96 protein-coding genes, 4 tRNA genes and 1 pseudogene (2 of these 101 cut by a window edge) are annotated in these 115,343 nt (G+C 62.0%); 43 read left to right on the top strand and 58 right to left on the bottom strand.

Features of this window, described 5'->3' with window-relative positions; translation table 11 throughout:
• The 9 genes from ACWICV_RS01325 to rfbB all read right to left on the bottom strand — a co-directional run.
• Positions 1-389, bottom strand: partial view of a CDP-alcohol phosphatidyltransferase family protein gene (locus ACWICV_RS01325; protein WP_454090878.1) — the 5' portion only. It extends 355 nt beyond the left edge of the window; only the first 389 of its 744 coding nucleotides appear in the window; the start codon lies at positions 387-389; its stop codon lies beyond the left edge, outside the window.
• A gap of 244 nt (positions 390-633) precedes the next feature.
• Entirely contained in the window at positions 634-6,084 is a 5,451-nt protein-coding gene (locus tag ACWICV_RS01320; protein ID WP_454090879.1) for a PKD domain-containing protein, read from the bottom strand.
• A 39-nt stretch (positions 6,085-6,123) separates the two neighbouring features.
• Positions 6,124-7,389, bottom strand: coding sequence for a hypothetical protein (locus tag ACWICV_RS01315; RefSeq protein ID WP_332731471.1), 1,266 nt, complete (start codon positions 7,387-7,389; stop codon positions 6,124-6,126).
• Positions 7,386-7,919, bottom strand: a complete 534-nt coding sequence (locus ACWICV_RS01310; RefSeq protein WP_448940374.1) for a hypothetical protein — start codon at positions 7,917-7,919, stop codon at positions 7,386-7,388. Before ACWICV_RS01310 ends, ACWICV_RS01315 begins: the two co-directional genes overlap by 4 nt.
• Before the next feature lie 627 nt (positions 7,920-8,546).
• The gene (locus ACWICV_RS01305) at positions 8,547-10,076 is read right to left on the bottom strand and encodes a sugar transferase (RefSeq protein ID WP_454090880.1); all 1,530 of its coding nucleotides are present in this window, start codon (positions 10,074-10,076) and stop codon (positions 8,547-8,549) included.
• 568 nt (positions 10,077-10,644) lie between these two features.
• Positions 10,645-13,332 (bottom strand): LuxR C-terminal-related transcriptional regulator, encoded by a 2,688-nt coding sequence (locus ACWICV_RS01300; protein WP_454090881.1) that lies wholly within the window; start codon positions 13,330-13,332, stop codon positions 10,645-10,647.
• Complete coding sequence (locus ACWICV_RS01295; RefSeq protein WP_454090882.1) at positions 13,329-15,962, bottom strand: helix-turn-helix transcriptional regulator; 2,634 nt, start codon at positions 15,960-15,962, stop codon at positions 13,329-13,331. Before ACWICV_RS01295 ends, ACWICV_RS01300 begins: the two co-directional genes overlap by 4 nt.
• Positions 15,963-16,293: 331 nt before the next feature.
• Positions 16,294-17,715, bottom strand: coding sequence for a dTDP-4-dehydrorhamnose reductase (gene rfbD, locus ACWICV_RS01290; RefSeq protein ID WP_105661118.1), 1,422 nt, complete (start codon positions 17,713-17,715; stop codon positions 16,294-16,296).
• Positions 17,715-18,731 (bottom strand): dTDP-glucose 4,6-dehydratase, encoded by a 1,017-nt coding sequence (gene rfbB / locus ACWICV_RS01285; protein WP_105658120.1) that lies wholly within the window; start codon positions 18,729-18,731, stop codon positions 17,715-17,717. The genes rfbD and rfbB overlap by 1 nt, the downstream gene beginning before the upstream one ends.
• A gap of 105 nt (positions 18,732-18,836) precedes the next feature.
• Between rfbB and rfbA the strand changes: the two genes are divergently transcribed.
• Positions 18,837-19,754 (top strand): glucose-1-phosphate thymidylyltransferase RfbA, encoded by a 918-nt coding sequence (gene rfbA / locus ACWICV_RS01280; RefSeq protein WP_332595373.1) that lies wholly within the window; start codon positions 18,837-18,839, stop codon positions 19,752-19,754.
• Positions 19,755-19,810: 56 nt separating this feature from the next.
• Here rfbA and ACWICV_RS01275 read toward each other — a convergent pair whose 3' ends face one another.
• Positions 19,811-20,515, bottom strand: coding sequence for a class I SAM-dependent methyltransferase (locus ACWICV_RS01275; RefSeq protein ID WP_454090883.1), 705 nt, complete (start codon positions 20,513-20,515; stop codon positions 19,811-19,813).
• Between the two features lie 164 nt (positions 20,516-20,679).
• On the opposite strand from ACWICV_RS01275, the gene ACWICV_RS01270 reads away from it, so the two are divergent.
• Complete coding sequence (locus ACWICV_RS01270) at positions 20,680-21,336, top strand: sunset domain-containing protein (protein ID WP_402473865.1); 657 nt, start codon at positions 20,680-20,682, stop codon at positions 21,334-21,336.
• Between the two features lie 137 nt (positions 21,337-21,473).
• Here ACWICV_RS01270 and ACWICV_RS01265 read toward each other — a convergent pair whose 3' ends face one another.
• From ACWICV_RS01265 to ACWICV_RS01250, 4 genes are all read right to left on the bottom strand, one after another.
• Positions 21,474-22,490 carry a hypothetical protein gene (locus ACWICV_RS01265; RefSeq protein WP_454090884.1) on the bottom strand — a complete coding sequence of 339 codons (1,017 nt, stop codon included), beginning with the start codon at positions 22,488-22,490 and terminating at the stop codon, positions 21,474-21,476.
• Positions 22,491-23,013: 523 nt separating this feature from the next.
• Positions 23,014-24,045: a ketol-acid reductoisomerase gene (gene ilvC / locus ACWICV_RS01260; protein ID WP_013348730.1), complete on the bottom strand. Its 1,032-nt coding sequence runs from the start codon at positions 24,043-24,045 to the stop codon at positions 23,014-23,016.
• Positions 24,046-24,167: 122 nt separating this feature from the next.
• Entirely contained in the window at positions 24,168-24,686 is a 519-nt protein-coding gene (ilvN, locus tag ACWICV_RS01255; RefSeq protein WP_105658085.1) for an acetolactate synthase small subunit, read from the bottom strand.
• Positions 24,687-24,689: 3 nt separating this feature from the next.
• Positions 24,690-26,573, bottom strand: a complete 1,884-nt coding sequence (locus ACWICV_RS01250; RefSeq protein WP_402473864.1) for an acetolactate synthase large subunit — start codon at positions 26,571-26,573, stop codon at positions 24,690-24,692.
• A 619-nt stretch (positions 26,574-27,192) separates the two neighbouring features.
• Between ACWICV_RS01250 and ACWICV_RS01245 the strand changes: the two genes are divergently transcribed.
• The gene (locus ACWICV_RS01245; RefSeq protein ID WP_105658083.1) at positions 27,193-27,654 is read left to right on the top strand and encodes a hypothetical protein; all 462 of its coding nucleotides are present in this window, start codon (positions 27,193-27,195) and stop codon (positions 27,652-27,654) included.
• Between the two features lie 81 nt (positions 27,655-27,735).
• Here ACWICV_RS01245 and ACWICV_RS01240 read toward each other — a convergent pair whose 3' ends face one another.
• The 10 genes and pseudogenes from ACWICV_RS01240 to ACWICV_RS01195 all read right to left on the bottom strand — a co-directional run bounded on the left by ACWICV_RS01240 (position 27,736) and on the right by ACWICV_RS01195 (position 34,564).
• Entirely contained in the window at positions 27,736-28,260 is a 525-nt protein-coding gene (locus ACWICV_RS01240) for a hypothetical protein (RefSeq protein ID WP_133834691.1), read from the bottom strand.
• An 80-nt stretch (positions 28,261-28,340) separates the two neighbouring features.
• Positions 28,341-28,865, bottom strand: coding sequence for an isopentenyl-diphosphate Delta-isomerase (gene idi, locus ACWICV_RS01235; protein ID WP_454090885.1), 525 nt, complete (start codon positions 28,863-28,865; stop codon positions 28,341-28,343).
• 26 nt (positions 28,866-28,891) lie between these two features.
• On the bottom strand, positions 28,892-29,755 hold the full coding sequence (locus ACWICV_RS01230; RefSeq protein WP_454090886.1) for a prenyltransferase: 864 nt from the start codon (positions 29,753-29,755) through the stop codon (positions 28,892-28,894).
• Positions 29,752-30,072, bottom strand: coding sequence for a lycopene cyclase domain-containing protein (locus ACWICV_RS01225; protein WP_454090887.1), 321 nt, complete (start codon positions 30,070-30,072; stop codon positions 29,752-29,754). The genes ACWICV_RS01230 and ACWICV_RS01225 overlap by 4 nt, the downstream gene beginning before the upstream one ends.
• Positions 30,062-30,424, bottom strand: a complete 363-nt coding sequence (locus tag ACWICV_RS01220) for a lycopene cyclase domain-containing protein (protein ID WP_454090888.1) — start codon at positions 30,422-30,424, stop codon at positions 30,062-30,064. Before ACWICV_RS01220 ends, ACWICV_RS01225 begins: the two co-directional genes overlap by 11 nt.
• On the bottom strand, positions 30,421-31,947 hold the full coding sequence (crtI, locus tag ACWICV_RS01215) for a phytoene desaturase family protein (RefSeq protein WP_454090978.1): 1,527 nt from the start codon (positions 31,945-31,947) through the stop codon (positions 30,421-30,423). Before crtI ends, ACWICV_RS01220 begins: the two co-directional genes overlap by 4 nt.
• Before the next feature lie 3 nt (positions 31,948-31,950).
• Positions 31,951-32,019 (bottom strand): annotated as a pseudogene (locus ACWICV_RS01210) (hypothetical protein); the annotation flags it as partial.
• On the bottom strand, positions 32,010-32,954 hold the full coding sequence (locus ACWICV_RS01205) for a phytoene/squalene synthase family protein (protein WP_332595353.1): 945 nt from the start codon (positions 32,952-32,954) through the stop codon (positions 32,010-32,012). The gene ACWICV_RS01205 and the pseudogene ACWICV_RS01210, both read right to left, overlap by 10 nt.
• 5 nt (positions 32,955-32,959) lie before the next feature.
• Positions 32,960-34,063, bottom strand: a complete 1,104-nt coding sequence (locus tag ACWICV_RS01200) for a polyprenyl synthetase family protein (RefSeq protein ID WP_454090889.1) — start codon at positions 34,061-34,063, stop codon at positions 32,960-32,962.
• Positions 34,064-34,075: 12 nt separating this feature from the next.
• The gene (locus ACWICV_RS01195) at positions 34,076-34,564 is read right to left on the bottom strand and encodes a MarR family winged helix-turn-helix transcriptional regulator (RefSeq protein ID WP_454090890.1); all 489 of its coding nucleotides are present in this window, start codon (positions 34,562-34,564) and stop codon (positions 34,076-34,078) included.
• Positions 34,565-34,677: 113 nt separating this feature from the next.
• Between ACWICV_RS01195 and ACWICV_RS01190 the strand changes: the two genes are divergently transcribed.
• Together ACWICV_RS01190 and ACWICV_RS01185 are read left to right on the top strand one after the other, a co-directional pair.
• Positions 34,678-35,508 (top strand): tryptophan-rich sensory protein, encoded by an 831-nt coding sequence (locus ACWICV_RS01190; protein WP_454090891.1) that lies wholly within the window; start codon positions 34,678-34,680, stop codon positions 35,506-35,508.
• On the top strand, positions 35,505-36,968 hold the full coding sequence (locus tag ACWICV_RS01185; RefSeq protein WP_400290927.1) for an SDR family oxidoreductase: 1,464 nt from the start codon (positions 35,505-35,507) through the stop codon (positions 36,966-36,968). Before ACWICV_RS01190 ends, ACWICV_RS01185 begins: the two co-directional genes overlap by 4 nt.
• A 21-nt stretch (positions 36,969-36,989) precedes the next feature.
• On the opposite strand, the gene ACWICV_RS01180 is transcribed toward ACWICV_RS01185, so the two are convergent.
• From ACWICV_RS01180 to ACWICV_RS01155, 6 genes are all read right to left on the bottom strand, one after another.
• Positions 36,990-37,550 (bottom strand): MarR family winged helix-turn-helix transcriptional regulator, encoded by a 561-nt coding sequence (locus ACWICV_RS01180; RefSeq protein ID WP_332727839.1) that lies wholly within the window; start codon positions 37,548-37,550, stop codon positions 36,990-36,992.
• A gap of 117 nt (positions 37,551-37,667) precedes the next feature.
• Positions 37,668-37,752: transfer RNA gene (locus tag ACWICV_RS01175), tRNA-Leu, on the bottom strand.
• A 92-nt stretch (positions 37,753-37,844) separates the two neighbouring features.
• Positions 37,845-38,336, bottom strand: a complete 492-nt coding sequence (bcp, locus tag ACWICV_RS01170) for a thioredoxin-dependent thiol peroxidase (RefSeq protein WP_332595358.1) — start codon at positions 38,334-38,336, stop codon at positions 37,845-37,847.
• A gap of 66 nt (positions 38,337-38,402) precedes the next feature.
• Positions 38,403-38,475: transfer RNA gene (locus ACWICV_RS01165), tRNA-Lys, on the bottom strand.
• 516 nt (positions 38,476-38,991) lie between these two features.
• Positions 38,992-39,064, bottom strand: a tRNA-Lys gene (locus ACWICV_RS01160).
• Between the two features lie 49 nt (positions 39,065-39,113).
• Positions 39,114-39,186: transfer RNA gene (locus ACWICV_RS01155), tRNA-Lys, on the bottom strand.
• 173 nt (positions 39,187-39,359) lie between these two features.
• Here ACWICV_RS01155 and ACWICV_RS01150 point away from each other — a divergent pair.
• The 5 genes from ACWICV_RS01150 (at position 39,360) to ACWICV_RS01130 (ending at position 47,801) form a co-directional block, all read left to right on the top strand.
• Entirely contained in the window at positions 39,360-40,292 is a 933-nt protein-coding gene (locus ACWICV_RS01150) for a 2-hydroxyacid dehydrogenase (protein WP_332503923.1), read from the top strand.
• 150 nt (positions 40,293-40,442) lie between these two features.
• Positions 40,443-42,287 (top strand): ABC transporter substrate-binding protein, encoded by a 1,845-nt coding sequence (locus ACWICV_RS01145; RefSeq protein WP_454090892.1) that lies wholly within the window; start codon positions 40,443-40,445, stop codon positions 42,285-42,287.
• Between the two features lie 72 nt (positions 42,288-42,359).
• Positions 42,360-43,853 (top strand): malate:quinone oxidoreductase, encoded by a 1,494-nt coding sequence (locus ACWICV_RS01140; RefSeq protein ID WP_400290994.1) that lies wholly within the window; start codon positions 42,360-42,362, stop codon positions 43,851-43,853.
• A gap of 136 nt (positions 43,854-43,989) precedes the next feature.
• Positions 43,990-44,145: a hypothetical protein gene (locus ACWICV_RS01135; protein ID WP_454090893.1), complete on the top strand. Its 156-nt coding sequence runs from the start codon at positions 43,990-43,992 to the stop codon at positions 44,143-44,145.
• A 308-nt stretch (positions 44,146-44,453) separates the two neighbouring features.
• On the top strand, positions 44,454-47,801 hold the full coding sequence (locus ACWICV_RS01130) for an efflux RND transporter permease subunit (RefSeq protein WP_454090894.1): 3,348 nt from the start codon (positions 44,454-44,456) through the stop codon (positions 47,799-47,801).
• An 87-nt stretch (positions 47,802-47,888) separates the two neighbouring features.
• Here ACWICV_RS01130 and ACWICV_RS01125 read toward each other — a convergent pair whose 3' ends face one another.
• The 3 genes from ACWICV_RS01125 to ACWICV_RS01115 form a co-directional block, all read right to left on the bottom strand.
• A complete protein-coding gene (locus tag ACWICV_RS01125) occupies positions 47,889-48,527 on the bottom strand; it encodes a CueP family metal-binding protein (protein WP_454090895.1) in 639 nt (212 codons plus the stop codon).
• A 34-nt stretch (positions 48,528-48,561) separates the two neighbouring features.
• Positions 48,562-49,167: a DUF305 domain-containing protein gene (locus ACWICV_RS01120; protein ID WP_332595250.1), complete on the bottom strand. Its 606-nt coding sequence runs from the start codon at positions 49,165-49,167 to the stop codon at positions 48,562-48,564.
• Between the two features lie 93 nt (positions 49,168-49,260).
• Entirely contained in the window at positions 49,261-49,701 is a 441-nt protein-coding gene (locus ACWICV_RS01115) for a DUF6153 family protein (RefSeq protein ID WP_454090896.1), read from the bottom strand.
• Between the two features lie 231 nt (positions 49,702-49,932).
• Here ACWICV_RS01115 and ACWICV_RS01110 point away from each other — a divergent pair, with 231 nt between their 5' ends.
• The 3 genes from ACWICV_RS01110 to ACWICV_RS01100 are packed head-to-tail and all read left to right on the top strand — an operon-like array spanning position 49,933 to position 51,272.
• The gene (locus ACWICV_RS01110; RefSeq protein ID WP_181148888.1) at positions 49,933-50,385 is read left to right on the top strand and encodes a MarR family winged helix-turn-helix transcriptional regulator; all 453 of its coding nucleotides are present in this window, start codon (positions 49,933-49,935) and stop codon (positions 50,383-50,385) included.
• Positions 50,386-50,419: 34 nt separating this feature from the next.
• On the top strand, positions 50,420-50,842 hold the full coding sequence (locus ACWICV_RS01105; protein ID WP_105658061.1) for an organic hydroperoxide resistance protein: 423 nt from the start codon (positions 50,420-50,422) through the stop codon (positions 50,840-50,842).
• Complete coding sequence (locus ACWICV_RS01100) at positions 50,835-51,272, top strand: DoxX family protein (protein WP_454090897.1); 438 nt, start codon at positions 50,835-50,837, stop codon at positions 51,270-51,272. The genes ACWICV_RS01105 and ACWICV_RS01100 overlap by 8 nt, the downstream gene beginning before the upstream one ends.
• Before the next feature lie 71 nt (positions 51,273-51,343).
• Here the strand turns inward: ACWICV_RS01100 and ACWICV_RS01095 are convergent, their stop codons facing one another.
• On the bottom strand, positions 51,344-52,138 hold the full coding sequence (locus tag ACWICV_RS01095) for a hypothetical protein (RefSeq protein ID WP_454090898.1): 795 nt from the start codon (positions 52,136-52,138) through the stop codon (positions 51,344-51,346).
• A complete protein-coding gene (locus tag ACWICV_RS01090; RefSeq protein ID WP_402473849.1) occupies positions 52,135-53,058 on the bottom strand; it encodes an ATP-binding cassette domain-containing protein in 924 nt (307 codons plus the stop codon). The genes ACWICV_RS01095 and ACWICV_RS01090 overlap by 4 nt, the downstream gene beginning before the upstream one ends.
• A gap of 140 nt (positions 53,059-53,198) precedes the next feature.
• Here ACWICV_RS01090 and ACWICV_RS01085 point away from each other — a divergent pair, with 140 nt between their 5' ends.
• Together ACWICV_RS01085 and ACWICV_RS01080 are read left to right on the top strand one after the other, a co-directional pair.
• Positions 53,199-54,548: a sensor histidine kinase gene (locus ACWICV_RS01085; protein WP_454090899.1), complete on the top strand. Its 1,350-nt coding sequence runs from the start codon at positions 53,199-53,201 to the stop codon at positions 54,546-54,548.
• A 15-nt stretch (positions 54,549-54,563) separates the two neighbouring features.
• Positions 54,564-55,241 carry a response regulator gene (locus ACWICV_RS01080; RefSeq protein WP_454090900.1) on the top strand — a complete coding sequence of 226 codons (678 nt, stop codon included), beginning with the start codon at positions 54,564-54,566 and terminating at the stop codon, positions 55,239-55,241.
• Here the strand turns inward: ACWICV_RS01080 and soxR are convergent.
• On the bottom strand, positions 55,222-55,731 hold the full coding sequence (gene soxR, locus ACWICV_RS01075) for a redox-sensitive transcriptional activator SoxR (RefSeq protein ID WP_400290900.1): 510 nt from the start codon (positions 55,729-55,731) through the stop codon (positions 55,222-55,224). The genes ACWICV_RS01080 and soxR overlap by 20 nt on opposite strands.
• A gap of 87 nt (positions 55,732-55,818) precedes the next feature.
• Between soxR and ACWICV_RS01070 the strand changes: the two genes are divergently transcribed.
• The 5 genes from ACWICV_RS01070 (at position 55,819) to ACWICV_RS01050 (ending at position 59,322) form a co-directional block, all read left to right on the top strand.
• The gene (locus tag ACWICV_RS01070; RefSeq protein ID WP_105661091.1) at positions 55,819-56,052 is read left to right on the top strand and encodes a hypothetical protein; all 234 of its coding nucleotides are present in this window, start codon (positions 55,819-55,821) and stop codon (positions 56,050-56,052) included.
• A gap of 185 nt (positions 56,053-56,237) precedes the next feature.
• Complete coding sequence (locus tag ACWICV_RS01065) at positions 56,238-57,371, top strand: LLM class flavin-dependent oxidoreductase (RefSeq protein WP_105661548.1); 1,134 nt, start codon at positions 56,238-56,240, stop codon at positions 57,369-57,371.
• Complete coding sequence (locus ACWICV_RS01060) at positions 57,355-57,813, top strand: MarR family winged helix-turn-helix transcriptional regulator (RefSeq protein WP_105658053.1); 459 nt, start codon at positions 57,355-57,357, stop codon at positions 57,811-57,813. Before ACWICV_RS01065 ends, ACWICV_RS01060 begins: the two co-directional genes overlap by 17 nt.
• Positions 57,814-57,935: 122 nt before the next feature.
• Positions 57,936-58,619, top strand: a complete 684-nt coding sequence (locus tag ACWICV_RS01055) for a GIY-YIG nuclease family protein (RefSeq protein ID WP_105661090.1) — start codon at positions 57,936-57,938, stop codon at positions 58,617-58,619.
• Between the two features lie 109 nt (positions 58,620-58,728).
• A complete protein-coding gene (locus tag ACWICV_RS01050) occupies positions 58,729-59,322 on the top strand; it encodes a dihydrofolate reductase family protein (RefSeq protein WP_454090901.1) in 594 nt (197 codons plus the stop codon).
• Between the two features lie 13 nt (positions 59,323-59,335).
• Here the strand turns inward: ACWICV_RS01050 and ACWICV_RS01045 are convergent, their stop codons facing one another.
• Complete coding sequence (locus tag ACWICV_RS01045) at positions 59,336-59,812, bottom strand: SRPBCC family protein (protein WP_332499038.1); 477 nt, start codon at positions 59,810-59,812, stop codon at positions 59,336-59,338.
• A 69-nt stretch (positions 59,813-59,881) separates the two neighbouring features.
• Positions 59,882-60,391 carry a GNAT family N-acetyltransferase gene (locus ACWICV_RS01040; protein ID WP_400290887.1) on the bottom strand — a complete coding sequence of 170 codons (510 nt, stop codon included), beginning with the start codon at positions 60,389-60,391 and terminating at the stop codon, positions 59,882-59,884.
• Positions 60,392-60,840: 449 nt separating this feature from the next.
• On the opposite strand from ACWICV_RS01040, the gene ACWICV_RS01035 reads away from it, so the two are divergent.
• Positions 60,841-62,268: a D-alanyl-D-alanine carboxypeptidase family protein gene (locus tag ACWICV_RS01035; RefSeq protein WP_454090902.1), complete on the top strand. Its 1,428-nt coding sequence runs from the start codon at positions 60,841-60,843 to the stop codon at positions 62,266-62,268.
• A gap of 300 nt (positions 62,269-62,568) precedes the next feature.
• Entirely contained in the window at positions 62,569-63,744 is a 1,176-nt protein-coding gene (locus ACWICV_RS01030) for a hypothetical protein (protein WP_402473841.1), read from the top strand.
• 164 nt (positions 63,745-63,908) lie between these two features.
• Here the strand turns inward: ACWICV_RS01030 and ACWICV_RS01025 are convergent, their stop codons facing one another.
• From ACWICV_RS01025 to ACWICV_RS01005, 5 genes are read right to left on the bottom strand one after another with little or no spacing between them, the layout of a single operon-like run.
• Positions 63,909-65,051 (bottom strand): cysteine desulfurase family protein, encoded by a 1,143-nt coding sequence (locus ACWICV_RS01025; protein WP_454090903.1) that lies wholly within the window; start codon positions 65,049-65,051, stop codon positions 63,909-63,911.
• Positions 65,048-65,914, bottom strand: a complete 867-nt coding sequence (gene nadC, locus ACWICV_RS01020) for a carboxylating nicotinate-nucleotide diphosphorylase (RefSeq protein ID WP_454090904.1) — start codon at positions 65,912-65,914, stop codon at positions 65,048-65,050. Before nadC ends, ACWICV_RS01025 begins: the two co-directional genes overlap by 4 nt.
• A complete protein-coding gene (locus ACWICV_RS01015) occupies positions 65,911-67,554 on the bottom strand; it encodes an L-aspartate oxidase (RefSeq protein WP_454090905.1) in 1,644 nt (547 codons plus the stop codon). The genes nadC and ACWICV_RS01015 overlap by 4 nt, the downstream gene beginning before the upstream one ends.
• Positions 67,551-68,834: a quinolinate synthase NadA gene (nadA, locus tag ACWICV_RS01010; RefSeq protein ID WP_454090906.1), complete on the bottom strand. Its 1,284-nt coding sequence runs from the start codon at positions 68,832-68,834 to the stop codon at positions 67,551-67,553. The genes ACWICV_RS01015 and nadA overlap by 4 nt, the downstream gene beginning before the upstream one ends.
• A 51-nt stretch (positions 68,835-68,885) precedes the next feature.
• Positions 68,886-69,611 (bottom strand): NUDIX hydrolase, encoded by a 726-nt coding sequence (locus tag ACWICV_RS01005; protein ID WP_400290873.1) that lies wholly within the window; start codon positions 69,609-69,611, stop codon positions 68,886-68,888.
• Positions 69,612-69,727: 116 nt separating this feature from the next.
• On the opposite strand from ACWICV_RS01005, the gene ACWICV_RS01000 reads away from it, so the two are divergent.
• Positions 69,728-70,477 carry an alpha/beta fold hydrolase gene (locus tag ACWICV_RS01000; protein ID WP_454090907.1) on the top strand — a complete coding sequence of 250 codons (750 nt, stop codon included), beginning with the start codon at positions 69,728-69,730 and terminating at the stop codon, positions 70,475-70,477.
• A 270-nt stretch (positions 70,478-70,747) separates the two neighbouring features.
• On the opposite strand, the gene ACWICV_RS00995 is transcribed toward ACWICV_RS01000, so the two are convergent.
• Complete coding sequence (locus ACWICV_RS00995) at positions 70,748-71,527, bottom strand: helix-turn-helix transcriptional regulator (RefSeq protein ID WP_400290869.1); 780 nt, start codon at positions 71,525-71,527, stop codon at positions 70,748-70,750.
• An 85-nt stretch (positions 71,528-71,612) separates the two neighbouring features.
• On the opposite strand from ACWICV_RS00995, the gene ilvD reads away from it, so the two are divergent.
• Positions 71,613-73,532, top strand: a complete 1,920-nt coding sequence (gene ilvD / locus ACWICV_RS00990) for a dihydroxy-acid dehydratase (RefSeq protein WP_402473836.1) — start codon at positions 71,613-71,615, stop codon at positions 73,530-73,532.
• A 167-nt stretch (positions 73,533-73,699) separates the two neighbouring features.
• Here the strand turns inward: ilvD and ACWICV_RS00985 are convergent, their stop codons facing one another.
• Positions 73,700-81,592 carry a prealbumin-like fold domain-containing protein gene (locus ACWICV_RS00985; RefSeq protein ID WP_454090908.1) on the bottom strand — a complete coding sequence of 2,631 codons (7,893 nt, stop codon included), beginning with the start codon at positions 81,590-81,592 and terminating at the stop codon, positions 73,700-73,702.
• Between the two features lie 835 nt (positions 81,593-82,427).
• On the opposite strand from ACWICV_RS00985, the gene ACWICV_RS00980 reads away from it, so the two are divergent.
• Genes ACWICV_RS00980 through ACWICV_RS00970 form a run of 3 tightly spaced genes read left to right on the top strand, consistent with a single transcriptional unit; the run spans position 82,428 to position 85,436 of the window.
• Positions 82,428-83,507 carry an efflux RND transporter periplasmic adaptor subunit gene (locus tag ACWICV_RS00980; RefSeq protein ID WP_454090909.1) on the top strand — a complete coding sequence of 360 codons (1,080 nt, stop codon included), beginning with the start codon at positions 82,428-82,430 and terminating at the stop codon, positions 83,505-83,507.
• Positions 83,497-84,204 (top strand): ABC transporter ATP-binding protein, encoded by a 708-nt coding sequence (locus ACWICV_RS00975; protein WP_105658038.1) that lies wholly within the window; start codon positions 83,497-83,499, stop codon positions 84,202-84,204. The genes ACWICV_RS00980 and ACWICV_RS00975 overlap by 11 nt, the downstream gene beginning before the upstream one ends.
• Complete coding sequence (locus tag ACWICV_RS00970; RefSeq protein ID WP_454090910.1) at positions 84,201-85,436, top strand: ABC transporter permease; 1,236 nt, start codon at positions 84,201-84,203, stop codon at positions 85,434-85,436. The genes ACWICV_RS00975 and ACWICV_RS00970 overlap by 4 nt, the downstream gene beginning before the upstream one ends.
• 200 nt (positions 85,437-85,636) lie before the next feature.
• Here ACWICV_RS00970 and ACWICV_RS00965 read toward each other — a convergent pair whose 3' ends face one another.
• From ACWICV_RS00965 to ACWICV_RS00950, 4 genes are all read right to left on the bottom strand, one after another.
• The gene (locus ACWICV_RS00965) at positions 85,637-86,341 is read right to left on the bottom strand and encodes a hypothetical protein (RefSeq protein ID WP_402473834.1); all 705 of its coding nucleotides are present in this window, start codon (positions 86,339-86,341) and stop codon (positions 85,637-85,639) included.
• A complete protein-coding gene (locus ACWICV_RS00960; protein WP_402473833.1) occupies positions 86,301-87,080 on the bottom strand; it encodes a hypothetical protein in 780 nt (259 codons plus the stop codon). Before ACWICV_RS00960 ends, ACWICV_RS00965 begins: the two co-directional genes overlap by 41 nt.
• 198 nt (positions 87,081-87,278) lie before the next feature.
• Positions 87,279-88,436, bottom strand: coding sequence for an oxidoreductase (locus tag ACWICV_RS00955; protein WP_402473832.1), 1,158 nt, complete (start codon positions 88,434-88,436; stop codon positions 87,279-87,281).
• A 249-nt stretch (positions 88,437-88,685) separates the two neighbouring features.
• Positions 88,686-89,594 (bottom strand): helix-turn-helix transcriptional regulator, encoded by a 909-nt coding sequence (locus tag ACWICV_RS00950; protein WP_402473831.1) that lies wholly within the window; start codon positions 89,592-89,594, stop codon positions 88,686-88,688.
• A gap of 147 nt (positions 89,595-89,741) precedes the next feature.
• Between ACWICV_RS00950 and ACWICV_RS00945 the strand changes: the two genes are divergently transcribed.
• The 11 genes from ACWICV_RS00945 to hpaD all read left to right on the top strand — a co-directional run bounded on the left by ACWICV_RS00945 (position 89,742) and on the right by hpaD (position 101,422).
• Positions 89,742-90,581, top strand: coding sequence for an SDR family NAD(P)-dependent oxidoreductase (locus tag ACWICV_RS00945; RefSeq protein ID WP_454090911.1), 840 nt, complete (start codon positions 89,742-89,744; stop codon positions 90,579-90,581).
• A 6-nt stretch (positions 90,582-90,587) separates the two neighbouring features.
• Positions 90,588-91,106, top strand: coding sequence for a cyclophilin-like fold protein (locus ACWICV_RS00940; protein WP_402473829.1), 519 nt, complete (start codon positions 90,588-90,590; stop codon positions 91,104-91,106).
• Positions 91,107-91,190: 84 nt separating this feature from the next.
• Positions 91,191-91,958 (top strand): SDR family NAD(P)-dependent oxidoreductase, encoded by a 768-nt coding sequence (locus ACWICV_RS00935; RefSeq protein ID WP_454090912.1) that lies wholly within the window; start codon positions 91,191-91,193, stop codon positions 91,956-91,958.
• An 83-nt stretch (positions 91,959-92,041) separates the two neighbouring features.
• On the top strand, positions 92,042-92,422 hold the full coding sequence (locus tag ACWICV_RS00930; protein WP_402473827.1) for a DUF2255 family protein: 381 nt from the start codon (positions 92,042-92,044) through the stop codon (positions 92,420-92,422).
• A gap of 356 nt (positions 92,423-92,778) precedes the next feature.
• Positions 92,779-93,372, top strand: a complete 594-nt coding sequence (locus ACWICV_RS00925) for a recombinase family protein (protein ID WP_454090913.1) — start codon at positions 92,779-92,781, stop codon at positions 93,370-93,372.
• Positions 93,373-93,378: 6 nt separating this feature from the next.
• Positions 93,379-94,887, top strand: coding sequence for a Mu transposase C-terminal domain-containing protein (locus ACWICV_RS00920; RefSeq protein WP_402473826.1), 1,509 nt, complete (start codon positions 93,379-93,381; stop codon positions 94,885-94,887).
• Positions 94,887-95,699, top strand: coding sequence for an AAA family ATPase (locus ACWICV_RS00915; RefSeq protein WP_402473825.1), 813 nt, complete (start codon positions 94,887-94,889; stop codon positions 95,697-95,699). Before ACWICV_RS00920 ends, ACWICV_RS00915 begins: the two co-directional genes overlap by 1 nt.
• 807 nt (positions 95,700-96,506) lie before the next feature.
• Positions 96,507-98,030: a fumarylacetoacetate hydrolase family protein gene (locus tag ACWICV_RS00910; protein ID WP_181148971.1), complete on the top strand. Its 1,524-nt coding sequence runs from the start codon at positions 96,507-96,509 to the stop codon at positions 98,028-98,030.
• Positions 98,030-98,689 carry a GntR family transcriptional regulator gene (locus tag ACWICV_RS00905; protein WP_454090914.1) on the top strand — a complete coding sequence of 220 codons (660 nt, stop codon included), beginning with the start codon at positions 98,030-98,032 and terminating at the stop codon, positions 98,687-98,689. The genes ACWICV_RS00910 and ACWICV_RS00905 overlap by 1 nt, the downstream gene beginning before the upstream one ends.
• A gap of 78 nt (positions 98,690-98,767) precedes the next feature.
• Complete coding sequence (gene hpaE / locus ACWICV_RS00900) at positions 98,768-100,261, top strand: 5-carboxymethyl-2-hydroxymuconate semialdehyde dehydrogenase (RefSeq protein WP_105658032.1); 1,494 nt, start codon at positions 98,768-98,770, stop codon at positions 100,259-100,261.
• Positions 100,262-100,324: 63 nt separating this feature from the next.
• Positions 100,325-101,422, top strand: a complete 1,098-nt coding sequence (hpaD, locus tag ACWICV_RS00895) for a 3,4-dihydroxyphenylacetate 2,3-dioxygenase (RefSeq protein WP_105661547.1) — start codon at positions 100,325-100,327, stop codon at positions 101,420-101,422.
• A gap of 177 nt (positions 101,423-101,599) precedes the next feature.
• On the opposite strand, the gene ACWICV_RS00890 is transcribed toward hpaD, so the two are convergent.
• Positions 101,600-102,595, bottom strand: a complete 996-nt coding sequence (locus ACWICV_RS00890) for a permease prefix domain 1-containing protein (RefSeq protein WP_400290851.1) — start codon at positions 102,593-102,595, stop codon at positions 101,600-101,602.
• 1 nt (position 102,596) lies between these two features.
• Complete coding sequence (locus ACWICV_RS00885; protein ID WP_105658025.1) at positions 102,597-102,926, bottom strand: PadR family transcriptional regulator; 330 nt, start codon at positions 102,924-102,926, stop codon at positions 102,597-102,599.
• A 57-nt stretch (positions 102,927-102,983) separates the two neighbouring features.
• Between ACWICV_RS00885 and ACWICV_RS00880 the strand changes: the two genes are divergently transcribed.
• The 3 genes from ACWICV_RS00880 (at position 102,984) to ACWICV_RS00870 (ending at position 105,738) form a co-directional block, all read left to right on the top strand.
• On the top strand, positions 102,984-104,237 hold the full coding sequence (locus ACWICV_RS00880) for a carboxyl transferase domain-containing protein (RefSeq protein ID WP_454090915.1): 1,254 nt from the start codon (positions 102,984-102,986) through the stop codon (positions 104,235-104,237).
• 201 nt (positions 104,238-104,438) lie between these two features.
• Positions 104,439-104,885, top strand: a complete 447-nt coding sequence (locus ACWICV_RS00875; protein WP_454090916.1) for an HD domain-containing protein — start codon at positions 104,439-104,441, stop codon at positions 104,883-104,885.
• A gap of 190 nt (positions 104,886-105,075) precedes the next feature.
• A complete protein-coding gene (locus ACWICV_RS00870) occupies positions 105,076-105,738 on the top strand; it encodes a phosphoribosyltransferase (protein WP_454090917.1) in 663 nt (220 codons plus the stop codon).
• A gap of 179 nt (positions 105,739-105,917) precedes the next feature.
• On the opposite strand, the gene ACWICV_RS00865 is transcribed toward ACWICV_RS00870, so the two are convergent.
• Positions 105,918-107,138 (bottom strand): MFS transporter, encoded by a 1,221-nt coding sequence (locus ACWICV_RS00865; RefSeq protein WP_454090918.1) that lies wholly within the window; start codon positions 107,136-107,138, stop codon positions 105,918-105,920.
• A 27-nt stretch (positions 107,139-107,165) separates the two neighbouring features.
• Positions 107,166-107,531: an ArsR/SmtB family transcription factor gene (locus tag ACWICV_RS00860; protein ID WP_105658020.1), complete on the bottom strand. Its 366-nt coding sequence runs from the start codon at positions 107,529-107,531 to the stop codon at positions 107,166-107,168.
• Between the two features lie 83 nt (positions 107,532-107,614).
• Between ACWICV_RS00860 and ACWICV_RS00855 the strand changes: the two genes are divergently transcribed.
• Positions 107,615-109,255 (top strand): ABC-F family ATP-binding cassette domain-containing protein, encoded by a 1,641-nt coding sequence (locus tag ACWICV_RS00855; protein ID WP_454090919.1) that lies wholly within the window; start codon positions 107,615-107,617, stop codon positions 109,253-109,255.
• Between the two features lie 127 nt (positions 109,256-109,382).
• Positions 109,383-110,483: a fatty acid desaturase family protein gene (locus ACWICV_RS00850; protein ID WP_454090920.1), complete on the top strand. Its 1,101-nt coding sequence runs from the start codon at positions 109,383-109,385 to the stop codon at positions 110,481-110,483.
• A gap of 22 nt (positions 110,484-110,505) precedes the next feature.
• On the opposite strand, the gene ACWICV_RS00845 is transcribed toward ACWICV_RS00850, so the two are convergent.
• The 5 genes from ACWICV_RS00845 to ACWICV_RS00825 form a co-directional block, all read right to left on the bottom strand.
• Positions 110,506-110,922: an META domain-containing protein gene (locus ACWICV_RS00845; protein WP_402473813.1), complete on the bottom strand. Its 417-nt coding sequence runs from the start codon at positions 110,920-110,922 to the stop codon at positions 110,506-110,508.
• A 45-nt stretch (positions 110,923-110,967) separates the two neighbouring features.
• Positions 110,968-112,524 carry an MFS transporter gene (locus tag ACWICV_RS00840; RefSeq protein ID WP_402473812.1) on the bottom strand — a complete coding sequence of 519 codons (1,557 nt, stop codon included), beginning with the start codon at positions 112,522-112,524 and terminating at the stop codon, positions 110,968-110,970.
• Positions 112,525-112,622: 98 nt separating this feature from the next.
• Positions 112,623-113,378: a TetR/AcrR family transcriptional regulator gene (locus tag ACWICV_RS00835; RefSeq protein ID WP_400290827.1), complete on the bottom strand. Its 756-nt coding sequence runs from the start codon at positions 113,376-113,378 to the stop codon at positions 112,623-112,625.
• 63 nt (positions 113,379-113,441) lie between these two features.
• A complete protein-coding gene (locus tag ACWICV_RS00830; RefSeq protein WP_454090921.1) occupies positions 113,442-114,431 on the bottom strand; it encodes a hypothetical protein in 990 nt (329 codons plus the stop codon).
• Between the two features lie 100 nt (positions 114,432-114,531).
• Positions 114,532-115,343, bottom strand: partial view of a sugar ABC transporter permease gene (locus ACWICV_RS00825; RefSeq protein ID WP_105658448.1) — the 3' portion only. It continues 103 nt past the right edge of the window; 812 of the gene's 915 nt are visible here — the last part of the coding sequence; its start codon lies off the right edge, out of view; the stop codon is at positions 114,532-114,534.

Raw genomic sequence — 115,343 nt, 5'->3', positions numbered from 1 at the left:
AGCACCATCGCGTGCAGGGCAGCGGTCTTGATCGCGTCGACAATATGGTCCAGCCATTCGCCGGCAGCGGATCCGGAACCTTGGAGACGGGCCAGCTGCCCATCAGCAGAATCCAGCGCATAGCCAAGCACCAGCAAAGCCGTGATCAGCAGCGAAGAGCCGAAGGACGGTTCCAGCAGCGCGATCACCGCAATTCCGCCAGCCGTGCATAGAGCGCTGATGCCGGTGACGCCGTTGGGCGTTAGCCGAAGCAGATAGGCCAGTGCCGCCAGCCGGCGGCCCAGTGGCCTGTTGACGAAGCGCGAGTAGGCTGGCGCTCCCTTATTGGTTTTCTGCCGCTGGCGCAGTTCTGCGACTGCCCAACGGTATCCTTGTTGTTCTTGCAGCATGTGAGTCCTCCCCAGTGAACTCTTATGTGCTTGCGGCCGCGATCGGCCGCAAGCGCCCCCGATATTCAGCCCTGTCCCCAAGCACCGCATTTGTGCAGCGCATCCCCAGGGGACAACCCAAGCTGAGTACAATCTAGTTCATTTCCCGTGTTCTATCCATCGAATTCCTATTCCTAGGCGAAGCCGCTGAGCCAGCGCTCGCGATTCGCACCGCATTGGCGCAACGAACTGCGAACGCCCGGACTCATTCGGCGATTTCCCGCACCTCCAGATCATCGAAACCGCCGTTGACCGGCGCGTTACCCGCCGAGCCGGAGAGGTAGACCGACAACCCCAAACGGCCTTCGGCCTGCAGTGCGGCGGTGGAGTCGGTGGCGTTGAGCTGCCAGTTCACCGGCTCATCCTGGCCTTGGTTGTAGGCCTTGGCCCGCAAGCTGGTGGAGCTGCTGCCCTGAGCCTGCAAACGCAGCCACACGGCCTTGCCCGGCGAGCCGTCTACCTGGCCGATGACGGTCTCGGCGCTCAACGCACTGACGCTGCCGGAGACGACCTTCTCCAGGGTCACCGCCACCGACCCATTGGACAGGAACCTGACCTTGGCGCGGTACGCCCCGACGCCAGGAATATCCCGGATGGTCACCGTCTGGTAGATGCCTCCGCCGGTGGCTGCCTTGTCGCGGCTGAGCTTGATGCGCATGTCGCCTTCCCGTACCGTGGCTGGCAGCCACGACAGCGGTCCACTGCCGGCGGAGGACATGCGGATCGTTCCGGTGCCTCCGGCCACGCTGAAGTTGGACGATGAGCCTTGCCGCGTCCAGGTTCCCCCGGTATCGGCGTCACCCCAGCCATCGGAAACGGTGCGTCCAAATGCATCTGAGACCAGCAGGGCCGGTTCGGCGACGACCGCGACCTGCACTTGCTGGACCAGCTCGGCACTTGCGCCGTCCTCGTCGGTGACCACCAGCTTGATCGGATAGCCGCCTGGCTCGGCGTACTCATGTGAGGCATTCTGGCCGCTGGCGGTGTTACCGTCTCCGAAATCCCATGCGTAAGTGGCAATCTGGCCATCAGCATCGCTGGAGGCGGCGCCATCGACCTGGACTTCAAGTCCGTTCACTTCCAGGGCGAAGGCCGCCACCGGTGCCGAATTCTGGACATCCACTTCGGTTTCAGTGCGTGATTCCAGCCCGTTCCTATCGCTGACCGTCAGGGTGACCGTGTACCGGCCGTCCTCGGCGTAGCGATGCTGCGCAGTTTCTCCCAGAGCGTTCTGCCCATCGCCGAAGTCCCACTGGTATCCGGTAATCGGCGTATCCCCGGCCGTGCTGCCCGAGGCATCGACGCCCAGTGCGAGTCCGCGTACCGAGGTGCTGAACTGCGCCTGCGGACCTTGGGCGGCGGCAACCGTGGCCACCTGGCTGATGGTGCTTTCCCGCTCCCCTGCCTGGACGGTCAGCGTCACCGAGTAGGTGCCGGCCGACTCGTAGCTGTGGCTGGCCGCCACTCCGCTGGCCTGGGTTCCATCGCCGAACTCCCACAGGTACCCGGTGATCTCCCCGCCGGCTGCCGGAGGCAGCGAATCGGAGGCGTCCACGGTGATCGCGAGCTCATCGGCTTCCCAGGTGAAGGCCGCGGTCGGATCCAGCTCGGCCGGGTCCTGCACGGTGACTTCGCTGGAAGCGGTGCCGGTGGCGCCCTCGTTGTCGGTGACGGTCAGGGTCACGGTCTTGGTGCCGCTGCTTGAGTACTGGTGCATGGCTTCGGCCCCGGTCCCGGTGGTCCCGTCGCCGAAGTCCCATTCCCAGGACACGATCTGCCCATCGGCATCATGCGATGGTGCGGCGGTGAAGACGGCGGCCAGTCCGTCGACGGTGGATTCGAAGGCAGCTTCCGGTGCCGTGTTCGGCACCTTCACTTGCACCGAATTCGCCACCGTGCCGGTGGCCCCGTGCTCATCGGCCACCACGAGGGTGACCTCGTAGGTTCCCGGTTCCGCGTATTCGTGGGCGGCTTCGGCCCCGGTGGCCTCGGTCCCGTCGCCGAAGTCCCAGGCATAATCCAGTTCCCCGCCCTCGGGGTCTGCGGAGCCAGCACCGTTGACTTGGATACCCAGGCCGTCAACAACCACTTCCATGGCCGCGAGCGGAGCGGAGTTTTCCACCGTCAGGATGCTCTGCGCCTGGGCGGTGGCCCCAGCGCTGTCTGTCACCGTCAGGGTCACCGTGTACTCTCCGCCTGCGCTATAGGCATGCTCCACGTCCTGGCCGGAGGCCTTCTGGCTGCCATCGCCGAAGTCCCACTCGTAGGACAGCTCTCCTTGTTCCGGATCCTCGGATCCGGAACCGCTCAGGCTTACCTTCAAACCGGTCTGTTCGCTGGCTATCGCGGCCACCGGCGGCTGGTTGACCGCCTTGGCCTCGACCTGCTGCGTCTTCGTGGCAGTGCCACCGCGGTCATCGGTAATGGTCAGCACCACCGTGTAGGTGCCGGCCTGGGCGTATTCATGAAGCACTCCTTCGGTCTGCACGGTGGTGCTTTGCCCGTCGCCGAAGTCCCAGGCGTAGCTGGCGATGGTGCCGTCGGCATCGGTTGATCCGCTGGCGTCGAAGGCCACCGTCAGACCTTGGCTGGTGCTGGTGAAGTCGGCCAGCGGATCCTGGTTCGGCTCGCCGGCAATCCCGTAGTGCTCATTGACCTCGGCTTGGCTCAATGCCCTGGCGTAGACGGCGGCCTCATCGATTTCGCCATCGAACCATGCGGAGCTGGCTCCGGACCATACCCGGTCCCCGCCAATGCGCCAGTAGCCGTTGAACGGCTCGGCCGCGGTTTGCGGGTTGGTGCCGGTGAGCGCGCCATCGACGTACAGCTTCATGCCCTCGCCGGACAACGTGGCAACCAGATGATGCCAGTCACCGTCGTTGTAGGCCCGGCCGGTGGTGACCAGATTTTCAGCTCCGGTGTAGACGCCGAAGACCAAGGTGCCGTCATTGCGCATGTAGACATGCCGGTCGTAGCTGGAGGACAGGCCGCTGGCCGCATTGCCGAAACCGATGATCTTGCCTCCATTGCCCGTGGTTGTCCGGAACCAGGCCTCGGTGGAGAACACTGTCGGGTTCTGCACCGCCCGATTCGAGACCACCGCGGCATCGGACTCGCCGAAGCCCAGCGATGTGCCGTGGCCGATGGCGGAATCTTCTGCGTAGCGGACCGGGCCGTTGATGGTTCCGTCGTTGCGGGCGATGGTGCTGTCCGTGGCCACGTTGCCCCCGGTTTCATCCAGGCGCCAGTACATCTGCGGTTCATCGCCGTAGACCGCGATGCCGTAGGCATCGGCTGGAGGCTCGGGAATGTCCGCAGTGCGCCCGGTGGATTGGAAGAGCTGCAGCACGGTGGCTGCGTCAATTTGCTCATTGAAGATCGCCACCTCGTCCAGCTCGCCGTTGAAGGCCTTGCTCGACGGCTGGTTCGGCCAGCCGTTGAGGTTGTCCCCGCCGATGCGCCACATGCCGGAGTAGGCCTGGCCGCTGCTGGCATCGGTGCGTTCGGCGACCTTCAGCCCGTCAACATACAGGTGCATTCCGGCTTGGCCCAGTGTTGCGGTGAGCTGGTGCCACTGCCCGTCGTTGTAGCTCGCCGAGGAACTGACCGTTGCCGCCCACCCCAGCCATGTGCCAAAGTGCAGGCGTCCGGAATTGTCCATCCAGGCATGGCGGTCGTAGCTACCGGAGTCGCCGGTGGCCGAGCTGCCATAGCCGATCAGCTTGCCGCCCTGGTCGCTCTCGGTCTTGAACCACAGCTGGGTGGTGAAGGTGTCCGGCGCGGTCGCGGCATTTCGGCTCGCCAGGGACTGCCCGCTGAATCCGCTGGCATCATCGTCGCTGATCGCACCGGGCAGGCCGCGCTGCAGGGCCGCGCTGGCGTCGGCATCGTCGAAGCCGATGTTGTCAAAGGCTACGCTGCCATCGGATTCGTTCAGTGGATAGTAGATATCCGCGCCGGTCTCTCGCAGGACCTGCGTATACGGACTCTCGGCGCTGTTGCTGACGGTCACCGGATCCGAGCGCGGACCGATGTAGTTATTGCCCCACGGGTCCGAGACGCGTACCCGGTAGGTGTGGGTGCTGCCCGGAGCCACGCTGTCATCGCGGAAGCCCAGCGACTGCTTTTTCCACCAGATGGAGGACACGTCCTGGCTGTCGATGGCGGTGAGCGAATTATCGCGCAGCAGCTCGTAGGTGAGCGTTTCGTCATCGATATCCCAGGTAGTCGGCCAGGCCACGCGCACGGAACCGCTGCGTTGGGAAATCGCCGACGGCTTCAGCTCCGCGGTGTACTCGGGCCGTATCGAATTCGACGACAGCGACCGCTTGGGGAAGACAGCCAAGCCCTGCTGGTTGGTGTTGTTCAACCTGGTGAACTCGCCGCCGAGAACCAGGTAGTCCCCGTTATTATCCATGGCCCAGCCACCTTGGTACTGCCCGGTGTAGGTACCGGTATTGATCGAGGGATACCAGTGCAGCAAGGTCGGGATTGGCTGGTTGCGCACCAGCGAATTATTCGACGGCGCAGTGGCATCCGTACCGGTGGCGAAGGCAGTCTCCGCCAGCGCGCGCTTCCAGATCATCGGATTCTCCTCGGGGAACCCGTTGACCGACGAGCAGTCGTGGGCGTGCGGGGTCGAGTAGACCACGTCGCCCATGATGCTGATCGATGAGGTCGATCCATAGCAATTATCGAGCCAGATCAGGTCTCCGGTGGCGTAATCGGCGGCAAATCGGCCGTCGAACCAGTGCCAGCCCATGCCGTTGTTCGCCGCGTAGATGACGCCGTTTTCCAGTTTCAGGTCCACGACCCATGCACGGGCATTGTCATCGATCCGCGCCGGGACCGGAGTGGAGCTCCATGCCGCCTGCTGGCCGGTGGTCTCATTCACGGCGCCGATGCCGACCTTGGGCTCGTTGTTGATCGTCTGGAAGCGTCCGCCAATGACCACGCGGTCGCTCTGGTCGGTGGCGATGATGCCGTGGACGATATCATCGGTGGCCGGTGCCCACGCCTGAAGTTCCGCGTTGGCGCGGTTCAGCTTGGCGACATTGCGCCGGGTCTGGTTGGCCACGGAGTTGAAGGAGCCGCCCAGGTAGACAGCGTCGCTGGTCACTGCAAGGGTTTCCACAGACCCGCCCACGCTGGCGGAGAAGGAAGTCAGCGCCCCGTTGGAAGTGGTGAATTCAGCGATCTTGCTGCGGGCTTGGCCGCTGACGGCGGTGAACTGTCCACCTGCGTAGAAACGGCTTCCATCCGGAGAGAACTCGATATCCATGACTGGAGCGTTGAAGTTCGGGTTCCAGGGCAGGATCTGCCCGTTGGTGATGTTGAAGGCCATGGCGTTATTGCGAACCACTTCCCCGGCGCCGCCAGGATTCGCACCGCTTGGCCGTACCCGGGTGAATGAACCGACCACATAAGCCACATTCCCGCGCACACGCAGGTCCCAAGCCACCCCGTTCAGCTGCGGGGTAGGAAGATGATTTGCGCTGACCGTCTCGGGCAGCTCGATTTCCTCTTCGCCAGCGGCTGTCGCCGGAATTGCGCTCAGGCCGGCAATGACCAGCACAGCCGCGGCGACCGAAGCCAGCACCCGTGTGAATCGCCGCACGGGTGTGCGCCGGCCTGCCGTTATCTGCTGCTCTTCCATGTCCATTCCGTTCATTGTTGATACCGGGGCTTTGCCAAGTCAGCGCTGCTGGGCGAATCGGCCCGCTGGTTGCCCCTGCCGGGGCAAGTGCACGGCAACCGATTTCTGCAGCCACCGCCGCATGGCCAAGCCGCCGGCCAAGGCACCAGCGGCGGCGGCCCACGGAACCAGCCGGTAGTCCGAAGTGAATACCAGGACCGAGGCAATCAGCACCACGGACAGGATGCTGTCCATGAACCTGATAGCAAATACCGGCCGTGCATTCTCGTGTACCGCAGCCAGCAGGCCATACGGCGTGGATGCCGCCACCGCGCTGGCATACGCCAGCCACCCGGTAACAGCAAGACCTGACGGGCGGATGCCCGTCAGCAGAGGTCCGCCCCAAGGCAGCAGCACCAGCCCAATGGCCGCGCAGCCTGCGGTGGCCAGCAAAAGCTTGAGCACCACCGAATCAGTGTTCTTCAGCTGGCGCCAAGGACCGGCATCTCGGTCGCGGGCCAGTGACGCAAACAGGTAGGCACAGGTGCCGGTGACCAGCAGCATCGCAGGAGCAGCATAAAGCCTAGCCGCCTCCAGCGCGCCGGCTGCGGCCAGGCCGATCAAGGCGGTGACGAGCACGCGCATCACGGTCAGCTGGGCCGGGCGCAGTCCTTGCAGGGCAGAGCGCCAGATTCCGAATCTGGCCACAGCCCGGATTTGCGCCGGACGGTGGGCCGGCGTTTTTTCGCTGTTTGGCAGGCGCAGCCAACCGAAGGCGGTTCCGGCGCATTGCCCGGCCAGGACCGCCAAGAAGAACGCTTCCAGCGTCAAGGTGGAAAAGACGCCGAATCCCAGCAGCACCATGCTGGTGGTTCCCAATACCACCAGGTCCACCGCGATCAGCTTTCCGAAGCTGAGGATCACCATGTAACTGCGCCGAACCAGCTCTTCAGCGACGTAGGCAACCACTGCCAGGCCGTAGAGCACAGCTCCGAGCAAGCCCAGCTCGGTACCCGCCCAGCAAAGCAACGCTCCGATGGCCCCCAGGGACAGGGCCAGCAACGCGAGCCAGAAGCGCAGTCCGGCCCGCACATGCGGATCATGCCGGTCCAGTACCGTCAACGAGTCGCCGACAAAGCCGGAGATGATGGCGGCTGCAAGGATCAGCGCTCCGTAAAGCGTCGAAATGAGGCCCAGCGCCTCCAGCCCGAGAAGCTTGGCGGCCAGCATCAGCACAATCAGGCTCGTCAGGGACTGGATTGCCTGTGCCGTGGAAGATGAAGCTACACCGGCAACCTTGTTCAGCAGGGTTCTGGCTAGAGTCATTTCTTCTCTGCCTTCAACGTGAACAACCCTGGAGCGTGCTGGTTGTCCAGATCCACCTGCACCTTTGCCACGGCTCCGGCATCTTGGACGATGAAGGCGTAGTGGGCGCTGGCCTGCTTTCCTGCCTCGATCGTGCCAGAGAAGTCATAGGCCTCGACCTCGCCGTATAGCGGCAGTGCTGCCTGCTGGCCCTTGCCCGGCACGAGGTTAATGATCACACTGGAGATGTCCAGTTCCTCACCGGATCCATTGCTAATCCGGACCTCGTACACCCGGTATTTCGCTCCGGTGAAATAGCCTGGTCCCTCGCTTTTCACGATGCCATTGCCGATCGCGGCAACCGTGACGTTGATGCCGTCCCGATAGCTGGCTTGTGTCGCATCCTTCATATTCGCCGGCATGCGGTCTGCGGCCCTGACTGCTTCACCGGATCGCTTCACCACCGGCAGCTTTCCATCGCCGGCTTCGAAGGCTATCCCGCTGTAGTCCGCTGGCTTCTCTACTTCGGGTGCTGGCTCGTCGCTGGGCACTTTGGTAGCTTCCAGCTGCGGCGCACTGTCTTCCGGTGCCTTCGTCGGATTGGCCTGCGGCTTCCCAGTTGGCGGTGCGTACGGTGATGGTGCTTGTTCTTGCGGCGCCGCATTGTCCAGCTCGTTCGCCTGGGGCGCAGCTGAAGTGCACGCTGCAAGCAAGAAGATCGATGAGCAGAGCATCCCCAGCGTTGCCAGAATTCTTATCCGTCCGGCGGGTTTCGTGGCAAAGGAGTCGGCGGCAGCTGGGGGGCAAGTCGTGTTTTCGCGCGACTGACATGCCGCCGACTCCGCCTCATGAGCCCACCCGGAACTCGCAAGCGGGAATTCTCCCGCGCAGGAAATCGGATGGACTGGTTGATGCGCATCCGGCGGTGTCCCGCCAGAGCAATTCTTGTTGATAGCCCGAGTGCTTCCAGGCTCATGTGCTCGCAACGAACGCATTTTCTGATCCCCCACAGAATCCGTACTGCTTTGTTTTCGAACATTGGTTGCGCTTGGCACCCGATGAGAGGTAGCGCATGCTTGCGGATCCTGGCTGCAAATTGATGCGGCCCGATATCTTCTTGTCCCAGTGGCCCTGCCACGGCGTGCCCGCGGGCACGCTGCAAGTTCTCATCCTGGCTCCTAGTAGGCACCGTCGGGCTTGATCATGACCTGGAAGGTACGCCAGATCAACCGCAAATCGCTGAGCACGGTCCAGTTCTCTGCGTAGTACAGATCCAGCCGCACGCTTTCCTTCCACTCCAGGTTTGACCGTCCGGAGACCTGCCAAAGTCCGGTCACCCCCGGCTTCAGCAGCAACCTGCGGCGGGCGTGGCCATCATAGGTTTCCACTTCGGCGAACAGCGCAGGACGAGGTCCGACCACCGACATGTCCCCGCGCAGGACGTTGAGGAACTGCGGCAGCTCATCCAATGAATGCTTGCGCAGCCAGTTGCCGCACCGGGTGACCCTCGGGTCGTCTTTCAATTTGAACAGCGGCCCTGCCCCTTCATTCAGCTTTTGCAGGGCGGCCAATTGCGCTTCGGCATCGTGGACCATGGTGCGGAATTTGATCATCTTGAAGGGGCGGCCGTCCTGTCCGGCCCTTTCTTGGAGGAAGAAGATCTTCCCCGGGCCCTCGCGCCGGATCAGCAAGGCGATCACCAGGAAAACCGGTGACAAGGCCAGCAAGGCGAGCAGCGAGAAGACGATGTCGAAGCCGCGCTTGCAGAGGTATCGCGCTCCGGTGAACTTTGCCAGTTCCACATGCAGCAGCGGCATCCCATCCACGGGGCTGGTCCGCACGCGGCGGCTGGCAACCCCGATGATCGAGGAGGCCACGATGAGCCTGGTCCCGGTGCCCTCAAGCCGCCAGCCCAGTTGCTGCAAGGCTTCATTGCCACCGGGCAATGGTCCGGCCACGATCACCGAATCAGCATGCAACCGCTGGATTTCCTGCTCGATGGCGCCGGTGTCGTAGGCCAGAGGAAGGGTCGGATCGGTTTTGCGGATATCGCGTTCGGCTTCCGGATCCGCCGCGCCGTCCATCAGCGCGCCAACAACCCGGTAGGCGGGCCCGGATTTCTTGGAAATCTGGCGAACGGCGTACGGGACGTCGGTGGGCTGGCCGTAGATCAGCACATTGCTCAAGGCGTAGCCGCTTCGACTGCGCCAGCTCAGCCACTGGCGACAGGTCCACCTGCTCAGCAGCAGTGCGGGCAGTCCCAGCGGCAAAGAGAGGACCAGGAAAATTTTCAGGCTGTCTTGGCCGGTGAGCACGATAAGTACCCCCATGAAGCCCGACAGTGCCAGCCCCGAATAGACCATGATCCTGTATTCCTGCATCCCCACGGCAACACTTCCCAGCCGGTGGGCCTTGAAGGATAGCAAGCTGGCCATCCAGGCGAAAGTGAGCAGCAACCCGGCCAGCGCGTAGTAATGCGTGCTGTCCGCAATGAACTGCGGCATCTGCGAGCTCTGGAATTGCGTGATTGCCGGCAAGGAGCTCACCAAGGAAATGACCAGCAGATCAGTGCCGTAAAGCCGACGCAGATAAGCGCGGCCCCGGGCACTGGCGGTACCGGTTTCCTGATTTGTCCTTGGAGGTGCGAACGTCCAGGTGCCGAGAGAAGATACCCGATCTTCGCGCAGCTTGCTGCTAATTTGCGACATGGCTTGTTCCCGCCCTGGCTAGCGATTCGACGCAGCAAGGGTGGTCGCAAACCGGCAACACAACGTCAATCATCTGTATTCCCCCAAGAAATAAGCGAGTTCCCCAATACACATGGCAATCGCGCTGTCCCACCAGCCCGGCTGCCGTTCTCGACCTTGAGCCTATGATGCGAATGCATCCGATGCACGAGTGGAAGAACACTCAAAAGATGGCCTGCATATCCTTCAAATACTCACGCGGCACTTGGTTCATACTCGCTCGCTACTTGGAAGGAAGTTTCCGGGCATGGAAAAACCCTGCACCGGCGCAGAGGGGTTGCCGGCACAGGGTCTATTCGGGAAGGAGCCGGCGGCCGCGCTGGGGGCAATCCTCGCGGATTCGCTGGCCACCGGCCCCGTTTCAGGGAAGAGCTTCGCCGCCACGGCACCGACCGCGCACCCTACGGATAGGCACTCGTTCGCAAAAGAACGCCTGCGTAAGTCTCCAGCTCCCGCAAATCACATTACCCACCTGTGCTGGGCCGGGCACGGGTGGTACCTACTCCAAGTTTGCGCAAACCGGCACGTGCTACCTGCCGGTTGTACCCGCTTCAAGCCCTGCGTGATCCAATTCCGCGCGCTCGGTAATCCCCAACTTCGAAAATACCCGGTAGAGATGCCCCTCCACCGTGCGCTGCGAGACCGTCAAGGTCCGGGCAATCTGCGCGTTATTCAATCCCTGCCGGGCCAAGCCGACGATTTCCGCTTCCCGGGCGGTCAATTCGGTCAGCGCCAGGACACGGGCGATGTACTTTCCCGGGTCCATCCCCTGTTGGTCGATCAGTTGGGCGGCCCGGCGCAGCAAGGCGCCGCAGCGCCGCTGGTCCCCGGACTGGGCGTAGCGTTCGGCCGCCCGGGCCCAGGCCTCGATCACCACCAGGTATTCTTTCTTGGCCAGGGCGTCCTGGGCCAGCTGCTCCAGCGGCTCGCCAAGCTCTGAGCCTCGCAAGTCCATCAGGCGCGCCAAAAACGCCGCTCGCGATCCCTGCTGCCCCGCAGCCAAGGCACGCAGTCTTTCACCCATCTGGGAATCGGCCAGCTCCTGGTCCCCCAGCTGCCGGGTCATGCTGAAAAGGAATTCGCGTTCCACCAGCGGGAAGCACTCCAGCGACTCACCCGGATACGGATAACCCAGTCCCGCAGCGAAGGCCCGTGCAAGTATCCGCTGCTTCGACGACTCCTCGCCCAGCTGTCCGTTCAGCGAAATCGTCCCGCTGGAACTGGAGGACCCGGGCCCGATCACCAGGGATTCAGGCACCGGAAAGCCCAACCGGGCCAGCAGCAGCCGGTACAGTTTATTGGCCAAGGCCAGCAGTTGAGTGGTGTCCGCAATCTGCAGTTCCGTCACGGCCTCGACCATTTTGGCCATGGCGAGCTGGACTCTGCCTTGCAGCAGGTGGCTGACGCCGTCGAGCAGCGAGATTGCCCCCTGGTAGTACTGGATGGAACGGAGCCGGGGATGGCGGTAGGAGTCGATGAATGCCGCGGCGCGCTCGTATTGTCCCAAGAACAGCAGGTTCCAGCCAATGCGGAAGAACACCCGGACCTCGTACATGGCCTGCGGGGCCGGGTACTCCTTGAGGTCTTGCAAAGCCGGTTCCATCAGATCCAGGGCCTGCTGGCACCGGCCGGCGGACGTGTGCAGGTCGCTGAGCATCATCATGCCGATGAAGCGCACCTGCGCGGGCAGCAGCCGGTCTTCCAGGAATTCTTGCAGCTCGGAAACGCTCGGCAGTGGACCGCGGGCGGTATTGACCCTGAGCCAGAAATCCAGGACCCTGGCCCCTGCGCTATGCAGGGCCAAGAAGCTGGCTACCTCTTCTGCGTCCGCGTGCCCCAGGGCCCGATGCTTCCAATCGTCCAGGATCCGCCCCAATTCGACGCCATCGGTTCCGATATTCGTGGTGACCTCCAGCAGGTAGGCGTAGGCCTGCCCCAGCAGCGCCAGATCGGTCAGCTGATCGATCAGGCGCAGCAACAGCGCGCGCGCGGCATGGTGCCGCCCCATGCTCAGCAGCATCCGCGCTTCGAGCAGCGCTCCTTGCCCATGATGCCGGGCGAGCTTACCCAGGACGCATAGGCGCAGGGCCAACCCGAAATTCAGTTCCCGAGCGGCCTGCTCGGCCAGATCCAGGACCAACTTCATGGGCACCTGCTTACCGGTTTCCAAGGACCACAGCACCTCGCGGGCGTTTGGCTCCTTTCCCAGCGAGACCGCCGCGGTAACCCACAGGTCATGCAGCTGTGCGATGTCATGTTCGGTGGCCAAGGCGCGGACGATCCGCTGCATCAGCTTGGATTTCAAGACCATTGCCGGGCCTTGCTGCATCAGCTCACCGATTTTCAGCAGCCGCTGGTAAGGCAATCCGCACTGCTCCAGCACTTCTGGGGGCTGCGGGCCAGCCAAAGCCAACAGCAACAGCGACTGCTGCTCCTGAACGGACAGGGTCCGGGTGATTTCCCGGCCCAGCGTCAACATTGGCGTATCGATTTCCGGAAGTGCGCGGGCCACGATCCATACCGGCTCGTGGAGCCCGTGGCTCTGCAGCAACCTGTCATCGTGGAAAAGCGTGCCTTGCTCCAGGCAGGATGCAGCATAGGCTTCAACGAAGCTGGGGTTACCGCCGGTGACCACGTCGATCAGGCTCACCGTGCCCTCGGCGAGCTTGCGTCCGATCACGCCTTCGGCCACCGCGCGCACTCCTTTGCGGTCCAGGCGCTGCAGGGCCATGGTGGTGAAGGATCCCAGCTCGGCCAGCGCGCCCAGCGGGCTATCCGCTTCTAGCGACCCGCTGCCCAGGGCCAGCACCTTCACGTCGGCGTTTTCCACCAGCAGAGAGAGGATAAAGCAGGACTGCGGGTCCAGGAACTGCGCGTCTTCGACCACAACGATATGCGGTTCAACCTGCTCGCGGCTGGAAAGCAGGCTCCGATTCAGCTCGCGCAGCACGCTCACCGGCTCGTCGATGCTCTCCAGGGCCCCCAGATATGGCGACAAGGCACCATGGGCAATAGTGCTCAAGGACGGCGTGCAATACAGCGTCATGACCGGCTCGCCCATGCCCGGGGAAGCCAGCACTGCCTCCACGAGGCTGGTCTTGCCAACGCCCTGCTCGCCCAGCAGCAAGACGCCGGCAGGACCTGGCCCTTGCAGGATCTGCAGCAGCTGGTTGTATTCAGTTGTCCTGGTCTTGGCAATCAGTTGATGCTGTTTCATCGCAGCCCTGCGGTACGGCGGCTGGTGCGGTCAAGCGCAGTGAGCTCCTGGCGATTGCGGACCTGGAGCTTGGAATATACCTGGTACAGATGCCCCTCCACGGTGCGAATCGAGACGCCATTGAATTTGGCAATTTCCGAATTCGTTTTGCCAGTTATGGCCATCTTGGCGATCTGGGCCTCACGCTTGGTCAGCTCGCGCATCCAGCCCGGCTGCTGTTCGATGGCTTCAAACTGCAGCTCGTCGTGCTGCTGGATCTGCGGAGCCGAGGCCCGCTTGCGCCCGTTGACTGTCCGGGAAAGCTTGCGCTGGTCCCTGGCTTCCATTGATGCGACGAACTCGTTGTTCGATGGCACGGACATGAGCAAGTGCCCGGCCTCGACCATGCTGTCCAGAGCCGCTGCCAAGCGCGGCGAGTCCTTGGCCGCCGCCGCGTCTGCGAGCGCCTCCAGATTCTGTCCGACAAGGCCCTCGCAGCGTCTGGCGGCGCTGCGCAGCTGCGGCAGCACCAGCTGGTCTCCCAGCCGCGCGGCGAACCCCAAGGCCAGCGCTTCGAGCAGGGTGTGCTGGCCGCCGCGGGCACGCTGGGCGAAGGTTGCCAGCCGCAGCCTTGCAGCCTGCGGCGAGCCGAGTTCGGCCAACGCAAGGCAGGAGAAGACTTCTGCCGCCCAGGAGTAGAAGCTCAGCGGTATCTGCATCGCTCCGGGGGTCCCGTATTCAGGGCATACCAGTGCGGATGCCTCCACCCGCCTCCCGGAGCAAGCCAGCGCATAGGCAATGACCGACCCAATCAGCGCTTCGGTTCCCCGGTCTCCGGCCACTTGCATCTGGTGCAGGTTCGGTTCCAGCAGGCGCAAGGCAGCGTCGTAGTCATTGCCCAGTCCCAGCAGGATCCCCCGCATGATGTCCCCGTAGGAAATGAGCAAGGGACTGATGTACTGCCCTTCGGCCAGGCGCTGGGCGCGGGCTGATGCCGCGTTCCAGACTCCGGAGAGCAATTCGGCCTGGAGCAGCTGGAACTCTATGTCTGCTGCGTCCTCGGAATGGAAATTCGAGACCGTCGGGCCGTTGAAGCGGATATTGCGCAGTTCCCCGTCCACGTAACTGACCAGCTTCATGGCATCGGCCTGTCGCGACTGCGCCGCCCAGCTGGCAGCTTGCAACGACAGGGACCGCAGGTGCAATGACTCGCTCATCCAGCCTGACGAAGACAGCAGTGACTCGCTGCTGCCGGCGATGCTCGTTTCTTTGGTCATCTCGGTGCAGAATAAGGTCGCGAACGTGCTGAGCAGTTCCAGTTCCTGGAATGCGGTATCCAGGGATTCGCGCGGACCGGACTCCCTGACGGCCTGGGCCAGTCCCGCCCTGGCCAGGTCGATTGCTTCGAGTCCGTTGGACAGCTGGCCGAGCATGGCCTGCGCGCGCACGTGCATCTCCACGATGGCCACCCGGGTGCGCGGGTCAGTTGGCCAGCATTCGGCGTGATAGCCCTGCTGCTGGAAGTCTTCTGCCACCCTGAGCTGCGATTCGTAGTCGCCAAGGTCGTTCAGGGATTTCAGTTGCGCAAGGATCCGGGCAGCCAATGGGTCCTTGTGCAGCTTGGCCAGCAGTTCCACACCGTGAGGGTGGGCCTGGTTGCTGGATTCGGCGCGCACGAGCAGGGACAGCAGCGGATTGGATATGCCTACCTTGTAGGCGGCGCCGGGCAGGTACTTGGCCTGGCCACGGTTCAGCAAGCCGTCAAGCTCGCAGGTCAGGCCCGAACGCCGGATGCGGTTGAGTTCCACCGGCCCGCCCAGTGCCAGGGCCCCGAGCAGTTCGCGTTCACCGTCATCGAGCCCATGGGTCAGCGAAACGTGCAGGGCATGCATCGCAGGCCCGGAATCGAGCGCGTTTATCCGCAAGGCCCAGGTACCGTTGTGCTGCAGCAGATGGCCGTCTTCGCGCCAGCTGTGCATCAGCTTGAGCATCAGCGAGCGGTTGCCCCCGGCCAAGTAGCACAGGGTTGCCGAGGCGTAGGCGGAGACCCGCCCTTCCAATTCCTGCTGGACGAAAGCGTGCGTTTCCATGCTGCCCATGCGCTCGACGCGCTGGTGCGCCAGCCGGCCCGAACGGTACAAGGCGAACAGGTCCCCAGGAAGATCCTGCACGTGTTCGCAGATCACGAAAAGCTTGATCTTGCCCATCGTGGCCAGCTGGGCGAGCAAGGAGCTGGATTGCTCGTCGATTAATTCAGGCCGCCCGAGCACCACCATTGACGGGCGCTGGTCGGTGCACAGCACCCGGCCCAGCTGGTGGATCAGCTCATGACGGCTCGAAGCTCCGGCCACGTCGACTTGGGCAAGCAGGAATGAAAGCACACCGAAAGGCACTTTCGTGCCGAAGTTGCTTCCGTTCAGCCGGATCAGCTTCGGCGGCTCGGCCATCTGGCCCAAGTCGGTTTCCAGCTGCGCCCTTCGACCGCTGCCCGGTGGTCCGGAGACCACAGCTCCGGCGCAATGCGGGTCGTTCAGGACTCTGCCCAAAATGCCTTGCGAAATCCGCGAGAGTTTCGAAGTTGTCTTGCTATCTCCCCGCTGCGCTTGAGCATTGCGAGTGCCCGCCAGCGAGAGAATTCGTGAATATTCCATTATTCAAACCGCCCCAATCGGTTCGTTCCCCCCAAATTAACCGCGAAAGAATCTGTCAGGACTCTTCCTCGTATTTCCCCATCCTAGGACTTAAAGGCACCGAGAACACTGGGTTCGGCAGGATAAATGAAGCTCAGTCACTTTTTCTTCTTTTCCCAGTGATTGCACAGCACTTCGCCTTCACTCGGGAACAACGAGTTAGTCCCCATGACTTTTCTAGTTGACTTGGAATAACTCGCACCTTGGGCAGGATTGCCGAGCCTGGATGAGGGGTTCTGGCCGTTCACCTGCCATTCACTGGGACCACACCCGATATTTACCTACCCGGTTTTTATGGCGTTACGCGATTCTGGCCAAGGAACTGATCCAGCAAGTCGGCTAACGGCTTCGGTGCGAAGCCGGTCGCTTGCAATTTTGCGGTGTCCAGCGTGCTGTTCGCCGGCCGGGGTGCCAACTGCGGCCGGCCCAAGGCATACTCCCGGGTGGAAACCGGCTGCACGGAATCCGGGTCATGGCCGCACAAGGCGAAGACCTCGCGGGCAACCTGGTACCAGCTGGCGGGTTCGCCGCCACCCTGCAGGTGATAGGTCCCCGGGGCGCTGCCGGCATCAATCAAATGCATGATGCCGCGGGCCAGCTCGCTGGCGAAGGTCAACCGGCCGATTTGGTCATCGACCACCCTGGGCGCGATTCCCTGCTCGGCGAGCCGGCGCATGGTGGACACGAAATTGTTGCCCTGCCCGATAACCCAGCTGGTGCGCACCACATAGTTTCTGGTGTGGGCCAGCACGGCCTGCTCGCCGGCGGCCTTGCTTTGGCCGTAGACTCCGAGCGGCGCGATCGGATGCAACTCATCAACCTCGCGTTGCGCGCCATCGAACACATAGTCGGTGGACACATGCACCAGCGGCACCCCCCGCTCGGCGCATCGTGACGCCAGCTGGCGCACGGCCACGGCATTGACCTGCCACGCTTCGGCACTGCCCGCAGGGGTTTGCGCCCGGTCCACTGAGGTCATCGCCGCCGCGTTGACCACGTGGCTGCAATTTGCAAGGTCCAGCGATGCCGCGAAGCCCGGGGACTGCAAGTCGGTCTGGGCGCGGGTATACAAAGCGATCCGTTCATCTGACTTCGCCAGCTGGGCGAAGGCACGTCCGAGCTGACCGTTCCCGCCGAGCACCGCAATTTTCTTGGGCTGCACTGGTTTCGCCTGCGCCAGCGGTGGGTGCTCCTTGTCCGCCTGTGAAACTATGGCCTCATCCAAGCTGATGGGCCAGGGGATGTCCAAATCCGGGTCGGCCAGATTGACGTAGCTGTATTCCAACCGGGCTGGCTCGGTCCAGTGCTCGGTGACCAGGTAGGAGTACACGGTATTCGAGGCCAGGGTCTGGAAGGCGTTGGCCACCCCGCGGGGCACGAAGACCGCTTGGCCTTCGCCCACCTGAGCGGTGAACAGCCTGCCGAAACCGTGCCCGGGACGCAGGTCCACCCAGGCGCCGAAGATCTCCCCAGACAGCACCGAAATGTATTTGTCCCATGGCTCGGCGTGCAATCCGCGAGTGGTCCCGCGCTGGCCATTGAAGGAGACATTGTTCTGCACCGGACGGAAGTCCGGCAAACCCGCAGCCACCATTTTCTCCCGCTGCCAGTTCTCCTTGAACCAGCCGCGCTCATCGCGGTGCACCGGCAGGCTGACCACTTTGAGTCCCTGAATCGGGCTGTCCTCTACCCGTAGCTGTGCCGCGCCGCCCATCAGCTGGCAACCTTGAACGCATCGGCCTGCTGCGCATAGCGCTGCTCGGTCTGTGCCTTGGCCGGCTCCCACCAGGAGCGGTGCTGACGGTACCAGCCAATGGCCTGCTCCAGGCCCTGCACCAGGTCGGTGTACCGCGGCTGCCAGCCAAGCTCGGTGCGCAGCACCGTGGAATCGATGGCATAGCGCAGGTCATGGCCGGCCCGGTCGGCCACCGCATCGAAGTCATCGGCTTTCCTGCCCATCAGCTCCAGAATCAGGGCGAGCACTTCGCGGTTGCTCTTCTCTCCGTCCGCACCAATCAAATAGGTGCGCCCGGTCTGGCCCGCTTCCAGAATGAGCTGCACCGCCGAGGAGTGGTCGCTGGCGTGGATCCAATCGCGCACATTTGCTCCATTGCCGTAGAGCTTGGGCCGCAATCCCCCCAGGACGTTGGTGATCTGCCGCGGGATGAACTTCTCCACATGCTGGTACGGCCCGTAGTTGTTCGAGCAGTTGGATAGCGTCGCCTCGATCCCGAAGGAACGGACCCAGGCCTTGACCAGCAGGTCGCTGGAGGCTTTGGTAGCCGAATAAGGGCTGGATGGCTTGTAGGGCGTGGTTTCGGTGAAGCGCTGCGGATCATCGAGTTCCAGGTCTCCATAGACCTCGTCGGTGGAAATATGGTGCAGGCGCACACCGTGGTTGCGCACGGCTTCCAGGAGTTCGAAAGTTCCCAAGACATTGGAATTCACGAAGCTGCGCGGGTCATGCAAGGAATTATCGTTGTGCGTCTCTGCCGCGAAGTGGACCACAGCATCATGCTGCGGCACCAGTTCGTTGACCAACACGTAGTCGCAGATGTCGCCAACAACAAGGTTGACGCGTTTGCTGTCCAAGCCTTCCAGCGACTGCCGGTTGGCGGCGTAGGTCATCTTATCCAATACGGTGATTTCACTGTCGGAATGCGCAATCATATGGTGCACGAAATTTGCCCCAATGAATCCTGCTCCCCCAGTTACAAGGATTCTTTTCATCTCACCAATGTAGCCAGTGGGCACCGCGGCCAAGCAGCTTCCTAGCAATTCTCGAGTATGACTACTCTGACAAGATCGCTGCCCGCTTCATTAGGCTCGATAGCCATGAGGGGAATAATTCTAGCTGGGGGAACCGGGTCTCGTTTGCACCCGATCACGCGAGGCATCTCAAAGCAATTGGTGCCTGTCTTCGACAAGCCGATGATCTACTATCCGCTGACCACGCTTATGCTCGCTGGAATCAGGGACATCCTGGTCATCACGACGCCGCAGGATGAGGGGCAGTTCAAGTCCTTGCTCGGCGATGGCTCGCAGTTCGGCATCACTCTGTCCTATGCCGTGCAAGCCCGGCCTGAAGGCCTGGCCCAAGCGTTCATACTTGGCGCCGAGCACATCGGAGGGGAATCCGTGGCGCTGGTGCTGGGTGACAACATCTTCCATGGACCGGGGTTCGGCACCCAGTTGGGAAGCTACGCCGACCAGACCGGCGCGACGATCTTCGGCTACTGGGTCAAGGATCCCAGGTCCTACGGCGTCGTCGAGTTCGATAGCTCCGGAAGGGCCGTATCGCTGGAAGAGAAGCCGCTGGACCCGAAAAGCCACTACGCTGTTCCGGGATTGTACTTCTACGACAATTCCGTGGTTGGCAAAGCCCGGACATTGCAGCCTTCGGCCCGTGGAGAGCTTGAGATCACCGACATCAACCGCTTGTACCTCGAAGAGGGCAACCTCAACGTCACGGTGCTGGCCCGCGGAACTGCGTGGCTTGATACCGGAACCTTCGATTCGCTCAACGACGCCTCCAACTTCGTGCGCACTGTCGAAGCGCGGCAGGGTTTGAAGATCGGTTCTCCCGAGGAAGTTGCATGGCGCCAGGGGTTCATCTGCGATGACCAGTTGCGCACTTTGGGCCGGGAGTTGGGCAAGAGCGGGTATGGCGATTACTTGCTTCAGCTGGCAGAAAACAGTTTCGTCGATCCCCATCATTCAACGCGTCCTGCCGCTATGCCGGCTATCAGCTGACATTCGAGGGCTTCGCGGCTTCCGGACGCCGTTGGCACCCGGAAGCAGTGCGCTGGCTAGCGCGTCGAGCGCAGCGAGAAGAACAGGAAGCCCAAGAACGCGTCGCGTTCACGCAAGGCTTCTGGAATCACGCCTTCGGGCGCATCCTTGGCATACGGCGGCTCCCAAACACGCTCCACCGCGAACCCTGCGGAGATCAGTGCCTTCATGGTTTCATGCAAAGGCCGATGCCAATAGGTCAGTTCGGCAGGCTTCCCCTTGAAAGTCACTTCGTCGGTGTACTGGGTGAGCTGGAAGTAGTCCTTGCCTCGGTGGTTGAACGGGTAGAGAATCGGATGGTTCACCGACATGATGAGCCGGCCGCAGGGCTTGAGGACCCGGCGGACTTCCTCCAGTGCGTAGTCCCAGTCCGGCAAATAGTGGAACACCAAGGAAGCAATGGCATCGTCAAAACTGTTGTCGGCATACGGGAGCTTCTCCCCCAATGTCGCCACTTTCAGGTCGGCATCTTCGCCCAGCCGCTGGCGTGCCAGGTCCACCATTGCCCGGCTGGTGTCGAAGCCCGAGACGCTCGCTCCACGGCTCATGAGCTGTTCCGACAGCGGGCCGGCGCCGCAGCCGATATCCAGGATGTTCCGGCCGGCAACCTCTCCTGCCAGTTCCAAGGTGGCCGGCCGCTCATAGTAGGCGTTCAGCATGCTGAATTCGTTCTCGTCAGCGTAGTCCTGGGCGAAATCGTCGTAGTTGCTTTCCTGTGGCACGGGCGCGCTCCTTTGCATGGTTTTGCCCGAGCCTAGCAAGGGCTTCAACTAATCATTGGGAAAACACTCGACTGATCGAGTAACGCTTTGACTGCATTAGCCGCAATCGATCACAATCGCGTCCAGCCATAGTTTCTATTCCCAGTCCAGATTAGAATCAGCACATGGGACCGATCAGTGCCCATGCTCGCTCGACTTTCCATGGGGAGAAATTGAATAAATTAGTTCAGCGTTCACTCGCTGTCATCGCTTCGGGAGCACTTGTATTCTCCGGTGTCTCCGCGGCCTCGGCCGCTCCGTTGCCCACCAGCATTTCATCTGCCAGCATCGTTGCTGCGAAGAAAAAGGCTCCTGCGGTAGCGATCAAGAAAATCGGCACGAAAACAGTCAAGGGTTCAGCCAAGGCAACCATCAAGCCAAGCTATTCCAAGGCAAAGAACGTGAAGATCAAGTCGGCGTTGCTGAAGGTGGCCAAGGGCAAGAAGACCGTCGCCAGCAAGAAGAAGTCCGTCAAGCTTGCAGCGGGCACCTACAAGGTCACCACCACGGTCAAGTACCAGCTCAAGGGCAAGACCTCGACCGTGCAGAAGACGCAGACCTTGCTGGTGAAGAAGGCGGCCGCCAAGCGTTCCGTGAAGATGAGCGGGAAGGCGAAGAACTGCCCTGCAGGCTACCCGGTGAAGGGCAACCGCACCGGCAGCCAGAAGGAGTGGAAGTACCACGTCAAGGGACAGCGCTTCTACAACATCACGAAGCCAGAAGAATGCTTCAAGACTGCAGCTGATGCGCGCAAGGCCGGCTACCGGGCTTCGAAGCTCTAAACCTGCCTAGCTGGTATCCGACCCAGCAGACTAAAAAAATCGACCTCGGCTGCTTCCCATATGGGAAGCAACCGAGGTCGATTTATTTGAAATGCAATGGAGCCAAGTGCGAGGGAAGAATCTAGTTCCGCCAGCTCCTACTTCTCAATGGCTTCTGGAGAATCCTTCGCGGACTCCCCACTGCGGCTTTTCTTGATATTCTCGGCAAATGAAGTTGCTACGTCCTCGGCTTTGTCCAAGGCACGGTTCTTCGCCTCGTCCCCAAACTGCTTGATTGCGCTCAAGCCATCAGCGCCTGCATCAGTCACCTTGTCCCGAACCTCGGAGACAGCCTTGAGCCACTTCTTTGACTCCAGTGCCCCGTAGGCGCTCTCGATTCCCAATCGGCTTTGGAATTCCACTAGATCATTCGAGACGGCATTCGTCGCCTTCACGACTTCGCTCGATGACTTCGGATGCAGCAGCACCTTTGAATTCGCCAGTCCGGCGACGACAGCGATTCGCTCAAGAAGCTGCTCGGTCACCTTCGTAATGTGTGCGATTCTGCGTTCGCGCGCGATCTGCAGCGCGATTCGATGATTCTCCAGTTCGTCAGGAGACCCGTTGAGCACACGGTCCAGTTCCAGAACAGACATGCCGTCTTCGAGTTGGAAGCAACGTGCCAGTACTGCCAACCACTGGGTGGCCTTTGATTCGATCTCGCGGGTGATCTTGGCCAGTTCACCCATCTTCGTTTTGTTTTCCAGCTTTTCAGCTAATCCTGCCAAGGCCCGCAGCGCATAGGACTGGGTCGTTGCGATGGTCTTGGCATTCGAATTAACCTTTGACCATGTAGTCTCGCCGATATGCCCCACTTGGTCGCGCACGACCATGGCATCATCGATGAGCATTCCAACACCATCAAGATCCGCTAGGACCGCGTCATTCTGCGCACGGAGGATATCGTCAATTTTCTCGTCGATCACCTTCAAGTAATCGGTGATCTCATCCATGCTCTGCTGCATCGCGTATTGGGCTATAATCCCACCCACGCCTGCCAGAACAGCCGGGTTTGAAAGCATCGCCGTTGGGCTGGTGACGATTTCAAGCAAATTGCTGATCTTGCCATCTTTCATGACGACTGCACGCGCCAGGCCGTTCTCCGATCCAGCCATCAGGTTCTTGGCATTGAAGATCCGTGCTGAGCCTTCCGAGAGCTTGATCCAGCGTCCGGACGTCTGCGCAATCCCGCTACCGGCTTGCATCGCGGTTGCACTGAGGCCAGCTGCTTTGCTTACGCGTTCCAAGGGCAGTTCCTTGGAAATCAAGCCGACGGATTCCACGAATTTGTCAACGGCGCTGCGTTCGCCAAGGACTGCCACGCCATTTCCATCAGAAACGATCTCAATATCTTCGCTAGCCACTTTTTGCTCCTTGAACTATCAGCTACTGAACAGCGGCGGCGGCATTGTTCGTTCTGCTCTCGCCCGGAACAATTCTTACACTAAAAGATTGAATACTAAAGTTCCTTCAGGCCGCGGCACTTCAGCACACAGCAGGAGTGCAGCTCCCTTTTCGATGCGCTCATCGCAGAATGGACGCAACATGCATTTAAACGAAAACCGCTGGCTCTAAACGATATTCCTATCGTTCAGAGCCAGCGGTTTTCAGCTTATGAAGCTAGTTGTCAGCTCGCAATTAGCGGGCTACCGAACCATCTACGTAGTCATCCGAGGATGCATCCGAGATCCAGGAGAACAGCGAGCGCAGTTCGCGGCCGGTGGTCTCGATTGGGTGGGCTTCGCCCTTGGCGCGCAGTTCCTTGAACTCCGGAGCGCCAGCCTTCTGGTCTTCCATGAAGCGGTTGGCGAAAGCACCGGACTGGATATCGGCCAGCACAGCCTTCATGTTTTCCTTCACCTCTGGGGTGATCACGCGTGGGCCGGAAACGTAGTCGCCGTACTCAGCGGTGTCGGAGATCGACCAGCGCTGCTTGGCGATGCCGCCTTCCCACATCAGGTCGACGATCAGCTTCAGCTCGTGCAGCACCTCGAAGTAGGCGATTTCCGGCTTGTAGCCAGCTTCGGTCAGGACCTCGAAGCCGTACTGGACCAGCTGGGAGGTGCCACCGCAGAGCACAGCCTGCTCGCCGAACAGGTCGGTTTCGGTCTCTTCGGTGAAGGTGGTCTCGATAACGCCGGCACGGGTGCCGCCGATGCCTGCAGCGTAGGACAGTGCCAGTTCCTTGGCGCCGCCGGTGAAGTTCTGCTCCACGGCGATCAGGTCAGGGATGCCACGGCCGGCTTCGAATTCGCGGCGCACGGTGTGCCCTGGTGCCTTGGGAGCAACCAGTGCAACGTCGACGTTGGCTGGTGGCTGGATGAAGCCGAAGCGGATGTTGAAGCCGTGGCCGAAGAACAGCGCGTTGCCCTCTTCGAGGTGCTCGGCGATCGACTCGGTGTAGACCTGGGCCTGGACCTGGTCCGGGGTCAGGATCATGATGACATCTGCCCAAGCCGCTGCCTCGGCAACGGTAGCTACCTTAAGGCCTTCGGCCTCGGCCTTGGCACGGGACTTGGAGCCCTCAGCCAGGCCGACGATAACCTCGACGCCCGAGTCGCGCAGGCTCAATGCGTGGGCGTGGCCCTGGGAGCCGTAGCCAATGACAGCTACCTTCTTGCCCTGGATGATCGAGAGGTCTGCGTCGTCTTCGTAGTACAGATCAGCCACTGTAATTCTCCTTATTTGTGCTTCTGGTAAAGAAGTCTTGTGCTTAGGCACTGTTGCTTTCTTCTAAGCTAGGTGCCAAATACCTAAATTTGTAGTTCGTGTCTCTTGAAGTCGTTGTGCGCTTAGGCGGACAGCGTCTTCAGGGCACGGTCGCTCATCGACTTTGTTCCGCGTCCCACGGCCAGCGTTCCGGCCTGGACGATCTCGCGGATGCCGAATGGCTCAAGTACTGCCAGCAGTGCTTCGATCTTCGCCGCATTGCCGGTGGCCTCAACGACCAGCGAATCCGTGGATACGTCGATCACCGATGCGCGGAACAGCTCCGCGGCCTGTGTGACCTGCAGTCGCGTCGCCGCATCGGCGCGCACCTTGATCATGATGTGGTCACGCTGCACCGAGGTTTCCGGCAGCAGTTCCACGATCTTGATGACGTTGACCAGCTTGTTCAGCTGCTTGGTGACCTGCTCCAGGGAATCCCCTTCGGCGTCCACCACCACGGTCATGCGGCTGATGCCGGCAATTTCCGTGGGACCAACGGCCAGCGAGTGAATGTTGAAGGCACGGCGGGCGAAGAGGCTGGCGACGCGGGTGAGCACGCCGGGAACGTCTTCAACCAGTACCGAAAGCGTATGCTTTGCCATGTCCTAGTCCTCCTCTTCCCATTCAGGGGTCATGCCGCGGGCAATCTGGATCTGGTCGTTGCTGACTCCCGATGGGACCATTGGCCACACCATGGAGTCGGCCGAGACCACGAAGTCGATGACTACCGGACGGTCATTGATTTCCAATGCCTTCTGGATGGTCGCGTCGATATCCTCGTCGCGTTCGCAGCGCAGGCCCACGCAGCCGTAGGCGTCGGCCAGCTTCACAAAGTCCGGAATCCGGGCGGTTCCGTGGCCGGTGTTCAAATCGGTGTTGGAGTAGCGGCCATCGTAGAACAGCGTCTGCCACTGGCGGACCATGCCCAGCGACGAGTTGTTGATGATGGCAACCTTGATGGGGATCCGGTTGATCACGCAGGTAGCCAGTTCCTGGTTGGTCATCTGGAAGCAGCCATCTCCGTCAATGGCCCAGACCACGCGGTCCGGCTGCGCCACCTTGGCGCCCATGGCGGCAGGCACCGAGTAGCCCATGGTGCCCAGGCCGGCGGAGTTCAGCCACGAGCGCGGGCGCTCGTACTTGACGAACTGCGCTGCCCACATCTGGTGCTGGCCCACGCCTGCCACGTAGACGCCTTCCGGACCGGTCAGCTCGCCGATGCGCCCGATAACATTCTGCGGAGCAGAGAGGCCGTCGTGGGTTTCGGTGTAGCCGATCGGGTAGGTTTCGCGCAGGCGGTTGAGCAGTCCCCACCAGCCGGCCAGGTCCTGCTGGGCTTCGTTCTCGAAGCGCGAGGCGCAGGCCTCGTGCAGCTGCGGGATGATTTCATCCAGCGAGCCGACGATCGGCACATCGGCCACGCGGTTCTTGGAGATTTCCGCAGGATCGATATCGGCGTGGATCACCTTCGCGTTCGGCGCGAAGGTGGAGAGCACGCCGGTGACGCGGTCATCGAAGCGGGCGCCGAGGGTAATGAGCAAATCCGACTGCTGCAGTGCCGTGACCGCAGAGACGGCACCGTGCATGCCGGGCATGCCCACGTGCTGTTCATGCGAGTCCGGGAAGGCACCGCGTGCGGTCAGCGTGGTGACCACCGGCGCGTTGATGAATTCCGCGAATTCCTTCAGCTGCTCATGGGCGTTGGCCTTGATCACGCCACCGCCAACATACAGCACCGGGCGGGTTGCCGAAGCGATGAGCTTGGCGGCTTCGCGCAGCTGCTTGTTGTGTCCGCGGGTGACCACGCGGTAGCCCGGCAGGTCGACCTTTGGCGGCCATGAGAAGGTCATGTCGCTCTGCTGGGCATCCTTGGTGATATCCACCAGCACCGGACCGGGACGGCCGGTCTGCGCCAGGTAGAACGCGCTGGCCAGCGTGCGCGGAATGTCTTCCGCGTTAGTGACCAGGAAAGCGTGCTTGGTAATCGGCATCGTGATGCCGACAATGTCTGCTTCCTGGAATGCGTCAGAGCCAATGAAAGCGCTATTGACCTGACCGGTGATTGCCACCATTGGTACCGAATCCATATTGGCATCGGCCAGTGCGGTGACGAGGTTGGTTGCGCCTGGTCCGGAAGTAGCGATGCATACGCCCACTTCCCCGCTCACCATGGCGTAACCCTGTGCGGCATGGCCGGCACCCTGTTCGTGGCGGACCAAGAAGTGGTTAATCTTGGTCGAATCCATCAGTGGATCATAGGTGGGAAGGATGGCCCCACCTGGTAATCCGAAGACGTCTTTGACGCCCAGTTCTTCCAGCGAGCGGACGATGGCTTGTGAGCCCGTCATCTGTGTGGGAGCAACGATATTATTCGGACCCTGTACCGGGTTCGAAGCCTCCACGACGGAAGAGACAGCGGCGGCGGCATCCTTGGTTCGATTGATTGACTTCGCAACCGACGCCGGATTGGCGGGTGTTGAGTTGCTCATCGGGATCCTTTCCATATCTATCTCTTCGTTTGCGCATAAAAAACGCCCCGCGGCCGTCACTACTGACGAAAGGGGGCTTGCGCGTTACCGACGTACTGTCCGTGGTGTTGGACAGTGTCTCAGGCTCCGCGCCTGATAACTAGTAGTACATCGGTGTTTGTTTGCATGCCTCTAGTTTTCTCCACCTCACGGCAAAGAGCAACTAGACACCCTGTTTATCTCATTATATGAGACGGATGTCCAAACCTTGGACGCGACACCGCGAACAAGACTTGGTTATTTCGCTTCCCAGGCACCAACAGCGCCTGTCGAAACGGGATTAGCTGGAGACAAGCACCAGCTGCCTTGGACGCGCATCGCTCGCGCTGCGCACCCCTTGCTCCAAGGAAGCCACCTGCCAGGCAGTTGGTTTCGCTTGCAGCGTTGAGCCGGGAAAGGCATGAGTTCCGTCGATGGCCACACGGGCGCATGGCTTGACGACTCAATTAGCATCCTGGCTCATTAATCCCATTCTAGAAGTCAATATGACCAATCAGATAACCCATGACGTGCCGATGACACATTTCGATAAATGTTGCGACTGGTCAAATTGTCCAAAGTTATCGGTAGAGTATTGGTTATGGACAAGCGCCCAGACGAAAATCCAACCCAGCAGGTAAAGGCCCGCCTCCATGAGGCCTTCGACTCGCAGATCCCCAACTTCGCCAGCTACAATCTCGTGGCGGGCACCGGCATCGCCGGCTCCGGAGGGCTCAAGGTCATTGGATATCGGCGCCAACCAGCGGAACTGATTATTGCGCCAGTGAATGCCAGCAGCTTGGAAGCATCCGAGGATGCGATCAACATCAACAATACGAATGTGAACCAGCTCGCCGAGCTCAGCGATGGCGGCTACGAAATCGCGATCTCTTCGGGCCGGGTGTTCCGCTTCAGCATTCCCGAAGCGCCGAGCATCGACTTGCATGTCGATGATGCCATCAGCATTGGTGCCACCATTGACCAGAAATCAGATGCAGAGGACTTCGCTGATTTCATGGACCACTTCATGAACACCATCGAAGGCACCGAGAACTTCGTATAACCAGCAAGAGAATTCGCCATAGCAAAGGCCATCCCGCCAGCTAGCTCCATTACGAGCTACGCGGCGAGATGGCCTTTTCGCTTACAAAGCCCCGGGATGATTCCCGCGGTAGTCGGAGGCGAGCAGCTGCCCTTCGACGGTGAGGATCTCAACCCGGTCCAACTCGATTGATTCGTAGCCGACGGAGGTCATGACCCGCTCGGCATAGCCGGCAGCACTGCCCTCCGCGATCCAATCACTGCCCTCCACCACAATGGCGAGCACGCCCTGGACCGGAGAGAGCCACCCCACGGTGGCGTACTGGATGGAATCCTGGGCGAATGAATGGAAGCCTGCGGCGCCCTGGCCATTGAGGTACTGGAAGATCTTCTGATCCGCCCATTCCTGGCGCCCTTCGACTTCCTGGAGGTTGTCGGCATACTTCGGCAAGGCCGCGATCTGCTGGCTCACGCTAGGAGTTTGCGCGGATGCTTCGAACTGGAGCGGGGCACAGCTGGCCAGGGACGAAGCCAGCACCAGGCCACCGGCGACCACACTGGCCCTGCGTAACGCATGGATGGCCGCGCCGTGCCGCTGGATACCGGCAGAAATTACTTGAAGCACCATGCAATCGAGCATAGCCAATGACCCGGACAATTCCACAGGAATCACCCTGCACGGATTCCACACCTGCGGCGGGCCCGGAATCAGCCTTGCTTGGTCTGGTACAGGGACATCCCTGCAGCCTGCATCACCAGCCACGGGCTGAAGGCCCACGGGGTGGCGCGCAGGGCTTCACCGAGTTGTGCCGGATCCACCCAGCAGTAGTCCATGACTTCGTCCGGGTTCGCAGAGATCTCGCTGCCGATTATCGCGGTGAAGACCGGGCAGATTTCGTTTTCCACAATGCCCGAGGCATCCACGGCGCGATAGCGGAAGTCCGGCAGCGCCGATTCGATGCGGCTGACCTTGAGGCCGAGCTCATGGGCCGCGTGGCGCGTAATGGCTTCTTCGAAGCTCTCGCCGGGCTGGGGATGCCCGCAGAAGGAGTTCGTCCAGACCCCTGGCCAGGTCACCTTGGACAGGGCGCGACGCGTCACCAGCACCTGGCCGGCTTGATTCTGCACGTGGCAGGAGAATGCCTGGTGCAGCACGGTATCCGTGGTGTGAACCAATTCTTTCGGGTGCGTGCCAATAGGCTGGCCTTGATCCGAAAGCAAAATGACGTCCATTGAAATCCTTGAATCCCCATCCGGGTCTAGTAGGTGAAAAGTGCCGAAAAGATCAGGAGCATGGTCAGCAGGAAACCGCACAGGTAGTTGATCCACAAGAATCTCTTCCATCCTCGATTAACCGTACCCGAGCTTGCATCGCTGATTCGAAGATGGGGTAGGACGTTGAGCACATAGGGAAGGGCCAGCACCGCCGCCCAGCGGCCAATCCCCGAAAGGCCCACCGCCACGAGCACTCCGGCCAGCAGGTAGGCAGCCAAGACCAAGTAGATGGTCGTGCGGGCCGACAAGGCGGTGGCGATCGAGGACAGCCCGCCTTGGCGATCGGGAACAATATCCTGGATTGCGCCCAGGGCATGGCTGGCCATCCCCCAGAGCAGGAACGCGCCGAAGACCAGCCACTGCTCGGCCTGCACGCTGGCGCCAGCCAGCACCCACCCGTAGACCGCCGGGGAGACGAAGTGCACTGCGCTGGTCAGCGAGTCCAGCCCGGGCCTTTCCTTGAAACGCAGCCGCGGTGCGGAGTAGGCCAGCACCGCAAGGATCGACACGGCCAGAACGAGGTTGGCTGCGCCATCCCCGGCCGCCACGAGCACCGCGAGGAACGGCGCGGCGCACAGGACGCAGGCGATGAGCAGCGACTTATGGCTCTGCCTGGACAGCAGCGCCCCCTCGATTCCTCCCTTGCGCGGATTGCGCAGGTCCGACTCGTAGTCGAAGACATCGTTCACGCCGTACATCAGCAGGTTGTAGGGGAAGAGGAAGAACACCGTGCCCAGGACCAAGCACCAATCGATCCCGCCGCCGGCCAGCAGATAGGCGGCGGCAAACGGGTAGGCGGTATTCACCCAGGAGATGGGGCGTGAGCTCAATACGATTCCGCGGATCATGAAGCGTCCTTTCTGTGGCTGCGGGCACCGAGCAGCCACCACAGCCCGGGGAGCAGGAAGACCGCGCAGGCGGCGTAGAAGAAGTCTTCAATCGGGGCCAGGCCCAGATGCACCCCGGACAGCGTGTCGCTGCCGTAGCCGAACAGTCCGGCGTAGATCATCAGGTTGTCGAAGATCGCGGTGAGCACGAGCATCAGGGCCATGGCGGCGCCCAGCGGCTTGGCCACCGAGCGCAGGCGCTGCTTGCTGGCAGCCAGCCCGGCGGCAAAGACGGCCATGGCCGCAAGAAGGAAGCAGAGGCTCAATTCAAGGAACATGGTTCTCCCCTAACGTGCGCTTGGGTGCTTTCTGGTTCCGGTTGCGCAGCATGCTGGCCAGCACCGGCAGTCCGGTGAAGGCAATCATGGCGCAATAGCACAAGAAGACCAGGAAGAAGACTTCTTCCACAGGGAACTGCTCGCCCACCATGATTCCGGTCATGAGCTCCGATTCCTTGTGCAGGAAGATGCCCTGCCTGATGGCCAGCACATCCCAGAGCACGAAGAATCCGGTGCCCAGCCCCAGGCACAGGAGCCCGCGCACCGGGTGGCGGAAGATGAAGAGCTTTCCCTTCGCGTCCAGCAGCCCCATGCAGACCAGGAGTACCAGCAAGATGCCCAGGTAGATCATGCTCCTGCCTCCTGACGCACCGTGGCCGCGAAGTTTTCGTCCATGGGCCCCGCGGCCTTGATCCCGAGCACCGCTTTGGCAGCCAGTTCCCCACTGATCAGGCACATCGGCACGCCGATTCCGGGGCGCACGGTGCTGCCGGCATAGTGCAGCCCGCCCACCTTGGCGCTGCGGTTGCCCGGACGCAGCATGGCGCTTTGCCCCAGGGTATGGGCCAGGCCCAGCGCACCGCCTTTGAAGGCGCCGTACTGCTGGAGGAAGTCCCCCGGGCCGATGCTCTGGCGCACCACGATCCGCTCGCGAAGGTCCTTGATGCCAGCCCATGCGGCCAGCTGGTCGATGGCCGCGTCGGCCACCGCTTCCACCGCCGCATCTCCTGCCCCATCGGCTGCTCCGATCCCCCATTCGGGCATGGCAGGAGCCGGAACCAGGATGAACAGGTTCTCGCAGCCCTCCGGGGCCACCGAGGGGTCGGTGGCACTGGGCTTGCAGACATAGATGCTGGTTTCCGCCTCCAGCATCCGCCCTTGGCGAATCCGCGAGAAATTCTCTTTCCAGTCGGTGGTGAACAGCAAGTTGTGGTGCTCCAGCTGCGGCAGCTTACCGCTGATGCCCAGGCAGAGCAGCACCGCGCTGGGGCCAGGGTCTTTGCGCTGGAAGCTCTTGGCGGTGTGGGTCTGCAGCTCCTCGGGCAGCAAATGGCCTTCCAGGTGGCGCACATCGGCGGCTGCGATCACCTGGGTCGCCGGGGTGCGCTGCTGCCTGCCGTGCGCGTCGATCCAGCGCACCGCGCTGACCCGGGGATTTTTTCCTGTGCTGGTTTCTATGGCCGTTGCGGTGGCGCCCAAATGGATGGCCGCGCCGTGTTTCCGGGCCAGTTCAGCCATGGCATCGGCCACCGCAGCGAAGCCTCCCATCGGGTATTTCACCCCGTCGGTGAGGTCCAAGTGGCTCATCAGCTGGTAGAGCGCAGGGGTGCGGCTCGGGCTGGAGCCCAGGAACACCGCCGGGTATCCGAGCAGCTGGCGGATCTCGTTGCTCGAAAAGCGCCGGGCCACATGGCTTTCCAGGCTGGAGGCCAGCAGCTGGGCCAGTTGCGGGGTCCGGCGCAGGATCCGCGGATGCAGCAGGGAGGTGAGCGAACTGAAATCGTCATAGAGGAAATGCTCCAAGGCCAATTCATAACCCTCCTTCGCGGTGCGCAGGTACCGTTCCAAGGCTGGGCCGCTGCCCGGTTCCAGGGCTTCGAAGAGTCCGCTGACCGCAGCGCCGGTTCCGACATCCACCGGTTCTTCGCGGTCCTGGAAGAAGGTGCGGTAGCCGGTGGACAGTTCGCGCAACTCCAGCTGTTCGCTGGCGCTGGTGCCCATGAGCTTGAACCAGTGCTCGAAGACCTCGGGCATCAGGTACCAGGAGGGGCCGGTGTCGAAGCGGAACCCGTCGCGCTCCAGGCGCCCGGAGCGACCGCCTGGGTGCGGCTGCTGCTCGATCAAGGTGACCTTGCAGCCTCGGGCGGCGAGCAACCCGGCGCTGGCCAGGCCGGAGAATCCGCCCCCGATGACTACGACTTCTCTTTGTGCGTGGTTCATCTGCTTGCTACTTCCATTCTTGGCTTGCGGCCGGTGGTGCCCCGGGTGCCCAGCAGCACGCGGGCGGCGATCAGCGCCTTGCGCGGGGCGGAGACCGAGATGCGGGTGCGCAGCAGCTGGGAGGCCGGGGCCTTGTCCAGCTGGGAGTTCAGTTCGCGGAACAGGTCATGGGCCAGGCGCACCGCCCGGGCAGCGGACGGGGCCAGGTAGGGCAGGCCGGCACGGGCCTGGGCCAGGTCCTGCTCGATCTGCGCAACCAGCTTCGCCTTGCTTGGCTCATCGAATCCTGCCGGGTCCAGGCCGGGAAAGTAGCTGCGTCCCAAATCTTCGCTGTCTTCCGCCAGGTCGCGCAGGAAGTTGACCTTCTGGAAGGCCGCGCCCAGGCTGCGGGCGGCGTGCTTGGCGCGCTGCGCCTGGGCAGGGGTCAAGTCCGGCGCGGCGGGCATCGCCTGGAAGACCTGCAGGCACATCAGCCCGATGACTTCGGCCGAGCCGTAGATGTAGTCCTGCAAGCTGCGCGCATCATGCTGCCCGGTGCCCAGGTCCGCGCGCATTGAGGCGAAGAACGGGGCGGTGAGCTCGGCGTGGATGCCGGTGGCCCGGGCGGAAATAGTGAAAGCGTGGACCACCATGTTGGTGCTGTACCCGCGTTCCATGGCGCGCAGGGTTTCTGCTTCCAGCTCGTCCAGGCAGGCGGCGATGGCCTGGTTGTCCAGGCCGGCCTGGCAGGCCACCCCGTCCACGATTTCATCGGCCAGGCGCACCAGCGCGTAGATATTGGCGATGTGCCTGGCGCTGGCGGCATCCAGCAGCTTGCAGGCCAGCGAGAACGAGGTGGAGTATTCGCCCAGTACCACCCTGGCGCTGCGCTGGGCGGTGCGCGAATAGTGCTCCAAGGCGGCGGTGCCTGCGGTGCTGTGAGGGGAATTGTAGGGTTTCATGGCGTTCAGCTGCTTCGATCCAGGATCAGGCCGGTGCACTCGCGCAGCAGCGTCCGGGCTTCTTCGGGCAGGTCCAGGAAGGCCGCGGAGCCGGTGGCCCGCGAGCAGAGTTGCTGGGCCAGCTGTCGGGCGAAGCGCTCGGCCCCCTGCGCGGCCAGTTCCTGGCGGATCCGGCCGGCATCCACTGTTCCTTCGCGGAATCCGCCCAGCAGCTTGGCGAATTCGGGTTGCTCGCTGGCCAGGGCCAGCAAGATGGTGCTCTTGAATTCGCGCAAGTCCGATTCCACCGGCTTGCCGGTGCGTGCCGGGTCCCCGAAGGTGCCCAGCACATCATCGATGATCTGGTAGGCCACCCCGAGCTGGCAGCCCACCGCGCCGATGGCCTCGGCCTGGCCGGGGTGCGCCCCGGCCAGCAGCGCTCCGGCCTGCAGCGGCAGCTGGAAGGAGTAGGCCGCGGTTTTCATCTGTTCCATGCGCAGCACCTGGCTGGTGGTGGCTGGAGCCGGGGCCAGCGAGTAGAGCAGGTCCTCGAGCTCTCCGGCCCCTGCCTGCTCGATGGCTTGGAAGAAGGCCTGCTGGACCCCGGCTTCGCTGTCGCTTCCGGCCGCGGCGCTGGCCGCGAGCTTGATCGCTTCGCTGATCAGCAGGTCCCCGGCGATGATGCCCACGGAATTGCCCGCATGCTCGGCGTCGGCCCGGTTCCGGCCGCTGGCGATGGCGTGGTCGCGGTAGAGCGCCGAGATGGTCTTTTCCCCGCGGCGCACGAAGTCGCGGTCCACCACGTCGTCGTGGATCAGCAAGGCGGCGTGCAGCAGCTCGAAGGCGCAGCCCAGGTCGATGGCGCGGGCCTCATTGCGGCCGCCGAAGGCCCGGTAGCCGAGCATTACCAGCCCCGGTCGCATCAGCTTGCCGGTAGCCAGCCGCTCGGAGATCCGGGACCAGAGCAGCGCGGTCTGCGCGGAGTAGGCGGCGCTGCGGCGCTGGGCCTGCGTGGCCAGCAGTTCCAGCCGATCGCTGATGGCACGCCGGGTGGGTGCATCGATGAGCCCGCCTGAGGCTGGCGCGCCAGCCGCTTCGGCCGGCGGGGCCTGGTGTGTGGTGGTGTGCATTCTCATGGTTCCCTACTGAAAGGATGTGGTGGGGTTTGCTTGGTTCTCTTCGCTGCTCACGGTGTCCCGCGTCTCCAGCTCTCGCCGGGCATCTTCGAGCATGGCGCCCAGATTCCTGCGGGACGGTTCGTCCAGCTGCGCGTAGAACGTGTGCAGCTTGCGCAGCAGCACCTGCCCTGGCCCGGTGGACACCGGGAAATTGCTCCCCGGGGCCACCAGGGTGCGCCGCCGGTCCGCGGCATGGTGCCTTCTTTCAACCATCCCGCGGGCTTCGAGCCGGTCCAGGACCGAGGTGATTCCTGCCGATGACACTCCCAGTTCGCGGGCCAGTTCCCCGGAGCTGGGCGTTTGCATGGAACGCAGCAGGTTCACCGCACGCAAATCTGTATCGTTCAGGTCAAGGCTGTGGCGCAGGCGCGCTTCGCTCAGTGCATAGGACCGCTGGAGCTTGAGCAGCAACCGGAACACTTCCGAGGCAATCAGCGGACGTGAACAATCCATGATAACTTCTCTCGCGTAGTTGATATTTAGCTTTTCTAGATACATCATGGTTTAACTATCTCGTTTTGTCGACTCGAAGCGGGAAAATTTTCAACCGACATCAGGAGCACACGATGAGCAGTTCCACGGATTCCCCGAATTTTCCCTATCGAGCCCCCGCGTCAGCAACATCCTGGGCACTGCCGGTGTTCACGGCGAGTGCCCTGGTCCTGGCCATTGCCGTTTCATTCATCGGAAGCGGGGCCCTGGGCGGAACTCCGGTCCAGCAGGCAGCCGGCGGCTATCTGGGCGCTGACTCGACGCTGCTGGCCCCCGCGGGTCCGGCCTTCTCCATCTGGAGCGTGATCTACGCCGGGCTGGCCGTCTACGGAATCTTCCAGCTCACCCCCGCCGGACGCCGCTCGGCCTGGGCTGCCAAGCTGCGGATTCCCGCGCTGCTTTCCGCATTGCTGAACGCCGCATGGATTACCGTGGTCCAGCTGGGCTGGCTGGGGGCCAGCGTCGCGGTGATCTTCATCCTCGTCGCGTGCTTGGCCTGGATGCTGACCATCATGGTGGCAGGCACCCCGGCTTCGCGCACCGAATACTGGATCATGTGGCTGACCTTCGGCATCTACCTGGGCTGGGTCTGCGTGGCCAGCATCGCCAACACCTCTGCATGGCTGCTCTCCCTGGGCTTTGGCCAGGACGCCTCCTGGGCACCAGGAGCGGCAGTGGCACTGCTGGTGGTCGCAGCGGCCATCGGGCTGGGCACCACCGCCTACTCGGGCAGGATCTTCACCGCCTTGGCCATGGCCTGGGGGCTGGGCTGGATCGGCGTGAGCCGGCTGGCCGGCAGCAACCAGTCCGAACTGGCCGGGTACTCCGCGCTGGGCTGCGCAGCAATGCTCCTGCTCGGATCCATGGTGATCGCGTGGCGCAAGCGCGGGGTTCGAACGCCATGAGCTTGATCGCAGTGACCGGAGCGACCGGATATATCGGCGGACGCCTGGTGCCCCTGCTCTTGCGCAACGGGCACCAGGTCAGGGTTTTCACCCGTGATGCGCAGCGCCTGCGCGATACCCCGTGGCGCGGCCAAGTCGAGATCGTCGAGGGCGACCTGCAAGATGAGCACGCCGTGGCCAAGCTCTGCAAGGACGCGGACCTGCTCTACTACTTGGTGCATTCGATGTCCGGGACCCGGGATTTCGCGGCGCAGGAGAAAGCGTGCGCGCAGGTCATGGCGCAGGTCGTACGCGAACAGGACGTCAGCCAGCTGGTCTATCTTTCCGGGTTGCATCCTGCAGGCGAACTCAGCGAGCACCTGGCCTCGCGCGTGGCCGTGGGGCAGATCCTGTCAGCGGCCGCCAGCACCCTGGTGCTCCAGGCGGGCCTGGTGATCGGCTCCGGCTCGGCCAGTTTCGAAATGGTCCGGCACCTGAGCGATGTGCTGCCGGTGATGCCGGCCCCGCGCTGGGTACTGAACCAGGTCCAGCCCATCGCCATCCGCGACACCTTGCACTACCTGGCGGCCTGCGCCGAACTGGCGCAGCCCGCGCAGGGAACCTATGACATCGGCGGCCCCGGCACCTACAGCTACGCGCAGCTGATGAAGATCTATGCCCAGGTGGCCGGCCTGCGCGAGCCGAAAGTCTGGCCATTGCCGCTGCTCACCCCGCGGCTGGCTTCGCACTGGGTGAATCTGGTGACGCCGCTGCCGCACACCCTGGCTTCCGCGCTGGTGCAGTCGCTGCAGCATGATTGCGTCATGGGCTCGCGGGACATCGACAAGCTGATTGCCCCGCCGGCCCAGGGCTTGTGCGATTATCCGCGAGCGGTGCAGCTGGCACTGGAGAAGATGGATGCCGACGCGGTGCAAACCAGTTGGGCTACCGCCCAGCCGATTTCGGCACCCGCCGAACCGCTGCCCTCTGATCCGGATTGGGCAGGGCGCAAGGCCTACACCGACATCCGCCGCATCAGCACCACGGCAACCGAGGCGCAGCTCTTCAGCGTGCTGCATCGGCTCGGCGGGGAATCACCGTATTTCGCCTTCCCCGCCCTGTGGAAGCTGCGCGGCTTGATGGACAAACTGGCAGGCGGCGTGGGGTCGCGGCGCGGACGCCGCTCGCACAGCACGCTGGCACTAGGAGATGTGGTGGATTGGTGGCGCGTGGAAGCCCTGGAGGAAAACAGCTTGCTGCGCTTGCGCGCGGAGATGCGCGCCCCGGGCCAAGCATGGCTGGATTACCGGATCGACAAGCGAGCTGACGGGCGAAGCGAACTGGTCCAGCGAGCGGTATTCTTCCCGCGGGGCTTGGCCGGACGCTGCTACTGGTGGGCGGTATACCCGTTCCATGGCGCCATCTTCCCGGCCACCATCAAGAACATCGTGCGCGCCGCGGAAAAGCAGGCGGCTGGCTGAGGATCCGGTACGTCCCCGGGACTACTCCGCTTCGCAGGCAGCCGTTGAATCGAGGCTGCTTTCCAAGGCATCGGAGGTCCCGGCAAGGAACCGGATCACTACGTCCCGTTCCTCGGGGCTCATCGCGTTGGCCACTTCGAATCTCTTGGCATGGTGCCGCCCCACTTGCTCGCGTGCTGCCAGATGGGTTTCTTCGATAACCTCGACGCATTGCGAACGCCGGTCGGTTGGATGCCTGGTGCGTCGCACATGGCCGTGGGCTTCCAAGCGGTCAATCATCTTGGTGACCGACGCGCTGGAAATTCCCAGATACTGGCTCAGCGCACCCGGGGTGACGGATTGGCCCGCATGCTTGGCAGAGATCATCTTGCGGATCGCCCGCATATCGGTTTCGTTCAGCTTCATGAACTGCTGGGAGCTGCGCATGATGCGGCGTTCGATCTGGCGCATCCGGCCCATTTCAGCCATAATGCGGTCGATTTGCTCCAGATTGGCAGGAGCGATGCCTGCCCTCTTGATCAGGTCCTGGCCAGGATCGGATTCAGAAAGTCCATACATGGTGGGCAGTTCCTTGGCTGCCATGGTGCCCCTCCTCCTCGGATCGCGGCCGCTTGCCTTGTTTGGATCATACGCTTGGTCAACCGCTGCGGATGCATGCAAAAACCCTGCGGTCGATGGAATCAGACCGCAGGGTTCAGTTGGTGCGAGTAGAGAGACTTGAACTCTCACGTCCGAAGACACTGGAACCTAAATCCAGCGCGTCTACCAATTCCGCCATACTCGCTAGCGCTACACCGGAAACACTGTTTCCTCGAAGGCGACCTCATTTAGTGTAGCGGAAGTTCTGCCTGATATGAAATCAGCCAAACAAGGGGTCTACTTGGGATCAATGCCCAAGTCACGGCGCAGCTTGGCTACATGGCCGGTGGCGCGAACGTTGTACTGCGCCAGCGCGATTTTGCCCTCTTCATCGAGCACGATAGTGGAGCGGATCAGCCCCTCGTAGACCTTGCCGTAGTTCTTCTTTTCTCCCCAGGCGCCGTAGGCTTCAGCTACCGCGTGGTCCTCGTCGGAGAGCAGCGGGAAGTTCAGTTCTTCCTTGGCGACAAACTTTTCCAGCTTGGCGGTCTTGTCCGGGGAAATGCCCAGAACTGCGTAACCCAGGGAGTGCAAGGATTCGAGTGAATCGCGGAAATCGCAGGCCTGCTTCGTGCAGCCCGGGGTGGATGCGGCTGGGTAGAAGTACACGATGGTCTTCTTGCCGCGGTAATCAGCCAAGGCAACAGACTTGCCAGCAGCGTCCTGCAAGGTGAAATCAGGGGCCTGGTCACCGATGGACAGACGGTTAGTCTTTTCGGAAGTACTCATGAGCTGATCCTCTTTTCTTTGCCGTATACAAAAAATCCGACCTGACGAATCAGATCGGATCTACTGTGCGCCCTCCGGGACTCGAACCCGGAACCTAATGATTAAGAGTCATTTGCTCTACCAATTGAGCTAAAAGCGCTTCCTCGCTCTGACTAGTTCTTTTTCAGAACTCGTCTTTGCGACGTAGACAATCATAGGCAGAAATGGTGCAAAAGCAAAAATCGGCCAGTACCCGACCTGAGAACATAAATGTCCAAGTCAGATTCATAATATCACTATTTGCCCGGCTTGAAAGTAATCTAAAACACACATAGTTTTCCGGTCCGGACCTCGCTATCCACCCTGGCACGGCGGGGGCAACTCCAGGATTTGCCACTCGCGGCCAGCACTCGCCCTCGGTTCCGGTCCGCACAGCACCCCGGGCGCACCTTCAGCAATGATTTCCAGGAAGCCGCAGCGTGGCGTCGCCCGAAGGTTCAGCCGCAGCTAGCCACTTTCCTGCCAGTGGCCTGGGACCCCCTTTCCCCAATCCCCTCCCGGCTCCGGCGCGGGCCAGCCTACTGGGGGCCACAGGCCAAAGTACTCCCGCGTCAAGCGCTGGCTGGTCCACCGGGACAAACAAAAAAGGCCAGACCGGAGCCTGACCTTTGTTTTGTGCGCCCTCCGGGACTCGAACCCGGAACCTAATGATTAAGAGTCATTTGCTCTACCAATTGAGCTAAAAGCGCGTATTTATTTATGAAAACAAGTTGTCTGGTGAACCGAACAAATTGTTCGTGCGCCCCCCGGGACTTGAACCCGGAACCTAATGATTAAGAGTCATTTGCTCTGCCAATTGAGCTAGAGGCGCCCGCTGCGATGTTCTAGAAGCTTTTCGGGCTTCGCGCTTTCGCAACGAGATAAAACTTTACCAGCAATTTCCCTCAGCGCAAATTCGGGGGCCAGTATTCTGCGGTGACCTTCATTACAGGACATGACTAGGGGTTACTACCAAAGCGCGGATGGGGTTTGTACAGTGTTTCCATGAGCACCCAACGAACGATTTCATTCCCGACACAAGATCTGATTGATGCGGTCGGTCCGATCCCGGAAAACCTCAAAGCTGTGCTCTGGGACCTGGAGAGCACCCCCGGAACTGCGCTGGAAGAAATCGACATTGCCATCCTTCCCTATATGTCGAATCCCCAGACGCTGAAGAACATCCGCAAGGCACCGAACGTCAAGATCGTCCAGACCCAGACCACCGGCTTCGACGGAATGGTTGACCTGATTGGCGATCGCGCAAATATCAATACCGCGGCCGGCGTCCACGCGGCGGCTACCGCCGAGATGGCCATCGGCCTGGCCATCGCATCCCTGCGCGGCTACCCGCACGCGGTCCGAGACCAGCAACAAGGCCGATGGAATCCCCAGCAGTGGCCCGGCTTGGCTGATCGGACGGTGGCATTGGTTGGCGTGGGCGGCATCGGCGAAGAGATCCGCAAGCGCCTGGAGCCCTTCGAGGTCAATCTCCTGCGCTTCGGCTCCACGGCCCGCACCGATGAGCATGGCGAGGTCTTCGCAACTTCGGATCTCGCAGCGCGCGCGGCGGAGATCGAAGTGCTGATCCTGATCGTGCCGCTCAACGATTCCACCCATCATCTGGTTGACGCTGATCTGCTGGCTAAGCTTCCCGACGGTGCAACCGTGGTCAACGTCGCGCGCGGCCCGGTGGTGGATACCGAGGCAATCGTGGCAGAAGTCGCTTCGGGCCGCTTGAATATGGCATCGGATGTATTCGATCCAGAACCCCTGCCGGCCGATCACCCATTGTGGCAGCACCCCAATGCCTTGGTCATTCCCCACAACGGCGGCAACACCAAGGCGTTCTTCCCGCGCATGGTGAAGTTGCTCAAGAAGCAGGTGCAGGCCTGGGCCGCTGGCAACGACGGCGAGAACCTCGTGCACCGCAGCTAACAATTTAGCGACAGTTGACGGCTCCGGGAGTTTTGGCTTCCGGAGCCGTGGCCGTGGTGCGCTATCTTTGATAAATACCTTTGCGCACATTTACTTGCTTGTTCCCTGCGCGAAGCAGTACCGCCTGCCATAGGAAGATGAGTCATCCCAGTGCCCGAATTGCCATTGAAACTCGTATCACGACGCGCATTGCTGACCGGTACCTTGGCGACTACCGCACTGGCACTGACCGCCTGCACCGGAAACTCGGGGCCCGCGTCCTCCGCTTCGCCCACAGCCTCGGCCAGCGCACCGCGCATTCCCCGGACCCTGCGCCTGGCAGCAGCCGCTCCCCCGGTCAAGCTCGATCCGGCCATCGTGGCGGATAACGAATCCTTCCGGATCACCCGCCAGGTGTACGAGACGCTGGTCGATATCGATCCCGATACCGGTGGCGCCGTAGCGGGCCTGGCCGAATCCTGGACCGAAAGCCCTGATGGCTTGCGCTACACCTTCACCCTGCGCGAAGGCGTGCTCTTCCACGACGGCACCGAATTGACCGCAGAAGCAGTTGTCGCCAACTTCAACCGCTGGGAAAACTTGTCTCCGCAGCTGCGCGCTTCATCCAGCCAGGGCTTTGCCAATGTTTTCCACTTCGACAGCGACATCCCCAAGCTTCCAACCGCCAAGGAACTCGAAGAAGAGTTCAAGAGCGCTGCCGACGCCAGCGAAGAGGAACTGGCCACCCAGCAGCTGCGCACCAAGCAGCTTGAAGAGCTGACCAAGAAGTTCGACACCAAGCTCTTCGAGGGCAAGTCCGCAGCCGGTTCCGCAAGCTATTTCGAATCCGTCAAGGCAACCGGCAAGTACCTGGTCGCCTTGAACCTGCGCCGCCGGCTGCCAGGGCTGATCGAAGCGCTGACCTTGCCGGGCATGGCCATCGCCGCGCCCAGCGCGTTGACCGGCGGCCCCGGGCAGAACCCGGCCGAGTCGCTCTCCACCCACCCGGTGGGTACCGGGCCATACACTTTCGTTTCCCATGAGAACAATGTGGTGCGCCTGGAGATCTTCAAGGACTATTGGAATCAACCGCGGCTGTCCAATAACACCGCGCATCCCGAGGTTGCGCTGATCTCTGCTGTTCCTTCGCCCTACAATCGCGAAGGCGCACTGCTGGCCGATGAAGTCGACGGCTTCGACATGGTCTCGGTGGACATCATGCGCACGCTGGTGCGCAATGCCAAGGTGGTTGTCCAGCGCGATCCCTTCTCCGTGCTCTACCTCGGCATGAACCAGCGCAATAAGTGGCTGGCCAAGCCGGAATTCCGCATGGCCATTGCGCACGCGGTCAACCGCAGCTCGCTGGCTGAGAAGCTGTTCCTGCAAGGGTCCAAGCACGCTTCGACCCTCTTGCCCTCTGCCTTGAGCATTCCGGCACCGGAAGATACGCCGAACCACGATGCGTCGAAGGCCAAGACCTTGCTGGCCGAGCTGGGTTACAAGGGCGAACAGATCGAGTTCGCCTACCCGCTGCAGGTTTCGCGCAACTACCTGCCGCTGCCTGAACGCACTTTCGCGCAGATCGCCGAGGACCTCGCCGCAGTGGGGATCCGCATCAAGCCGCGCCCGATTGCATGGACCGACGGCTACGTGCAGACCGTGCAGTCCAAGGACTTCGAGGGACTGCACCTGCTGGGCTTCTCCGGCGGCTACCGTTCGGCAGACGACTTCCTTTCCGGCATTTTGGCGGCCAAGGAGAATGAGTTCGGATACACCTCGACGTTACTTGACTCACAGATCATGCTGGCCCGTTCCATCCCTTCCGGGGAGGAACGGACCGCCGCCTATGCCGATATCCTCAAGACCCTGAACGCGGATCTGCCCGCGCTCCCACTGGTCTTTCCGATCTCTGCGCTGGCGTTTAACGGCAACGTCACCTTCTATCCGCCATCGCCGATGCTCAACGAGTGCTACGCGGATGTGCAGATGGCAAACTCGCCGTCTATCTCAAGTTAGTGACCGTTAACCCAGTTAACGATTTCTAACCCCCGGGGATATAGGTCTACTCTGGGAGAGAGCAAAGTATCACTGTCGATGGAGATCCTCGTGCCTTCTGAAACGTCAACCGAATCTTTTGACGTAGTACTAATCGGTGCCGGCATCATGAGTGCCACCCTTGGCACCATGATCAACCAGCTGGAACCAACCTGGTCCATTGGTCTTTTCGAGAACCTGGACAAGGCCGGGCAGGAATCCTCCTCCCCTTGGAACAACGCAGGTACCGGCCACTCGGCACTGTGCGAACTGAACTACACCGCTGCCAAGGCTGACGGATCGGTCGATCCGGCCAAGGCCATTGGCATCAACGAGCAGTTCCAGGTTTCCCGCCAGTTCTACTCGTGGGCCGTCGAGAACAACCGCGTTGCCGACAATAGCTTCATCAACGCCCTGCCGCATATGTCCTTCGTCATCGGCGAGGACCACTCCAAGTACCTGCAGACCCGCTACGAGGCACTGAAGCCCAATGCGTTGTTCGAGGAACTGGAAATCACCAACGACCTGGACACCATCAACCAGTGGACCCCGCTGGTGGCCAAGGGCCGCGATGCCTCGCAGAAGGTTGCCGCATCCCGCGTTGTCTCCGGCACCGATGTCGACTTCGGCCGCCTGACCCGGGACCTGACCGACTCGCTGGGCGCCGCTGGCGCCTCGGTGAACTACGGCCACAAGGTCAAGGGCATCAAGCGTTCGGGCGCCGGCTGGGAACTGAGCGTCAAGGACAACGCTTCGGGCGCAGTCAAGAACGTCAAGGCCAAGTTCGTGTTCGTCGGTGCCGGCGGTGGCGCACTGCCGCTGCTGCAGAAGGCCGGCATCGACGAGATCAAGGGCTTCGGCGGCTTCCCGGTCTCCGGTCAGTTCCTGCGCTGCACCGATGAGACCGTCATCAACCAGCACCACGCCAAGGTCTACGGCCAGGCTTCGGTGGGCGCTCCTCCAATGTCGGTACCGCACCTGGATACCCGCTTTGTCGACGGCAAGCGCTCGCTGATGTTCGGCCCCTACGCCGGCTTCTCGATGAACTTCCTGAAGTCCACCGGCCAGCTGGATCTCCCCTTGTCCCTGCGCCCGCACAACATCATCCCGATGCTGGCAGTCGGCAAGGACAACCTGGATCTGACCACTTACCTGATCAAGGAAGTTCTCAAGTCCCGCTCCAAGAAGGACGAGGCGCTGGCCGAGTACTTCCCGGATGCAGATGGTTCCAAGTGGGAGCTGATCACCGCTGGCCAGCGCGTTCAGGTCATCAAGAAGGATGCCAAGAAGGGCGGCGTGCTGCAGTTCGGCACCGAGGTCATCACCTCCTCGGACGGCTCGATCTCCGGCCTGCTCGGCGCTTCGCCAGGCGCTTCGACCGCTACCCCGATCATGGTCGGGCTGCTTTCGCGCTGCTTCCCCAAGCAGTTCGCAGGCTGGGAGTCGAAGCTCAAGGACATGATTCCTTCCTACGGCCAGAAGCTGAACGAGAACCCAGCACTCTACGCTGAGGTCAAGGCAGCCACCGACAAGTCCCTGGGACTGTAGGCACCAAGCACAACGAGAACCGCCCACCAGCATTGGTGGGCGGTTCTCGCGTATCCGGGCACTGGTCGGGCTATGGCCGGTCCAGCGGCTCGCCGTAGGGGTAGTCCACCCAGGCACCGGCGCCAAGGCCGGGGCAATGGCGTTCGGCGCCGTGGCGCGTGCACGAGGCATCGGCGGGATACCGGTGCCCTTGCAGCAATTTATCGGCCTCGGCCCAGCCCAGGCCGGAGACTTCCCGCCCGTCGGCGTAGCGCAGGGCGTAGCTGAAATAGCGGTACCTGATCCTGATTAGCCGCCGGATCCCTTGCTACGCGGTGGCTTGCACCGCAATCGGCATCTGCAGACTCATGTCCCCAGTACTCCATGCGGCCACCAGCCACCGCCTTCCCTTAGAATCGGGCAGGCGCTCCAGCAGCGCTGCGCGCGCCGCGCCATCGGCAGCATTGGCACGTGCGGGCGGGGCCTGCCCCAGGCAGCTTCGGGGTAATCCATTGGGATGATTTTGCGTGCTTTACATCTCCCGGTGACTGTTGAGCATTGGCAACCAACTAAAGTTGAGATCAGCCCTTCCCACTGCGACACAGCTAGGACCACACCCGCATGCAGCGCTTGGCCATCTTGTCATTGAAAAACCGGGCGCTCATTGCGCTCATCACGGTTTTCGCCGCCGTCTTCGGCGTGATTTCCATGGGATCGCTCAAGCAGGAGCTGATCCCCGCCCTGGAATTCCCCCAGATCTCGGTCATGGCAACCCAAATGGGCTCCAGCCCCGAGGTGATCGACGAGCAGGTGGCCGAACCGCTGGAAACCGCTTTGCAGGCAGTTGAGGGCCTGGAATCCTCCACCGCTACCTCGCAGACCGGCTTCACCCGCATCTCGCTGACCTTCGAATACGGCACGGACATGGACCGTGCCCGGACCCAGGTGGAACGGGCCATTGCCAATTCCAAGGCCCAGCTTCCCGAGGATGTCGAGCCTACCGCCTTCGCCGGCTCCATCGCGGACTTCCCGGTCCTGGCCCTGGCCGTCTCCTCGGACCAGTCCCTGGAAGCGCTCAACGACGACGTGGAGCGCCTGACCCTGCCCAAGCTGCAGAAGATCGAGGGGGTCCGCGAGGCCTCGGTCTCCGGTGGCGCCTCCCAGCACATTGCGGTGATCCCGAAAGACGACCAGATGCGCGATGCCGGCTTGGCCGTCACGGATCTGAAGGACGGCATCGAGAACGCCGGCTCCCCCATGCCCATTGGCAACATGGACGTCGATGGCCTGGAACTGCCGGTCATCGCCGGCTCCACCCCGGACAGTTTGGAGGCCATCAAGGAGATCCCGCTGGTCACCGATGGCGGTCCGGTGCTGCTCAAGGACGTCGCCGAGGTCTCCGTCAAGGCCGATGAGGCCACCAGCATTACCCGCACCAACGGCGAGGAGACCCTGTCCATCCAGGTCACCAAGACTCCCGATGGAGACACGGTAGCCATTTCGCACGCGGTCACCGCAATGCTTGCCGACCTGCAGTCCGAGCTGGGCCACAAGGCCACCTTGACCACGATCTTCGACCAGGCACCCTTCATCGAGGACTCGATCAAGCACCTGGCGCTGGAAGGCGCCCTGGGCCTGGGCTTCGCGGTAATCATCATCTTGGTGTTCCTGTTCTCGGTACGCTCCACCCTGGTCACCGCGATCTCCATCCCGCTGTCCCTGATGGCCACCTTCATCGGGATGAATGCCTTTGGATACACGCTGAACATGCTCACCTTGGGCGCATTGACCATTTCCATTGGCCGCGTGGTGGATGACTCGATTGTGGTGATCGAGAACATCAAGCGCCACCTGTCCCATGGCGAATCCAAGGCTCAGTCGATCCTGCTGGCGGTCAAGGAAGTGGCCGGCGCCATTACCGCGGCGACCCTGACCACCGTGGCGGTCTTCTTGCCGATCGCCCTGGTGGGCGGCATGGCCGGCGAACTGTTCAGCCCGTTCGCGCTGACCATGACCATCGCGCTGCTGGCGTCGCTGCTGGTATCGCTGACCATTGTTCCGGTACTGGCGTACTGGTTCCTGCCGCACCGCCCGGGCAGCGGCGAAACCCATACCGTGCATGTGGCCGAAGACAAGTCGTGGTTGCAGCGTGCCTACATTCCGGTGCTGGAGGGGACCCAGAAGCACCCGGTCATCACCTTGCTGGCATCGGTGCTGGTTCTTGCCGGCACCGTGGCCATGACCCCGCTGCTGAACACCAACCTGCTGGGCTCCACCGGCGAGAACTCCATTTCCATCACCGCCAAGATGCCTTCGGGCACCTCCATGGAAACCACCGAAAAGCAAGCGGCAAAGATCGAGACCGGGCTCGCTGATATCGAGGGAATCGAAGATGTCCAGCTGACCGTGGGCACCGCCAGCGGCATGGCTGCCATGTTCTCCTCCGGCTCGGATACCGCAAGCTTCACCGTGATCACCGATGCCGATGCCGACCAGGAAGCGCTGACGAACACGGTTCGCGAGCAGGTGGAAGGCCTGGACCTGGCCGAGGACCTGGACCTGAGCTTCGGCTCGAACTCCTCGGCCATGATGTCCAGCGATGTCACCATCGAGATCAAGGCCCCGGACGAGGGGATCCTGCGCGAGGCGACCTCCACGATGCGCGAAGCACTGGAAGGTACCGCGAACGTCACCGAAATCTCCGATAACCTCTCTGCCGAACGCGAGCAGGTGTCCATCGATATCGATGCGCAGAAGGCTGCCGAGGCGGGATTGACCGAGACTCAGCTCGCTGGCATGGTCGCTTCGCAGGTCTCCCCTGTTCCGGCAGGCACCTTGCGCCTGGACTACACCGACATGACGGTGCAGATCGGCGAGGGGATGGATCTGGACAGCCTGGCGAAGCTGCGCGAGCTGCAGATCCCTACCGCCACCGGCATCAGGGAACTGCAGGATCTGGCCACCGTTGAGCGTGCCAAGGTGGTCCAGCAGGTCACCACCTCCAACGGCGAGCGTATCGCTACGGTCACCCTGGCTCCGGTGGAGAACATGCTCGGAGAGGTGTCCAAGGACGTCGCCGCGAGCCTGGACTCGGTGCAGCTGCCCGAGGGCGCCACCGCGGAGATCGGCGGCGCGGCAACCGAGCAGGCCGAGTCCTTCAACCAGCTGTACCTGGCGCTGCTGGCGGCCATCGCGATTGTCTACGTGATCATGGTGGCCACCTTCAAGTCGCTGATCCAGCCGCTGATCCTGCTGGTCTCGATTCCCTTCGCGGCGACCGGCGCTATCGGCCTGCTGCTGATCTCGGGGATCCCGCTGGGCTTGCCTTCGCTGATCGGCATGCTGATGCTGGTGGGCATCGTGGTGACCAACGCGATTGTGCTGATCGACCTGATCAACCAGTACCGCCAGGACAGCGCCGAGCGTCCGGCCATGTCCCTGGAGGATGCCATCATGCACGGCGCCCGCCAGCGCCTGCGCCCGATCCTGATGACCGCCCTGGCTACCATCTTCGCGCTGGTGCCGATGGGCCTGGGCCTGACCGGCCAGTCCGGATTCATCTCCCAGCCGCTGGCCGTGGTGGTGATCGGCGGCCTGGTCTCTTCCACCGTGCTCACCCTGATCCTGGTGCCGGTGCTCTACCGCTTGGTCGAGTCCCGCAAGGAGAAGAACGCCAAGGCCCGCGGCGCGCGCAAGCATTCGGCGCAGCAGCATACCGCTACCCAGGTCCTGTCCCGGGCGATGGACAGCGCCAGCGCCAAGATCGTTCCGGGCGCTGCGCCAGAAGCCGCGGCCACGGAGGCCTCGAGGACCGCGGATGCCAGGAAGAGCCCTGCGGCTGCCCCCGCGCCTGCCGAAGCCGCTGGCCAGGTCGTCAACCCGTTGACCGGCCAGATCCCGGTCTCGCGCAAGGAACGCCGGGCATTCGAAGAGCTGATGAAGCAGGCACCGCCAAAGCCCAACGACTAGGCTTTGCCGACGCCAGGACTCGGGCCTGCAACCACCTTCGTGGTTGCAGGCCCGAGTCCGTTTGCGCGCTGTCCGCGGCCGCTGGCCCTAGACCAGCCGCAGCTCCGTCAGGCAGGTTGCGCTGGACTGCCCCGCAGTGGACACCGTGGTCTTGGCGCTCTTCCCCTGGTAGGTGAATTCAAGGTCCACCGTGATTCCCCGCGGAACCCAGAGGCCGATGAATCCGTTGTCGAAGGTTTCCATGCCCTGGTCCACCAGCACCTCGCCGGTCTCGGCGTTCACGGCCTTGACCTCCATCTGCCTGCCTTGCAACTGCCCAAGGCAGGTGGTGAGGCTATGGAAATGGCAGCTGTGCGTCTGGTCCACATAGGGCGCGGCCGAAAGATAGTACTGGCCCTCCGGCAGCGGCAGGTTCGCGGTGCGTCCCGACGCATCGGCCAGCACCAGTTGCGTTGGCTGCACCATGGCGGTGAAGTTCTCCGGCCGCTGCTCCTGCGGCAAGCGATCGAGCCGGTCGATGGCCGCCTTGGCGTCGAGTCCTTCCAGTCCCAGCTCGGCGAGGAACTGACCGGTGTCCTCGGCTGCAACCACCGTTGGCTCGGGCTGCGCGACGGGTGCCGCAGCGGTGCTGCATCCGGCCAGCACGGCCAGCGCGAGCAGCGAACCGGCGCCCCTGGCCGCAATGCGGGCGCGGTAGCTCTTGCCGCCGGCAAATATTCCAGACATGGCCACTCCCAACCTTCCTGTCTCCAATTCCGGGCTACAGCGTCTCAAGCAGCTGCTTCATCTCATTGATTTCCCTGGTCTGGGAATCAACGATCTGCTGGGCCAGGTCGAGGGCCGCCGGGTAGCTTCCCTCGCTGATCTCGGTCTTGGACATCTCCACGGCGCCTTCGTGGTGCATGATCATCTGCTCGAGAAAGAGCCGGGCAGCGTCGGAGCCGGTCGCGTCTTCCAGCGCCTTGATGCCCTCCTCCGGGACCATCCCGTCGCCGTGGTCCATGCTCCCGTGATCCATCCCGCCGGGCATATTCCACTCGGAAAGCCAGCGGTCCATGCGTTCGATCTCCGGGCCTTGCGCAGCCTGGATCCTTTCGGCCAGGGATGCCACCTCGGCGGGAATCCCGGATTTGCCCAGCAGGATGCCGGACATCTCGATCGCCTGTTCGTGGTGCACCTTCATGCCCGCGGCGAAGGCCATATCGGCGTCGTTGGCCGACGCGGACTGGTCCATGGAATGCCCGGAATGCGAACCGGAGGCCGAGGCGCTCGGCGCCTCGGTGCTTGCTGGTTCCCCTGCGCATCCGGCGAGGGCGAGCGTTGCACCCAGTACGAGGGCGCTGGAGATGAGGGTCTGCTTGTTCATGGTGATTCTCCTGGTGGATCTGGAACATGAGCGGCGTCCGCCTGCGGCGGCGCCGGAACTAGCTGGAGGCCAGTGCATCGACCGGCCAAGTTCTCACGTTCGGCAGATCCCCAACGCAACCAGATCAGGTTTATCCGGTGCGATCCCCCGCAGTTCCGCTGCCGCGCAAAGGGTCCGCGGGAACACCGTCCGGAGAACGGCTACGGTCTGCGGCGGCCGCAGGAACAGCAGCATGGCCAGCAGCGCCAAGACGCAACCGGCGGCGGCCATCTCATGGCCCATCGGGCAGTCGGTGCAGCCCTGCTCCCCGCCGCCCGCATCGGCTGGCGGAGCATGGTGCGCGGGCTGGGTGTGAGCCGGATGCGCCTGCGCGACCGCGGCCGGGGCCGGGGATTGCGCCGAGGCTCCATGATGCATCACATGCATCGAGAACAAGCCGAAAAGCACCGCACTGATCAGCAGCAGCGAGCGGACTACCGCCAAGCGGGGGCAGATGCGCCCTCCGGCCTTCGCCAGGTAGTTGCCGATGCTCATGGCTCCCAGCTTAGCGACGCCACCGCAAGGGCGCGAAACATGACCCCATCAGCCGGCGGGACAAGCTCCCTGCCAGTGCTCCGACCCGTCACTGTCCTCCGATTCCAGTGCCGGTCCGGCTCCAATTCCAAATCCGATTCCAAGCCCTCGTTCTGCGGTCCGCGCAACGCCGTGCCTGGCGAATCAATAATTTAAGTTGCGCACAATTGAATTGCGTGCAATCATTATTCCATGGCAATAGTTGACGACATGGTGTGCTTCTCCCTCTACTCGGCCAGCCGGGCCACCACCCGCGCATATACCGAGCTGCTCGCCCCTTGGCAGCTGACTTACACCCAGTACCTGGTGCTCGTTGCACTGTGGTCCGAAGGCGATAAGCCGGTGCGCGAAATCGGCGAGATGCTCCAGCTGGACTCCGGGACCCTGTCCCCGCTGCTGCGCCGGCTGGAACAAAAGGACTTCATCGAACGCCAACGAGATGACCAGGACAGCCGCGTCGTCAACGTCCGCCTGACCCCCGCTGGCGTATCACTGCGCAAGGAACTGGCGCATATCCCGGCGCAGATCGCCTGCGGCACCGGGTTGCCGGATATGGAAAGCGCCAAAGCGCTGCTGGCATCCCTGCACCGCATTACCGCCTCCATGCAGCAAATCCCCGCTCCGGACCAACCCTCCGGAAAATAGCTACCAGATTTCACCCTCATCGAAAGGCAGTTTCATGGAAACCCTGTACACCGCTGAATCCCTGTCCACCGGCCAAGGCCGCGAAGGCCGCGTCCAGACCCCGGACGGCAAGCTCGATCTGGCCCTGGCCTCCCCGGCAGAACTGGGCGGCTCGGGAGCCGGCACCAACCCGGAACAGCTGTTCGCCGCGGGCTACGCCGCCTGCTTCCACTCGGCATTGAATATGGTAGCGCGCGGCCGCAAGGTCAAGATCGAGGACTCCAGCGTCGGCGGCCGAGTCCACCTGAACCGCGACGGCGAGAACGGGTTCAAGCTCTCGGTTGAGCTGGAAGTCATCATTCCCGGCATGGAACCCGCACTGGCCCAGGAACTGGCCGATGCGGCCCACCAGGTCTGCCCCTACTCCAATGCCACCCGCGGCAACATCGATGTCCTGGTCAGCGTCAGCGATGACTAGGTCCCCGGCGGCGAAGCCCCTGGGATTTGCCCGGCACGGCGCACGGATCGCGCTCGGGGCATTCCTGGGCTTCGCCGGGGTCAGCCACCTGACCTTTGCCCGCGAGGAATTCCGCGCCCAGGTCCCGGACTTCGTCCCGCTGGATCCGGACCTGACGGTCATCCTTTCCGGTGTCGCCGAAATCGGCCTGGGACTTTCCCTGCTGGCGCTGCTCAAGAAGCGGGTCGCCGTGGGCTGGATCGCCGCGCTCTTCTTCGTCGCGGTATTCCCCGGCAATCTCGCCCAGTGGCAGGAGGGACGCGACGCGTTCGGCCTGGACACCGACGGGAAACGGCTTGCCCGGCTCTTCTTCCAGCCAGCGCTGGTAGCGCTCGCCCTATGGAGCACCGCCGCATGGCGGGACCGGGCCCAGCTTCGGTCCAAGGCCTAGCAACTTCAGCCACGTGCGCACAGCGGGGTATCGGGCATCATGCCCGATACCCCGCTGTGCGCTGCCTGCGGCTAGGCGTCGCGCCGCTTCAGCGAAACATATCCGGCTCCGAGCAGGGCCACGGCCCAGCCTGCCAGCACCAGCAGCGCCACCGTCGGCCCATAGGGTTCGGTGGCGCCGGTGGCCATGAACGTCGCCGCATTGCTGGGCAGGTAGTCGGCCACCGTCTGCACCCATGAGAAGGGAATCAGCTGCAGGATCTGCGGCAGCCCGGTCACCAGCATGATCGCCGAGACGATCGCCCCGGCCGAGTTCCGGCACAGCAGCCCGAGCCCGAGCACCATCAAGCTCAGCAGCGCCAGGTAGGTTCCGGCGCCCAGGCAAGCCGAAACCAGGTCGGAGAAGGTGAAGGTACCGTACGGCCCCGCGCTGAGCGCTGCCGGGACGGTGCCCACGCCGATTACGGCCACCCCGGCAGCGAAACCGAGCCCGGAGAGAAGCAGCGACTTCGCTGCCAGCAGCAGCCCGCGGCGCGGTACCGCTTGCAAGGAGGTGGTGATGGTGCCGCTGGAGTACTCGCTGGTGATGTGCAGGGCCGCGGCGGCAGCGAAGAACAGCTGGCCGAATTGCAGGGTTGCGAAGACCATCAGCGGGGCGGGCATCGCCGTGTCGAAGCCATTGTCCCCACTGGCTTTCGCGCTGGCACCCAGCAGCCACCCCAAGGCGATGGACAACGCGATTCCCGAGCCATAAAGCCAGAGCAGCGACCGCAGCCCGAAGAATTTAGCGGCCTCGGCGCGCGCCGCCGCCAGCAGCCCTGCGCCCGGGTATCCGGATGCGGACTCTTTGATCTGCAGCGTGCTCATTTGCTTCCCGCTCCCCTAGCTGATTCGGCGGAGTACTCCACCATGCCATGCGTCAATTGGTTGTAGGCGTTTTCCAGCGATCCGTGGGCAACGCTCAGTTCATGCAGCTCGATGCCATGGGCGAAGGCCAGCCCACCGACATTTTCCAGCGGCAGGCCGATGACCTCCAGCCGGTCCTCGCCAGCGTTCAGCTCGATGCCCGGTCGCTGCAGGAGTCCGGCGAGCGCCGCGAGCTGCGGCGAGCGCACCGTAATGACCTGCTGGGTGAATTGCCTGATCAGCTCCCTGGTGGGGGCTTGGGCGATCAGCTCTCCACGGCCTATCAGGATCAGCTGGTCCGCGACCTGCTGCACCTCGCTCATCAGGTGGCTGGAGACGAAGACGGTCCCGCCGCGATCCGCCCGGGCGCGCAGCAGCTGCCTGATCCAGACGATCCCTTCGGCATCCAGCCCGTTCATCGGCTCGTCCAGGACCAGGATCTGCGGATCGCCCAGCAGCGCCGCGGCAATGCCCAGGCGCTGGCGCATGCCCAGCGAGAATCCGCCGATCCGCTGGGTGCCCACGGACTGCAGCCCGACGTCGGCCAGTACCTCATCCACCCGGGTTGCCGGGATCCGGTTGCTTTGCGCCAGGGACGCGAGGAAGGTGCGCGGGGTGTGCCCCGGGTGCCCCGCCGTGCCGCAGATGTGCGCTCCGATAACCTGCAGCGGGTAGCGCAGCTGCGCGTAGGGAACCGAATTGACCAGTGCCCGCCCGCTGCTGGGCGCGTCCAGTCCGAGGATCATCCGCATGGTGGTCGATTTGCCGGCCCCGTTGGGTCCGAGGAATCCGGTCACCTGCCCGGGTTCTATGGTGGCGGTCAGCGCATTGACGGCGCGGGTGGCGCCGAAGTCCTTGCTCAGCGCTTCAAGTGCGATCATGGTGTGCTCCTTTGGTTCTGCGCTCAACCCTAGGATTCGCCCGGGCTGCCGCGCACCGGCTGGAAGTCGGCCATCGCGCGGCCCCGAACCCCTACCTTGGTCGGTGTCTGGCTGCGTCGATTCTGCGTAGCATGTTGATCATGACTACCTCGTGGAAGCAGCCGGTCCTGTTGCTGCTGCTGGCACTGTGCGCCTATCTGGTTCCCATCTCCACGAACGGGCCCTGGGTTGTGCTCGCTCCCCTGGCCGCGGCCTGCAGCTACCTGGCCGGACGGCATGTTTCCGCGCTGGCCCATGGATTGCTGGCCCTCGGGACAGGGACGCTGGCCTCCGGGGTGACGCTGGCATGGTCCTCGCACCTGAGCCTGCTGGCCTTCGCACTGAATATCCTTACGGGCCTGGTGCTTTTCGCGCTGCTGCCCTGGTGGGCGGGCCGGGCGCGGCGCAATGCGGTGTTGTTCCGCAGCCAGGAGCGCCGGCATGTGGTGGTGCAAGCCGAGCTGCGGGAAAGGGCGCGCATTGCCGAAGCCATGCATGACCAGCTGGGCCACGATCTGGCGCTGCTGGCACTGTCCACCGGCGGGCTGCAGGTGTCCTTGGAACAGGGCACGCCGGCCTACGAACAGGCAAAGCGGATCCGCGAGCAGGCCGATGAGTCCATCGAGCATCTGCACCAGATCATCGGGGTGCTGCACGAGGACGGCGAACAAGCGCCGCTGGGCCCGGCAGGTTCATCGCTGGAGCAGCTGGTCGAACAGGCCCGGGCCAAGGGCATGACGATCAATTTCTCCCGGAAGGGCCCCTCGTTCCAGGCCCCCGGATCCATCCGGTGGGCCGCGGTGCTGCGCCAGGTGGCCCAGGAGGCGTTGACCAATGCGGCGAAGTACGCGCCGCATGCCGAGGTGGACCTCGAGCTCGATACGCGCTCGGAGCAGGCGGTGCTGAGCATTTCCAATCCGCTGCATGGCCCCCTGCCTCCCAGCCGGGTTGGGGCCACCGGGATAGCTTCGCTGCGCGGCACCCTCGAAGCTGCCGGAGGCTCGCTGGCGGTGCACCGCACCAAGGAGCGTTTCGAACTGCGCGCTTCCATTGCCCAGGCATCCCCGCACCCGGCGTCTGCCGGGGTGCAGCCGCCGGTGAAGCGCACGAGCACCTCGATGCTGGTGCTGATGCCGGTCCTCGCCGTCACGGTGATTGCCGCGGCCCTGCTGCTGTTGCAGCATGCCACCTACCAGGCCACCGTCCTGCACCCCTCGGACTTCCAGAAGCTTTCGGTGGGCATGGACGCACGGCAGGTTGCTTCGCTGGTCCACGCCCCGGGCCTGGATGAGCCGCTTCCCGTGATCGACGAGCCGGCACCGCCAGGGGATGCGCAGTGCCGCTACTATGCGGCCCGGACCGGGCTGCTGGATCTGGGCAGCGAGATGTTCCGCCTGTGCTTCACCGAAAATGTACTGGTTTCCACCGACCACCTCTACCCCGCCGGCTAGCCAAAGGAACTGCAGATGAGCATGGATACCCCCGTCAGCGTCCTGCTGGTGGATGACGATGCGCTGATCCGCGCCGGACTGCGCGCAATCCTGTCCAGCGACCCGGGCATCCTCATTGCCGGGGAAGCGGAGAACGGGGTGCGCGCCATCGAGCTGGCCGCGCGCCTGGACCCCTCAGTGATCCTGATGGATATCCGCATGCCGCAGCTCGACGGACTGGGAGCCATGGAAGCAATCCTGGGCCAGGCTCCGGAAACCAAGGTGCTGGTCCTGACCACCTTCGGCGAGGAGGAATACATCGACCGGGCCATGTCCGGCGGAGCCTGCGGATTCATGCTCAAGAGCTCGGGACCCGAGGAACTGCTCGGCGCGATCCATGCGGTGGCCGAAGGCGCAGCGGCGCTCTCCCCGCGCATTGCCCGGAGGGTGATCGACAAGGTGCGCGGGATCGACACCGCCGCGCAGTCCCGGGCCCGGTCCCTGGTCCACGGCTTGACCGTGCGCGAACGCGAGGTCTTGGCGCTGGTGGGCCAGAGCCTGTCCAATGCGGAGATTGCCGCCCGGCTGGTGCTCACCGAGGCGACAGTCAAGGGGCATATGACCGCGATCCTGCTCAAGCTCGGTGCCCGCAACCGCGTGGAGGCCGCCCTGATTGCCTATCAGGGCGGAATCGTCACTCCACGGCGCCGGTAACCCCGTGGTTGGAGTTCGCATCGAGTTTGCGGATCCAGCGAGAGCCTTCGCCTTCCGCGGCGGCCTCGTCTCCGGGGTTGACCAGCGAGCAATTCTTGATCGACAGGCATCCGCAGCCGATGCATCCATCCAGCGAATCCCGCAGCGATTCGAGCTGCAGCATGCGGCGATCGATGATCTTCTTCCAATGCGTGCTGAGCTGTTCCCATTCGTTCTGCCGTGGCGCCCGGTCCTCGGGCAGCTCGCCCAACGTGCCGGCGATTTCAGCCAGGGTCAGGCCCACGCGCTGGCCAGCAGCGATAATCGCCAGCCTGCGCAGCGTGTGCTTGGGGAACACGCGCATGTTCCCGTTGGTCCGCGTGGAGAAAATCAGGTTCCGCGACTCGTAGTACCTGATCGCCGCCACTGATACTCCCGCGCGCCGAGCGAGATCCCCGATGCCTAATTGGCTTTTCCTTGTTGGAACTGCGGACTGGCTGGAGGATGTCATATGAGGAATTATTCAGGTCCGGCCGCTTGACCTCAAGTTAGCTGGAGCCTGTTGGCTGTCGTATGAACTTCTACGAAAGGCCAACTCATGACCGCAACCCAGATTCCGCCATGCACCATCCTGCTCGCTCGCATCCAGGAGCAGCAGTCCGGTACGGATACCGGATCCGCGCTGACTGCGCGCCAGCTGCGACGGGCTTTGCGCCAGTTGCGCAAGCACAGGCGCAATTGCCGGTGCGCGCCAGGGCAGCCCTCTTTGGAACCGGCCCACGAGCAAGGCAACTTGTTCTGGGGTGCAGGTTTCATCCCCACCCGCCGTTGACTCATTGCTCATTGGCTCATTGCACGTTGCCGGCAGTGTGGCGGGCACCCGCCGGACGGTGCACCCCAGGAAGAAAGATCTCCGAGGAGCCCGGGAATATTTGACGCATCAACTTGTTATTACATGCATACGCATATAAATTGGTGGCAGGACATAAAGCTTGCACCAGGAAAACAGGAGTGGACATGCAATTCGGAGTATTCTCAGTCAGCGACATCACCCGCGACCCGACTACCGGCCGCATCCCTACCGAAAAAGAGCGCATCGACGCATCGGTGGCGATCGCCAAGAAGGTCGAAGAAATCGGCATGGACGTCTATGCCATCGGCGAGCACCACAACCGCCCGTTCTTCTCCTCCTCCCCTACCACCACGCTGGCCTATATTGCCGCCCAGACCGAGCGCATCATCCTTTCCACCACGACCACGTTGATCACCACCAATGACCCGGTGAAGATCGCCGAGGACTTCGCCATGCTCCAGCACCTGGCAGATGGCCGAGTGGACCTGGTTCTGGGCCGCGGCAACACCGGGCCGGTCTACCCATGGTTCGGCAAGAACATGCAGGACTCGGTCAACCTGACCGTGGAGAACTACCACCTGCTGCGCCGCCTGTGGGATGAGGACGTGGTGAATTGGGAAGGCAAGTTCCGCACCCCACTGCAGAACTTCACCTCGACCCCGCGCCCGCTCGATGACGTGGCACCATTCGTCTGGCACGGATCGATCCGCACCCCGCAGGTAGCAGAAATCGCCGCCTACTACGGTGACGGCTTCTTCGCCAACAACATCTTCTGGCCAAAGGAGCACTACCAGCAGCTGATCAACCTGTACCGCGAGCGCTACGAGCACTATGGGCACGGACGCGCCGACCAGGCCGTGGTTGGCCTGGGCGGCCAGTTCTACATGGCCAAGGATTCCCAGCAGGCAGTCAAGGAATTCCGCCCGTACTTCGATAACGCCCCGGTCTACGGCCATGGCCCGTCGCTGGAAGACTTCACCTCCCAGACCCCGCTGACCGTCGGCTCCCCGCAGCAGGTGCTGGAGAAGACGCTGTCCTTCCAGGAGTACTTCGGCAGCTACCAGCGCCAGCTGTTCCTCATCGACCATGCCGGCCTGCCGCTGAAGACCGTGCTGAACCAGCTGGACCTGTTCGGCGAGTACGTGCTGCCTGAACTGCGCAAGGAAATGGATTCCCGGGCACCGAAGGACCTTACCCCGGCTCCTACCCATGCGGGATTGGTTGCTGCTCGCGACGCTAAACTGGAAGCTGAGCAAGCAAACACCAAGGAGCCTGTAGCAAGTGACCGGGACCAGTAATCCAGCAGCCTCATTGAAGGTCGCCACCGATGCCTGGGAAGCGCTTTTCCGGGCACAGGTGGCGGTCATGCGCCAGATCACCGCAATGCCGGAGTTCGGCAAGCTGTCCATGCGCGAGTACGACGTGCTGTTCAACTTGCGCACCTGCCCCGGCGGCAAAAGCCGGATGGTCGACCTGAACAAGCAGTTGCTGATTTCGCAGCCCAGCCTCAGCCGCATGGTCACCCGATTGGAAGACCAGGGGCTGGTAGTTCGCGAGGCCGACCCGGATGACCACCGTGCCATGCAGCTCTCGCTGACCGAGGCAGGCCGCAAGCTCCAGCAGGAAATCGGAAGGGAGCACGTCAAGCATCTGCACAATTTGCTGGGCACCGCACTGACCGAAGAAGAATTCCATGAGTTGGAACGCTTGAGCACCAAACTGCGTGAAGCGGTGCAGTAGCTTTTGCCCCAGCCCGGAAGGACATGCCATAGGCAGCTCCTTCCGGGCTCCCGGGCATTCCATGGGATTAAATTGATTCAGCATCAACTGTTCAATCACGGCGCACAGAAGGCAGAACACTCTTGAAGGACGAAAAGCTATTCAGCTTGGAAGAAGCTGCCAGCACCCTTGGCGTAGAAACCAAGGAGTTGCGCAGCTATCTGCGCCAGCATCGTCCCAAGGGCGCCATCCAGAAGCCGCCTCAGCCAGGTGGCAATTGGCATGTCTCCGCCGCTTTGCAGACCCAGCTTCAGTTCGCCGGCGCGCCGGGGCTGGAAATTTCCCTCACGCCCATTGACGACCAGGTCATTGAATCCCTGGACTGGTCGCCGTGGGACTCCTTTGAAGCCACCGCCGACTCGGCGCCAGTGGCCCCGGGCGTCTACATGTTCCGCCGCGCGGGCGCCTCGGACCATGAGCCAATCTACGTGGGCCAGGCTGGCGAACGCAGCGGCAAGGGACTTCGCGGAAGACTGAAGATCTATTCCAGCGGCCAGGGCGCGACCTCCGGCATGGGCAAGTACGCTTTTGACGAAGGACTAGCGGATCCCCAGTGGCTGCGGGACCTGGCAATCGAGGCGGACCGCGGTGAATCCCGCTCAATCCAGCAAGTGGCACGCCTGGCCATTGACCGCTTGAATCTTGAAGGCCGGTGGGTCACCTGCATCCACCGCAAGGCGGCCCTGCTCCTGGAAGCAGCGCTGATCCGGAAATACCACTTGTCGCTGTGGAATGTTGCCGGTGCGCCAAAAGACGTGGAGAGCTAGGCGTCTGGGTGCATTGTCCCGAACCTGGGCTTGATTCTGCCTCCGGGCAGGTTCATTGTAGGAGTAGCCACTCTCCCGCCGGCATGTAGGTTGAATCGAGGCATTTGCCATGGGCTCGGTAGTTTGCGATGTCACCGTCTCCCTGGACGGATTCTGCGCTGGACCCCATCAGAGCATGGATAATCCGCTGGGCGAGGGAGCCGAAGCCCTGCACCGCTGGCAGTTTGAGCGCCTCGAAGAGAACCAAGCGGAAATTTCCGCTATTACCGAAGCCTCGGCTTTCATCATGGGGAGCAAGATGTTCGGCCCTCCAACCGGTGAGGAAAACGCCGACTGGATCGGGTGGTGGGGAGAGACCCCTCCGTACCATGCCGCGGTCTTCGTGCTCAGCCACCATCCGAGGCCGATGCTCTGCCTGGAGGGCGGGACAAGCTTCCAATTCGTCCCCGATGGGATCGAGGAAGCCCTCGCCGAAGCCCAGGAAGCGGCGGGAGAGAATCCAGTGGCCATCGCCGGTGGAGCAAACACCATTGTGCAGTTCTTGCGAGCCGGCCTCATTGACGAGCTGCGGCTGCATATCGCGCCCATCCGCCTCGGGCATGGCGAACCGATCAGCCTTGAAGACATAGAAACGCATATGGACCGCGTGTCACGGCGCGAAACGACGCTTGCCACGCACGTCTACTACCAGCGCCGCCGCTAGCTGCCGATCCCGGCTATTTGTAGAACCCCTCGCGGAGGTTGATCCCGTATTCCAGCCACGCCTTCATCGCGGCCAGCATCCCGGTCCAGCCCTCGCAATTCCCAAAGGCGGCCTTGGCTCCTTCGGAGGTCGCCACCCAGCTGGCCTCGCTGATGGTCACCTTGGTTCGGGTGCTGTCTTCCAGAGAAGCGAATTCGAACGTCACGGTATTCATGCCATCGGCAGCGGTGGATTGCTGGCCGCCCCATTGCAGGACAATGCGCTTTGGCTCTTCCACTTCCACGACCTTGACCGGGAACGGGCCGGGGAAATCATGGAAGTCCCAGGTCACGGTGGCACCGTTTTCCATGTGCCCGGATGCTCCGCCGGTAGTGAAGTAATGTGAAAGCTGTTCTGGATCAGCCACAGCTTCGTATACTTGCCTGATCGATTTGGAAATGATTCCCGACACGGTGAAGGACAGTTCGCGAAGCTCTTCATGTGGTTCCATAAGACAGGTTTACGCCCGAAGAGCACTAGTGACAATAGATATGGGAAAATTCCCAGCGAAAATTAGCGCTTAGACGCCAAACGGCTTGGCATAGCGGTAGTTGCCGCGCGGCAGGCGGTTATCGTCGAAGACCCGCACCATGAAGTGCTCGCCCCATGAGGTGCGCGTAGGCAGGATCCCGCGACCTTGCGCCGCTTCGTAGCCGAAGCGGCGGTAGTAGCCAGGGGCGCCCAGCAGAACGATACCGCTGATGCTTTCTTGCTCGGCCTTGTCGTGAATTTCTTGCATCAGGATCGACCCAACACCTCGGTGCTGGTATTCCGGGGCGACAGCTAGCGGGCCAAGTCCCAGCAAGGGTTCCCCGTCCACTTCTCCCCATGTAGCGATGACGTGCCCAATGACCGTTGTGTCATCCAGGGCAACGATTGAGAAACGGTTATCGTACTGGTCGCAGTCGAATAGACGCTGCAGCAGTCCGACTTCCTCAGGCTCAACCATCGGATCGATGCCGGAGAACGCAGCATGGGTTATTGCATACACCGCAGCTCGGTCATCGAAGACTTCTGGACGGATACGCATGCACGCAAACCTACCAAATCTCGCCGAGCTAGAAAAATTGGCCCTTCGTGTTCTTCCACCAACTTGACTCCAGGAACGGGGCATTTTCCTGGCGGCTGGCGTGAGGCTTGCGACTTCTTGCAAGCAATGTTCAGCGAGCATTTTCCCAGGCCGTGCTCCTTGCGGCACGCCTGGCCGACTGGAAAACCCAGTTGCGAAGACCCTGCGGCCACGGCCCATGGAATACTTGCGGTGCTTCAAGTGGGAGGCCGTTTATCCATATCCGCACCGCCAGCAGCCACTGGTTGCCGGCGCCTGGCGCCAAGGGCGGAACTGCGCCGCTAGTTGATTCAAAAGATGGGTCCAACGAGACTATTCCTTCTCTAACGTTTGCAGTAACGTCTTGAACGAGTCATGGATAGATGATGGAATGATGGTCGCATCGCTTGTCACCTCTATCGGAGAGTTCCATGAAACTGCCTCGGGCGTTCAAGACTTCAATGGCTGCCGCCCTGTCGGCCGCACTGCTTGCAACAGTGCTTCCGGCAACCCCGGTACTAGCCGCAGCCCCTGCCCCAGCAACTTCAGCGGTACAGGCTCAGGCGCTGGCAGTTGATAGCGGACTGCAGATTGCCGCCAAGAAAATCCAGCGCAATCCGAGCAAGGATGACGTCTTCGTCAACAAGAAGTACCCGCTCAGTCCGGTTAAGTACGCACCGAAGACGGTAGCGGTCAAGGGCACCAACGTCCGGCTGAAGTCCTCGGCGGCCAAGGCCTACACCAAGATGGCCAAGGCAGCTGCGAAGGACGGCGTCAAGATCCGGGCTGTCAGCGGTTATCGTTCATACAACCGCCAGGCTGAGCTGTTCAACTACTACACCCGCATTTATGGCAAGAGCTACGCATCACGCATCTCCGCTGTACCGGGCACCAGCGAGCACCAGACTGGCCTGGCCATTGACGTGGGAAATGCCAACGGCGCTTGCGGTTTGCAGGCCTGCTTCGCCAACACTCCTGTGGGCAAGTGGGTCGGCAAGAACGCACACAAGTACGGCTTCATCATGCGCTACCAGAAGGGCCAGGAACCTGTCACGGGCTACTCCTATGAGCCGTGGCACTTCCGCTACCTCGGCACCTCCCTGGCCAAGAGCGTGAAGAACTCTGGCGCCAAGAGCCTCGAAGCCTACTATGGGGTTTCAGGCAAGAAAGCCAAGAGCACTCCCAAGCAGACCAAGGGCACCGCGCGGACCACCGCGAATCTGAATATGCGCACCGGGGCAGGCGCCGGAAACCGGCTGTTGCTGACCATCCCGAAAGGCAAGAGCGTCCAGCTGACCGGATCCAAGAAGTCCGGTTGGTACCAGGTTCGCTACAGCTCGAAAACCGGTTGGGTATCGGGCCAGTACCTGAAGAACATCTCGATGCCGGCAGCACCGAAGAAGGATTCGAAGAAGAGCTCGCCTGAGAAGAGCACCAGCAATGCCAAGTCTGCCAAGACCACTGCGAACTTGAATATGCGTGCCGGGGCAGGCACCAGCCATCGCGTCGTGCTGACTATTCCGAATGGCAAGAAGGTCGCCATTCGCGGCGCAAAGAAGTCCGGCTGGTACCCGGTGAAGTACGCAGGGAAGAATGGCTGGGTCTCCGGCACCTACCTGAGCAATTTCTCCTCCTCCGGGACTGCACCGAAGACCACCAAGCCCAAGAGCTCAAAGTCCTCGTCCAAGAAGACCATCGCGAACCTGAACATGCGCAGTGGCGCGGGAACAGGCAAGCGTGTCATCCTCACTATTCCCAAGGGAAAGACGGTGACCATCCGCGGCTCGAAGAAGTCCGGCTGGTACCCGGTGAAGTATGCCGGGAAGAACGGCTGGGTCTCCGGCACGTACTTGCGCTAGCTGGTTGGACCACACCAGCGCATCCGCAGATTGAGAGATAGACGATTCATTTTCGAATGAATCGTCTATTTCTCTTTTACCGTTTTCTTGGGCTGCGGTGCAGCAACCCCACTTCTAAGTGCGGGCCTCCATCTGTTGTGTCGAACAACGGCAGGTTCACTGATCACCAATTCGCAGGTGGTTTCGCCGCTTCATGGTTCCCCTAGGATCCTGCTTTCTGGCGCGTATTGGATAAGCTGTGAGCGACTCGCCTACACTTCGCACCGCTGGTTTCCAGCACATACATTTGGGGGAAATAGATTGCAGGAGAATACGAATGAGAAGCCGGATCTTGCCAGCCAGCAGGAGGCCGAGCTAGGCATTGCTGATCCAAGTGCTACGCAGTCTGGTCCAGAAGCTGACGAGACCCTTGCCAGCATGCTCAAGGATCAAAATCTGGATGCCGAGCAATTCGCTACCGTTTTCCTCAAGAAAGTTATCCGGCTCAGGGGTGTGAAAATCGACCGCGAGCACTTTCTCACTGCAGAGCTCCACAAGAGGGGCTTGAGCCGCGAGCAGATAGAACGCGCAGTCTCGACCAACCCAGCCGCAGCGGGGATCGGGCCAGAGATCCTTGACGATATTGCTTCCAATTCCATTGATTTCGAAACTCGCAAGTCCACTGCCTTGTCATTTGCCAGTGGATTGCCTGGCGGGCTTTTCATGTTCGGTACGATCCCAGCGGACATCACCCAGTTCTACATCCATGCATTCAGGGTCATGCAGAAGATCGCCTACACCTACGGCTGGCAATCCTTCCTGGACGACGTGGAACACATCGACGATGAAACACTGGGAAAACTCGCCGGTTTCCTCGGCGTGATGATGGGAGTCAGCGGTGCGTCTACCACGGTCGGCCGGTTTGCTTCCCAGGTAGCTGGACCGGCTATCCAGAAGAATCTCGCGAAACAGGCTCTAACCAAAACAGCATGGTACGGTCCGATGAAACAAACGCTGAAGTTGATTGGCGTCAATGTCACCAAGCAAAGCTTCGCCAAGAGTGTCAGCAAGATTGTTCCCGTCGTTGGCGGGGTGGTCTCCGGTGGGCTGACTTTTGTCACGCTCAAGGTGCAGTCCAGTAGGCTCAAGCAGCATCTGCGCGAACTCCCGCCACCGCTGGTTGACGCGGCAGAGTACTTGGCTGCGCTGCATGATTTGGACGCGGCCGAGGCTGAACACGGCCTTTCCACGACACTGACCTCAGCAGGCGCGTCCGCCCTCGACAAGGCACAAAAAGTGGCGGGTTCCGTGCGCGATAGCAACTTGGTGAAAGGCAGCCTGTCCGGGGCATCAGCTGGCGTATCCAAAGCGAAGAATCTCGGCTCTTCACTGGCCGGTGCCGCTAGCGGACGAATGGCAGGATTGAAGCGCGCCGAACGCCACCGGGCACTACCCGCAGCTGCCACCGGCGATCAGCCAGAGACAGACGACTGCTAATCAGGCGAACTCGGATATTCCCCATTAGTTGGAACTTGCCTTCACAGCTTTTGGGGAATATTCCGTTCCCGAAGCACTAATGCACGACCATATGCGAAGAGAACTCGCGGCATATTTGCTGCGGCTCGCAGAATTAATCGAGCCTGCAGAGATTATCGAATTGGCTACTTCAAGAGCCCGGAGACGCAGGAAACTACAGCCGAGGCCACCTGGCTGATCTCATTTTCTTTCGCGGTGCGCGTGAACGAAAGACGGACAGCAGTATGAGCCAGTTCTTCTTCATAGCCCATCGCAGTGAGCACCGCCGAAGGATCGGTCGAGCCCGCTGCGCAAGCAGAACCTGAAGAGCACAGGACTCCCCTGCGGGCCAATTCAATCAGCACAGTTTCGCCTGCGGTCTTCGGGAAAACGAAGGAGACTATGCCTCCAACACGATGTTCCGGATCCCCAGTCAGCTGGACGCTGCCCGGATGCTTGGCATTGAGCTCCTTGAGAATCCGTCCAACCAAGTACGGGCCAAAGCTCGCGCCCAGTCCTGCTTCGCGCTGTGCGGTCGCTGCCTGCAATGCCACAGCTATGCCCACGGCAGCGGCCGGGTTCTCGGTTCCCGAACGCATTCCGCCCTGCTGTCCGCCACCGTGCAGCAGCGGCACAAAGCGATGCGTGGCGGACAGGTACAGTGCTCCGCTGCCCTTGAGGCTGCCGAGCTTGTGCCCGGAAATGCTCAATGCGTCCACAGCGGCGCACAACGGCTTGAGGTCAATCCAGCCGGCGCCCTGCACGGCGTCCGTATGCATGATCGCCCCAGCGTTGCGGGCCAGTTGGGCAACCTGCACTACCGGTTGAATGGTGCCGACTTCATTGTTCACTGCCATCACCGAAACCACGGCAACAGCTGCATCGATCAGCTGGCCGGCCGCATCCAGATCGACCAGCCCCGTGGCCGATACCGGGATGATGCGGTGTTCGAATCCGTGGAATTCAACAAGGTACTTGCAGGCTTCCAGTACCGCTGGATGCTCAATGGAACTGGAGACCACCACGCGTCCGCGGGGGTTGGCCAAGGCCGCCCCGATCACGGCAGCATTGGCCCCCTCGGTGCCGCCGGAAGTGAAATAGACTTCCTCAGCTGCCACGCCCAGCTGGCTAGCCACCTGGGTTCTTGCCCAGTCGTTAGCCCGCTTGGCCTGCTGGCCTGCTTCATGCAATGATGCCGGATTGCCGAAATCTTTGGTCAGCAACGGATTGAGCATGTCGAGTACATCTTGGCGAGGCGGCGCAGTGGATGCGGCATCCATGTAGATCATGCAATAACCATATCCAGTCCAAGGTCAATCGCTTTCACCGAATGCGTGATGGCCCCCGAGGAAATGACATCAACACCAGCTTCAGCGACAGCCACGACTGTTGCGGCGTTGATATTTCCGCTGGCTTCGACCACCGCTTGCCCGTTGATCAGTTCAATGGCTGCGGGAATGTCCGCCGGATCGAAGTTATCCAGCATGATGATATCCACGCCGGCGGCGAGCACTGCTGGAATCTGCGCAATCGAATCCACTTCAACTTCCATCGACGTGGTGTGCCCCAGCCGCGCACGTACGGATTTCAAAGCCGCCGTAAGCTGCTCTCCGTTATCCAGCAAAGCCAGGTGGTTGTCCTTGGCCATGAAAGCATCCGACAGGTTGTCACGGTGGTTGACTCCCCCACCGCAGCGCACTGCGTAGCGTTCAAGGACGCGAAGGCCCGGCGTAGTTTTCCGGGTATCGACAATGCGGGCTTTGGTATGCGCAACCAGGCCGACGAGCTCAGCGGTCGCCGTGGCGATGGCACTCATGCGCTGCAGGAGATTGAGCCCCACGCGTTCAGCGGTCAGCAAGCTCGCCGCCGGCCCGGTGACCTTGAGCAGGCTGTCACCGGCGGCAAACGTGTCTCCGTCGGCAATCAGCTGTTCCACCTCCAGCTGCAGATCCACTAGCTGCATTGTCCGGGTGAATACCGCACCTCCGGAGAGTACGCCTGGCTGGCGGGCCTGCACCACAGCAGTCGCTGTCGCACCTTCGGGAACAATAGTCAGCGCGGTGATGTCGCCGCGCGGATTGTCCTCGGCGAGCGCCAGCTCGATGATGCGGTCCATGGCGGCGTTCGGTACCGGATGGGTCGAAGTGTTCACGCGTTCAATTCCTTGCTCAAAAGATTTTCATTGTCCAGCTCGCTTGGGTGCAGAGTCCAGCCATAGCGCACACCCTCATCTGGCTGGCTGCTGGTGAATTCCGTTGAATCCAAGCGATGGTGCGCACCCAGGCTTTTGGTGCGTGCCATGGAACCTGCGGCGATGATCCGTGCGGTGGTCCACAGGTTGCGCAGTTCCGATTGCTCGCGGGCAGTGGCAGCTACAGGCGCGCTCGTTGCTAGCAGCTGGACCATTTCTTCGAGCTGCACGCCGGTGCGGTAGACACCAAGTTTGCTGCTGGCTGCCGTTTGCAACTGTTCAAGATCCAGAGGTGCTTCCGGGCTTGGCGCGCTGATCTCCTGGACCACCAGCCCGCTGATATCGCACCCGGTGTCGGAAGCTTCACCGGCCATGGCGGCAACCGCGTTCCGCGCAAAAACCATGGCCTCCAGCAACGAATTGCTGGCCAGGCGGTTGGCGCCGTGAACTGTCGTGTTGGCGCATTCGCCGGCCGCATAAAGACCGGGGACAGAAGTTCGTCCTGACGTGTCGGTGTAGATCCCGCCCATGAAGTAGTGCTGGGCCGCTACCACCGGAATCAGGTCATGAGCCATGTCCAGGCCGGAGCCGCCCGCGGTGCAATTCGCGAGCTTGGCGGTGATGGATGGGAAACGGCGAGCGAGGAATCCTGCGCCGCGCGTTTCTTCCACGGCCCGCGCATCAAGGTACACATGGTGCCCGGCTTGGATCTGCTCGTGGATGCCTCGGGCCACGACATCACGAGGTGCCAGCTCAGCATCCGGGTGAATTCCAGGCATGAACCGCTGCCCTGCGTCATTGACCAGGATGGCGCGCTCGCCACGGACGGCTTCGGAAACCATTCCGGCTTCGGGATATCGGGCAGGGTCAACCAGCGTTGGGTGGAACTGGACGAATTCGGCATCCGCGATGACAGCACCTGCCCGGGCGGCCAGTCCCAGGCCGTCGGCGGTTGCTCCTCGGGGATTGGTGGTCGCTGAGTACAACTGGCCCAGTCCGCCGGTAGCCAGCAGCACGGCGCTGGACGAGAGCAGCTGCATTTCATCGTGGCGCAAGTAGTGCACCCCTGAGACTCTTCCGTCCTGCAGCTGCAGTTCGGTGGCAAGCGCGTCCTCGATAATACTGAGCTTCTTGGCAGTCTCCTGCTGGCGCACGGCACCAACCAGGGTTTGCACCAGTGAAGCGCCGGTGGCATCCCCGTTGATATGCAGAATCCGGTGCGCGCTGTGCGCGGCTTCAAGGCCAAGCTGGTAGGCACCGTCTGCATCGCGGTCAAAGGCCACTGCATAGGATTCCAAAGCCTGCACTAGCTCGTCGCCTGAGGTACACAGGTGTTCCACCGGTCCCACGCCGCAGTGGCCCGCGCCAGCTTTGAGCGTGTCGGCAACGTGTTTGGACACGGAGTCGCCTTGGGCCATGGATGCTCCGGTAACAGCTGATAGCCCGCCCTGCGCGAGCTCGGAGTTCGAGTCCCCCAGTTTGCCTTTGGTCAGCAATACCGGCTGGATGCCCAGCTCTACGGCTTGCAAGGCAGCACACAGGCCGGCCACACCGGAGCCGACGATCACCAGCTTCTTCGGTTCTTGTTGCCCCTGGCTCATGGCTTGGCAGCTAGCATGCGCTCCAGGGCGATCTTTGCATCCCCTTGCTGTTCCTTCGGCACGGAAATCTGGTTGACCACTCGTCCGGCAACCAGCTCTTCGAGCACCCAGGCAAGGTAGCCCGGGTGGATTCGGTACATCGTGGAGCAGGGGCAGATCACCGGGTCCAGGCAGAAGATGTTGTGCTGCGGGTACTGGGCAGCCAAGCGGTTGACCATATTGATTTCGGTGCCGATGGCAAAAGCAGTTGGCTCGGTAGCAGCGGCAATAGCCTTTTGGATGTAGTCGGTAGAGCCTGCTTCATCTGCCGCGTCCACAACTTCCATGGGGCATTCGGGATGCACAATCACGCGCACGCCGGGGAAATCCTCGCGCGCCTTGGCGATCTGCGCGGGGTTGAAGCGCTTGTGCACGGAGCAGAAGCCGTGCCACAAAATGACCTTGGCATCGAGCAGGGTGGTGGCTTCGTTCCCGCCTAATTCCTTGCGCGGGGTCCACATCGGCATCTGCTCCAGGGAAATGCCCATCGCCTTGGCGGTGTTGCGCCCAAGGTGCTGGTCCGGGAAGAACAGGACACGGCGTCCCCGCTCGAAAGCCCACTGAAGAACAGTTGCAGCATTGGAGGATGTGCAGACCAGTCCTCCGTTGCGACCGACAAAGGCCTTGAGCTCTGCAGAGCAGTTCATGTAAGTCACCGGAATGACCGGCATCCGCCCGTCATCAGCTTCATCCGCATACAGGGCGGTGAGCTCTTCCCAGCACTGTTGCACGCTCGGACCGTCTGCCATGTCCGCCATGGAGCAGCCTGCAGCAAGATTCGGAAGGATCACCGACTGGTCCTCACGGCTGAGAATATCTGCCGTTTCGGCCATGAAGTGCACCCCGCAGAACACGATGGCTTCGGCCTTGTCGCGGGTCAATGCGGCGTTGGCCAGCTGGAAGGAGTCACCCACGAAATCTGCGTACTTCACGACTTCATCGCGCTGGTAGAAGTGCCCGAGGATCACTGCCCTGTCCCCCAGGGTTTCCTTGGCTGCCAAGATGCGGGTATCAAGCTCTGCGTCGCTGGCCTCCAGGTATTCCTCCGGGATCGAACCCTGCACCGGGTAACCAGCTGGAACCGAATCCTCCTGGGAGGCACCTGGCCCGTAGCCCGCAGGGGTGTCCCACGGGTTGGAGGCCAGGTCGGTGGAACAGGTGGAAGCCGGAGCCAGCAGATTGAGCCGAGCGATGTTCTGGGCTACCGAGGCGTTGGCGTTGTCAGTGATTTGGGTGCTCATGGGTTCGTCCGTTTCTTGCAGGATGACGGTGAAAAGTATGGATGGTGCTTGCTAGTCGTGCAGCGGGTCGACTTCCAACGGGTCAGGTCCGTGGCCAACGTAGCGGTATAGCCGTGGTGGCCGGTGCTGTCCGCCAGCCAGATATTCGTCGGTCTCCTCAATGGATGCCGTGCTCTTGAGCGTTCGGCGGAAGTTCGCAGGGTCCAGACGGCGTCCGAGGATGGCTTCATAGACTCCGCGCAGGGCCGCCAGGGTGAAGCGTTCGCCGAGCAGCCGATGGGCTATCTGCCCGTATTCGGTTTTGTTGCGCAGCCTCCACATGGCGTAGTCCAAGATCTTCCGGTGGTCGAAAGCCATCTGGGCAATCTGCGGATCATCGATATCGAACCAGGCCACGTTGTCATCTTGGACGGTGGCGCCCACTTGATCTGCGTTCAGCAGCGCAAAGTAGGCGATGGTGACTAGGCGGTGGGTTGGCGAGCGGTCGATATCGCCGAAGGTGTAGAGCTGTTCCAGATAGGTGGGGCGCAGGCCCGTGGTTTCGGCAAGGTTGCGCCCGGCCGCTTGGCCGAGGGATTCGCGCGGATCAACGGGTCCGCCTGGCAGCGCCCACATTCCGGTGTGGGGTTGGCGAATGCGGCGCACCACTGGCAAGCAGAGTTTGTCGGGTCCGCCATCCTTGCCTTCACGGATTCCCAGGATCACAGTGGAGACCGCAAGAGCGGGCGGGAGGTTGCGGCGTTCGTCGACATTCGCCCAACCCGGTACGGATGACATTTCTTATTTGCCTCATTTTCAGCACATTCGGATTCGTTAGAGTCATTCTGACATTAACGCCCTTCAGGCGCTAGCCCAGATCACATTTCGAGGGTGAATGGCCTATGATCAATGGCATGACATTGGATCTGAATCTTCGAGTGGTTCGCGCAAACGCTGAGGTGAAAAGCCCATCCGTGCTTTTCATCCACGGCTTCGCCTCATCCGGCGAACTGAATTGGGACCGCTCGCGTTGGCTGAAATATTTCACTGATGCAGGACGAGATGTCCTTCTGGTTGATTTGCCCGGCCATGGAGAAGAACCTCGCCGCAATGACGGCACCTGGGCGCCAAGCCAGATTCGCCAGGCCCTGGCTGTCATAGTGATGGATCTGGATGATGGTCCCGTAGACGTCATCGGCTACTCTTTGGGTTCCCGGCTGGCTTGGGAGTTCGCCGCTTTCAATCCGGATTTGGTGAATCATCTGGTCATCGGGGGTCCAGGAGCCGGTGATCCGCTGGCCGCCTTCGAATTGGGCCAGGCCCGTGCCTACGTCGAGACGGGCGAAAAGATCCATGACGACTACACCGCCGCCATCATGCGGATTGCCGAGGCTGAACCGTCCAATGATCTATCAGCGCTCTTTGAGCTCATAGAAGCAATCAAATCCGAGCCTTACGATCCGGCAGCCAAGGTGCCGTCAGTTCCAACCTTGCTGGTCGCCGGAGACCAGGACGATCTGGCGACCACCATGCCGCATTTGCGTCGCCTTCTGAAGGACGCAGGAACACGCAATGAAGTGCTGTGGCTGGCAGGTCGCAATCACGCCAACGCTGTGACCAGCCGGGAGTTCAAAGAGAGAGCGCTTGAGTTCGTGAGCTTTTAGCTCCGGCCACTCCTTTAATGCATGCCTCCGCTGCCTTGAGCCTACTCAACTATCCGGGCTAAAGCTCGTCCGGATTTCCAGACGAGCCTTAGCCAGCTCAGCGCCGACTATTGCATTTCCGAACTGGAACCGAACATGGAAGTGCTCTTGTTCGCTGCACGTTCCGATCAGCGCTGTGGCCCTTAGCGGTTAAATGATTCGATGCGTACAAGCCTAGCGATCTCGAATCTCTTCCGATTCCCTGCCGCTACTTCGGCGAGCCCACCTGTGCTAAAGCGGCGTGTACATCAACAGGGTCAAGTCCGTGGCTTCGGTAGGAGTCAGGTTGTGCTGCTCGTAGCGCGTCAGCCCCAATTCAGGATGCCGGAACACCCGTTCACCGGTGCGGAAACCTGCAACGTCGCGTTCATTCCAGATCGCGGCAAATTCCGGGGAGGCCGCAGAGACCCGCGCAACGATGCCGCTCTCCCCCGACGGGCTGAGCCATCCACGCGTTTCGGCACGGAAGCTTCCCACGAAACCGCGGCTTTGCACTTCCCAATCCGGGAGCATCTCACGCAATTGCGCATCGGTGAAAACGAGCCACAACAGGTTCCGATCTTCGCTGTCCAATGAAGCCACCCGCGGATACAGCTGTTCATAGGCCTCATTCCAGCCCAGGATGGTCCAGTCGGCGGAGAGCAGGAAGGCCGGGAACTGCAACGCATCGAGCAAACGCTGCAGGGCTGGAGTCATGCCGCCGGTGCCAATCGGGTCAAGCTCACCGTGCCCTGCCAGAGAAAACAGGTACGAGGATTCCACCGGGGTGAGCCGGAACAGCCGTGCCAAGGACTGCAGAACCTGGCGCGAAGGATTGATGTCGCGGGCCTGCTCAAGCCAGGTGTACCAGGTAACAGAAACGCCGGCCAAGGTGGCGACTTCTTCGCGGCGCAGGCCGCGCACGCGGCTGCGTCCGATCTCCGGCAATCCATGGGAAGCCCTGTCAGCCCGGGCCCGGCGGTCCTTGAGGAACGCGGCGAGTTCTTCGCGACGTCTTTGACTTGGAGTCACGGGGTAAACCTCATTGCATGGTAGTAGTACTACTAGTATCGTCACCGTCTGGGTTTGAGGGCAAATATATGGTGAGATTTTAGGTATGACCACACTTCGTTCACACACTGTCACCCATGGCCGCAATATGGCCGGCGCTCGCGCACTGTTCCGCGCAGCCGGCGTGAACGGCGCTGACCTCGGGCGCAAGCCGATTATCGCTGTCTCCAACAGCTTCACTGAATTCGTTCCAGGGCACACCCACCTGCAGCCGGTAGGCCGCATTGTCTCTGACGCCATCACTGCCGCCGGTGGCATCCCCCGCGAATTCAACACCATTGCCGTGGACGACGGCATCGCCATGGGCCACGGCGGCATGCTCTACTCGCTGCCATCGCGCGACCTCATTGCCGACTCCGTGGAATACATGGTCAATGCCCACTGTGCCGACGCACTGATCTGCATCTCGAACTGCGACAAGATCACCCCGGGCATGCTGATGGCCGCATTGCGCCTGAACATCCCTACGGTCTTCGTCTCCGGTGGTCCGATGGAAGCCGGCCGCGCCACCCTGGTAGATGGCACCGTGCGCACCTTGGACCTGGTGGATGCCATCTCCGAGGCCGTGAACGAGAACGTATCGGATGCAGACCTGCTGCGCATCGAAGAGTCGGCCTGCCCGACCTGCGGCTCCTGCTCGGGCATGTTCACCGCCAACTCGATGAACTGCCTGACCGAGGCCATGGGCTTGTCCCTGCCGGGCAACGGCTCCACCCTGGCTACCCACACGGCCCGCAAGGACCTGTATGAAAACGCCGGCAAGCTGGTAGTCGATATCGCCAACCGCTACTACGGCGAAGACGACGAGACGGTGCTGCCACGCAGCATCGCCACCAAGAAGGCCTTCGGCAACGCCATGGCGCTGGATATCGCCATGGGCGGTTCCACCAACACCATCTTGCACCTGCTGGCCGCCGCCCGCGAGGCCGGCGTGGAATTCGGCCTCGATGAGATCGATGAAGTGTCCCGCCGTGTACCGTGCCTGGCCAAGGTTGCACCCAACGCTGCCGGCAACGGCACCATCTACTACATGGAAGATGTCCACCGTGCCGGTGGCATCCCCGCAATCCTCGGCGAGCTGCGCCGCGGCGGCCTGCTGGATGAAACCGTGCACACGGTTCACTCGGCAACCCTGGGCGAATGGCTCGATGACTGGGATATCCGCAGCGGCAAGGCCAAGGAGGAATCCTTTGACCTGTGGCACGCGGCCCCGGGCGGCGTGCGCTCCTCCACCGCCTTCTCGCAGTCCGAGCGGTGGGCGGCGCTGGACACCGATGATGCAGAAGGCTGCATCCACTCGGTTGAGAACGCCTACTCCAAGGACGGCGGCCTGGCCGTACTGCGCGGCAACATCGCCGTGGACGGTGCAGTGGTCAAGACCGCTGGCGTTGACCCTTCGATCTGGACCTTCTCCGGCCCAGCAGTGGTCTGCGAATCACAGGATGAAGCCGTCGAGAAGATCCTGAACAAGCAGGTGAAGGAAGGCGACGTAGTAGTCATCCGCTACGAAGGTCCCAAGGGCGGGCCGGGCATGCAGGAAATGCTCTACCCCACCTCGTTCCTCAAGGGCCGCGGCCTGGGCAAGGCCTGCGCACTGATCACCGATGGCCGCTTCTCTGGTGGGACCTCGGGCCTGTCCATCGGGCACGTCTCCCCCGAGGCCGCGTCCGGCGGCATGATCGCCCTGGTGGAAGATGGCGATACCATCTCCATCGATATCCCGACCCGCGAGCTGACCCTGAACGTCTCTGACGAGGTCTTGGCAGAACGCCGCGAGCGCTTGATCGCGACCACCGGCTACCGCCCGAAGAGCCGCGAGCGCGTGGTCTCCCCTGCGTTGCGGGCCTACGCCGCCATGGCGTTGTCCGCTGACAAGGGTGCAGTCCGCGACGTGGACCGCGTAGAGCGTGCCATGCGCGAAGCCGATGAGCGTGAAGCCGCAGCCCAAAGCGCGGCCCAAATCTAGCCAGAAGGCTTGACCACGGCAACAGGCCCGGACCTCTTATGCGAATAAGCGGACCGGGCCTGTTCTGTTTCCAAGGCACTAGCCCCGAAGCAGCAGGGATTGTTCCCCGCACGCCGAATGCCGGCCCTGCCTCAAAAGGCAAGACCGGCATCCAACTGGCGCGCGGACTATGGGTTCCGGCGACGGTACCGAAGCAGGATCAATGCTCCGGCGATAATCACCATCCCTGCAGCCCCTGCCAGCCACAACGAGCCCTGGTCAAGGCCGGTTGCCGCAAGCGGTGCTGGCGGGGCAGGTGGTGCCGGCGCTGGCGGAGCCGGAGGAACCGGTGGTGCCGGTGGCGCTGCCTGCGGAGCCTCGGAGCAAACTTCCACGTCCGCCGAATCCGAATTGTTCCCATCCTCGCCGGACTTCTCCGGTATCGAGGCCGTATTCGTCATCGTCTGGCACTTGCCGGCTACGCCGTCCAAGACCAGTTCGTACGTGAACTTCTTGCTCTGCTCTTCGGCCTTGACCGTGCCCAGTTCCCGCGGCTGGCCGGGATTGGTGTAGTCATCGAAGACCGTCACCAATTCATCGGTGGCCGAAGCCGCCTCGAATTCCAGCGGAGCCTTGGCACTGACCGTGCGGGTTGTCCCTTCCACGTCGGTCCAGCTGGCGTTCACTGTGTTCTCGTGGCCGGTGTAGTCGGCCTCGGCAACAGGTGTTTCGAAGGTGCAGCTGTACTTCACGGTGCGGGTTTCCCCGGCCGCAAGCTCCAGCTTCCCCTCCGCCAATCCTTCGATGGAGCAGCTGGCCCCGTCGATGGATAGCTTGTCTTCCAGGAGCACTTGCGTGTCCTTGAAGTCATTCGGATTGGCCACGGTGATCTCACCGGTGACGGTGAAGTCCTGGTCTTCGTAGCCCTCCAGCATCGCCTGGACCGTGTACTTGGCCGTGGCCTGCCCGTCCGGGTCAACCTCGAACTTCGTTTCCTTCGCCTCCTTGCGGGCCGACCAGTCGTAGTCCCTGACGTACTGGGCGTCGGCGCTCTTGGCGATCATCAGGCCCTGCTCAATGCACAGTTGCAGGTCCACCGAGGATTCGTCCTTGCCGTTGCCGTCGGTACTCTCATGCACTGCCGCGGTATTGGTGTATACCGTGCAGGTTCCCGCTTCGGGTTCCAGCACCTGTTCGTATTCGAACTGCATGGGAGCTTGCGGGACGTGGACTTCTCCGAGCACCTTCGGTTCGGCGCCAGGATCCATCATGTCATCGGTGACTCTCACCGATTCGTCCGTGACTGCATCGATCGTGAAGCCGATCGGTGCCTCGGCACGCACTTCGCGGTCATCGAAGGTGGCAATCACCGTATTGACTGCTCCCTCGAAGGCATCGGTGGTGAGCCAGCTAGCGAGGTCGCATTCATACCGGGCCCCCAAGTTCTCCCCGGCATCGAGCACGACCTGCAATCCAGCGGCCGCCTCATCGGCATCCTCCAGATCGATCCGGCAGCTGGTGCCAGCGGTATCGATCCGGTCTTCCAAGGTGGCGGTGATGGAACCGAAATCATTCGGGTTCTGCACCATCACTTCACCGGCCAGCCGCAAGTTCTGCTCACCGGCTGCGGTGTTGCGAGCCTGAACCCAGTAGTGCGCGGTGAAGGTTCCATCCCCGTTCGCGGTGAGCTTGCTCTGGTCGATCCGCTTCTCTACCTCCCATTCGTAATCCAGATCCACCAGTCCCTGCGCGGTCTTCTGCAGGCCCAGGGCCTTCTGTCCGCAGAGGGTGACGGTGGTCGAATCATCGGCCCCGGTCTGCTGGATCACCGCGGTGTTGGTGAACTCGGTGCAGGTGCCGGCCTGGGCCTGGTGGCGCAGGGTGTAGTCGAAGTCGACCGGGGTGCCTTCGGCATTCCAGATCGCTTCGCCCAGCACTACCGGCGACTCGGGGTTGGTCTTGTCATCGATGACGGTGACCTGCTGATCGGTTTCAGCATCCAGCAGGTAGTCCACCGGTGCGGTTGACGTGGCCACCGAACCCTCGCCCCAGGTTGCGGTAACCGTGTTGCTGCCGTGCAGCTGGCCGGGGGTACCCGAGCAGCTGTAAGGCAGCTGCACTGTGGCTCCGGTTCCGTCGCTGCCCACCGGGACCGCGACTTGCAGGCCCCCGGTTTGCGGATCGGCGTCCTCGGCGTCGATGGTGCACGTGACCCCTTCGATGCTGATCTCATCGGTGATGGTGGCTACCGTCGAGGCCGATGCGAAGCGGTTCGGATTCACCAGCACGATCATGCCGTGCACTTCATGGCCGGAATCCTCCGCTCCGTCCGGGATGGCCGACACGGTGTAGGAGAAGTCGGCGGTGCCGTCCTCGGCGACGACGGCTTCGGTGCGGTCAACCTTCTTCTCCAGATCCCACAGGTAGGTCCGATCGAAGCTGGCTTCGGCATCCTTGGCAATCATCAGATCGAGCAAGCCGCATAGCTGCACGGTCGCCTCATCCCTCGGATCCTCCCCTGCCTGGATATCGACCCAGGCGGTGTTCGTGTAGCTCATGCATTCACCGGCCGGAGCATCATGCTCCAGCTGGTACTCGATGAGCACCGGCGAATCATCGATGTCCACGGTGCGCAGCAGCACCGGCTCCTGGGGATTCGACTGGTCATCCCAGATCTCAACCTGACGATCGATGCGGGAATCAATGGCGAATTCGATGGGCACCTGCGTGCTCGATGCCCGGTCATCGCCCCAGCTGACCGTGGCGGTGTTGGTGCCGCCGCTGTAGGAGCCGGCATCGACTCCTGCGGAGACATCGCAGCTGTAGCCGACGGTGATTGTCCCGTTGGCCGGGATGCCCACCAGCGATTCAGAGGTGGTGCAGGTGACCGCGTCCAGATCGACCACGTCCTGGATCGTGGCGTCGATGCCCGTGTACTGGTTCGGATTGGTGATGGTGATCTGGCCTTCCAGCACCCATCCCGAATCCTCGTACCCGGTGTTCTCCACCTTGACCACATAGTCCACCGGTTCGCTGGCCGCCCCGTTGGTGGTGATCTCCTGGTCCTGGCCTTCGGCCAAGGCCTTGTCGATCTGCCATTGGTAGGTGCGGTCGTACGCGGCTTCGACGGTCTTGCTGATCTCCAAGGCCGCTTCGCGGCAGGCTTCGGCGAGCGCATTGTCCGTCACGGTGAAGCCGTCATCGCCGGTGAGCGTGGCGACGTTCTCGAAGACCTGGCAGGTGCCTGCCTCCTCCACGTTCCACGTCAACGAGTAGTCCCGGCTTTGCGGCCCATCGGCCACATCCACTGTCCACGCCGGATCGAACTCGTGGGCGCTGTCCGTGATGGTGACCGTGTCGTTCAGCGGCGTCTGGTTCCAGTCCTGTTCCGAAATCCCCACGGTGTCCGAGTCCTGGCTATTGGCCGTGCTCAGCGCCTGGGCGTCCCAGTCCACGGTGGCGGTGTTGCTGCCTTCGTAGTCCGGTTGGGATGCGAAGGTGCACGAGTAGGCCATCACCCATTGGGCCCCTGCGGGGATCACCGTCTGGAAGCCGGCTTGCTCGGCGGACATGTCCGCCACCGCTTCGCCCTGCACCCCGGTGATCGTGCAGGCCGCGTCTCCGCCGACATCGGCGAAGTCCTGCACCGTGACCGGCGCGTCCTGCCAGTCGTTCGGGTTGGCCAGCGTGATTTCTCCGCTCATTGCCCAATTGCCGTCCTCGTGGCCTTCGGGGGTCACGGTGATCCGGTAGTTCGCCGTGGCCTCGCCGGTACTCGGGTTGGCTGCCAGCGGTTGCCCGGAGAGCAGCTCCTTGTCCAGCGACCACAGGTAGGAGCGATCGAAGGAGGTCACGACGTTCTTGGCGATATCCAGATCTGCTCCGGCGCACACCGTGGTACTGGCCGAAGCTGTGTTCTCCTCGCCCTCGCCGGTGGCCTCATCGAGCACCGCGGTGTTGGTGTACTCGGTGCAGGTTCCGGCCACGCCCTGCAGTTCCAGGTCGTATTCGAAGGCCTTCGGCGATTCCCCGGCCATCGCGGTGCCCAGCACCACTTCCTGGCCTTCAACGGTTTGGTCATCGGTGATGGCGACTTCGCCGTCGGTCAGCAGGGCCTGCTCGAACCCGAAATCGACGTCCGTTTCAGCCTGGCGCTCCTGGCCCCAGGCCACGGTTGCGGTGTTCGTGTACTGGGCGGTGATGTCGGTGTCCGCCGGGACCTGGCAGTTGTAGCCCAGGGTGGTGCTTTCCCCGTCACCGAGCACGAGCTGGAAACCGCCGGCAGTTCCATCCGCATCGGTGCCATCGATGGTGCAGCTGGCCGACGGGATGGAGAGCACATCGGTGACCGTTGCCACCAGGTCCCCGACTTGCGTGTTCGGGTTGCTGATGGTGATGGTCCCGGACACCTGCTTCGCGCTGTCCTGCGCTTCGCCGGCGGTGGCCACTACCGTGTAGTGCGCGGTAACCGTGCCGTTGCCGGCGACCGTGAATTCGCTGTGGTCCACCTGCTTGTGAAGCGACCAGTCGTAGTCGCGTGCGTAGCTGGCGTCCACGTCCTTGGTGATAACCAGATTCTTCTGGTCGCAGATGCCCACGTCCTGCGAGTCCTCGATGTCCTCGCCGGCCAGATCCACCCACGCGGTATTCGTGAAGACCAGGCATTCATCGCGCGGCACTTCGTAGGTGATCTCGTAGCTGAAGCTCTGCGGGGCGTCGGCGTAGTGGACCGTGCCCAACAGTACCGGGTCCCCGGAAGGATCAGCCTGGTCATCCCAGACGCCAACGGATTCATCGGTGCTCTCATCCAGGGTGAAGTCGATGGGTACCGGCTGGCTCTCAGCCTGCAGCCCATCACCCCAGGTGACCACCGCCGTGTTGGTGTGGCCGGTGTAGTCGGCCTCCGCCACGGCCGATGCATCGCAGTTGTAGTCCACGGTGATCGAGCCGCTGCGCGGCACCACCTGCTGCATGCCTTCCATCCCCGGATTCGAGTCCTCGGCCACGATGGTGCAGGCGGCCGAAAGGGTATTCTCGTCGCTGATCGTCACTTCGAGGTCTTCGAATTCGTTGGGATTGGCCACGGTAATGGATCCGGAAAGCTGCTGCCCGGAATCCTCGTAGCCGGTGTTGTCCACCAGCACCGTGTAGTGAACGGTAGCGGTTCCGTCTTCCTCGACCACGGCATCTGGCGATTGGCCCTCGGCCAGCTGCTTGTCGATGCTCCACAAGTAGGTGCGGTCGTAGGAGGCCGTCACGTCCTTGGTGACGGTCAGCCCTGCCTGGCGGCACGTTTCGACTTGGGCGTCATCGCTCTTGACCAGCTGGTTGCTTCCGGTGATCGTGGCGGTGTTCATGAAGCTCTGGCACTTGCCGGCCTCCTCCACCGTCCAGGTGTATTCATAGGTCCGAGTCTGCGGTCCATCGGAGTAATTGATGGTCCAGGCCGGATCGAACTCATGCAGCGGGTCGGTCACGGTCACCGTCTGGTTCAGCGGTGTCTGCGTCCAGTCGCCTGCATCCACCGGTACAACTTCGGTGGCGCTGCCCGAAGCGGTGGAGGCCTCGCTGGAGGACCACGTCACTTCGGCGGTGTTGCTGCCCTCGTAATTCGGCTGCGATCCGAAGGTGCAGCTGTAGCTGAAGGTCAGTGTTTGGGAGGCATCCAGTGTTGCCTGGAAGCCCGGTGCCACCGGATCGGCGTCCAGCGTGTCCGGTTCGCCGGCAATGCCGACCACCTGGCAGGTTGCGTCCCCGCCCACATCGACCTGGTCGGTGACGGTCACGTCAATGGCTTGCCAGTCATTGGGGTTGGATACCGTGATGGTTCCGCTCATGGCCCAGTCGCTGTCCGAATAGCTTTCGGGAGTGACAGTGACGGAGTATTGCGCGGTGAATTCGCCGGTTTCCGGATCCGCGGTGAATGGCTGCTCGCCTACTGCGTCCTTGGCGATGCTCCAGTCGTAGCTGCGGTTGAAACTGGACACGACCAGCTTCTCGATAGCCAGGTCCTGGCCGATGCAGACTTCCACGGTGGCATTGTCGGTCAGCGTTTCACCGTCGTCTGCGGCGAGGCTGGCGATGTTCTGGTAGTCGGTGCATTCTCCGAGCACGCCGTCCCACTCGATGGTGTACGCGAAGGTCTTCGGGCTTTCCCCCGCTGTAACGGTGTTACCGCCGGCGATGCCCGAAAGGTCGATTTCGCTATCGGTGACGGTGACTTCATCGTCGGTCACCGTTGGCGAGACGGACGCGAAATCGTAGTCGGCCGAGGCGCTGGCTTGGCCATCGGTGCCATAGTAGGCCTCCGGGTCCCAGGTTGCACTGACCGTGTTGGTGCCGGCGCTGGCGGCACTGGTTCCCTCGGGCAGGTCGCATTCATAGGTGAAGGAATTCTCGCCGGGCTGGATGGTCACCGGATTGGCGATCGGCGATCCGCCAGCGGAGATGACGCAATTGGCTCCATCAAGCTGGTCGGCCAGCGTGATCCCGGACATCTCCGTGTCATTCGGGTTCATCACGGTAATGGTGCCGGAGAGCTGGAAGTTGCTGTCCTGGGCCTCGCTGGCGGTGGCGACCACGTTGTAGCCGACGTCCACTCCGGTGGCCGTGGCCTTCACTGTGGCTTGCTGGCCCTCGGCCAGCGACTTGTCCAGATCCCAGTCGTAGTCGCGGTCATAGGATGCCTGCACATCCTTGTGGACCGTGAACTCATCGTAGGTGGTCTTCGTGTTGGTGAAGGTACAGGTGACTTCATCGTTGTCGCCCAGGTTGAAAGTGATGGCCGAACCGCTGCGGATAGCGGCGGCGCCGGTGCAGGCGATCGAGGAAAGATTCCAGCCAGCTGGCAAGTCCTCTTCGGTGACGGTGATCGTAGCTGGCGCCACGGTGTAGGTGACGCTCTGCGGCAAGCTCGCGCCGGTATCGGAATCGGCACTGTCATCGAGGTTGAATGATGTCGAGTCGCCGAAGCGGTCCTCGGCGAGGGTGAAGTCGAAATCCGTGCCGTCGGCAGGAACCGCGTCCTTGATGACGGTTACGGAACCGGCTTGGACCGCACCGGCCTGGATCTGGTTGTCGCGTTGTCCAATGGACTTGCAGTTCAACGACGAGATCAGGACGTGGTACGGCGAACCGTTGATTGAGGAAGCACCGGTGCCCGGGCCGTGATCCAGCTCGGAGGCGATATGCGCATCGAAGTAGAGGGTGACGCTTGACTCGTCGCCTTCTTCTCCGTCGACCATCAATGTGATGAAGACGGTGTCGACGCGGTCGTTCCCGGCGCCTTCATCGACAGTCCAGCCGGTGATGTTCGCGCCGTCCACTGTCTCGTTGAGCAAATAGTCATAGGCCCATTTGCCGGCCTGCTTGACCTGGTAATTGATGACCAGCTCGTTTTCGCCGGCGGGCAATGTCATTTCCAAGCGCTGGTGAACCACACCGCCCTCATAGAGCCCTTCGTGGACATTGCCGTTGGCGAAGGCGGGCATCTCATCGGACTTCTGCATGAAGGTGTCGACCGAGCCGTCTCCTTCGTTGTACTCGCAAATCCGCGGAGCACCTGACTCAAGGGCAGCGGCCGTGATCGGCTCGCGGGCCGCTGTCGAGGACCCGGTAGAATCTTCCGATTCCGAAACTTCGGCCTTCGGCTGCGCAAGTTCCGGTGAAGCCTTGTCCACTGGCTTCTTCTCTGTCTTGGGCGCAGCTGATTCCTCGGATTTCGTATCGGATGCCGGCTGCGTGGTTTCCACAGCTTTTGGCTTTTCTGGCTTCTGAGTTGCCGTTGCCGGTGCAGGGGCGGACTCGGGTTCAGCCGCTGCTTCTTCCTCTGGCGCCGAGGTCTTGGCACTGTCTACTGCTTCAGCAGCTGGCTGCTCTTCCCCCGTGTCAGCCGTGGACGATTCGTCGGCTTCGGTGGTGGTTTCCTCGGCCGAGCCGGTGGCCAGGACCGATTCAGAGTTCTCCGGTTCAGTCCCCTGCTGTTTGGCCTCGACTTCTTCCCCAACAGAAGTTTCGGCAGCAACTGCCATGCCCGGAATGGTCATGGCAAAGCACAAGGAAATCGACGAAATTATCGCCAAGCATCCTTTTAATAATCTGTTTAAAGCTGTTTTACGGCGCAAATTTGGCACAAAAGTGCCACGCCTTTGATGCCTAGACATTTCTCCCCCATACAAGAATGTCCTGAGTGGATCGCGCGGCGTGCAGGAGCGATCCACCCGAAAAAGAGCGAGCTATAGTAAGGCTTTGACCTCAGATAATGAAAGCCTGGCCCATGATTCAGCCACCCCATGTGGCTCAACTGCTCAGGATAAGTTCCCCAATGCATCTAAAGATGCGAAATGAATGCGAGTGTTTCAATTCGTCTTTAAATCCCCCAATTCAAGACAACGATATGCCGACATCCTACGCCGGCATTCGGCTTTGTGCCAGCAAATAGAAGGAAATAAATTTGGCTGAAAATGAAGCAATCGGTGCACTTCTTTGCCCATGGATTAAACGTGCTTGTCACCTGCCAAATTCACGATTCAGGCCCTAGCGGACAGCAATGAAGGTCGATGCTCTGCGACAGCGGCTTTGGCACCCCCGCTCGCCCGCGGCACCCGAAAGGCTTGGCAGAAACCGGCCTGGAACAATCCTGCCGACCCCGGGGCCAGTACAGAAGCAATGGCACTACGCCTCGGGAGCTCCACATCCACCGAAGAGCTCCGCGGCATCGAGCCCCGGAGACTGCCCCGCTTCACCCCGGGAGGTCGAGAAGCTTCCCTACGACCTTCAACTACTAATTTGAGTACCCGTTCTGACCTGCAAAGTAAAAATAAATCTCAATCTGATAAAGGTTGCGTGTTTTCTCCGTTTGAGCTTGGTAGTTGCTGAACACTTTGGTAATCATTGAATGGTGAAAAGAGCAACCCTATGAGCCAACGACGCGCGTTCCGTCGCATATTCCTTCCCGCTGCATGGCTAGTTATCGGCGCCTTGATCGCCGTCAGCCTCGTGAAACTCGCGTTTGCCGGCGGCACTGCCAGCGCCGACGATGACCTGTTCCCCACCGGAGAGATCCCGGCAGAGACCATCTTTGCTGAGAAAGCCACGGTGGAGAACAAGCTGTCCATCCCCGGAACCATTAAGCTCACCGAATCGAAAGAGCTGAATGCGCCCGTGGACGGCGTTGTCAATTGGGCTTTCGTCAAGCCAGGCGACAATGTCTCCCTCGGCGATCGAATCTTCCAGGTCCGCGCCGAATCCCAGCCAGAGAGCGTTGAGGCCAACGACTCGGATAGTGAAGGTTCACAAGACGAGCAGCAACCGCAGGAAGCTGCGCCAGTGGTGAAGTACCACGACGTCTACGCAACGGCCACAGGCAAGGTCGGCGCTTTCCAGAACGAGGTTGGCGATGACGTCACCAAGGGCACAGGACTCGGCGCGATCCAGCCCCAAGAATTCTTGGCCGCCGGTTCGATCGATCCGCTGGACCGCTACCGGTTGCTCGATGAAAGCCTCGAAGCAACGATCACCATTGACGGCGGACCGGAGCCATTCACCTGCAAGGACCTGTCTGTCGGTGACAGCGCTTCGAAGAAAACCAGCGCCGGCTCCGCAGACCAGGACATGGAATCGCAGATGGATCCAATGGCATCCGGAGAATCCACGGAGAGCTCTTCGGGCAGCGAGATTTCTTGTGCCGTACCTGCAGACATCGTGGTTTTCGACGGCCTGAGCATGAACATGGAAATTGATGCAGGCACCGCCGAGGACGTATTGACCGTACCGGTATCGGCTGTTCGCGGCCTGGTTGGCCAGGGTGCGGTGTGGCGGCTGGATGAAAACGGCAAGGAAATCCGCACCGAGGTAGAGCTTGGCGTGACCGACGGAAAGGTCATCGAGGTGATTTCAGGACTGAAGGATGAGACGGAAATTCTCCGCTTCGTCCCAGGATCCACCCCGGCACCTGAAGAAATGATGGATATGGAGTCCTACTCAGATGAGTGGTGAGCCATTGCTGAAGCTCGAGAATGTCACGCGCAGCGTCCTGCTGCCCGATGACAGCGAGCTGCATATCCTCAACGGGATTGATCTCACGGTGTCCGAAGGCGATCACATAGCCATTGTCGGCCGTTCGGGTACGGGCAAGTCCACGCTGCTGAATATCCTTGGCCTGCTTGATCGGCCCACCAACGGCAGCCTGCTGTGGCGAGGCAAGGATGCGACCCGGCTGAGCGCCAAACAGGCGGCCCATGCACGCGGGCGCGACCTCGGTTTCGTTTTCCAGCAGTTCAACCTCCTGCCAGGACGCACTGCCCTGGAAAATGTCATGGCTCCACTGATGTACGCCGGTGGACGCGACTTCTGGAATCGGCGCAAGCTAGCAACCGAGTCCTTGGAGCGCGTGGGACTGGGCAAACGCTTGGATTCAATGCCCCAGACCCTCTCCGGTGGTGAGCAGCAACGTGTGGCCATCGCTCGCGCGCTGGTCCGCCGGCCACGAGTCGTACTGGCCGATGAGCCCACCGGTGCCTTGGATGTCACTACCGGACGTGCGGTGATGGATCTCTTGGATTCCGCCACGGTTGATTCCGGCGCTGCCCTGATCACCATCACGCACGACAGCAATGTTGCGGCCTTGGCCCGAGAACAGCTGCAGTTGGATGGCGGGCGGCTGCATCCGCTCAGTGAGGTGGCGGCAAGATGAAATCCTTAACTCGCTTAGGAACCGGTTTTGTTGCTGCGCTGCTGGAGGCATGGCAGGAACTGCGTATTCACAAGTTGCGCGTCTTGCTCTCCTTGGTTGGTGTCACCATTGCGGTGGCCTCGTTGACTACGGCATTGGCCGGAGCTGGCATGGCGCGTCAGATGATGACCGAAAGCCTTGAAAGCGAGGGTCGGCCAGCAATGATTGTTGTCTACGCCTACGACCCGAACTCGGATGCTGGTCCTGCGGGCAACGACCAAATCGATGAGGCCTTTCAAAAGACCAGTGACCGGTTCAAGGTCGAGTACACCACCGTGATGGGACGCAGCTACGACCAGAAAGCTTCAGCCCAAGGGCTGAGCCTTGATGCCGAGATCATGGTGGTTGATCCCGACTACGCTCCAATGCACCGGTTAGTTGTTACTGACGGCCGCTGGCTGGAAGCCGAAGATGCACAGAATCTTGCCCCAGCGGCGGTGGTTGACCACACCTTCATCAAAGAATTGGGACTGGAAGGCCAGCGACTGCCTTTAACCGTGGATTTGATGAGCAATGGGAACACCGTCTCAGTTACGGTCATCGGAACCACCAAAGCATCTAGCTACGGCATGGGCGGCAAGCTGTGGATGCTGCCGGCCACCTATGAGCACTGGTTCGGCATGCAAGCTCCGCTCAATGAGGTCAGCTACAAGCTGTGGGTGCCCATCGAGGGATCCGAAGAGCTGGCCATGCACTTCGGCCAGCAAATGCAGGCAGAACTTCCTGGTCTCACAGTTGATGCGCACCGCGAAGATTATCTGATGTGGGGTGCTGATGAGAGCTTGAAGATGTTGACCATGGTGGTTGCCGGGATCGCAATCATCATCTTGCTGCTTGGTTCCCTGAGTCTGCTCAATGTTGCCATGGTGACCATGAAGCAGCGTATCCGCGAAGTGGGTATCCGACGCAGCTTCGGTGCAACAACCGGACGCGTATTCTTCTCGGTGATGATGGAAAGCGTCGTGGCCACGGCCGTAGCAGGTGGCATTGGCGTGCTCATCTCCGTTGCCTTGGTCTCCAACGAGAATCTGCTGAATATGGTGATGGCTACCGAGCTGGATCAAATGCCGGCATTCCCTATCGGTGCGGCCCTACTTGGCATGGGAGTTTCCATCGCCGTAGGCGCACTGACCGGTGTGCTTCCCGCGCTGGTGGCAGCCCGAGTCAAGATTGTGGATGCTATTCGCGTCTAATATGCAGATGCCGCTAAGGCGCTGGAACGGAATCATGACTTCCGTTCCAGCGCCTTCTGCGTACCCCTGGTGAGTCGGCTGATTAACTGCGGTAGCCGAGGACCGTTGAGAAAGCCTCCGTCGCCGAGGTCTCAAACCAAGAGGTTCTTCTCCAGCTCAGTGGCCGCGAACTGTGTTGAGCTGATCTGTTTATCCCTTGTTCACGGCAGGGAGGGATTCGTCGCTGCGCGATGCGCTCCGGACGCGCGTTTTCTATCCTTCTTCCTCTTTCCATCTTCCGTCTTCATCCAAGCAATCAGCCCGATAGTAGTGACAGCAGCGATGCCGATCCAAATAGTTCCCCAAAGTGTGGATAACTGGATCCCCAGACCTCCGGTAACGGTGAAAATCAGTGTGGCCGGCAGGAATATAAACGCAAAAATATTCACTCGGTGACTGAACTTCTCACGCTTAACCGCCTCTTCGCGCAGTTGTTCGGCTCGTTCGCGATTTACCTGCTCTTCTTCGGCGCGCTGGTTGGCTTCCAGATAATCCATGATGGATTTCTGCTCGATCAGTGAATGCTTGATTCTTTCTTCCAGCATGCGCACGTTCTGCATGGCTTGCAGCACCCGAGTTGCAGATTCACGTCCGGGTATCTCCTGCAACCAGCGCTTGCCGTGGAACTCGATAAACCTTTTTTGAATGTCCTTGTATCGCTTAAGCGAAGCAGCGGAATCCTCAAGGTTTCCGGTTGCCGCTAGATTGGCCAGGTGTCCCGCGCGCTGGGTCAAGAATTCATCTTGCTGCATCGTCAAGACCGCCAAATCGACGAAGACTGAATGCGCTAAGGCCACCGTATGCCCAGTCTCTGCGATCCAGTGTTCAGGATCGCCATCCGGACGGGACTGGGCAACAATCCCCATCCGGACGGGACTGGGCAACAATCCCCATCCCCCGATCACTGCACCAACCAATTGACGGGCCAAGGGAGACTTGGGCTTTGCTAACTCCGAGGTCGGACCAGTCGCTCAAAGTTGGCTTAGGCGTGGCGGTTTGAGCAATGCTCAGTGCATGCGCCCAGCGCACTGCAGGGTTGTCCATCGCGCTCGGTCCGTGCGAGTGTTTTTGGCACTGAGGAATCTTGTCTTGCGGAATAAAAGTGGAGATCGTATAGATGTTCCCCCATGGATCCTGCTTGTCTTTTGATTGCAGAGCGCCGCCATTATTCAGTTCTACTGCCAAGCCTGCTGAACGCAAGGCGTTGTTTACACCCGCTCGCAAGTCCTTGCCATCGATGTTTGTGCCCGGCAGTAGCCCAGCACGAGTCGGCCGGTGCAGCGCAGAGGTCACCCAACCGGGGGTTTGCAATGCCTCTTTCGAAAGCTTCAGGTGCAAGGCGACGTATTCAGCGTTGCCGGCTCCTGTTTCCGCCTCACTACGAGAACGTGAAATTCCAGCGATCCGGATACCGGCGCCGGTCAGCTTGCTGATTTCCTTCTGGTTGTCGAAAGCAAACGTTGGAGCACCCGATAGTGCTTGCTTCGCGTCGGCAGTCATGGCCAGGAAATGAGGTCCGACCGAAGTCTTGTCGAACCAGCTTTTTGATGCTTTATGCAGATTTCCCGCGTCGTTTTGGAGAAACTCAGAGGTTTCGCTATGCATGTGACCGTTAACTTCGTTTGGCGGCTAAATCACAACTTGAACTGGCGGTTTGCATCGTCCCGTTTGTTGAACGCCATGCGGTGCATGTTGCTCCATCGATTCCTTCCGATAGCGTCGGGGTTCATACAGGTTCATTCGTGCGAGCATCGCGACATTGCTACAGCCTTTCCCACGACGCAACGGAGCTGATGGATAACTTCAGTCATCCACCAGCTGGGGCCAGTTGCTGGCGAAGTAGGTCACGAACGGCTCCGCCAGTTTTTCCACGCGGAGGTGGTCCCGTGTCACGGGGAAGGACGGAGGACGATAGCCGGGGTTGGCAATTGCCCTGCGCGCGAAGGCGTGGTCGGAAATAGCGGCTTTGCCGATGTAGGCGAGGTCGGCCCCTTGGTCGAGTACCCGCTGCACCGCCGCGGCGTCAGCTAGGTGTCCGGAGACACCGAGGGCTGTTCCGTAGCGTGGCAGATCGAGGAAGTGCTCGAGGAGTGTTCGGCTGCCTTCGGGGGCGTTAGCGGGAAGCTTTGCCACGTCCCATAGCGACAGGTCAAGGATGTCGATGTTCCCGCCGGCGAAGAGCTCGCCGACGAGCTGGACCATGTCCGCCAAGACCAAACCGTAACGTTCAACGGACAATCGGAGCCCGATGTGAAAGTCCGGGCCGGTGCGTTCCCGGATCGCCTGCACAACTTCTTTCGCGAAGCGGCTTCGCCCAGCGGGGTCACTGCCATACCCATCCGTTCGGAGATTGTTCGAGGCGTCGAGGAACTGACCGACTAGGTAGCCGTGGCCTCCGTGCACTTCGATACCGTCGATTCCGGCTTTCTCGGCGCGGGCGGCGGCCGCGGCGAAGTTTTCCACGGCTTGCTGAACTTCACCTGTCGTCATGCCTCGCACGCCGGTCTGCGCATCATCCCACGGACCCACGACTTCCTGGCTGGTGAGTGTCTTCTCCGCACGCACGCCTCCATGATGGAGCTGCACAGAGGACCGGGCACCAGCGGCGGAGACAGCGGCGGCAAGGCGCTCGAGGCCGGGCAGATGCTCGTCGGAGGAAATACCGAGCTGGCCGGGCCAGACCTGTCCGCCCCGGTGCACATAGGCGGCCGCGGTCTGTAAAAGGCCGAACTCACCTTCAGCGCGGGCGACCAGCCAGGCAAGTTCGTCATCGGAGAGGGTACCGTTCGAATTGCTCTGCTGGTTGGTCATTGGCGCAAGGACCAGGCGGTTGGGCAGAAGGTGCCCATGGCGCAGGTCCAGCGGGTCGGAAAGATTCGTCATGCGGCTCCTATGGAATACGGATTTGGTTAGGCGGGTAACGGAAGTGGTCTCGTCGTCGACAATGCCGATGCTGTTCATCGAACAACATCCACACTCTGGAATGTATGCCTCGCAACACATGTGTGATGCAAGGCAATCGATCAAGACACTTAGGGGCCTTGCTTGTGAATTGCAGTGCTACGTGGCGACTTTTGACGACGCTCAGCATCATGTGCGAGCCGTCAATTGATTCTGGCCGAGATACAGTGTCTTTGCGTTCTCCCGGCAGGTCAGGGCGTGAAAGCCAACGTGTGGTGTCGGGATTCTTTCATAGCTCCCCGTTACAGGCTATTTGTCCAGGCGGTGGTTGGCGATTGCAGTTGAGTCCACGGAAGTTGTCTCCGCGCTGTGTGACATGGCCCAGTTAGCCAACAGTTGCAGCCCCTCGTGGGAGGCGGAGCCTGGTTCGGCGGAGAACGCCAGCATTTGGAGCCCCGGCTCGGAGGTGAGATCCAGCCCCAGGAACGTCAGGTCAAGGTCTCCGACGATGGGGTGGTGGATGCTTTTGAGGCCGGTGCGGTGTTCGCGTACGTCGTGCGCTCCCCATAGCGTGCGGAAGAGGTCGCTGCGGGTGGAGAGTTCCCCGACGAGGTCGCTGAGTTGGCGGTCATAGGGTGAGCGGGCCGCTTCGACGCGCAGGAGCGCGACGATCTGGCGGGTGTTGTATTCCCAGTCCCGGTAGAACGTCTGCGCCCGGGGATCGAGGAATATGAACCGTGCGGCGTTCACCGGCGCTGTTGCGCCGTCGAACATCGGCGAGAAGAGCGCACGGCCGAGACGATTGGTGGCCACTGCGTCAAGGCGTCCGTTTTGGACGAACACCGGGACGCTGGACATGGCGTCGATGGTTTGCTGCACGCTCTGATTGATCTGCGTCTTGCGGGTGGGGTATCTGCGTTGCGGGTGGGTTCCGGCGTTGGCCGTGCGGATCAGCTCGTGCAGATGCGAGTGTTCGGCCGCATCCAGTTGCAGGGCCCGGCTGATCCCGTCAATCACGGCTTCCGAGACGCCCTTGGCGTTTCCGCGTTCCAGGCGCTTGTAGTACTCGGAACTCATTCCCGCCAGCAGGGCAACCTCTTCCCGCCGGAGCCCGGGCACGCGGCGGCGTCCGCCGAAGTCGGGGAGGCCCGCCTGCTGGAGGTTGAGCTTGGCCCGGCGTGAGGTGAGGAACTGGCTGAGGTCGTGCTGGTTGTCCATGTTTCCGAAGATACAGCACCCTGGACGTTGTAGCGGGGCCCTGCCAGGGAACCCATAGACAGGGTCTGGCTCACTTGGCTGCTGGCCTGTTGACTTGAGACATCGGCTTCCCGATTGGGCGGTTTCAACGACAGAAAAGGCATCATCATGAGCAACGTTTGGTTCATCACCGGAGCAGCCCGCGGCATGGGCGTCGACCTGGCCAAGGCCGCACTGCATGCAGGCCACCGCGTGGTGGGCACCGCCCGCGACGCCGCCAAGGTCACCGCCGCCCTGGGCGAGCATGAGAACCTCCTGGCCCTCTCGCTGGACGTCACGGATGCCGAAGCATCGGTTGCCGCCGCCCAGGCAGCTGTCGAGCGCTTCGGAAGCATCGATGTCCTGGTGAACAACGCGGGCAACTTCTACGCCGGCTACTTCGAGGAAATCAGCGATCGCCAGATGCGCCAGCAGATGGAAACCAACTTCTTCGGCCCGCTCAATGTCACCCGTGCAATCCTGCCGGTCATGCGCCAACAGCGCAGCGGACACGTTTTCACCATCACCTCCGCCGCCGGGCTCATCGGCCAGGAATTCTGCGCCGCCTACGCCGCATCGAAGTTCGCCCTCGAAGGCTGGATGGAGTCCCTGCGCTACGATCTGGAGCCATTCGGCATCCACACCACGATCGTGGAGCCCGGCTTCTTCCGCACCGAGCTGCTGGTCGAGGGAGCGTCTTCCATCTGGCCGGAACTCTCTATCGAGGACTACCAGGAGCGCACCACCGCGACCATCGCCGCCTGGAAGAGCATGAACGGGCAGCAGGGCGGGGATCCCGCCAAGCTCGGCGCGGCTCTGGTCACCTTGGCTGCGCTGGAAACCCCGCCGCTGCGATTCGTTGCCGGAGCCGATGTCGTCGCCGGTGCCGAAGACAAGGCCCGGCTTCTCCTGGCCCAGGTCGAGGCCCACCGCGAGTTGTCCTCCGACATGGCCCTCGAGAACGCCTAAGAACCCATGAAGAAGCCATTGCTCCTTGTTGTCCTTGCCGCCGCGGCCGCGGTCGCTCTCACCGCATGCTCTTCACCTGCCGCCGAGGAAACGCCGGCCACGACCACGCCGGCCACAGCCGCCGCTCCGTCCACCACCACCGCGCCTTCGGCACCCGCCGAGGCTGCGGCCGACGGGACGCCGATCACCATCACGGCCGGCGACGTGGTCCTCACCGCGACCCTCAACGACACCCAGGTGTCGCAGGACTTTATCGCCACCCTCCCTGCAACCTTGCCGTGGTTCCGCAACTACGGCATCGAGTACATCAGCGAGCTTTCGGCACCACTGACCGAAACCGGTCCGTTCTACACGGACGTGCAACCGGGCGACATCGTCTACTACAACCCGGCCGACAGCATCACGATCATCTATGAGGAAACCAGCTCGGTTCCCACCCTGACGAAGATGGGTGAGATCACCTCCGACCTCAGCATCTTCGAGAACCTCCCCGACAACGTGGAAATGACCGTCGAGCTCCAATAAGACCCCCGTGGCCTCGTCCAGACGCGCCAGCCGGCGCGTCTGGACGAACCTGCGCCACACCAAGAACCAAAGGACATCCCACACGTGGATTCATCATTGACCGGCACCACCGCCATCGTCACCGGGGCCAGCAGTGGCATCGGGGCGGCCATCGCCCGAAGCCTCGCCACCCACGGTGCTTCCGTCGTCCTCATCGCCCGACGCAAGGACCGGCTCGATGCCCTGGCCGCCGACATCGAGGCCGCCGGCGGCACCGCCCTGGCCATCGAAGCCGACATCACAGAACGCTCCCAGGCCGAACAAGCGGTCGTCAGGGCGCTGGACAGCTTCGGAAGGCTTGACGTCCTGGTCAACAATGCGGGCCTGATGCTCATCGGCCCGATCGTGGGGGCGGAGATTGACGAGTGGGAGCGGATGATCGCCGTCAACCAGAAGGCCCTGCTCTACATGACCCACGCAGCACTGCCGCACCTCCTGGCCGCCGCTGAGGACGACCTACGTCAGGTCGCCGACATCGTCAACATTTCCTCCCAAGCCGGACGGACCGCCACCAAGGACTTCGGCGTCTACAACATGACCAAGTTCGGGGTTAACGGCTTCACCGAGTCTCTGCGCCAGGAAGTCACCAAGAAGAACGTACGCATCGGCGTGTTCGAACCCGGTGCCGTCGACACGGAACTCATCTCCCACAACACGGAGGAGATCCGCGAGACTCTCAAAACCACGAACCTGGACGCGATCCCCGAACCCCTGCAACCGGAAGACATCGCGGACAGCGTTGTCTTCATGGTGACCCGCCACCGCCGCGCAACCATCGCAGAATTGTGGGCCATGCCCACCTCCCAGGCATAGTCTCCACGGCCGGCACCGAACCCCGAAGAGGAATGCCAACACTGCATCCCCTTCGCCCCCCACATAGAAAGAACGACATCATCATGACTGCATGGTCCACCGAACAGCTCAACACCATCGAAGCCCACGAAGGCTTCTACGTTTCCCCCTACCGCGAAGACGGCATCACCCCCGGCACCCCCACCGAAACCTGGGCACTGGTCATTGACGGCAAGGTCTATGTACGCGCGGCCAACGGAAAGGACTCACGCTGGTACCAGGCCGCCATCACGCAGAAGGCCGGGCAGGTCCGCGTCGCCGGCGTCAGCTACGATGTCGTTTTCGAGGACGCCGGAACCGACGACGAAGCCCTGATTGATGCGGCCTACGAGGTGAAGTACGGTAACGCCACGGATGCCTTCGCCATCCCCATCATGCAGGGAGAGGTGCCCAAGGCCGCTGCAGTGCGTGTCTCCCTGCGCTAACCAGGGCTCCGGACAAGACCTACCCGTGTCCACTTGATGCCCAACATATTCAATTGAGTCGGGGGAAGCGGACCGGGCCATCATGCCACCCCTCACTGACCCACGGCTCCGACCACCCCCGATGCGGCCGGAGCCGCCACGCAAAGGCCGATCGACACAAATGCGCATTCAGCGTCCGCGCACCAGCCAATTGACTGGTCTCAAAAAACAAAAGATTATTGAGACACTCTCCTCAGCCCGGCCATGCCGTCTCAATATTCCGTAACGGCAAGGAGTCCAACCGTCTTATAAAGTCGTCCCAACGTAAAACGTCTTACCTGCTTGCCGTGCAGGGTTTTTGAGCCACACTGGGGCAGGTGAGACATTTGGGATACACGCGCGTGAGCACTTCGAGCCAAGACGCGGCCTTGCAGCTCGATGCCCTGGTTGCTTCAGGGGTGCAGAAGCGCGACGTGTTCGCCGACGTGACTTCCGGCAGCCGCAGCGCGATCGATCGGCCCGGGATGAAGAAGCTGCTGGACTATGCCGAAGCCGGCGACACCGTCGTGGTGTGGCGGGTTGACCGGCTGGGTCGCTCCCTGATCGATGTCTTGAATACCGTGAACCTTTTGCGGGAGCGCGGGATTAATGTCCGCTCCATTTCCGATGGCATCGACCCGGCCACATCGACCGGTCGGATGATGCTGAACATGCTTGCTTCGTTGGCCGAATACGAGCGCGAATTGATCATTGAACGAGTCAACGCCGGCATTGCCGCCGCCCGGCAATCCGGAACCCGTTTCGGCCGGCCGGTCTCGGACCCGGCGGTGATTGCCGACAAGCTCGCGATCGCTAAAGATGCCCGCACCAGGGGACGCACCGCCGAAGACGCAGCACGCCTGGTTGGCTGGAGCCGCGCAACGTTCTACCGCCACTTGGGCCAAGAGCCCGCATCTTCCAAGAGTCTGTGATCGGCCGTGTCCCTGCGAAGCGAAACGCGCAGGGACGTACCGCTGGGGCAAGACCAGATTGGCAGCAGTACCGAGAAAGCAGGAACTCCTCGTGACTACCTGGCTAAGGCAACAGCACGTTGGGAAATACTGCGGCAACACGTCGAAGACGGAGTGCCGTTGACGGTTCTGGCAGGGGAACACCATATCGGCCTGAGGACACTGCAGCGATGGCACCAGAGCTTCAAGCTCCACGGGAAGCCCGGTCTGGAACCGGTGGCACCGGGCAAACGCGGACGCCGGATGCCCAGCGAATTCGTGAACCTGGTCGAAGGCCTCGCCTTAGCTAAACCGCCCAGGACTACGGCAGCCATCCACGAACAAGTCAACAAGGTAGCGCTCCACCAAGGATGGGCACCGGTTTCCTACTCCACCGTCCGCTCGATCGTCGGCGCGATAGATCCGGGGATGATGACGCTGGCGCAGCAAGGTACGGCGGTGTACCGCGATAAATATGAATTGGTCTGGCGCCGCCGCGCCGAACGTCCGAACGCGGTGTGGCTGGCCGATCATACCGAGCTCGACATCCTGGTTTTTGACGCTGGCCACCAGCCGGTCCGACCGTGGCTCACCACGATCATGGATGATTACTCGCGAGCCCTCTGCGGGTACATGCTCTTCACCGGTGCTCCCTCATCCTTGAATACGGCATTGGCGTTGCGTGAGGCGATCTGGCCCAAAAAGACAGCAGATTGGGCGATGTGCGGAATCCCTGATGTGCTCTATGTAGACCACGGAACCGATTTCACGAGCCACCACTTGGCGCAGGCCGCCAGAGACCTGCACTTCGAAATCATTTTCTCCGCTGTGGCCCGGCCGCAGGGCAGGGGAAAGATTGAACGATTCTTCGGCACCCTCAACACCGAACTCTTAGCCCGGCTGCCCGGCTACTTGCACAATGTGCGCAACCCCAAGCCGGGGCTGTCCATCGGTGAACTGGACATGGCGCTGGGTGAGTTCATTGGGCAGAACTACCACCAGCGCGAGCACCAAGAGATCAAGGAAACGCCTCAAACAGCGTGGCAGGGCAACGGTTGGTTACCGCGTCTGCCTGAAACCATCGATGAACTGAACCTACTGCTGCTCACGGTCGCCAAGCCACGGATCGTCCACCGCGATGGCGTGCATTTCCAAGGGCTACGCTACATTTCCCCGTTCCTGGCTGCCTACGTCGGAGAATCCGTCATTCTCCGCTATGACCCGCGGGACGTTGCCGAGATCCAGGTCTTTCACCGTGGCCAGCACATCTGCAAAGCCGTGGATCCCGCGCATGAACGAGCCACAGTGACGTTCAAGGACATCCAGAAGGCACGCTCCGCACGCAAGCGTCAATTGCGCGGACAAATCAAAGAACGAATCGCCACCGTCGCAGAATTTCTACCGGCCGGGCAACCAGCAACGGAGGTATCCCAGCCTGATCCGGCGGTCCACCGAGCGCAGAAAACGAAGTTGCGCACCTACGCAGAGGACGAATAATGGCACCCTCAACTTTTATCGCAACAAAGGAGCATCGCCGCTTCACTGAGTTCGCCAATGCTGTGCGCCGGCAGCGGACCATCGGGATCTGCTACGGACAAGCTGGAATCGGCAAAACCCTCTCGGCTAAACGCTATGCCAACTGGAGCCCGAAAGCCGCGGCGTTAGTAGAGGAATGGGGTCGCCGGGAGGACAGTGACCTCCAAATCTATAAGGATCTAGCCAAAACGCGGACCGTCTTCTTCACCCCAGGGGTATTGACGACGCCTAAGCAAATCAAAGAAGAGCTCTCACTGATCACTAATCGGACCTCGATCTGCATTCACCAACATCTCGATACTCTAGGCGTCACGAACGGTCCGATGAATCAAGACAAGCATGTGGAGCTGATCATCGTCGACGAGTCGGAACGACTCAACGCCACTGCCTTGGAAGTGCTGCGAGATAGGTATGACAGGAACAATATCGCTCTGATGCTGATTGGGATGCCCGGCATAGAAAAGCAGTTCAGCCGATATCCTCAGCTCTATAGCCGTGTCGGCTTCGCCCATGAATACCGTCCGCTTGCGCAGGATGAAATGCATTTCGTCCTGCAACGAAAGTGGCGTGCCCTCGGCAAAACCCTGGATTTGGAGGACTTCACCGATACGCAAGCTGTCGTGGCGATCGCGCGCATCACGCGCGGTAATTTCCGGCTGATTGATCGGCTCTTCGCACAGATGCAGAGGGTAATGAAGATCAATGAGCTGGACACTATTACCGATGACGTTGTTGAAGTTGCGCGTTCCACGCTCGTTATCGGAATCGGTTGAACCGCCCTGAGTAGCTGCGCGAAAACCGCCAAATCAAGCTAACAGTCACAGCTATGCAGATCTTTGCAGAACATCTTCCACGTGATATCCGCGGCATTCGACGGGACCCACCACAAGTTTCCATCAGGTTCCGTGATCGAAGATGCCGGAACTCTGGCGACCAACGCCACGGATCCCCACATCCAGCTATTTGCGTGGACCTCGGTGGGGTGCAACGGCAGCGTCGAATCAATCACGCCTGTGTTTTGACCTGAAGACATCTTTTTCCTTGCGCTCTCATCTCAGCGAGTTTCGGATATTAAATACACTCCCCATAAATACAGGCTATCTACAATTACCCGGCATGCAGGAGGAAGCAACGGAATATTTCTCGTGAACAATCCATGACTCCACTTGCCCTCACCCTCAGTGAAATGGCCTATTTCCACGATCGGCAAAAGAGCGCCTGCCGTAGCTCGGCTTCGGTTCGCGAGCGAGCTTGCCCCTGCCGCCCAGCTGGCAAGAGGATAGCGCCGGTCGGGCATCCTTTGTCGACTACAGGGCAACGATGGCCATGCAGGGAATCCGGCATCAGATCGACTGGCTAGCCAGGATTCCAGCTATCGATTGTGTGCTGCAGTACATCCGTTCCGGCGCCCCGCAATTGCCCATTTCGAAACATTCCCGCTCCCGGAGAATTCGGCGTGATCTTGCGGATTCCCAGGCCTTCACGGTAATCATTTCCAAAGATTTCCAAAGCCCGCTTGACACCGTTTGAGATTCGGCGCACACTGATCGTATACGATTTGATGTACGAGATGATGTTCGATGAAAGCAGGCCGATCAACGGTGAGCAATATTGTCCCAGTAACCGAAGAGACCTTCGCGCAGGCAGGCAAGATCCTGGCCGTACACCTTAGCTACTCCTCGCGTGCGGCGCAGCGCGGACGCACCCCGAAGTTCCCCAGCTACTTCATGAAGGCCACCAGCTCGCTGGCCGCCAGCGGTTCCACCGTGGAACGCCCTGCTGGCACCGAGCTGCTCGCCTTCGAGGGCGAGATCGCACTGATCATCGGCAAGACCGCTCGCCGCGTCTCGGTAGACGAAGCCTGGGGCTACGTCGGGCAGGTCACCGCATCGAACGACCTGGGCGTGCACGACATGAAGTACGCGGACAAGGGCTCGAACATCCGCTCCAAGTCCGGCGACGGCTACACCCCGGTGGGTCCCAACGCCCTGGATGCTGCCACCTTGGATCCTGCCAAGCTGCGCGTGCAGACCTGGGTCAACGGCAAGCTCGCCCAGGACGCCGACACCTCCGAGCTGCTCTTCTCCTTCGCAACCATCATCGCCGACCTGTCCCAGCAGATGACCCTGCAGCCAGGTGACATGATCCTCACCGGCACCCCGGCCGGCTCCACCGTCTTCTTCCCCGGCGACGTTGTCGAGGTCGAGGTCACCGATCTGGTCTCCGGCGCCACGACCGGCAAGCTGGAGACCACCGCCGTCGAGGGCACTGCGGCCTTCGCCGCTTTCGGCAACCAGCCAAAGGTCACCGACAAGGACAAGGAAGATGCCTACGGCGATCGCGAGACCGCCGGCATGGCCCCGATCATCACCGGCAAGGACGTGCTGACCGACAAGGTCCGCGAGCAGCTGGCTTCGGTGGCTACCGCCACCTTGTCCGCCACCTTGCGCAAGCGCGGCCTGAACAACGTGAACATCGAAGTCCCCGGTGCCACCAAGGGCATGCAGCGCGTGATCGGCACCGCCCGCACCCTGCGCTACATCCCCAACCGCGAGGACCTGTTCAAGGCCCACGGCGGCGGCTACAACATGCAGAAGCAATCCATCGACTCGCTCAATGACGGCGAGATCCTGGTCATGGAAGCCCGCGGCGAGACCGGCTCGGCCACCCTGGGCGACATCCTGGCCCTGCGCTCCCAGCAGCTCGGCGCCGCCGGCATCATCTCCGATGGCGGCGTACGGGACCTGGACGCCGTGTCCAACCTGCAGATCCCGGTCTTCTACAACGGCGCCCACCCAGCGGTTCTCGGCCGCAAGCACGTGGCCTGGGACAAGGACATCACCGTGGCCTGCGGCGGCGTATCGGTGCAGCCAGGCGATGTGATCGTGGCCGACTCCGATGGCATCGTGGTCATCCCGCCAGCAATGGTGGCCGAGGTGGCCGCTGAAGCCGCGGTGACCGAATCCAATGACGAATTCATCTTCGCCATGGTCCAGCGCGGCCACGGCATCGAGGGCCTGTTCCCGATGAATGATGCGTGGAAGAGCAAGTACAACGCCTGGAAGGACGCAGGCAGCCCGGATCTGGACTCATGGTCGCTGTAATGACCGCCTCCAAGTCCGAAGCCGCCTACCAGCTGGTTTCCGAGCGCATCGTCAACGGGGCATACTCCCCCGGCTACCGGCTGGTGCTGGGCACCATTGCCGATGAGCTGGGCTGCTCCGTGGTTCCGGTGCGCGAGGCGATCCGCCGGCTGGAGGCCGAGGGCCTGGTGTACTTCACCCGCAACGTCGGGGCGACGGTGGCCCACGTGGATTCCACCCTGTACCTGCACACCATGCAGACCCTGATGGTCATCGAGCCGGCCGCTACCGCGCTGGCTGCCGATGCCATGGATGCCGCCTGGCTTGCCAAGGCACGGGCGCTGAACGAGAACATGCGCCAGTGCCTGGCGGATTTCGATCCGGTGGCCTTCACCCGGATGAATACCGAATTCCACCAGCTGCTCTACGGCCAGTGCCCCAATCCGCACATCCTGGACCTGGTCCAGCGCGGATGGCGCCGGCTGGCGGCCATGCGGGCCAGCAGCTTCACCCACATTCCCAACCGGGCTCGCGCCTCGGTCCAGGAGCATGAGGCGCTGCTGGATCTGATCGGCAACCATGCCACCCCGGCGCAGATCGAAGCCGCCTGCCGGGACCACCGCTCGAATACGCTCAACGCCTATTTGAAAGCGGCCGGCATGGCACCTAGCGCCATCTAGCCAGCAGCACCGAGAACTTTCATAGATTTGCCACAACCCATCCGGTGAAAACACCGGAACAGCACGAAAGGAACTGCCATGAGCAAGCACTTCGTACCGGAAAACCTTCCGACCCACCTGCAGCACTACATCAACGGCGAATTCGTTGACTCCATCGGCGGAGCCACCTTCGACGTGCAGGAACCGGTAAGCAACACCAACTACGCCACCGTGGCTTCGGCACAGCCCGAAGACGTGGACCTGGCAGTTGCCGCCGCCAACAAGGCCTTCAAGGAAGGCCCTTGGGCCAAGATGCTGCCACGCGAGCGTTCCCGCGTGCTGCACAAGATCGCTGACATCGTCGAATCCCGCGACGAAGAGCTCTCGCTGCTCGAGTCCTACGACTCCGGCCTGCCGATCACCCAGGCCAAGGGACAGGCCCGCCGCGCCGCGGAGAACTTCCGCTTCTTCGCCGACCTGATCGTCGCGCAGGTGGATAACTCCTTCCGCGTCCCAGGACGCCAGATGAACTACGTGAACCGCAAGCCCATTGGCGTCGCCGCGCTGATCACCCCGTGGAACGTTCCGTTCATGCAGGAATCCTGGAAGCTGGCTCCGGCCATCGCCACCGGCAACTCGGTGGTCCTCAAGCCTGCCAGCTACACCCCGCTCTCCGCTGGCCTGTGGCCAGAAATCTTCCGCGAAGCCGGCCTTCCAGAGGGCGTCTTCAACCTGATCTTCGGTTCCGGCGGCGTGGCCGGCGACTACCTGGTCAAGCACCCGGATGTGCCGCTGGTGTCCTTCACCGGCGACTCCTCCACTGGCGCCACCATCTCCACCGCGGCCGCGCCATTCTTCAAGGGCCTGTCCCTGGAGCTGGGCGGAAAGTCCCCTGCAGTGGTCTTCGCCGACGCTGATCTGGAAGCTGCCCTGGACGCCACCGTCTTCGGCGTGTTCTCGCTGAACGGCGAGCGTTGCACCGCCGGTTCCCGCGTGCTGGTCCAGCGCGATATCTACGATGATTTCGTAGCCAAGTTCGCAGAACGCGCCAAGAACATCCGCGTTGGCCTGCCGAGCGACCCGAAGACCGAAGTCGGTGCACTAGTGCACCCTAACCACTTCGAGAAGGTCATGGGCTACATCGAGATCGGCAAGACCGAAGGCCGCTTGCTGGCCGGCGGCGGCCGCGCCGAAGGCTTCGAAGAGGGCAACTACGTTGCTCCGACCGTCTTCGCCGATGTTGCCCCGGATGCGCAGATCTTCCAGGACGAGATCTTCGGCCCGGTTGTTGCCATCACCCCTTTCGACACCGACGAGGAAGCACTGGAACTGGCCAACAACACTAAGTACGGCCTGGCAGCCTACGTGTGGACTTCCAACCTGAAGCGCGCGCACAACTTCGCGCACCAGATCGATTCGGGCATGGTGTGGCTGAACTCCAACAACGTCCGCGACCTGCGCACCCCATTCGGCGGCGTGAAGGCTTCGGGGCTGGGCCGCGAAGGCGGCTACCGCTCGGTGGACTTCTACACCACCCAGCAGTCCATCCAGATCACCCTGAACGAAGCGCACTCCCCTAAGTTCGGCGTCTAGGAAGCACGCGCTTCCCGCCCCTAGTTTTTCTTGCTTGCAAAGGAGCAAATCATGAGCAAAGAGATCGCAAACCCGATCCCAACCCCTTCGGTTCCAGCACCCGATATCCTGCGCTGCGCCTACGCTGAACTGGTCGTCACCGACCTGGAGCGCTCGCGCAAGTTCTACGTGGACGTACTGGGCCTGCACGTATCCTACGAAGACGAGAACCAGATCTACCTGCGTTCCTTCGAGGAATTCATCCACCACAACCTGGTGCTGACCAAGGGCCCGGTGGCAGCACTGAAGGCCATGGCTTTCCGTGTGCGCAGCGCCGAAGAGGTCGACAAGGCCGAGGCCTACTACAAGGAACTGGGCTGCCGCACCGAGCGCCGCAAGGAAGGCTTCGTCAAGGGCATCGGCGATGCACTGCGCGTCGAGGATCCACTGGGCTTCCCGTACGAGTTCTTCTTCGAGACCACCCACGTTGAGCGCCTGCACATGCGCTATGACCTGTACTCGGCCGGCGAACTGGTCCGCCTGGACCACTTCAACCAGGTCACCCCGGACGTGCCTCGCGGCCGTGCCTACCTCGAGGACCTGGGCTTCCGCGTCACCGAGGACATCCAGGACGACGAAGGCACCACCTACGCAGCCTGGATGCACCGCAAGGGCACCGTGCACGACACCGCTTTGACTGGCGGCAACGGCCCGCGCCTGCACCACGTGGCCTTCTCCACCCACGAGAAGCACAACATCATCCAGATCTGCGACAAGATGGGCGCACTGCGCATCTCGGACCGCATCGAGCGCGGCCCCGGCCGCCACGGCGTCTCCAACGCGTTCTACCTGTACATCCTGGATCCAGATGACCACCGCATCGAGATCTACACCCAGGATTACTACACCGGCGATCCGGACAATCCGACCATCACTTGGAACGTGCACGACAACCAGCGCCGCGACTGGTGGGGCAACCCGGTTGTTCCATCGTGGTACACCGAAGCTTCCAAGGTCCTGGACCTGGATGGCAACGTGCAGGAAGTCATCGAGCGCACCGATGATTCCGAGCTGGAAGTCACCATTGGCGCCGACGGCTTCTCCTTCACCCGTGCCGGTGACGAAGACGGCTCGTACCATGGCCAGGCTTCCAAGGGCTTCAAGCTGGGCAACCAGCTCTAAGCCAGGCAAGCTCTTCTAGACCCAGAGCTTGGCAGCTTCCCTGAGCTGCAACACAAGAATCCCGGGGCATCAGCGAATTTTTTCGCCGATGCCCTGGGATTCTGCTTTTGCTGGCCGCGCTAATTCCTAGTCCATCGGCGAGACCCTGATCAGGTCGCCACCTGCCATTCAGCGCGTTCACCCCCGGGCTGTGCCCCGTTCCCGCACGGCCTTGCGCCACCCGTCAACGATATCCCAGCCAATGCCGGCCGCGATTCCGCACCCGAGCAGCACGGCGAGAATGCGGAAGATGCCGCCATTGCCAGCGGCCTGTGCGTTTCCGGCGGCGAACCCGTCGCCTCCGGCAACCGCAACGAACGAGAGGAATTCCGGGTTGACGAGCTCGCCGCGCAACAGCAGGATCAGCGCCCAGGCCGCGAAGGCCAAGGCGAGCACGGTGTTCAGCACCGCCATGGCAGTTGTCCAACGACGCAGGCGGAACAGCGCGACGGCGAAGACGGCCTCGAGGATGATCAGTGCGAACAGGACGCCGATCCACCACGGCCACAGCCCCGGGTTGAGGATCGGGATCGGTTCACCGCCTGTGGGGAAGAATCCTCGGACCAGATCCCACACCACCGCGCCGGCGGCGATGCCCAGGAATACCAGCGACGCGATCAACTCGCTGCGGCCCGCGCCATCCTCGGGAATTTCCGGCAGATGGTCGACATCCCACTTCACGCCAGTGTCCGCGCCAGTGCGCTCGAGCACGACGAACACGAGCGTGGTCCAGAAGGCCACGTGCACGATGACCTGCAGCCCGACGGAAAGCGACTGGACGATGCTTTCGCCCACGTCCTGTCCAGAGACCAGCAAACCCAGCGCCATTGCCCCTGCCACGCAGAGCGGCACAATCCACAGCAGCAGTTTCAGCAGGCGCCACCAAGCCAGGTAGTACTTCGGCCCGATCAGGTGCAGCGGCCGGTCTGCGTAGCCGGCGGCGAGGATGCCGGGGTCGCCGAGTTCGGCCAGGACGCGGCGTTCTGCCTCCTGCGCGGCTTCGCCTTGGGCTACGCGCGCCTCGATGGCGTCGGCAATGGAGGCTTCGAGCTCGGCGCGGATGTCGTTCCGCATGCCGGGCTCGAGGCTGCGGATCGTGGCCGAGATGTAGCGTTCGGTCAATGTGGCAGTCATGTCAGTGCTCCTCTTCGGTGAGCGAGGCGATCGCCGTTGCCAGTGATCGCCATTCCGTGGTCAACGTGTCGGCAAGACGGATACCGTCAGGCGAGGTTCGGTAGAACTTGCGTGGCCTGGCCTCCTCGGTGTTCCACTCGCTGGTGAGGTAACCCTGCTTCTCCAGACGCCGCAGCAGCGGATACAAGGTGTTGGCATCGGTGGAGAAACCGTGGTCGTCGAGCTGCTCCAGCAGGCTGTAGCCGTATCCTGCACTGCGCAGCAGCTGCAGGCAAGCGAGCACAACGGTGCCGCGTCGCAGCTCTTGCAGTTGGGTGTCGAACTCTTCCATGCCGCTCACATTACCGTGCGCCGCACACTATCGTCAATCACACATTACTGTCACAAGATGAGAACAGGTGTTCAATGCTATTCGTTGCAGAACTGGGGGCTGCAGCCGGAAGTGAGCGGTGGCGCTGAGCCCGCACAAGCAAACCAGCAAGTAACGCATCGCGTAGCGGCAGGACTGGCGACTGGACTGGAGTGCCAAGATCCGTTGAAGGCGGCAGGACTTCCCTATCTGGTCTACCTGCGCCATCCCACCACCGGCGGTGTCATGGCCTCCTGGGGCTCTTTGGGGCACATCACCGTTGCCGAGCCAGGGGCGCTGCTGGGTTTCCTGGGTCCACGGGTCTACCAGGCGCTCTACGGACAGGACTTCCCGGAGGGCGTCCAGGTCTCGGAGAACCTGTTCCGCAAGGGCTTGATCGACGCGGTTGTCCCGCCGCAGGACCTTCCGCAGCTCGTGGACCGGGCACTGCAGATCCTGCAGCCGGTACGAGATTCCGGCGCTTTCCCGGCACCGGTGGGCAGCATCTCGTGCAGTGCGGACGAAGACGCCTGGCGCTCTGTGCAGGCCAGCCGGAACCCGCGCCGACCGGACACCCGGATGCTGCTGGCCTCAGCTGACGACGCGCTGCCCTTGAACGGAACCGGACAGGGAGAGAAAGACCCCGGGCTGATGCTGGCGTTGGCGCGGTTCGCAGGACAGCGCTGCGTGGTGCTCGGCCAGCAGCGGCCGCGGCACCCGGACACGGCCAGCCTCGGGCCCGCCTCGCTGCGCGAGGCCCGCCGCGGGATGCAACTGGCCCAGGAACTCGGCCTGCCGCTGGTCACCATCATCGACACCACCGGCGCCGAGCTCTCGGTGCAGGCAGAGGAAGGCGGGTTGGCCGGAGAGATTGCCCGTTCGCTCAGCGAATTGATCGGCTTGCGGTCCCCCTCGGTGTCGGTGCTCCTCGGCCAAGGTACCGGCGGCGCCGCACTGGCACTGCTGCCGGCGGACCGGACCATCGCAGCCCGCAATTCCTGGCTCTCGCCGTTGCCGCCCGAGGGCGCCAATGCCATCATGCACCGCAGTACCAGCCATGCCCCGGATATGGCCCGCCAGCAGAAGATCGGCGTTGCTTCGCTGTGCGCCTTTGGCCTGGTGGAACACGTGGTGGACGAGTTCGATGACGCTGCCACCCGGCCGCGCGAGTTCTGCCAGGAACTCGGAACGGCTATTGCTGCGGAGATCTCCTTGGCCCTTGCCATTCCCGAGGCAGATCGGTTGGAGCGCCGGCAGAAAAAGTTCCAGAACTTGGGACGAGCCTCCAGCTAGTTCCGCACTGGGACACCGGGCCCGTCCGGCAACGGCTGCTGGACCGGCCCTTGGCTTGGCTGCCCTCGCCGGGCCGGCCGCGGGAGCGCGACCGGCTGCACCCTGCAGGCACGTGGAAGTTCAAGGATCAGGCTACCTCCCCAAATGCCGGCCGCCCTGCGTAGAGTGGGACTCGACAGGAACTACCCAGCGAGGCGGACTATGCGCGAGCACAAATCGATGATCGATACGGCCAAGGACATCGCGTCCGGCGCCCACGAAGGACAGGTCGACAAGCTCGGCGCCGCGTATATCGGGCATCCGGCACGAGTGGCCGGGCACGCCCGCGACCTCGGCGGTTCGCCAGAAGCCATCGCGGCCGCCTGGTTGCATGATGTGATCGAGGATTGCGACGTGAGCGCGGCGGACCTGCGTGCCGCTGGCATTCCCGACACGGTCATCGTGGCGGTGGAACTGCTGAGCAAGCGGCCCGGGCAGCGCCTGGAAGAATATTGCGCCGGGGTGCGCGGCAATGCGCTGGCCTTGCTGGTCAAGGAAGCGGACCTGGCCGATAACACCGACCCGGAACGCACAAGCCAGCTGGATCAGGCTACCCGGCAGCGGCTGGCCGAGAAATACCAGCGCACCCGGTCCCTCCTGGGTCTCTAGCAAGGCACCGAGTCCTGGGTTCACCCCGGGTCTGCCCGGAAATAGCTCCTTGCCAAGATCCCCGCCACGCACGGCCAGCACTTCTTCGCCGGCATCCGGTGGCGGCACCTGATCACCGCGCAGAACTCGGAATGCTGGATATTTCCCGCAGTCCCCTTGCAATCGGGCGCCATTGGGCAAGACTTGAACTATGGCAACAGGCAGAAGCACAGTGTTCGAAAACCGCAGCCATGCCGGCTCCGCGCTGGGTATGAAGCTGTCCATCCTGCTGCCCGCCGGCGAATACACCGTGCTGGGTTTGCTGCGCGGCGGAGTGCCCATCGCTCATGAAGTGGCCAGGGCCCTCGGGGCCACCCTGGGCGCGGTGGCAGTGCGCAAGCTCGGGGTGCCGCGCAATCCCGAACTGGCATTCGGCGCCATTGCCCGGTACGGGATTAGCAGCGCTCGCCACATCAACGAGGCGATCTACCGCCGGGCTCTGCAGTATTTCGGCAAGGACGAACTCGAATCCGTCGAACGCGGCACCGGTGCCGACCTGCGGGCCCTGGCCGGCACCTTCAAGGACTACTGCCCCGATCTGGCTGGGCGCGACCTGCTGCTCTGCGATGACGGAATGGCCACGGGCGCCACGATGAAGGCCGCGCTGGATCTTATCCAGGACCTGGATCCCGCCTCCATCACGCTGGCAGTTCCGGTGGCTTCGCCTGGAACGGCTGGCGAATTGGCACCCCGGGTCAATGGCCTCTGCCAACTGCTCACCCCGGAAAATTTCACTGCCGTCGGAGCCTTCTACGAGGACTTCGGGCAAGTGGGCCAGGACCAGGTCCTGGAAATGCTGCGCTCCGCACGGTGAGGTCCCAGGACCGCAGCCCGGGACATTGCGTCCAAGTTCCGGGTTAGCCGGTGGCACCGGTCAGCTTCACGACCGAACATATCCAGCCCCGCACGGGCAAGGGCCGGCAAGGAGGAATCCAGCGTCATTCCCTGCTCCCGGCTCCAATTGCGCCTGCCGGTCCTGCTGCCCCGGTGATCTCATCCCTGGTGCGCCGAAACCGTTTCCGGGCGCCACGAGGCAAATGCCAGCACCGTACCGACCACTCCGATGCCGACCAGGACCAGAGCCGCACCCCACAGGCCGATCGAAGCGCCCAGGGCGCCGGCCACCGGATAGGTCAGCAAGAAGCATGCATGGGACAAGGAAAATTGCGCGGCAAAAACACCGGGGCGGTTTTGCTCGGTGCTGTTGCGGCGCAGCAGCCTCGACGAGGGCGTGAGGATGGTTGCGGTCGCCGCACCCAGGGCCAGCCACAGGCCAAGGAGCCCGGCCCATTGGCCAGAACCCTCGCCCCAGCCGATCACAGCGGCACCGATGAACAGCAGCAGCGGCATCATCACGGCGCCGGCGAGCATCACGCTGCGGTCTTCGAATCGCTCCAGCAACCCCGGCATGCCCAGTGCCACCGCCATCGAACCTGCACCGTAGGCTCCGAGCAGCAGCGCCACATCCACCTGCGAATGGCCCAGATCCCCCTTCACCAGCACCACTGTGTTGACGATGACCATGGCGGAGATCGCGGCGACCACCAGATTCAGCGCCATCAGGCTGCGCAGTTCCCGTGCCGCCCAGAATGCCCGGGTTCCCCCGGTGAGGCGATGGAAGAAGAGCAACTTCTGGGGCGGCGGGATCGCCGGGAAGCGCGTCGCGGCAACAAGCAGAGCAGACGCGGCAAAGCCGAGCACGGTCCCGGCGAAGAGGTTGTGGTAGCTGGTGACGGTCAGCAGCGCGGCCGCCAGCATCGGGCTGGCCAACGACTCCATGTCATAGGCCAGCCGCGACAGCGACAAGGCCCGGGTGTAATCCCGCTCATCGGGCAGGATCGAGGGAATGACCGCTTGGAACGCGGGGGTGAAGGTCGCCGATGCTGATTGCAGTACGAAAATCAGCACATAGATCTGCCACGCTTCGCTGGCGAATGGGAGGCAGAGCGCCACTAGTCCACGAATGATGTTGGACCCGATGAGCACGGGTTTGCGCGGAATATGGGAAACCAGGGCATTGGCCACAGGAGCAACGGCCACATAGGCGACCATCTTCACCGTCAAGGCCAGCCCAAGCACTAATCCCGCGTTGCTGCCGGCAATATCGAAAGCCAGCAGGCCCAGGGCAACGGTAAGCAGGCCGGTACCCAGCAGCGCAATCATCTGGGCGCTGAAGAGCTTGGCGTACGCCTGGTCCCTGAGTACTGCGAGCATCTTTGCCGACTCCCGTATCTTTTGCCGCTAGCCTTGCGGGGCTTCGTGGTGCAGCGGCAGCTGTCCGTTGGATACCGAATGCTCCGCCTGCTTGATCGCTTCGCTGACCAGACGCGCCGGGTGCTCATCGGTGAGGCTGTACAGGACCTTGGTTCCGTCCTGGCGCGTGGTCACCATGCGCGCCATGCGCAAACGGGCCAGGTGCTGGGATACCCCCGAAGGGCTCTTCTCGACCAGCTCTGCGAGCGCGTTGACCGAGAGCTCACCGGCACGGCGCAGATGCAGCACAATCCGGATCCGGGTGGCATCGGACAGCAAGCCGAAGACTTCCGCGGCCAGCTCCACGAAATCCGAGGAAGGATCTGGAGCATAAATCTTATTATCTGCATGCATGCTAATAGACTAATGCTCTCGCCCGGTATTGCCTAGGGCACACCGGAAATATTCCGCGTCCGACTGGAACTAGAATTGGAGCCATGACTGCAACGCTCGTGGCCAAGGACCTGACTGGCGGCCACGCCCACCGAACCCTCTTCTCGAATCTGAACTTCACCGCCGCACCCGGTGATGTCTACGGCGTAGTGGGTGCCAACGGCGCTGGCAAGTCCACATTGCTCTCGCTGCTTGCCGGGGCCGCGGCCCCGCAGGCCGGAACGGTGAGCACCGCCCCGGATTCTGCGTTCATCGGCTGGATGCCCCAGGAACACGACCGCATTCCAGGTGAAACCATCACCGCGTATTTGGCCCGCCGCACCGGTTGCGCCGCCGCCACCACCGCCATGGAATCCACCGCCGAAGAACTTGGCAGCGGCAAGCCCGGTGCGGATGACGCCTACACCGCTGCATTCGACCACTGGATGGCCTGTGGCGCCATGGATCTGGAAGACCGCATCCCCGAGGTGCTGGCCAAGCTCGGCTTCACCCTCCCGGTAGAAACCGAGATGACTGCCCTGTCCGGCGGCCAGGTAGCCCGCGTGGCTCTGGCAGCCCTGCTGCTCTCCCGCTTCGATGCGGTGCTGCTCGATGAACCGACCAATGATCTCGATCTCGAGGGCCTGGAGCATTTGGAGCATTTCATCAATTCCCTGCGCGCGCCGGTGATCCTGGTATCGCATGACCGCGAGTTCCTCTCCCGCTGCACCACCGGCATCATCGAATTGGACCTGGCCCAGAACCAGGTAGCCACCTATGAAGGCGGCTACGACTCGTACCTTGCCGAACGGGCCATCAACCGCACCCATGCCCGTGAGGCCTACGAGCAGTTCGAGAACCAGAAAGCCGATCTGGTCTCCCGCGCCCGCACCCAGCGCGAATGGTCCTCGCAAGGCGTGCGCAACGCCATGCGCAAGGCGCCGGACAACGACAAGATCCGCCGCCGGGCCAACTCCGAGTCCTCGGAAAAGCAGGCCGCCAAGGTGCGCCAGATGGAATCGCGCATCGCCCGGCTCGACGAAGTGGCCGAACCGCGCAAGGAATGGGTCCTGCAGTTCTCCATCGCCGCGGCTGAGCGCGGGTCCTCGGTGATGTGCACGCTCAACGAGGCCTCGGTATCCCACGGGGACTACGCTTTCGGGCCAGTTTCGGTGCAGGTCAACGCCGGGGACCGAATTGGCATCACCGGCCCGAACGGAGCGGGCAAGTCGACCTTGCTGAACCTGCTGCTGGGCAAGCTGGCCCCGCACAGCGGCTCGGCATCCCTGGGCAGTTCGGTGAATATCGGAGAAATCGACCAGGCGCGCACCCAGCTGCCCGGCGACCTGCCACTGGGCGAAGCCTTCGAACTGGAAGTGCCCGAGCACTCCGCCGCGGAGGTGCGCACCCTGCTAGCCAAGTTCGGGTTGAAGTCCGACCAGTCCTCGGCCCTGGTGGATTCGCTCTCCCCCGGCGAGCGAACCCGCGCATCCATGGCGCTGCTCCAGGCCCGCGGGGTGAACCTGCTGGTGCTCGATGAGCCGACCAACCACCTGGACGTACCGGCCATCGAACAGCTCGAGGAAGCCCTGGAAGCGTACACCGGAGCACTGCTCCTGGTCACCCATGATCGGCGACTGCTGGAGAATGTGCGACTGGACGCCCGATGGGAAGTTGCACAGGGTCAACTAACGGCCCATTTCTAGGGCCTCACTTGGGCACTTATTGCACTGGCAAGTTCACAGCTATCCAACGTAGGATTGGCACTATAGGAGCCGAGTTTTTCAGTTCTTTCGACTGCGAGGTCGACGCCTAGTACCCAAGGATATTTTCTTGAGCAGCACTGCAACACTCCATCCCCAAGGGCCAACGGTCAAGCCGGGCGATCCCAAGAGCTTCTTCCACGTCAAGAAGTTGGTCACCGAAGCTGGACTGGTCGGACGCCGCCGCGGGCACTATCTCGGGTTGGGCATCGTGCTGACGGTGCTGCTAGCCGGCACCGCTACCGGTTTCATCCTCCTAGGCGACAGCTGGTTCCAGTTGCTGATGGCCGCAGCCTTGGGCCTGCTGCTCACCCAATTCGCGTTCCTGGCGCACGAGGCGGCACACCGCCAGATCCTGGCTTCGCACAAGCGCAATGACAAGCTGGGCCAGTTCCTGGCCAATATCGTCGTGGGCATCAGCTACCAGTGGTGGATGAACAAGCACAACAAGCACCACGCCACCCCCAATACCGTGGGCAAGGATCCGGACATCGAGTGGGACACCATCTCCTTCCAGACCGAGGACGCCAAGCGCCAGCGCGGCCTGCTCAAGTGGATCACCAACCGCCAGGGCTACCTGTTCTTCCCGCTGCTCACCCTTGAGGGCTTGAACCTGCATATGCATTCGATCAAGTACCTATTCAAGGCCGGCCGGGTCAAGAACCGCAAGCGCGAAATGACCGGCATTGCACTGCGCATCGCCATCTACCTGGCGATCGTGTTCTACTTCCTGCCAGTGGGCATGGCTTTCGCCTTCCTCGGCGTGCAGCTGGCAGTCTTCGGCATCTACATGGGTGCCTCCTTCGCCCCGAACCACAAGGGCATGCCGATGGTTCCCCAGGACGCCCGCATCGACTTCTTCTCCCGCCAGGTACTCACCGGACGCAATGTCATGGCCAAGTCCAGCTGGGGAAACCGCGTGCTCTCCCACGTCTACGGCGGATTGAACTACCAGGTGGAGCACCACCTGTTCCCGTCCATGCCGCGCGCCAACCTGGCCGGCGTCTCGCGCATCGTGCGCCAGTACTGCGACGAGCACCAGGTGCCGTACACCGTGGCCAGTGTCCGCGAATCCTACGCACAGGTGATCACCTACCTGAACAAGGTCGGGCTATCGGCCCGGGATCCTTTCGAGTGCCCGATGATCTCCGGATACCGCGTCAGCGCATAGTTCAGGCTGAAGCAGCAAAGAGCTAGGATCCCTTGCCACCAAAGGCAAGGGATCCTAGCTCTTTCCCGTCTGCGTCAAGAACAAGCATCTTTCCGCCGTCCTCCAGCTTGGCGGAGGCAGCGCGCGAGAGCCAGTCATCCACGCCTTCGCAGAACATCTTGGTCGAAGCCAGCGTGGCGAATTCCAGGTCCTCGGATGCACTCCAGGTACCGGCGAGGCGGTTGCAGCCATCGCTGCCGGTGACCTTGCCATCCTCGGACAGCTCCAGCCACGGCTGGCCCTGATCCTTGCTGCCCCACAAGCCGACCGGATCCTGGAGTATCACGCTGGTCTCGCTTTCAGTTGGCTGGCTGGCGCCCGGCTCGCCCGGGGTCGCCCCGCAGGCGGCAACGCCAAAAGCCAAAGACAGTGCCGCGGTGCGCAGGAAGAATCGCTTCATATCCCCCAGCCTAGGTCTTCGGCCCACCCGCTGGCCAGCACCGGATTACGGCTGGGAGTCTACTGGCTGGGTAGGCTCCTTCGGCCCGACAACCTCGATTGCCCCGGTCACCGTACGCTGCACGCCGGTGCTGACGTGAACGACTTCTTCGGCAACTGGCTTGCTGCGGGCAGCATGGCTATGGCGCAGATCGAGGATACCGACCAGCAAGGTGGCCAGGACCAAGAGGGAAATGGCAGCGAATGAGAGCGCCATGGCGATCGAGTACCCGGCTACGTGGTTCATGCCGTAGAAGACAGCGGTAATCACCGCAATGCCCACCGCGGTGCCCACGCGCTGGGAAGTCTGCATCAAGCCGCCAGCGCTGCCGGAGTTGGCCACGGGAACTTCCATGAGGGTCAGCGCCTGGTTAGGCGAAATGATGAAGCCCTGGGCTACGCCGATGAAGGCCAGCGAAAGCAGCATCCACCAGATGCTCAGCAGCCCGCGATCCTCCAGGACCACCACGGCAATGGTGGCCAGCAGGCCGAACAGGGCGCTGAGAATGCCGCCAATGACCATTTTTCGCCCCACGGTCATGACATAGCGTCCGGCGATGTCGGAGCTGAAGGCGGAGAGCAGGGCCGCGGGAAGGCAGATCAGCCCTGCCTGCAGGGCACTGAAGCCCTGGGATTGCTGGACGTAAATGGCCACCAGCACCCAGACGCTGGAAACACCCATGAAGTACAGGCCAGCGATGAGCGTGCCGTTGGTGAAGCTGCGGATCTTGAACAGGGCCAATTCCACCATTGGTTCGCGCCCGAGCTTCTTGTACTTCTTCTCCCACCAGACCCAGAGCACCATGACCAGCACTGCCAAGGCCAGCAGCGACCAGAGCCATGGGGTTTCGCGGCCCTGGACGAATGGCAGGAGCAGGGCGAAAATGCCAACCGCCAGCAGGAGGCCGCCAACCGGGTCCAGATCCACCTTGCCCGCTGGCTTGTTGAACAGCGGCTTGGGCAGCCACAGCAGCGCCAGGACAATGGCCAGCACGCCGACCGGGACGTTGATCAAGAACGTGGCGCGCCAGCCGGCGTCTTCGCCAAACCAGTTGATCAGCAATCCGCCCAGCACCGGCCCAATAGCTACCGAGAAGCCGACGGCGGTGCCCAGCAGCCCGTAGGCCCGGCCGCGGGCCGCGCCACGGAAGTGCTGCTGGATCATGCCCATCACTTGGGGGTTGAGCAGGCCCGAGCCAACGCCCATGATGAAGCGGGCAATGTTCAATACCAGTGGATCCGCGGCCAGCCCTGCGAGGATGCTGGCGGCTGTGAAGATCGCCAGGCCTGCCACGAACATCACGCCACGGCCCAGCAGGTCGCCGGCGCGTCCGGCAGCAACCAGCACCACGCCGAAGGTCAGCGCATATCCTGCCAAGACCCACTGCAGGTCCGCTTCGGTGGCGTGCAGGGTGGAACCGATGGCAGGAAGAACCACGTTGACGATGCTGACCGAAACCAGCGACATGAACATCGCTGCCAGCAGCACGCCCAGCAATCGCCATCGTGCTCCGGCCGAGAGTTCTTCAGCAACTGGTACCGGATGCGGCTTGCTCTGGGACATGGGCCAACTTTCAAACGAATTCCAGGCCGCACAATCCTGCGGTCCTTCAACCTACAGCGTTGGCCAGCCGGCTAATATTCCCTGTCGAAGTGCTTATTTCACTCTTTGTGGTCTTCGGCGGCCCGGTTGAGCTCGAGCATCTGCGCAATGGCCAGCAACCGCAACTCGACGACTTCCCCGAAAAGGTCATCGCTGTCCTGCTGCGGCAGCTCGAGCGCTTGGCGTGCCAGCGGTGCCGGAACTTCCGGGTAGGCGTCAAGCAATTGGACCGGCACCAGCGAGCTCACGTAGTCCGGGCTGTCCTTCGAGCGGCGGTCATAGTAGTAATCCACATGCATCACGAAACCCAGGACATCCCGTTCCAGGGCGCGGACCATGGCCACTGCCTGCTTGAGCGTCAGGCCGATATCCACGAAGAAGGCGAGGATCCGTTCCATCAATTCATTGCGGAACGGGCCGGGCTCCACCTTGAGCTTTTCGTCGAGCGTCAATTGCGAGGCCCGGGGGTAGGCCCGGTAGGCCCGGCGCGTCGCGTTGTACGCTTCGGTCACCCCGAGCTTCCAGTCGTTGCAGTCGAACTCGATCAGCGGATTGATCGAGATGAAGCGCCCCACCGCCAGGTTGATGACTTCTTGGCGATCCGCCACGTAGTTGTACAACGCCCGCGGGGTGACATTGAATTCGGCCGCAAGACGGTGCATGGTCAGTGCGTCGTAGCCCTCGGCACCGGCGATTTCCAGAGCCTTCTGGGCCAGCTGCTCTTTGCTCAGGGACTGGAACTCAGAGTCCTTGCGCGGGCGCCCGCGACCACGTTTTGTCGGTTCAGGAGAGGAATTTTCCTTATTCTCGGCCATGTCACGAGGATATACGCATTTTCTCTGTAAATTCCCATTAAGCGCCTACAAGTATTAAAACTCCTAAAACAGGGCCAGCAATTTCCTGGCTCGCTCGTGCCACATGCCGGCAGCTAGCGCAAGATGTCCTACGGCGAAGCTCATGCCGCCAGCCAGCCACGGCCACGCCAGGACCGCCCCGTAGGTTCCTGGCAGCGCAGCGACGAATCCAGTGGCCATCACCAGCAGGCCGGCTGCGACCAGAGCAATATGAGCCAGCTTCCAGCGGAAGGGCAGCAGCATCGCCAGCACGGCCAGCAGCGCGGCCGGAGCCAGGATCAGCCATGGCGCAGCGCTGAAGCTGGCCAAGCCTTGGTAGCTGGCAAACCCCAGGACCAGGATCAGCAGCACCGCCGCACACACCAGCCAGCCGGGCCCGGGGCTTGCCATGGAACCGCGCATCATCAGCAGCGGGGTGAAAACCTGTGCCCAGAGCAGCACGGTCACCGGAATGAAGAAGAGCGAGAGCTGTCCGCCACCGGCCGCGCAGATAACGGTCATGATCACAGCCCCGAGGATGTGGATGGTAGTGCCGGCACTATTGGGCAGCCACAACGGAACCAGGCTGAGGATGACCGGAATGAACGCCAGCCAAATCAGCTGGGATCCGATCAGCAATTCGAGTTGCCCCAGCAGCCCGCCAACTCCCCCGGCAACAAAGCCGAAGCTCTGTTCGTTGGCCAAGGCGGCTTGCGGCGGGGCGAAAAGCACCACCATCAGGGTCAGCAGTGCGAGAGCGAATATTGGCCACGCCAGAATACGCGTCAGGAAGTACTTGCCGCTGCCCACTTCCAGGGCTTCGGGCTCATGGCGTTCGAATTTGAGCGCACGCGAGGCAGGCTCGCCGAGCAAGCGGATCAAATCGCTCTTGCGGCGTCCGCCGCCAGGCAGGCGGAGAATCTCCTGCTTGGTGGTTTCAATGACTTCGTTGCGTTCTTGCAAAGACAAGAAATCCAGCGCACGGCGAAGTTGCTCCAGGTAGTTGCGGGCGGCGCGCGGCAAGTAGGGCTTCATGCCTTTTACTCTACGTGCTCCGGCCCATGGGCTGACGCAGGCAAAATGGGGCAACGCCAGTGGCGTTGCCCATCTGCCCGAAGCGGTCAGCTGCTGCCGGCTACTTGCCTGCGCCGGCGGTCAGGCCGCCGACAATGTACTTCTGCAAGAACAGGAACAATGCCATCACCGGGATCGCTGCCAGTACCGCACCGGCGGCGAAGACCGACCAGTTGGAGGTGAACTCCTCCGAGACGTAGGAGTACAGGCCCACAGCCAGCGTCTGGTTCTCCGGGGAGACCAGGATGACCGAGGCGATCACGAAGTCCGAGGTGCTGGAAATGAAGGACAGCAGGCCCACGACGGCCAGGATCGGTGCCACCAGGCGCAGGATCATGGTGAAGAAGATGCGGGCATGGCCAGCACCATCGATCTTCGCCGCTTCATCGATTTCCACCGGAATGGTGTTGAAGAAGCCGTACATCAGGTAGGTGTTCACACCCAGTGCCCCGCCCAGGTACACCATGATCAATGCGATCTGGTTATCGATGCCCAAGACCGGGAAGACATCTCCCAGCGAGGTGAGCAGGATGAAGATCGCCACCACGGCCAGCAGCTGCGGGAAGATCTGCACAATCAGCAAGCTGACCAGGCCCACGCGGCGGCCGGTGAAGCGCATCCGCGAGAAGCTGTAGGCAGCCAAGGCGCCGAGGAACACCGAAGCGGCCGCCGTGGTCAGGCCGATCACCAAGGTGTTGATGAACCAGGCGCCGAAGGGACGCTGCTGATTCTGGAACAGCTCCACATAGCTGTTGAAGCCGATGGTGGTGAACAATCCATTGGAAGACAGCAGGGTTCCATTGGGGTTCAGCGAGGCCGAGAGCACGTAGAGCAGCGGGAAGGCCGCATAGATGCACAGTGCCACGCCGATCA

It is taken from the genome of Glutamicibacter sp. NPDC055354, assembly GCF_053644955.1.
Note: the sequence above shows the minus strand (reverse complement) of the source record. Positions and strands in the feature narration are given on the sequence as shown.

Bases quoted from the DNA above. Each gene is read 5' to 3' on its own strand.
- ACWICV_RS00870 (WP_454090917.1), top strand. From the start codon at position 105,076: ATGGCAACAGGCAGAAGCACAGTGTTCGAAAACCGCAGCCATGCCGGC.
- ACWICV_RS00980 (WP_454090909.1), top strand. From the start codon at position 82,428: ATGAGCCAACGACGCGCGTTCCGTCGCATATTCCTTCCCGCTGCATGG.
- ACWICV_RS00855 (WP_454090919.1), top strand. From the start codon at position 107,615: ATGACTGCAACGCTCGTGGCCAAGGACCTGACTGGCGGCCACGCCCAC.
- rfbB (WP_105658120.1), bottom strand. From the start codon at position 18,731: ATGAAAAGAATCCTTGTAACTGGGGGAGCAGGATTCATTGGGGCAAAT.
- ACWICV_RS01230 (WP_454090886.1), bottom strand. From the start codon at position 29,755: ATGATCCGCGGAATCGTATTGAGCTCACGCCCCATCTCCTGGGTGAAT.
- ACWICV_RS00880 (WP_454090915.1), top strand. From the start codon at position 102,984: ATGAGAACAGGTGTTCAATGCTATTCGTTGCAGAACTGGGGGCTGCAG.
- ACWICV_RS00905 (WP_454090914.1), top strand. From the start codon at position 98,030: ATGACCGCCTCCAAGTCCGAAGCCGCCTACCAGCTGGTTTCCGAGCGC.
- ACWICV_RS01225 (WP_454090887.1), bottom strand. From the start codon at position 30,072: ATGTTCCTTGAATTGAGCCTCTGCTTCCTTCTTGCGGCCATGGCCGTC.
- ACWICV_RS00945 (WP_454090911.1), top strand. From the start codon at position 89,742: ATGAGCAACGTTTGGTTCATCACCGGAGCAGCCCGCGGCATGGGCGTC.
- ACWICV_RS01190 (WP_454090891.1), top strand. From the start codon at position 34,678: ATGAGCAGTTCCACGGATTCCCCGAATTTTCCCTATCGAGCCCCCGCG.
- ACWICV_RS01245 (WP_105658083.1), top strand. From the start codon at position 27,193: ATGGACAAGCGCCCAGACGAAAATCCAACCCAGCAGGTAAAGGCCCGC.
- ACWICV_RS01130 (WP_454090894.1), top strand. From the start codon at position 44,454: ATGCAGCGCTTGGCCATCTTGTCATTGAAAAACCGGGCGCTCATTGCG.
- hpaE (WP_105658032.1), top strand. From the start codon at position 98,768: ATGAGCAAGCACTTCGTACCGGAAAACCTTCCGACCCACCTGCAGCAC.
- ACWICV_RS01065 (WP_105661548.1), top strand. From the start codon at position 56,238: ATGCAATTCGGAGTATTCTCAGTCAGCGACATCACCCGCGACCCGACT.
- ACWICV_RS01205 (WP_332595353.1), bottom strand. From the start codon at position 32,954: ATGAAACCCTACAATTCCCCTCACAGCACCGCAGGCACCGCCGCCTTG.
- ACWICV_RS00845 (WP_402473813.1), bottom strand. From the start codon at position 110,922: ATGAAGCGATTCTTCCTGCGCACCGCGGCACTGTCTTTGGCTTTTGGC.
- ACWICV_RS01250 (WP_402473864.1), bottom strand. From the start codon at position 26,573: ATGAGCAACTCAACACCCGCCAATCCGGCGTCGGTTGCGAAGTCAATC.
- ACWICV_RS01195 (WP_454090890.1), bottom strand. From the start codon at position 34,564: ATGGATTGTTCACGTCCGCTGATTGCCTCGGAAGTGTTCCGGTTGCTG.
- ACWICV_RS01045 (WP_332499038.1), bottom strand. From the start codon at position 59,812: ATGGAACCACATGAAGAGCTTCGCGAACTGTCCTTCACCGTGTCGGGA.
- ACWICV_RS00955 (WP_402473832.1), bottom strand. From the start codon at position 88,436: ATGAACAGCATCGGCATTGTCGACGACGAGACCACTTCCGTTACCCGC.
- ACWICV_RS01295 (WP_454090882.1), bottom strand. From the start codon at position 15,962: ATGGAATATTCACGAATTCTCTCGCTGGCGGGCACTCGCAATGCTCAA.
- ACWICV_RS01185 (WP_400290927.1), top strand. From the start codon at position 35,505: ATGAGCTTGATCGCAGTGACCGGAGCGACCGGATATATCGGCGGACGC.
- ACWICV_RS00830 (WP_454090921.1), bottom strand. From the start codon at position 114,431: ATGAAGCCCTACTTGCCGCGCGCCGCCCGCAACTACCTGGAGCAACTT.
- ACWICV_RS00860 (WP_105658020.1), bottom strand. From the start codon at position 107,531: ATGCATGCAGATAATAAGATTTATGCTCCAGATCCTTCCTCGGATTTC.
- ACWICV_RS00970 (WP_454090910.1), top strand. From the start codon at position 84,201: ATGAAATCCTTAACTCGCTTAGGAACCGGTTTTGTTGCTGCGCTGCTG.
- ACWICV_RS00930 (WP_402473827.1), top strand. From the start codon at position 92,042: ATGACTGCATGGTCCACCGAACAGCTCAACACCATCGAAGCCCACGAA.
- ACWICV_RS01115 (WP_454090896.1), bottom strand. From the start codon at position 49,701: ATGAGCATCGGCAACTACCTGGCGAAGGCCGGAGGGCGCATCTGCCCC.
- idi (WP_454090885.1), bottom strand. From the start codon at position 28,865: ATGGACGTCATTTTGCTTTCGGATCAAGGCCAGCCTATTGGCACGCAC.
- ACWICV_RS01200 (WP_454090889.1), bottom strand. From the start codon at position 34,063: ATGCACACCACCACACACCAGGCCCCGCCGGCCGAAGCGGCTGGCGCG.
- ACWICV_RS01070 (WP_105661091.1), top strand. From the start codon at position 55,819: ATGACCGCAACCCAGATTCCGCCATGCACCATCCTGCTCGCTCGCATC.
- ACWICV_RS01180 (WP_332727839.1), bottom strand. From the start codon at position 37,550: ATGGCAGCCAAGGAACTGCCCACCATGTATGGACTTTCTGAATCCGAT.
- ACWICV_RS00950 (WP_402473831.1), bottom strand. From the start codon at position 89,594: ATGGACAACCAGCACGACCTCAGCCAGTTCCTCACCTCACGCCGGGCC.
- ACWICV_RS01025 (WP_454090903.1), bottom strand. From the start codon at position 65,051: ATGATCTACATGGATGCCGCATCCACTGCGCCGCCTCGCCAAGATGTA.
- rfbD (WP_105661118.1), bottom strand. From the start codon at position 17,715: ATGGGCGGCGCGGCACAGCTACGGGTAGAGGACAGCCCGATTCAGGGA.
- ACWICV_RS01265 (WP_454090884.1), bottom strand. From the start codon at position 22,490: ATGGCTGGATCGGAGAACGGCCTGGCGCGTGCAGTCGTCATGAAAGAT.
- nadA (WP_454090906.1), bottom strand. From the start codon at position 68,834: ATGAGCACCCAAATCACTGACAACGCCAACGCCTCGGTAGCCCAGAAC.
- ACWICV_RS01300 (WP_454090881.1), bottom strand. From the start codon at position 13,332: ATGAAACAGCATCAACTGATTGCCAAGACCAGGACAACTGAATACAAC.
- ACWICV_RS01015 (WP_454090905.1), bottom strand. From the start codon at position 67,554: ATGAGCCAGGGGCAACAAGAACCGAAGAAGCTGGTGATCGTCGGCTCC.
- ACWICV_RS01110 (WP_181148888.1), top strand. From the start codon at position 49,933: ATGGCAATAGTTGACGACATGGTGTGCTTCTCCCTCTACTCGGCCAGC.
- ACWICV_RS00835 (WP_400290827.1), bottom strand. From the start codon at position 113,378: ATGGCCGAGAATAAGGAAAATTCCTCTCCTGAACCGACAAAACGTGGT.
- ACWICV_RS01090 (WP_402473849.1), bottom strand. From the start codon at position 53,058: ATGATCGCACTTGAAGCGCTGAGCAAGGACTTCGGCGCCACCCGCGCC.
- ACWICV_RS00840 (WP_402473812.1), bottom strand. From the start codon at position 112,524: ATGTCCCAGAGCAAGCCGCATCCGGTACCAGTTGCTGAAGAACTCTCG.
- ACWICV_RS00910 (WP_181148971.1), top strand. From the start codon at position 96,507: ATGAAAGCAGGCCGATCAACGGTGAGCAATATTGTCCCAGTAACCGAA.
- ACWICV_RS01320 (WP_454090879.1), bottom strand. From the start codon at position 6,084: ATGGAAGAGCAGCAGATAACGGCAGGCCGGCGCACACCCGTGCGGCGA.
- ACWICV_RS01220 (WP_454090888.1), bottom strand. From the start codon at position 30,424: ATGATCTACCTGGGCATCTTGCTGGTACTCCTGGTCTGCATGGGGCTG.
- ACWICV_RS00915 (WP_402473825.1), top strand. From the start codon at position 94,887: ATGGCACCCTCAACTTTTATCGCAACAAAGGAGCATCGCCGCTTCACT.
- rfbA (WP_332595373.1), top strand. From the start codon at position 18,837: ATGAGGGGAATAATTCTAGCTGGGGGAACCGGGTCTCGTTTGCACCCG.
- ACWICV_RS01050 (WP_454090901.1), top strand. From the start codon at position 58,729: ATGGGCTCGGTAGTTTGCGATGTCACCGTCTCCCTGGACGGATTCTGC.
- soxR (WP_400290900.1), bottom strand. From the start codon at position 55,731: ATGACATCCTCCAGCCAGTCCGCAGTTCCAACAAGGAAAAGCCAATTA.
- ACWICV_RS00885 (WP_105658025.1), bottom strand. From the start codon at position 102,926: ATGGAAGAGTTCGACACCCAACTGCAAGAGCTGCGACGCGGCACCGTT.
- bcp (WP_332595358.1), bottom strand. From the start codon at position 38,336: ATGAGTACTTCCGAAAAGACTAACCGTCTGTCCATCGGTGACCAGGCC.
- ACWICV_RS01095 (WP_454090898.1), bottom strand. From the start codon at position 52,138: ATGAGCACGCTGCAGATCAAAGAGTCCGCATCCGGATACCCGGGCGCA.
- ACWICV_RS01240 (WP_133834691.1), bottom strand. From the start codon at position 28,260: ATGGTGCTTCAAGTAATTTCTGCCGGTATCCAGCGGCACGGCGCGGCC.
- ilvN (WP_105658085.1), bottom strand. From the start codon at position 24,686: ATGGCAAAGCATACGCTTTCGGTACTGGTTGAAGACGTTCCCGGCGTG.
- ACWICV_RS00875 (WP_454090916.1), top strand. From the start codon at position 104,439: ATGCGCGAGCACAAATCGATGATCGATACGGCCAAGGACATCGCGTCC.
- ACWICV_RS01125 (WP_454090895.1), bottom strand. From the start codon at position 48,527: ATGTCTGGAATATTTGCCGGCGGCAAGAGCTACCGCGCCCGCATTGCG.
- ACWICV_RS00940 (WP_402473829.1), top strand. From the start codon at position 90,588: ATGAAGAAGCCATTGCTCCTTGTTGTCCTTGCCGCCGCGGCCGCGGTC.
- ACWICV_RS00865 (WP_454090918.1), bottom strand. From the start codon at position 107,138: ATGCTCGCAGTACTCAGGGACCAGGCGTACGCCAAGCTCTTCAGCGCC.
- ilvD (WP_402473836.1), top strand. From the start codon at position 71,613: ATGACCACACTTCGTTCACACACTGTCACCCATGGCCGCAATATGGCC.
- ACWICV_RS01135 (WP_454090893.1), top strand. From the start codon at position 43,990: ATGGCGTTCGGCGCCGTGGCGCGTGCACGAGGCATCGGCGGGATACCG.
- ACWICV_RS01105 (WP_105658061.1), top strand. From the start codon at position 50,420: ATGGAAACCCTGTACACCGCTGAATCCCTGTCCACCGGCCAAGGCCGC.
- ACWICV_RS01305 (WP_454090880.1), bottom strand. From the start codon at position 10,076: ATGTCGCAAATTAGCAGCAAGCTGCGCGAAGATCGGGTATCTTCTCTC.
- ACWICV_RS01080 (WP_454090900.1), top strand. From the start codon at position 54,564: ATGAGCATGGATACCCCCGTCAGCGTCCTGCTGGTGGATGACGATGCG.
- ACWICV_RS01040 (WP_400290887.1), bottom strand. From the start codon at position 60,391: ATGCGTATCCGTCCAGAAGTCTTCGATGACCGAGCTGCGGTGTATGCA.
- ACWICV_RS00890 (WP_400290851.1), bottom strand. From the start codon at position 102,595: ATGACTGCCACATTGACCGAACGCTACATCTCGGCCACGATCCGCAGC.
- ACWICV_RS01120 (WP_332595250.1), bottom strand. From the start codon at position 49,167: ATGAACAAGCAGACCCTCATCTCCAGCGCCCTCGTACTGGGTGCAACG.
- ACWICV_RS00960 (WP_402473833.1), bottom strand. From the start codon at position 87,080: ATGCATAGCGAAACCTCTGAGTTTCTCCAAAACGACGCGGGAAATCTG.
- ACWICV_RS01085 (WP_454090899.1), top strand. From the start codon at position 53,199: ATGACTACCTCGTGGAAGCAGCCGGTCCTGTTGCTGCTGCTGGCACTG.
- ACWICV_RS01005 (WP_400290873.1), bottom strand. From the start codon at position 69,611: ATGTCATCCGTACCGGGTTGGGCGAATGTCGACGAACGCCGCAACCTC.
- ACWICV_RS01035 (WP_454090902.1), top strand. From the start codon at position 60,841: ATGAAACTGCCTCGGGCGTTCAAGACTTCAATGGCTGCCGCCCTGTCG.
- ACWICV_RS00975 (WP_105658038.1), top strand. From the start codon at position 83,497: ATGAGTGGTGAGCCATTGCTGAAGCTCGAGAATGTCACGCGCAGCGTC.
- ACWICV_RS01100 (WP_454090897.1), top strand. From the start codon at position 50,835: ATGACTAGGTCCCCGGCGGCGAAGCCCCTGGGATTTGCCCGGCACGGC.
- ACWICV_RS00965 (WP_402473834.1), bottom strand. From the start codon at position 86,341: ATGGGGATTGTTGCCCAGTCCCGTCCGGATGGCGATCCTGAACACTGG.
- ACWICV_RS01150 (WP_332503923.1), top strand. From the start codon at position 39,360: ATGAGCACCCAACGAACGATTTCATTCCCGACACAAGATCTGATTGAT.
- ACWICV_RS01315 (WP_332731471.1), bottom strand. From the start codon at position 7,389: ATGACTCTAGCCAGAACCCTGCTGAACAAGGTTGCCGGTGTAGCTTCA.
- ACWICV_RS01270 (WP_402473865.1), top strand. From the start codon at position 20,680: ATGGGACCGATCAGTGCCCATGCTCGCTCGACTTTCCATGGGGAGAAA.
- ACWICV_RS01000 (WP_454090907.1), top strand. From the start codon at position 69,728: ATGACATTGGATCTGAATCTTCGAGTGGTTCGCGCAAACGCTGAGGTG.